Origin of the sequence: Marivita sp. (genome assembly GCF_965656765.1) — a bacterium.
GTDB lineage: Bacteria > Pseudomonadota > Alphaproteobacteria > Rhodobacterales > Rhodobacteraceae > Marivita.
On the sequence record NZ_CBFHLV010000003.1, the window covers coordinates 1 to 112,936 of the forward strand.

General features: G+C 57.0%; 109 protein-coding genes. 58 read left to right on the top strand and 51 right to left on the bottom strand.

Annotated features, from left to right (window positions below; all coding sequences use genetic code 11):
- Positions 1-958 (top strand): aldose epimerase family protein (locus ACTG4M_RS01680; protein ID WP_439121897.1); only part of this gene is annotated, 958 nt, incomplete at its 5' end.
- A gap of 30 nt (positions 959-988) precedes the next feature.
- Here the strand turns inward: ACTG4M_RS01680 and ACTG4M_RS01685 are convergent.
- From ACTG4M_RS01685 to ACTG4M_RS01740, 12 genes are all read right to left on the bottom strand, one after another.
- Positions 989-1,789: an NAD-dependent epimerase/dehydratase family protein gene (locus tag ACTG4M_RS01685; protein ID WP_439121898.1), complete on the bottom strand. Its 801-nt coding sequence runs from the start codon at positions 1,787-1,789 to the stop codon at positions 989-991.
- An 84-nt stretch (positions 1,790-1,873) separates the two neighbouring features.
- Complete coding sequence (locus tag ACTG4M_RS01690; protein WP_439121899.1) at positions 1,874-2,755, bottom strand: SMP-30/gluconolactonase/LRE family protein; 882 nt, start codon at positions 2,753-2,755, stop codon at positions 1,874-1,876.
- Positions 2,756-2,899: 144 nt separating this feature from the next.
- The gene (locus tag ACTG4M_RS01695) at positions 2,900-3,625 is read right to left on the bottom strand and encodes a ribonuclease activity regulator RraA (RefSeq protein WP_439121900.1); all 726 of its coding nucleotides are present in this window, start codon (positions 3,623-3,625) and stop codon (positions 2,900-2,902) included.
- Positions 3,600-4,538: a dihydrodipicolinate synthase family protein gene (locus ACTG4M_RS01700; RefSeq protein ID WP_439121901.1), complete on the bottom strand. Its 939-nt coding sequence runs from the start codon at positions 4,536-4,538 to the stop codon at positions 3,600-3,602. The genes ACTG4M_RS01695 and ACTG4M_RS01700 overlap by 26 nt, the downstream gene beginning before the upstream one ends.
- Positions 4,538-6,268, bottom strand: a complete 1,731-nt coding sequence (araD, locus tag ACTG4M_RS01705; RefSeq protein ID WP_439121902.1) for an L-arabinonate dehydratase — start codon at positions 6,266-6,268, stop codon at positions 4,538-4,540. Before araD ends, ACTG4M_RS01700 begins: the two co-directional genes overlap by 1 nt.
- Before the next feature lie 205 nt (positions 6,269-6,473).
- Positions 6,474-6,866 (bottom strand): Cu(I)-responsive transcriptional regulator, encoded by a 393-nt coding sequence (gene cueR, locus ACTG4M_RS01710; RefSeq protein ID WP_439121903.1) that lies wholly within the window; start codon positions 6,864-6,866, stop codon positions 6,474-6,476.
- Positions 6,863-9,319, bottom strand: coding sequence for a heavy metal translocating P-type ATPase (locus ACTG4M_RS01715; RefSeq protein WP_439121904.1), 2,457 nt, complete (start codon positions 9,317-9,319; stop codon positions 6,863-6,865). Before ACTG4M_RS01715 ends, cueR begins: the two co-directional genes overlap by 4 nt.
- Positions 9,320-9,416: 97 nt before the next feature.
- Entirely contained in the window at positions 9,417-9,869 is a 453-nt protein-coding gene (locus ACTG4M_RS01720) for a hypothetical protein (RefSeq protein ID WP_439121905.1), read from the bottom strand.
- Positions 9,870-10,089: 220 nt separating this feature from the next.
- On the bottom strand, positions 10,090-11,277 hold the full coding sequence (gene rlmN / locus ACTG4M_RS01725; protein ID WP_439121906.1) for a 23S rRNA (adenine(2503)-C(2))-methyltransferase RlmN: 1,188 nt from the start codon (positions 11,275-11,277) through the stop codon (positions 10,090-10,092).
- Positions 11,278-11,404: 127 nt separating this feature from the next.
- The gene (locus tag ACTG4M_RS01730; protein WP_439121907.1) at positions 11,405-12,448 is read right to left on the bottom strand and encodes a permease; all 1,044 of its coding nucleotides are present in this window, start codon (positions 12,446-12,448) and stop codon (positions 11,405-11,407) included.
- A gap of 16 nt (positions 12,449-12,464) precedes the next feature.
- Positions 12,465-12,782 carry an ArsR/SmtB family transcription factor gene (locus ACTG4M_RS01735; protein ID WP_439121908.1) on the bottom strand — a complete coding sequence of 106 codons (318 nt, stop codon included), beginning with the start codon at positions 12,780-12,782 and terminating at the stop codon, positions 12,465-12,467.
- Positions 12,783-12,927: 145 nt separating this feature from the next.
- Positions 12,928-13,461: an invasion associated locus B family protein gene (locus ACTG4M_RS01740; RefSeq protein WP_439122002.1), complete on the bottom strand. Its 534-nt coding sequence runs from the start codon at positions 13,459-13,461 to the stop codon at positions 12,928-12,930.
- A gap of 174 nt (positions 13,462-13,635) precedes the next feature.
- On the opposite strand from ACTG4M_RS01740, the gene ACTG4M_RS01745 reads away from it, so the two are divergent.
- A complete protein-coding gene (locus ACTG4M_RS01745) occupies positions 13,636-14,634 on the top strand; it encodes an asparaginase (RefSeq protein WP_439121909.1) in 999 nt (332 codons plus the stop codon).
- Here ACTG4M_RS01745 and serB read toward each other — a convergent pair.
- Positions 14,606-15,496, bottom strand: coding sequence for a phosphoserine phosphatase SerB (serB, locus tag ACTG4M_RS01750; protein WP_439121910.1), 891 nt, complete (start codon positions 15,494-15,496; stop codon positions 14,606-14,608). The genes ACTG4M_RS01745 and serB overlap by 29 nt on opposite strands.
- Positions 15,497-15,794: 298 nt before the next feature.
- Between serB and ACTG4M_RS01755 the strand changes: the two genes are divergently transcribed.
- The 3 genes from ACTG4M_RS01755 (at position 15,795) to ACTG4M_RS01765 (ending at position 19,477) form a co-directional block, all read left to right on the top strand.
- The gene (locus ACTG4M_RS01755; protein ID WP_439121911.1) at positions 15,795-16,949 is read left to right on the top strand and encodes a phosphoserine transaminase; all 1,155 of its coding nucleotides are present in this window, start codon (positions 15,795-15,797) and stop codon (positions 16,947-16,949) included.
- Between the two features lie 99 nt (positions 16,950-17,048).
- A complete protein-coding gene (gene serA / locus ACTG4M_RS01760; RefSeq protein ID WP_439121912.1) occupies positions 17,049-18,644 on the top strand; it encodes a phosphoglycerate dehydrogenase in 1,596 nt (531 codons plus the stop codon).
- 98 nt (positions 18,645-18,742) lie between these two features.
- Positions 18,743-19,477 carry a metallophosphoesterase family protein gene (locus ACTG4M_RS01765; protein WP_439121913.1) on the top strand — a complete coding sequence of 245 codons (735 nt, stop codon included), beginning with the start codon at positions 18,743-18,745 and terminating at the stop codon, positions 19,475-19,477.
- Between the two features lie 2 nt (positions 19,478-19,479).
- On the opposite strand, the gene ACTG4M_RS01770 is transcribed toward ACTG4M_RS01765, so the two are convergent.
- Together ACTG4M_RS01770 and ACTG4M_RS01775 are read right to left on the bottom strand one after the other, a co-directional pair.
- Positions 19,480-20,490, bottom strand: coding sequence for a cytochrome d ubiquinol oxidase subunit II (locus ACTG4M_RS01770; RefSeq protein WP_439121914.1), 1,011 nt, complete (start codon positions 20,488-20,490; stop codon positions 19,480-19,482).
- A 3-nt stretch (positions 20,491-20,493) separates the two neighbouring features.
- Positions 20,494-21,879 carry a cytochrome ubiquinol oxidase subunit I gene (locus ACTG4M_RS01775; RefSeq protein ID WP_439121915.1) on the bottom strand — a complete coding sequence of 462 codons (1,386 nt, stop codon included), beginning with the start codon at positions 21,877-21,879 and terminating at the stop codon, positions 20,494-20,496.
- Positions 21,880-22,105: 226 nt separating this feature from the next.
- Here ACTG4M_RS01775 and smpB point away from each other — a divergent pair, with 226 nt between their 5' ends.
- The 4 genes from smpB (at position 22,106) to ACTG4M_RS01795 (ending at position 25,342) form a co-directional block, all read left to right on the top strand.
- The gene (gene smpB / locus ACTG4M_RS01780) at positions 22,106-22,579 is read left to right on the top strand and encodes an SsrA-binding protein SmpB (RefSeq protein ID WP_439121916.1); all 474 of its coding nucleotides are present in this window, start codon (positions 22,106-22,108) and stop codon (positions 22,577-22,579) included.
- 132 nt (positions 22,580-22,711) lie between these two features.
- Positions 22,712-23,569: a 3-mercaptopyruvate sulfurtransferase gene (gene sseA, locus ACTG4M_RS01785; RefSeq protein ID WP_439122003.1), complete on the top strand. Its 858-nt coding sequence runs from the start codon at positions 22,712-22,714 to the stop codon at positions 23,567-23,569.
- The gene (locus ACTG4M_RS01790) at positions 23,569-24,753 is read left to right on the top strand and encodes an aromatic amino acid transaminase (RefSeq protein WP_439121917.1); all 1,185 of its coding nucleotides are present in this window, start codon (positions 23,569-23,571) and stop codon (positions 24,751-24,753) included. The genes sseA and ACTG4M_RS01790 overlap by 1 nt, the downstream gene beginning before the upstream one ends.
- 211 nt (positions 24,754-24,964) lie before the next feature.
- Positions 24,965-25,342 (top strand): helix-turn-helix domain-containing protein, encoded by a 378-nt coding sequence (locus ACTG4M_RS01795; RefSeq protein ID WP_439122004.1) that lies wholly within the window; start codon positions 24,965-24,967, stop codon positions 25,340-25,342.
- Here ACTG4M_RS01795 and ACTG4M_RS01800 read toward each other — a convergent pair.
- The 3 genes from ACTG4M_RS01800 to ACTG4M_RS01810 all read right to left on the bottom strand — a co-directional run bounded on the left by ACTG4M_RS01800 (position 25,310) and on the right by ACTG4M_RS01810 (position 27,228).
- The gene (locus tag ACTG4M_RS01800) at positions 25,310-25,678 is read right to left on the bottom strand and encodes a hypothetical protein (protein ID WP_439121918.1); all 369 of its coding nucleotides are present in this window, start codon (positions 25,676-25,678) and stop codon (positions 25,310-25,312) included. The genes ACTG4M_RS01795 and ACTG4M_RS01800 overlap by 33 nt on opposite strands.
- Positions 25,668-26,171 (bottom strand): ImmA/IrrE family metallo-endopeptidase, encoded by a 504-nt coding sequence (locus ACTG4M_RS01805; protein WP_439121919.1) that lies wholly within the window; start codon positions 26,169-26,171, stop codon positions 25,668-25,670. Before ACTG4M_RS01805 ends, ACTG4M_RS01800 begins: the two co-directional genes overlap by 11 nt.
- Before the next feature lie 94 nt (positions 26,172-26,265).
- Positions 26,266-27,228, bottom strand: coding sequence for an IS1595 family transposase (locus ACTG4M_RS01810; protein ID WP_439121920.1), 963 nt, complete (start codon positions 27,226-27,228; stop codon positions 26,266-26,268).
- A 103-nt stretch (positions 27,229-27,331) separates the two neighbouring features.
- Between ACTG4M_RS01810 and ACTG4M_RS01815 the strand changes: the two genes are divergently transcribed.
- Together ACTG4M_RS01815 and ACTG4M_RS01820 are read left to right on the top strand one after the other, a co-directional pair.
- On the top strand, positions 27,332-27,556 hold the full coding sequence (locus ACTG4M_RS01815; protein WP_439121921.1) for a DUF6471 domain-containing protein: 225 nt from the start codon (positions 27,332-27,334) through the stop codon (positions 27,554-27,556).
- The gene (locus ACTG4M_RS01820) at positions 27,514-28,437 is read left to right on the top strand and encodes a hypothetical protein (protein ID WP_439121922.1); all 924 of its coding nucleotides are present in this window, start codon (positions 27,514-27,516) and stop codon (positions 28,435-28,437) included. Before ACTG4M_RS01815 ends, ACTG4M_RS01820 begins: the two co-directional genes overlap by 43 nt.
- 99 nt (positions 28,438-28,536) lie before the next feature.
- On the opposite strand, the gene ACTG4M_RS01825 is transcribed toward ACTG4M_RS01820, so the two are convergent.
- Complete coding sequence (locus ACTG4M_RS01825; protein ID WP_439121923.1) at positions 28,537-28,881, bottom strand: antibiotic biosynthesis monooxygenase family protein; 345 nt, start codon at positions 28,879-28,881, stop codon at positions 28,537-28,539.
- The gene (locus ACTG4M_RS01830) at positions 28,878-29,201 is read right to left on the bottom strand and encodes an NIPSNAP family protein (protein WP_439121924.1); all 324 of its coding nucleotides are present in this window, start codon (positions 29,199-29,201) and stop codon (positions 28,878-28,880) included. The genes ACTG4M_RS01825 and ACTG4M_RS01830 overlap by 4 nt, the downstream gene beginning before the upstream one ends.
- A gap of 106 nt (positions 29,202-29,307) precedes the next feature.
- Between ACTG4M_RS01830 and ACTG4M_RS01835 the strand changes: the two genes are divergently transcribed.
- Positions 29,308-30,006, top strand: a complete 699-nt coding sequence (locus ACTG4M_RS01835; protein ID WP_439121925.1) for an ArsR/SmtB family transcription factor — start codon at positions 29,308-29,310, stop codon at positions 30,004-30,006.
- Here ACTG4M_RS01835 and ACTG4M_RS01840 read toward each other — a convergent pair.
- Both ACTG4M_RS01840 and ACTG4M_RS01845 read right to left on the bottom strand, forming a co-directional pair.
- Positions 29,984-32,968 (bottom strand): error-prone DNA polymerase, encoded by a 2,985-nt coding sequence (locus ACTG4M_RS01840; protein ID WP_439122005.1) that lies wholly within the window; start codon positions 32,966-32,968, stop codon positions 29,984-29,986. The genes ACTG4M_RS01835 and ACTG4M_RS01840 overlap by 23 nt on opposite strands.
- A 108-nt stretch (positions 32,969-33,076) precedes the next feature.
- Positions 33,077-33,808, bottom strand: a complete 732-nt coding sequence (locus tag ACTG4M_RS01845; RefSeq protein ID WP_439121926.1) for a 4'-phosphopantetheinyl transferase family protein — start codon at positions 33,806-33,808, stop codon at positions 33,077-33,079.
- 108 nt (positions 33,809-33,916) lie between these two features.
- Between ACTG4M_RS01845 and ACTG4M_RS01850 the strand changes: the two genes are divergently transcribed.
- The 6 genes from ACTG4M_RS01850 to rlmH all read left to right on the top strand — a co-directional run bounded on the left by ACTG4M_RS01850 (position 33,917) and on the right by rlmH (position 39,312).
- The gene (locus ACTG4M_RS01850; RefSeq protein WP_439121927.1) at positions 33,917-34,600 is read left to right on the top strand and encodes a hypothetical protein; all 684 of its coding nucleotides are present in this window, start codon (positions 33,917-33,919) and stop codon (positions 34,598-34,600) included.
- Between the two features lie 78 nt (positions 34,601-34,678).
- Positions 34,679-35,671: a deoxyribose-phosphate aldolase gene (gene deoC / locus ACTG4M_RS01855; protein ID WP_439121928.1), complete on the top strand. Its 993-nt coding sequence runs from the start codon at positions 34,679-34,681 to the stop codon at positions 35,669-35,671.
- Positions 35,672-35,680: 9 nt separating this feature from the next.
- A complete protein-coding gene (locus tag ACTG4M_RS01860) occupies positions 35,681-35,974 on the top strand; it encodes a hypothetical protein (RefSeq protein WP_439121929.1) in 294 nt (97 codons plus the stop codon).
- Positions 35,971-38,319, top strand: a complete 2,349-nt coding sequence (locus tag ACTG4M_RS01865; RefSeq protein WP_439121930.1) for an aldehyde dehydrogenase family protein — start codon at positions 35,971-35,973, stop codon at positions 38,317-38,319. The genes ACTG4M_RS01860 and ACTG4M_RS01865 overlap by 4 nt, the downstream gene beginning before the upstream one ends.
- A 152-nt stretch (positions 38,320-38,471) precedes the next feature.
- Positions 38,472-38,837, top strand: a complete 366-nt coding sequence (rsfS, locus tag ACTG4M_RS01870) for a ribosome silencing factor (protein ID WP_439121931.1) — start codon at positions 38,472-38,474, stop codon at positions 38,835-38,837.
- Position 38,838: 1 nt separating this feature from the next.
- Entirely contained in the window at positions 38,839-39,312 is a 474-nt protein-coding gene (gene rlmH, locus ACTG4M_RS01875; protein ID WP_439121932.1) for a 23S rRNA (pseudouridine(1915)-N(3))-methyltransferase RlmH, read from the top strand.
- Between the two features lie 57 nt (positions 39,313-39,369).
- Here the strand turns inward: rlmH and ACTG4M_RS01880 are convergent, their stop codons facing one another.
- Positions 39,370-40,173 carry an undecaprenyl-diphosphate phosphatase gene (locus ACTG4M_RS01880; RefSeq protein ID WP_439121933.1) on the bottom strand — a complete coding sequence of 268 codons (804 nt, stop codon included), beginning with the start codon at positions 40,171-40,173 and terminating at the stop codon, positions 39,370-39,372.
- Positions 40,174-40,393: 220 nt separating this feature from the next.
- Here ACTG4M_RS01880 and ACTG4M_RS01885 point away from each other — a divergent pair, with 220 nt between their 5' ends.
- Genes ACTG4M_RS01885 through ACTG4M_RS01900 form a run of 4 tightly spaced genes read left to right on the top strand, consistent with a single transcriptional unit; the run spans position 40,394 to position 49,092 of the window.
- The gene (locus ACTG4M_RS01885) at positions 40,394-41,827 is read left to right on the top strand and encodes an NAD(P)-dependent oxidoreductase (RefSeq protein WP_439121934.1); all 1,434 of its coding nucleotides are present in this window, start codon (positions 40,394-40,396) and stop codon (positions 41,825-41,827) included.
- Complete coding sequence (locus ACTG4M_RS01890; protein WP_439121935.1) at positions 41,824-42,285, top strand: GFA family protein; 462 nt, start codon at positions 41,824-41,826, stop codon at positions 42,283-42,285. Before ACTG4M_RS01885 ends, ACTG4M_RS01890 begins: the two co-directional genes overlap by 4 nt.
- On the top strand, positions 42,282-46,820 hold the full coding sequence (gene gltB, locus ACTG4M_RS01895; protein ID WP_439121936.1) for a glutamate synthase large subunit: 4,539 nt from the start codon (positions 42,282-42,284) through the stop codon (positions 46,818-46,820). Before ACTG4M_RS01890 ends, gltB begins: the two co-directional genes overlap by 4 nt.
- A 34-nt stretch (positions 46,821-46,854) precedes the next feature.
- Entirely contained in the window at positions 46,855-49,092 is a 2,238-nt protein-coding gene (locus tag ACTG4M_RS01900) for a sterol desaturase family protein (RefSeq protein ID WP_439121937.1), read from the top strand.
- Positions 49,093-49,097: 5 nt separating this feature from the next.
- Here the strand turns inward: ACTG4M_RS01900 and ACTG4M_RS01905 are convergent, their stop codons facing one another.
- On the bottom strand, positions 49,098-49,445 hold the full coding sequence (locus ACTG4M_RS01905) for a hypothetical protein (protein ID WP_439121938.1): 348 nt from the start codon (positions 49,443-49,445) through the stop codon (positions 49,098-49,100).
- 157 nt (positions 49,446-49,602) lie between these two features.
- On the opposite strand from ACTG4M_RS01905, the gene mtgA reads away from it, so the two are divergent.
- The 6 genes from mtgA to msrA all read left to right on the top strand — a co-directional run bounded on the left by mtgA (position 49,603) and on the right by msrA (position 55,387).
- On the top strand, positions 49,603-50,388 hold the full coding sequence (gene mtgA / locus ACTG4M_RS01910; RefSeq protein WP_439122006.1) for a monofunctional biosynthetic peptidoglycan transglycosylase: 786 nt from the start codon (positions 49,603-49,605) through the stop codon (positions 50,386-50,388).
- Positions 50,389-50,510: 122 nt separating this feature from the next.
- Positions 50,511-51,176: an FtsZ-binding protein FzlA gene (fzlA, locus tag ACTG4M_RS01915; protein WP_439121939.1), complete on the top strand. Its 666-nt coding sequence runs from the start codon at positions 50,511-50,513 to the stop codon at positions 51,174-51,176.
- Between the two features lie 97 nt (positions 51,177-51,273).
- Positions 51,274-52,332 carry a tRNA epoxyqueuosine(34) reductase QueG gene (gene queG, locus ACTG4M_RS01920; RefSeq protein ID WP_439121940.1) on the top strand — a complete coding sequence of 353 codons (1,059 nt, stop codon included), beginning with the start codon at positions 51,274-51,276 and terminating at the stop codon, positions 52,330-52,332.
- Between the two features lie 27 nt (positions 52,333-52,359).
- Positions 52,360-54,369: a hydantoinase/oxoprolinase N-terminal domain-containing protein gene (locus tag ACTG4M_RS01925; protein WP_439121941.1), complete on the top strand. Its 2,010-nt coding sequence runs from the start codon at positions 52,360-52,362 to the stop codon at positions 54,367-54,369.
- 65 nt (positions 54,370-54,434) lie between these two features.
- Positions 54,435-54,884 (top strand): peptide-methionine (R)-S-oxide reductase MsrB, encoded by a 450-nt coding sequence (gene msrB, locus ACTG4M_RS01930; RefSeq protein ID WP_439121942.1) that lies wholly within the window; start codon positions 54,435-54,437, stop codon positions 54,882-54,884.
- Positions 54,881-55,387 (top strand): peptide-methionine (S)-S-oxide reductase MsrA, encoded by a 507-nt coding sequence (gene msrA / locus ACTG4M_RS01935; protein WP_439121943.1) that lies wholly within the window; start codon positions 54,881-54,883, stop codon positions 55,385-55,387. The genes msrB and msrA overlap by 4 nt, the downstream gene beginning before the upstream one ends.
- Positions 55,388-55,446: 59 nt before the next feature.
- On the opposite strand, the gene ACTG4M_RS01940 is transcribed toward msrA, so the two are convergent.
- From ACTG4M_RS01940 to ACTG4M_RS01965, 6 genes are all read right to left on the bottom strand, one after another.
- Complete coding sequence (locus ACTG4M_RS01940) at positions 55,447-55,878, bottom strand: glyoxalase superfamily protein (RefSeq protein WP_439121944.1); 432 nt, start codon at positions 55,876-55,878, stop codon at positions 55,447-55,449.
- Between the two features lie 308 nt (positions 55,879-56,186).
- Complete coding sequence (gene plsY, locus ACTG4M_RS01945) at positions 56,187-56,798, bottom strand: glycerol-3-phosphate 1-O-acyltransferase PlsY (protein WP_439121945.1); 612 nt, start codon at positions 56,796-56,798, stop codon at positions 56,187-56,189.
- A complete protein-coding gene (gene pyrC / locus ACTG4M_RS01950) occupies positions 56,798-58,093 on the bottom strand; it encodes a dihydroorotase (protein ID WP_439121946.1) in 1,296 nt (431 codons plus the stop codon). The genes plsY and pyrC overlap by 1 nt, the downstream gene beginning before the upstream one ends.
- 1 nt (position 58,094) lies before the next feature.
- Positions 58,095-58,484 (bottom strand): hypothetical protein, encoded by a 390-nt coding sequence (locus ACTG4M_RS01955; RefSeq protein ID WP_439121947.1) that lies wholly within the window; start codon positions 58,482-58,484, stop codon positions 58,095-58,097.
- A 19-nt stretch (positions 58,485-58,503) separates the two neighbouring features.
- Complete coding sequence (locus ACTG4M_RS01960) at positions 58,504-59,052, bottom strand: aspartate carbamoyltransferase catalytic subunit (protein ID WP_439121948.1); 549 nt, start codon at positions 59,050-59,052, stop codon at positions 58,504-58,506.
- Positions 59,049-60,011 (bottom strand): aspartate carbamoyltransferase catalytic subunit, encoded by a 963-nt coding sequence (locus ACTG4M_RS01965; RefSeq protein WP_439121949.1) that lies wholly within the window; start codon positions 60,009-60,011, stop codon positions 59,049-59,051. The genes ACTG4M_RS01960 and ACTG4M_RS01965 overlap by 4 nt, the downstream gene beginning before the upstream one ends.
- A 176-nt stretch (positions 60,012-60,187) precedes the next feature.
- Here ACTG4M_RS01965 and ACTG4M_RS01970 point away from each other — a divergent pair, with 176 nt between their 5' ends.
- From ACTG4M_RS01970 to ACTG4M_RS01990, 5 genes are all read left to right on the top strand, one after another.
- On the top strand, positions 60,188-60,685 hold the full coding sequence (locus tag ACTG4M_RS01970) for a hypothetical protein (protein WP_439121950.1): 498 nt from the start codon (positions 60,188-60,190) through the stop codon (positions 60,683-60,685).
- Positions 60,686-60,751: 66 nt separating this feature from the next.
- Complete coding sequence (locus ACTG4M_RS01975) at positions 60,752-61,540, top strand: uracil-DNA glycosylase (protein WP_439121951.1); 789 nt, start codon at positions 60,752-60,754, stop codon at positions 61,538-61,540.
- 3 nt (positions 61,541-61,543) lie between these two features.
- On the top strand, positions 61,544-62,086 hold the full coding sequence (gene moaB / locus ACTG4M_RS01980; RefSeq protein ID WP_439121952.1) for a molybdenum cofactor biosynthesis protein B: 543 nt from the start codon (positions 61,544-61,546) through the stop codon (positions 62,084-62,086).
- Positions 62,087-62,178: 92 nt separating this feature from the next.
- A complete protein-coding gene (locus ACTG4M_RS01985) occupies positions 62,179-63,636 on the top strand; it encodes an efflux RND transporter periplasmic adaptor subunit (RefSeq protein ID WP_439121953.1) in 1,458 nt (485 codons plus the stop codon).
- Between the two features lie 3 nt (positions 63,637-63,639).
- Complete coding sequence (locus tag ACTG4M_RS01990) at positions 63,640-67,044, top strand: efflux RND transporter permease subunit (RefSeq protein ID WP_439121954.1); 3,405 nt, start codon at positions 63,640-63,642, stop codon at positions 67,042-67,044.
- A gap of 2 nt (positions 67,045-67,046) precedes the next feature.
- Here ACTG4M_RS01990 and ACTG4M_RS01995 read toward each other — a convergent pair whose 3' ends face one another.
- Positions 67,047-67,856 carry a protein-disulfide reductase DsbD domain-containing protein gene (locus ACTG4M_RS01995; RefSeq protein ID WP_439121955.1) on the bottom strand — a complete coding sequence of 270 codons (810 nt, stop codon included), beginning with the start codon at positions 67,854-67,856 and terminating at the stop codon, positions 67,047-67,049.
- A gap of 114 nt (positions 67,857-67,970) precedes the next feature.
- On the opposite strand from ACTG4M_RS01995, the gene ACTG4M_RS02000 reads away from it, so the two are divergent.
- Positions 67,971-68,546, top strand: coding sequence for a YqgE/AlgH family protein (locus ACTG4M_RS02000; protein ID WP_439121956.1), 576 nt, complete (start codon positions 67,971-67,973; stop codon positions 68,544-68,546).
- Between the two features lie 9 nt (positions 68,547-68,555).
- Here the strand turns inward: ACTG4M_RS02000 and ACTG4M_RS02005 are convergent, their stop codons facing one another.
- Both ACTG4M_RS02005 and ACTG4M_RS02010 read right to left on the bottom strand, forming a co-directional pair.
- Positions 68,556-69,602, bottom strand: a complete 1,047-nt coding sequence (locus tag ACTG4M_RS02005; RefSeq protein ID WP_439121957.1) for an MBL fold metallo-hydrolase — start codon at positions 69,600-69,602, stop codon at positions 68,556-68,558.
- The gene (locus tag ACTG4M_RS02010) at positions 69,599-71,299 is read right to left on the bottom strand and encodes an acyl-CoA dehydrogenase (RefSeq protein ID WP_439121958.1); all 1,701 of its coding nucleotides are present in this window, start codon (positions 71,297-71,299) and stop codon (positions 69,599-69,601) included. The genes ACTG4M_RS02005 and ACTG4M_RS02010 overlap by 4 nt, the downstream gene beginning before the upstream one ends.
- Before the next feature lie 138 nt (positions 71,300-71,437).
- Between ACTG4M_RS02010 and ACTG4M_RS02015 the strand changes: the two genes are divergently transcribed.
- Positions 71,438-72,391, top strand: coding sequence for an L-threonylcarbamoyladenylate synthase (locus tag ACTG4M_RS02015; RefSeq protein ID WP_439121959.1), 954 nt, complete (start codon positions 71,438-71,440; stop codon positions 72,389-72,391).
- Between the two features lie 6 nt (positions 72,392-72,397).
- Positions 72,398-73,585 carry an MFS transporter gene (locus tag ACTG4M_RS02020; protein ID WP_439121960.1) on the top strand — a complete coding sequence of 396 codons (1,188 nt, stop codon included), beginning with the start codon at positions 72,398-72,400 and terminating at the stop codon, positions 73,583-73,585.
- Here the strand turns inward: ACTG4M_RS02020 and ACTG4M_RS02025 are convergent.
- The gene (locus tag ACTG4M_RS02025) at positions 73,582-74,550 is read right to left on the bottom strand and encodes an MBL fold metallo-hydrolase (protein ID WP_439121961.1); all 969 of its coding nucleotides are present in this window, start codon (positions 74,548-74,550) and stop codon (positions 73,582-73,584) included. The two genes, ACTG4M_RS02020 and ACTG4M_RS02025, sit on opposite strands and share 4 nt — an antisense overlap.
- 270 nt (positions 74,551-74,820) lie before the next feature.
- Here ACTG4M_RS02025 and ACTG4M_RS02030 point away from each other — a divergent pair, with 270 nt between their 5' ends.
- Positions 74,821-75,870 (top strand): TRAP transporter substrate-binding protein, encoded by a 1,050-nt coding sequence (locus tag ACTG4M_RS02030; RefSeq protein WP_439121962.1) that lies wholly within the window; start codon positions 74,821-74,823, stop codon positions 75,868-75,870.
- A gap of 82 nt (positions 75,871-75,952) precedes the next feature.
- Here the strand turns inward: ACTG4M_RS02030 and ACTG4M_RS02035 are convergent, their stop codons facing one another.
- Genes ACTG4M_RS02035 through ACTG4M_RS02045 form a run of 3 tightly spaced genes read right to left on the bottom strand, consistent with a single transcriptional unit; the run spans position 75,953 to position 77,919 of the window.
- A complete protein-coding gene (locus ACTG4M_RS02035) occupies positions 75,953-76,126 on the bottom strand; it encodes a hypothetical protein (RefSeq protein WP_439121963.1) in 174 nt (57 codons plus the stop codon).
- Between the two features lie 12 nt (positions 76,127-76,138).
- A complete protein-coding gene (rsmD, locus tag ACTG4M_RS02040) occupies positions 76,139-76,711 on the bottom strand; it encodes a 16S rRNA (guanine(966)-N(2))-methyltransferase RsmD (RefSeq protein WP_439121964.1) in 573 nt (190 codons plus the stop codon).
- Positions 76,708-77,919: an NAD(P)/FAD-dependent oxidoreductase gene (locus ACTG4M_RS02045; RefSeq protein WP_439121965.1), complete on the bottom strand. Its 1,212-nt coding sequence runs from the start codon at positions 77,917-77,919 to the stop codon at positions 76,708-76,710. The genes rsmD and ACTG4M_RS02045 overlap by 4 nt, the downstream gene beginning before the upstream one ends.
- Before the next feature lie 94 nt (positions 77,920-78,013).
- Between ACTG4M_RS02045 and ACTG4M_RS02050 the strand changes: the two genes are divergently transcribed.
- Entirely contained in the window at positions 78,014-78,502 is a 489-nt protein-coding gene (locus tag ACTG4M_RS02050) for a peroxiredoxin (RefSeq protein WP_439122007.1), read from the top strand.
- A 63-nt stretch (positions 78,503-78,565) separates the two neighbouring features.
- Here the strand turns inward: ACTG4M_RS02050 and ACTG4M_RS02055 are convergent, their stop codons facing one another.
- Both ACTG4M_RS02055 and mutY read right to left on the bottom strand, forming a co-directional pair.
- Positions 78,566-79,708, bottom strand: coding sequence for an alkane 1-monooxygenase (locus ACTG4M_RS02055; RefSeq protein WP_439121966.1), 1,143 nt, complete (start codon positions 79,706-79,708; stop codon positions 78,566-78,568).
- Positions 79,709-79,785: 77 nt separating this feature from the next.
- Complete coding sequence (gene mutY / locus ACTG4M_RS02060; protein WP_439121967.1) at positions 79,786-80,862, bottom strand: A/G-specific adenine glycosylase; 1,077 nt, start codon at positions 80,860-80,862, stop codon at positions 79,786-79,788.
- A gap of 61 nt (positions 80,863-80,923) precedes the next feature.
- On the opposite strand from mutY, the gene ACTG4M_RS02065 reads away from it, so the two are divergent.
- The 3 genes from ACTG4M_RS02065 (at position 80,924) to ACTG4M_RS02075 (ending at position 84,007) form a co-directional block, all read left to right on the top strand.
- Positions 80,924-81,436: a DUF721 domain-containing protein gene (locus ACTG4M_RS02065; RefSeq protein WP_439121968.1), complete on the top strand. Its 513-nt coding sequence runs from the start codon at positions 80,924-80,926 to the stop codon at positions 81,434-81,436.
- Between the two features lie 32 nt (positions 81,437-81,468).
- A complete protein-coding gene (locus ACTG4M_RS02070) occupies positions 81,469-82,149 on the top strand; it encodes a DsbA family protein (protein WP_439121969.1) in 681 nt (226 codons plus the stop codon).
- A gap of 502 nt (positions 82,150-82,651) precedes the next feature.
- Positions 82,652-84,007 carry a DUF4214 domain-containing protein gene (locus ACTG4M_RS02075; protein WP_439121970.1) on the top strand — a complete coding sequence of 452 codons (1,356 nt, stop codon included), beginning with the start codon at positions 82,652-82,654 and terminating at the stop codon, positions 84,005-84,007.
- 1 nt (position 84,008) lies between these two features.
- Here the strand turns inward: ACTG4M_RS02075 and ACTG4M_RS02080 are convergent, their stop codons facing one another.
- Genes ACTG4M_RS02080 through ACTG4M_RS02095 form a run of 4 tightly spaced genes read right to left on the bottom strand, consistent with a single transcriptional unit; the run spans position 84,009 to position 90,701 of the window.
- A complete protein-coding gene (locus ACTG4M_RS02080; protein WP_439121971.1) occupies positions 84,009-86,054 on the bottom strand; it encodes a hypothetical protein in 2,046 nt (681 codons plus the stop codon).
- On the bottom strand, positions 86,054-88,825 hold the full coding sequence (locus ACTG4M_RS02085) for a DUF4159 domain-containing protein (RefSeq protein ID WP_439121972.1): 2,772 nt from the start codon (positions 88,823-88,825) through the stop codon (positions 86,054-86,056). Before ACTG4M_RS02085 ends, ACTG4M_RS02080 begins: the two co-directional genes overlap by 1 nt.
- Complete coding sequence (locus ACTG4M_RS02090) at positions 88,822-89,697, bottom strand: DUF58 domain-containing protein (protein WP_439121973.1); 876 nt, start codon at positions 89,695-89,697, stop codon at positions 88,822-88,824. Before ACTG4M_RS02090 ends, ACTG4M_RS02085 begins: the two co-directional genes overlap by 4 nt.
- Positions 89,694-90,701: an AAA family ATPase gene (locus ACTG4M_RS02095; protein ID WP_439121974.1), complete on the bottom strand. Its 1,008-nt coding sequence runs from the start codon at positions 90,699-90,701 to the stop codon at positions 89,694-89,696. The genes ACTG4M_RS02090 and ACTG4M_RS02095 overlap by 4 nt, the downstream gene beginning before the upstream one ends.
- Positions 90,702-90,771: 70 nt before the next feature.
- On the opposite strand from ACTG4M_RS02095, the gene ACTG4M_RS02100 reads away from it, so the two are divergent.
- Positions 90,772-91,362: a DUF1285 domain-containing protein gene (locus ACTG4M_RS02100; RefSeq protein ID WP_439121975.1), complete on the top strand. Its 591-nt coding sequence runs from the start codon at positions 90,772-90,774 to the stop codon at positions 91,360-91,362.
- Between the two features lie 48 nt (positions 91,363-91,410).
- Here the strand turns inward: ACTG4M_RS02100 and ACTG4M_RS02105 are convergent, their stop codons facing one another.
- Positions 91,411-92,229 (bottom strand): sulfotransferase family protein, encoded by an 819-nt coding sequence (locus ACTG4M_RS02105; RefSeq protein WP_439121976.1) that lies wholly within the window; start codon positions 92,227-92,229, stop codon positions 91,411-91,413.
- 140 nt (positions 92,230-92,369) lie between these two features.
- Between ACTG4M_RS02105 and ACTG4M_RS02110 the strand changes: the two genes are divergently transcribed.
- Positions 92,370-93,947, top strand: a complete 1,578-nt coding sequence (locus tag ACTG4M_RS02110; RefSeq protein ID WP_439121977.1) for a DUF5928 domain-containing protein — start codon at positions 92,370-92,372, stop codon at positions 93,945-93,947.
- An 11-nt stretch (positions 93,948-93,958) separates the two neighbouring features.
- Positions 93,959-94,330 (top strand): histidine triad nucleotide-binding protein, encoded by a 372-nt coding sequence (locus tag ACTG4M_RS02115; RefSeq protein WP_439121978.1) that lies wholly within the window; start codon positions 93,959-93,961, stop codon positions 94,328-94,330.
- A 21-nt stretch (positions 94,331-94,351) separates the two neighbouring features.
- Here ACTG4M_RS02115 and ACTG4M_RS02120 read toward each other — a convergent pair whose 3' ends face one another.
- The gene (locus ACTG4M_RS02120) at positions 94,352-95,269 is read right to left on the bottom strand and encodes an ABC transporter ATP-binding protein (protein WP_439121979.1); all 918 of its coding nucleotides are present in this window, start codon (positions 95,267-95,269) and stop codon (positions 94,352-94,354) included.
- Between the two features lie 76 nt (positions 95,270-95,345).
- Here ACTG4M_RS02120 and ACTG4M_RS02125 point away from each other — a divergent pair, with 76 nt between their 5' ends.
- Together ACTG4M_RS02125 and ACTG4M_RS02130 are read left to right on the top strand one after the other, a co-directional pair.
- The gene (locus ACTG4M_RS02125) at positions 95,346-95,531 is read left to right on the top strand and encodes a zinc-finger domain-containing protein (protein ID WP_439121980.1); all 186 of its coding nucleotides are present in this window, start codon (positions 95,346-95,348) and stop codon (positions 95,529-95,531) included.
- Positions 95,528-96,148 (top strand): Pr6Pr family membrane protein, encoded by a 621-nt coding sequence (locus ACTG4M_RS02130; protein WP_439121981.1) that lies wholly within the window; start codon positions 95,528-95,530, stop codon positions 96,146-96,148. Before ACTG4M_RS02125 ends, ACTG4M_RS02130 begins: the two co-directional genes overlap by 4 nt.
- A 9-nt stretch (positions 96,149-96,157) precedes the next feature.
- Here ACTG4M_RS02130 and ACTG4M_RS02135 read toward each other — a convergent pair whose 3' ends face one another.
- Both ACTG4M_RS02135 and ACTG4M_RS02140 read right to left on the bottom strand, forming a co-directional pair.
- Complete coding sequence (locus ACTG4M_RS02135; RefSeq protein WP_439121982.1) at positions 96,158-96,670, bottom strand: hypothetical protein; 513 nt, start codon at positions 96,668-96,670, stop codon at positions 96,158-96,160.
- A 171-nt stretch (positions 96,671-96,841) separates the two neighbouring features.
- On the bottom strand, positions 96,842-97,234 hold the full coding sequence (locus tag ACTG4M_RS02140; RefSeq protein ID WP_439121983.1) for a hypothetical protein: 393 nt from the start codon (positions 97,232-97,234) through the stop codon (positions 96,842-96,844).
- 314 nt (positions 97,235-97,548) lie between these two features.
- On the opposite strand from ACTG4M_RS02140, the gene polA reads away from it, so the two are divergent.
- The 3 genes from polA to gloA2 all read left to right on the top strand — a co-directional run bounded on the left by polA (position 97,549) and on the right by gloA2 (position 102,064).
- Positions 97,549-100,350, top strand: a complete 2,802-nt coding sequence (polA, locus tag ACTG4M_RS02145) for a DNA polymerase I (protein ID WP_439121984.1) — start codon at positions 97,549-97,551, stop codon at positions 100,348-100,350.
- Positions 100,351-100,411: 61 nt separating this feature from the next.
- Entirely contained in the window at positions 100,412-101,593 is a 1,182-nt protein-coding gene (locus tag ACTG4M_RS02150) for a winged helix-turn-helix domain-containing protein (RefSeq protein ID WP_439121985.1), read from the top strand.
- Positions 101,594-101,641: 48 nt separating this feature from the next.
- Positions 101,642-102,064, top strand: coding sequence for an SMU1112c/YaeR family gloxylase I-like metalloprotein (gene gloA2, locus ACTG4M_RS02155; RefSeq protein ID WP_439121986.1), 423 nt, complete (start codon positions 101,642-101,644; stop codon positions 102,062-102,064).
- A 5-nt stretch (positions 102,065-102,069) separates the two neighbouring features.
- On the opposite strand, the gene ACTG4M_RS02160 is transcribed toward gloA2, so the two are convergent.
- Entirely contained in the window at positions 102,070-103,062 is a 993-nt protein-coding gene (locus ACTG4M_RS02160) for an adenosine kinase (protein WP_439121987.1), read from the bottom strand.
- Positions 103,059-103,703, bottom strand: a complete 645-nt coding sequence (nth, locus tag ACTG4M_RS02165; RefSeq protein ID WP_439121988.1) for an endonuclease III — start codon at positions 103,701-103,703, stop codon at positions 103,059-103,061. The genes ACTG4M_RS02160 and nth overlap by 4 nt, the downstream gene beginning before the upstream one ends.
- A 121-nt stretch (positions 103,704-103,824) precedes the next feature.
- On the opposite strand from nth, the gene ACTG4M_RS02170 reads away from it, so the two are divergent.
- The 3 genes from ACTG4M_RS02170 (at position 103,825) to ACTG4M_RS02180 (ending at position 106,124) form a co-directional block, all read left to right on the top strand.
- A complete protein-coding gene (locus ACTG4M_RS02170; protein ID WP_439121989.1) occupies positions 103,825-104,670 on the top strand; it encodes a methylated-DNA--[protein]-cysteine S-methyltransferase in 846 nt (281 codons plus the stop codon).
- A gap of 114 nt (positions 104,671-104,784) precedes the next feature.
- Positions 104,785-105,438: an OmpA family protein gene (locus ACTG4M_RS02175; protein ID WP_439121990.1), complete on the top strand. Its 654-nt coding sequence runs from the start codon at positions 104,785-104,787 to the stop codon at positions 105,436-105,438.
- Between the two features lie 131 nt (positions 105,439-105,569).
- Positions 105,570-106,124: an NADPH-dependent FMN reductase gene (locus ACTG4M_RS02180; RefSeq protein WP_439121991.1), complete on the top strand. Its 555-nt coding sequence runs from the start codon at positions 105,570-105,572 to the stop codon at positions 106,122-106,124.
- Here the strand turns inward: ACTG4M_RS02180 and ACTG4M_RS02185 are convergent, their stop codons facing one another.
- Positions 106,125-106,814 (bottom strand): sugar transferase, encoded by a 690-nt coding sequence (locus ACTG4M_RS02185; RefSeq protein WP_439121992.1) that lies wholly within the window; start codon positions 106,812-106,814, stop codon positions 106,125-106,127.
- Between the two features lie 907 nt (positions 106,815-107,721).
- Here ACTG4M_RS02185 and ACTG4M_RS02190 point away from each other — a divergent pair.
- From ACTG4M_RS02190 to ACTG4M_RS02215, 6 genes are all read left to right on the top strand, one after another.
- Positions 107,722-108,336 (top strand): ribonuclease D, encoded by a 615-nt coding sequence (locus ACTG4M_RS02190; RefSeq protein ID WP_439121993.1) that lies wholly within the window; start codon positions 107,722-107,724, stop codon positions 108,334-108,336.
- 17 nt (positions 108,337-108,353) lie between these two features.
- Complete coding sequence (lptC, locus tag ACTG4M_RS02195; RefSeq protein ID WP_439121994.1) at positions 108,354-108,947, top strand: LPS export ABC transporter periplasmic protein LptC; 594 nt, start codon at positions 108,354-108,356, stop codon at positions 108,945-108,947.
- On the top strand, positions 108,947-109,429 hold the full coding sequence (locus ACTG4M_RS02200) for an LptA/OstA family protein (protein ID WP_439121995.1): 483 nt from the start codon (positions 108,947-108,949) through the stop codon (positions 109,427-109,429). Before lptC ends, ACTG4M_RS02200 begins: the two co-directional genes overlap by 1 nt.
- Positions 109,429-110,187, top strand: coding sequence for an LPS export ABC transporter ATP-binding protein (lptB, locus tag ACTG4M_RS02205; protein ID WP_439121996.1), 759 nt, complete (start codon positions 109,429-109,431; stop codon positions 110,185-110,187). The genes ACTG4M_RS02200 and lptB overlap by 1 nt, the downstream gene beginning before the upstream one ends.
- Before the next feature lie 224 nt (positions 110,188-110,411).
- Positions 110,412-110,975: a ribosome hibernation-promoting factor, HPF/YfiA family gene (hpf, locus tag ACTG4M_RS02210; protein WP_439121997.1), complete on the top strand. Its 564-nt coding sequence runs from the start codon at positions 110,412-110,414 to the stop codon at positions 110,973-110,975.
- 42 nt (positions 110,976-111,017) lie between these two features.
- Positions 111,018-111,482, top strand: a complete 465-nt coding sequence (locus ACTG4M_RS02215) for a PTS sugar transporter subunit IIA (protein ID WP_439121998.1) — start codon at positions 111,018-111,020, stop codon at positions 111,480-111,482.
- A 13-nt stretch (positions 111,483-111,495) separates the two neighbouring features.
- On the opposite strand, the gene ACTG4M_RS02220 is transcribed toward ACTG4M_RS02215, so the two are convergent.
- On the bottom strand, positions 111,496-112,935 hold the full coding sequence (locus ACTG4M_RS02220; protein WP_439121999.1) for a sulfotransferase family 2 domain-containing protein: 1,440 nt from the start codon (positions 112,933-112,935) through the stop codon (positions 111,496-111,498).
- Position 112,936: the final 1 nt, after the last annotated feature.

Sequence of the window (112,936 nt, forward strand, 5' to 3'; positions counted from 1 at the left end):
CGCTCTCTTGGTGTTCGGAGGTGCTATGGATCAGATCGTGTCGCATTGTTTGCAGGATGGCGAAACCGAAGTGAAGGTTTTGTCGATGGGTTGTGCTGTAATGGATTGGATCATTCGTGGTCGGCACGTTGTTCTTGGGTATTTGGACCCGGAACACTATCGCCAGAACCCTGCATCCATGGGAGCGATTTGTGGGCGCGTTGCCAATCGGATTGCACAGGCGCGTTTTGACTTGAACGGGACTGAATACCGTTTGCCAGCCAATGCAGCGCCGCATCACTTGCACGGAGGGCCGCACGGTCTTGCACGGCGCAATTGGGATATGTCGCCGGATGGCACGCGCGCAGTTGAATTCCGTTTGGTGTCCGAAGATGGCGATCAGGGATATCCAGGTCGGGTGGCATTCCGCGTAATCATGCGCCTTGAGGGGGGGCGTTTGACGTGGGACATGCATGCCGTTCCAGATCGAATGACGCCTATCAACCTTGCGCAGCATTTGTATTTCAATCTCAACGGCGTGGGAACGGTCGCAGATCATGTGCTCAGCGTACAGGCGGACAGATACACGCCGAATGGCCCGGACCAAGTACCATTGGGCCGGATTGAACCTGTTAATGGAACAGATTTTGATTTCCGGACTCCTGTTCGGCTGGGCGATGGTGATGGCTGGGACGGCAATCTGGCTTTGAACAATCACCCCGGCCAGGCCGCCGAGGTTGTGGCACCCGACGGCATGCGGCTAGGGTTGTGGACGGATCAACCGGGCTTGCAAGTATACACGTCAAACAGCCTCAGGCCGGACCTGCCATCAGGCCCTGGCGCTGAGCATGGGTCTTTTGCTGGGCTGTGCCTCGAGGCTCAGGGCTTTCCGAACGCGGTGAATGTGCCCGACTTTCCGTCGATCTTGTGTTCGCCGGATGCGCCTTACAGGCAGGTCACCTCTATTGAGATTGGGTGAGGTTGATGATGCGTGACGTCGCGCATGTCATCAGCTTTCATGAATGCCATCTCCACAGAACGCGCCACCCTGATAAACTGCAGTTACGTCGTCAGCGGGCGGTGGGTCCATTTCTGCATCGATCTTTTCTCGGAACTTTTCGCCGTTGTCTTTTGGTTCCCAGCCCAAATAGGCAACTTCGCGATTGTCCCACCAAGACTCACTGTTGGCTGAGGCGCCGTAGATGATCGGGCAACCCAGCCGTGGCACCGTGAAGACACGTTTGATCAACGCGAAGAAATCGTCGTGGCTCATCCATGTCGCAAGCATGCGGTGATTACGCGGTTCGGGAAAGCAAGAGCCGATGCGCACACAGGCAGTCTCAATTCCGAATTTGTCATAGTACATGCTGGCCATCGCTTCGCCAAAGACTTTGGAAACGCCGTAGAGCCCGTCGGGGCGCGTCAACGAGTTGGCATCAAGGCGCTCGGTTTGTTTGTGAAAGCCGATGGCGTGGTTCGAACTGGCAAAGATAATCCGCGGCGTGACCGATGATTTGCGCGCCGCCTCGTAGAGGTTGAAAACCCCATCGATATTGGCGTTGCGCACGGTCTCCCACGTAGCCTCGACCGATTGACCGCCGAGATGGACAATCCCGTCACATCCTTCGACTAAAGCTTCGACCGCGTGTTTGTCACCCAGATCGCAATGAACGATCTCTTCGTGTTCCGCCGCATCTGTCAGTCCGCTCCGGTCGCTTAGCCGGATTGTTTCGGCAAGCGGCTTTAGTCCTTCGCGGCACACCACGCCAAGGTTTCCGGTCGCGCCAGTGATCAGTAGTTTTTTCAGCATCGTGTCCTCATCATTTTTACGGGTTGTGTGTGCATTATGTGTTAGGTCTTCTGCGCTATTGCGATGACCATAGTTAGATGCACTTTACCCCTGAAACCGCGCTTGGTGCACGCCTTGGATGCCAAGACCGGTGATCGCAAAAAGGCTGCCTGCCTCGGGTTGCGGTAGGTCTTCAGTCAAGCCAAGGCTGAGCGATGTGAAAAACAGCGTATCCAGATTGCGCCCGCCGAATTGTGGCTTGGTGGGTTTTTCGACCGGCAGGTCGATGGTTTGAACGACTTGGCCGTTCGGCGCGATGCGATACAGTTGCCATCCTTCGATCCCTGCCTGCCAATAGTGCCCTTCCGCATCCACAGTGCCGCCATCAGGCCGCCCGGGCATGTCCTTGGTATCAAAGAATACCTCTGGAGTTCCGGGCGTGCCTGTTTTTGGATCGTAATCGGCAGCGTAGATTGTGCGCACACGTGGGTTGCTGTCGGACCAATATATGCGTTCACCATCAGAGCTGAATGCCAAGCCGTTCGTTGTCCAAAAACCGTCTTTCCACGCAGTGACTGTCAAGTCCGGATCCAGCCGGTAAAAGGTTCCGGTGGCGTCTGGGTCGCCCGCATCTTTCATGGTGCCAGCCCAAAAACGGCCTTGCAGGTCAGTTCCACCATCATTGAACCGGTTGTCCGGCAGATGCGCTTCTGGGTCTGCGATGTGGCTGCGCGTATTTGTGTTGGGATCAAAGAACCAAAACCCGGTCTTGGCCGCAACAACAAGTCCGCCGCTCTCGCGGACGGCAAGGCACCCCACGGGTTCGCCAAATTTGTATGTGACGTTTTCGCCAGACTCGGGATCAAAGCGGTGTATCAACCCCGCTGGAATATCAACCCACCATAGGCATTGATCGCGGTGGTCCCAGACCGCGCCTTCGCCGATACGACTGCGGGTTGGTGCCACGCAGGTGATAGTGATGGTCATCTTTCCCCCTTTGAAGACGCGCGGTTCTGATCCGTCGATGTGGGCCATTAGTGCTGCGCTCGCGGACATGAATTGCGGGCGTCCAGTTTGGTTTCAGCCTGTAAAAGTGTTCTATCATCACACCGTGTGGCTGGTCTTTTGCCTTCAGCGGTTATTCGCTTTTCGCCAGTTTGCGAATTTCTTGAGGTTTTCCTCTTTGGTCGCTGGGTAAAGGCCGATGATCGTCTCGCCGTTTTGGACCTGCTCAAGTGCAAAGTCTTCATAGGCGGTCATCTCTGTTGCTTCGTCTGCGATCTCGTCGGCCAGATGCGCAGGTATGATGATAATGCTGTCGTCGTCACCAACGACGACATCGCCGGGAAAGACCGGTGCGTTGCCGCAGCCAATAGGCACGTTGATATCGATGGCTTCGTTGGTGGTCAGGTTCGTGGGCGAAGATGGGCGGCTATGGTAGGCTGGCATGTCAAGTTTTGCGATGTTCATGGCATCGCGAAAGCCGCCGTCGGTCACGACGCCAGCACCACCGCGCATCATCAAACGGGTGATCAGAATATCACCCGCGCTAGCAGCATAAGCGGATTTCCGACTGTCCATTACCATGACATGACCGGGTGGGCAGGTCTCAATCGCTTTGCGTTGGGGGTGTTCGGGGTTGCGGAATTCTACCAATTGATTGCGATCTTCGCGGGCTGGCATATAGCGCAGCGTAAAAGCTGGGCCGACCATGTTGCGGCCCTTCTGGGAAAGAGGGCGAACATCCTGAATGACCTGATTGCGCAGTCCGCGCTTGAAAAGCGCTGTGGCGAGCGTCGCCACCGAGACCCGTTCGAGCTTTGCCTTGGTTTCAGGTTTGAGCGTGTGTTCTGACATTTTTTGGTTCCGTCGTTCCGGCCAGCAGGCCATTGTCTTGCATGAAGGATTTGAGCTTTGCGTGCTGCGTTAGAGTTAGGGGCCAAGCACCTGGCGGCCGCACATCGCCGCAGTCGAGACCCTGCATCTTCAGCGCCGATTTCACGCCGGTCACGTTGGTGCCGCCCATCTCGTCGGCCCGGATGTCTTCGAAAACGCGCATGTCCGCGATAAGTGCATTGGCTTTCGTATAATCTCCGGCACTGAGCGCATCGCAGATTGCAACTGATCGTTCTGGCCAGACATTGATCAGGCCGGATGTAAATCCGCGCGCACCCACGGAATAGAGTGCCGGCGCCCAAACCTCGGCCAGTCCGGCCACCCATGTTATGCCCGGATCACAGGCGTTGATGGCGTCGGAAAGCTTCAAAGGATTAGGTGTCGCCCATTTTACCCCTTTGACACCTTCAACGGTACAGAGTTCGGCAATTGCCGCTGTGCCAATTGCATCGTTCCGCAGATATAGCATCAGCGGCAAGCCTTGAGCGGCATCGGCGATCCGCTTGAGGTATTCGACCATGCCGCGCGGACTTACAAATGGGTCGGGCGGCTGATGCACCATGATGGCTGTCGCACCAGCCTTAGCAGACTCGTGCGCCAAATGTATGGCGTCATGTATTCCCCGCCCCACCCCGGCCAGGACCGGCGCGCGGCCATCGACAAGGTTTGTCACGGCATGAACCATCTCGACTGCTTCGTGCGTGGTCAGGGCATAGAATTCGCCCGTGTTGCCATTGACCACAGGCATATGCACCCCCGCCACAAGCGCGCGATCAATGATCGGAGCAAGCTTGGCTGGAGCGACAGTGTCTTCTTCGTCAAAGGGTGTGACCAGGATTCCCGATATCCCGGCAAGTGCGGTTTCGAGGTCCATCAGTTGATTTCTGGTTCTGGCACAGGCGCGCCAAAATCCGTGCGAAGGAAATCAAAATCACAGCCCTTGTCGGCCTGTTCCACATGCTGGCTGAACATCTTGCCATAGCCGCGTTCATAACGGGGCGCAGGCGCTTGCCACTTGACCCGTCGTGCGTCCAATTCAGCATCAGTCAGATCGACGCGCAAGGTTCGGTTTGGGACGTCTACTTCAATTATGTCGCCGGTTTCGATCAGGGCCAAAGGCCCGCCGACAAAGGCTTCGGGGGCGACATGCAGAATGCAGGCCCCATAGGACGTGCCGGACATACGGGCGTCCGACATGCGTAGCATATCGCGGTGGCCCTGCTTCAAGAGCGCTTTCGGCATGGGGATCATGCCCCATTCAGGCATACCCGGTCCGCCCTGTGGCCCCGCGTTGCGCAGCACCAAGACATGGTCAGGCGTCATTGGGTAGTTTTCATCGTTGATGATCTCTTTCAGCTGCGCATAGCTGTCGGCGACGATCGCTGGGCCGGTATGGGTTTGGAATTTCTTGTCCATCGCGGCGGGCTTGATGACCGCCCCATCGGGGGCCAGATTGCCGCGCAGAACAGCAAGCGACCCTTCGTGATAAACTGGGTTGGACAGCGGGCGGATCACATCGTCATTGTAGTTGACCGCCTCTGAGATGTTTTCTCCCATCGTTTGCCCATTCACGGTCATTGCGGACAGGTCGAGCTTATCGCCCAGTTCCTTCATCAGCGCTGGCAGGCCACCGGCGTAGAAAAAATCCTCCATCAGGTATTCGGCGCCAGAGGGTCGGATGTTGGCAATCACAGGCGTGGTGCGGCCGATGGCATCCAGATCATCTAAGCCAAGATCAATCCCGGCGCGGCGGGCCATCGCAATCAGATGGATGATCGCATTGGTCGAGCAACCGGTAGCCATCGCAACCGTAACTGCGTTGCGGGTGCTTTCCCATGTCATGATTTTGTCAGGCGTCAGGTCTTCCCAAACCATTTCCACGGCTCGCCTGCCACAGGCAGCCGCCATACGCTTGTGCCCTGCATCAGGGGCTGGGATCGACGATGCACCGGGCAAGGTCAGACCCCAACCATCAGCGATCGACATCATTGTGCTGGCCGTCCCCATGGTCATGCAGGTGCCGTAGCTGCGGGCAATGCCGCCTTGCACGCCATCCCATTGGTCTTTGGTGATCGTGCCTGCGCGTCGTTCGTCCCAGTATTTCCAGACGTCGGTCCCGGACCCCAGCGTTTGCCCGGCGTAATTGCCCCTGAGCATTGCGCCAGCGGGCATGAAGATAAACGGCAAGCCCATGCTGACAGCGCCCATCACTAAGGCTGGTGTGGACTTGTCACAGCCACCCATCAGGACAACACCATCGATTGGGTGAGAGCGCAGGGTTTCTTCCACTTCAAGAGCGCCCATATTGCGGTAAAGCATCGAAGTTGGTTTGAGGAATTGCTCTGAAAAGGAATGCACGGGCATTTCAACCGGCATGCCGCCGGCCTGATACACGCCTTTTTTGACGTATTCGGCACGGTCCCGCAGATGGTGGTGACAAGGTGACAAATCAGACCACGTGTTGATAATCGCAATCACCGGTTTGCCTTCCCAATCGGCACCATCCAGTCCCATCTGCATTGCCCGAGAACGATGCCCCATCGACCGCAGGTCGTCAGGCGCGAACCAGCGGGCAGACCGAAGGTCTTCGGGTTTCTTGGTCATGGCGGGCTCCTTGGGAAATCGGCTGGGTGTAGATCAACAACAGAATGGCAATTATGTCCGCCATAACAAGGCCGAAAATCCAAGGCCGTTTCCGAGGGCGACGAAGTGGCAGTTGCGGTCGTGTTTGAGCGATTGGATCGAACCAGATTTCCGTGTCGAGCGTCGGAACTATGTAGCTGATCGGGCGCCGCTTTAATCAAGCGGCCTAATGCTTGCCTGTGGCCAAATCGCTTAGGATTGGGCAGTCGGGCCGGTTGTCACCGGCACAGCTTTGAACCAGTTCTGATAAGGTGTCCCGCATAGATTGAAGCTGTGAAATCTTGTCTTCGATTTTGTTCAGATGTGCTTGTGCCAAGTCTTTCACATCGGCGCTTGCCCGAGTTTTGTCATCGTAGAGGGCAAGCAACGTGCGGCAATCCTCAATCGTAAAGCCCAGCGCGCGAGCGCGCCCGAGAAAGGCCAGTTTATGGAGGTCACTGTCGCGGAACCTGCGATACCCGTTGGTGTCGCGCAGCGGTGTGATAAGGCCGATATCCTCGTAATAGCGAATTGTCTTGGGGGGCAGGCCCGCGCGCTGGGCGACGTCTCCGATGTTCATGCCGGAGCCTCCTCGAACTTTGGAGATGCCGTGTCTTGCTGGGCCGGAGCGATATTGCGCAGGCGCAGGGCATTGGTCAAAACAAACACCGAACTGAGCGCCATCGCGCCCGCGCCGAGCATCGGTGACAGCAAAATCCCAAAGGCTGGATAAAGTACGCCCGCTGCAACGGGGATCAGCGCTGTGTTGTAGGCAAAGGCCCAGAACAGGTTTTGCCGAATGTTGCGCATCGTATGGCGCGATACGTCAACGGCGTTAACCACTCCCGAGACACGGCCGGACGCCAATACGATATCGGCCGCTTCGATGGCCACATCGGTGCCCGTTCCGATAGCCAACCCTATCTCAGCCTCGGCGAGGGCAGGGGCATCGTTGATCCCGTCTCCGACGAAGGCCACAGCGCCGAATTGGTCTCGCAGGGCCTTGATCGCATCGACCTTACCGTCGGGCAAAACACCCGCCGTGACATGATCAATCCCAAGCTGGCGTGCAATTGCTTCGGCTGCGGCGGAACTGTCGCCCGAGATCATGGCCACTTTCAGACCCGCCTCGTGCAGCGCATCTATCGCAGGTTTCGCGCTTGGTTTGATCTGGTCGGCAACGGCAAATACACCAGCCGCTGTTCCATCAATGGCCGAACAGACAAGCGTATGCCCTTTATCCGAAAACCGCTCGATTGCATCGCCCAACGGGGCGGTGTTGATACCCAGTTCCGTAAGATGTCGTACAGATCCCACAGCTAGTGTTTGGCCGTCGATCTTGGCAATGAGCCCATATCCCGGCCGCGTTTCGCTGTCCGAAATGGCAGGTACATCAGTCGGAGCTGCTGCCAAAATCGCGCGGGCAATGGGATGATCAGAATTCTGTTCGGTAGCCGCTGTGAGTGTCAGAACCTCTTTTGGATCAAACCCCGGCGCGGTGAAACGATCAACCAAGGTTGGGCGGCCTTCGGTCAGCGTGCCGGTCTTATCGAAGGCGACAACCTTTGCCCCGTCCAGCCTTTGCAGAGCATCACCTTTGCGAAATAGCACACCAAGTTCGGCGGCGCGCCCGGTTCCGACCATGATGGAAGTCGGCGTAGCCAGACCCATCGCGCAGGGACAGGCGATGATCAGGACGGCGACACCAGAGACCAGCGCGTAACCAAGCGCGGGCGAGGGCCCGGTGCTTAGCCATGCCAGAACGGTCAATACTGCAATCGCCAGAACGACAGGCACAAAAATGCGCACAACGCGGTCGGCGAGCGCCTGAATAGGCAGCTTTGCGCCCTGTGCTGTTTGCACCATGTCGATGATCCGGGCGAGGACGGTGTTCGACCCGACCGCCGTGGCAGAGTAGATCAACGTTTTGCGCCCGTTGATTGTCCCACCCGTCACTAGTTCACCGGTGTGTTTGGCAACCGGCACGGGTTCGCCCGTGATCATCGACTCGTCAACGAAAGACTCGCCTTCAGTTACCACGCCATCCACCGCGATTCGCGCGCCGGGCAGCGCTTTGAGCACATCACCTGTTTTTACTTCGGACAGAGGAACCTCGACATAGACATCTTCGCGCAGCAGCAACACTGTATCGGGGCGCAGACCGATCAAATGCCGGATTGCAGCGCCCGTCCTGCCTTTGGCGCGCGCTTCCATCCAACGGCCAGCAAGGATCAGCGTGACGATCACACCCGCCGCTTCGAAATAGACCGCGCGGGTGCCGTCAGGCAGCAAAGAAGGCGCGAAGGTTGCAACGGTCGAATAGCCCCACGCGGCCAACGTTCCGAGGGCAACAAGACTGTTCATGTCAGGACTGCCCTTGGCCAAAAGCGGTAGGCCGATGCGGAAAAACCGCAGGCCGGGCCAAGCGAGAACCAGCGTGATGAGCACGAATTGCAGCACCCAGAAGCTTTGCATCCCGAGGCTGCCCATGATCGCGTGATGGAGTGGCGGATATAGATGCCCGCCCATTTCAGTGAGAAACACAGGAAAGGTCAAAAACGCCGCAATGAGAGTGTCACGCTTTAGCGGCGGTACCTCGGATGGAGCGGCGGTTGGTGTCTCGTTGCTTGCTGCCTTGGCGGGGTAACCCACATCAGTGATGGTCGCAGCAAGCGCGTCGGCAGTGACGGCGCCATCAAGGACGGTAACGGATGCGGCTTGTGTGCCAAGGTTCACGTTGGCAGATAGAACACCAGGCATATCCTCAAGCGCGCGCTCAACGCGGCCGGTGCAGGAGGCACAATTCATTCCGGAAATGGACAATCTGAACACTGTCTCGCGCGCAGGGTAGCCTGCTGACTCAAGCGCATCGCGCAGTGTTATTGAAGCGACGTCGCCGGTGACAGTCGCCATGTGATTGGCGATATTCACCGAGGCCTCTTTCACGCCCGGCGCTCCGGCCAAAGTGCGCTCAGCGCGTCCTGCACACCCTGCACAGCTCATATTGTCTACGGAGAAACGCAGCGTTGTCATGGTTCTGATCCTTTGCCTTGAGGATCAGATAAGGCTTCCAGTCACTGGAGGGTCAAGAGGTGTCGAAATAATTCGGAAGGATTCTGATTGAGCAAATTCAGTGAAGCGATGGAACAGGCGACTTTGGCAAAATCCGCGATCTGCATTCTTCACACAAAAGCGGAAGGCCAACACGGGTCGCCGCGCATAGCAGTGGCAACAATCCCGCTGGAGAGACCAGAAATCCAGCCTCGGCCAAGGCAGTTTCGCGACGTTGCTCTGTCGCGGCCATCACGAACCGCGCCACTAGAGCTTCATCAGAGGACACGCCGTTTGTTCCAACAGACAAGACTGCCAGACGGTGCCATCCATGTGTGCCTAGTAGGCGTAACATTTGTTCAAAGGCCTGAATGCAGGATTGGGTGCGCGCCGGTCCCATGGAACCTTGCAGTTCATCCCATAAATCCCTCTGGGCATCGGGCCCGCTTTTCCATGCGCGTAACAGTGCAATCACGCGCTTTTCCGGACCGCGCAGATCAGTGTCGGGCTGTAGTATTGGCGAATGATGCATGTCGAAACCTTTTTCCGCGAAGCTATGAAAAAGCTAATCGACAATTCTGATAAAAACAATCAGGAAATATCTTGGGCAAGTCTGGTGGCAGAATTTTGCGGCCAAGCACCGATCGGGATAGCGTTGAAAGGTGGTCTACTGCCATCTCGCAGGTGAGCTCATCGCCGTGCTGTTAACTGAAAATTTGAAGTGCTTTGTCGATGGACGCGTTTTTACAAACTCATCCAGTTCCCGTTTCCGCCGCGATTTGTGCCTTGCTCTTGCGGGCGCGTTCGGTGGCTGATTTCAACTGACCGCAAGCGGCCATGATGTCTTCTCCACGCGGAGTGCGGATCGGGGACGCATAGCCGGCCTTATAAATGATGTCGGCAAAGGATTCGATGCGGGACCAATCGGAGCGTTGATAAGGTGCGCCGGGCCATTCGTTGAACGGGATCAGGTTGATCTTGGCCGGAACCCCCGAGATCAGCTTGATCAGACGACGCGCGTCTGCATCGCTGTCGTTCACGTCCTTGAGCATTACGTATTCAAACGTGATGCGTTCCGAGTTTGAATTCTTCGGATACTCACGCAGCGCGTTGAGCAGTGTCTCGATATTCCAGCGCTTGTTGATTGGCACCAGTTTATCGCGCACCTCGTCCGTGGTCGCGTGAAAGCTGACGGCCAACAGGCAGCCAATTTCCTCGGCGGTCTTGGCGATTTCAGGCACAACGCCAGACGTGGACAGCGTGATGCGACGGCGGGACAGGGCAATGCCTTCGCCGTCCATCGCGATCTTCATGGCGTCGCGGACGTTGTCGAAATTGTATAGCGGCTCGCCCATGCCCATCAGAACGATATTCGACAGCAGGCGCGGGCCGTTTTCGCCAGTGCCAACACCGGGTTCAGGCCATTCGCCAAGGTCGTCGCGGGCTAGCATGACCTGACCGATGATTTCCCCGGCGGTTAGATTACGCACCAGCTTCTGGGTGCCAGTATGACAGAACGAACAGGTCAGCGTGCAGCCTATCTGGCTTGAGATGCAAAGCGTGCCCCGGTCGGTTTCCGGGATATAGACAACCTCAACCTCGTGGCGGCCCGCGATGCGCACAAGGTATTTGCGTGTGCCATCGGCAGAGATCTGTTTCGATACAATCTCGGGCAGTGCAATCTCGAACGCGTCATCCAACTGCGCCCGATACCCTTTAGCGAGATTCGTCATCGCGTGGAAATCGCGGACGCCCCACTGATAGACCCATTGCCAGATCTGATTGACCCGCATCTTGGATTGCTTTTCGGGCGTGCCCATGCCGATCAACGCCTCGCGCAGCTTGTCGCGGGTCAGGCCGACAATATTCGTCTTGCCTCCCTCGGGCGCTTTGCGCGGGATGGTCAGAACGTCTTGCGTGATCGGAGCAGAGCCGGTCATTGAGTTTGCCTTTCTCGAAAAGAGATGAGGCACATATAGGATTCTTTTCGCTTTGCCAAAGGGGGAATAAGGGTCCAAGGCTATTTCAACAGCCTTGGATAGAATCCTAGAAGATGGTTTGCCGGGCCTAGATCATCGTCCAGCCCTGATAGGCCAACCCGATCAGGAACGCTCCGCCTAGCGAAATTGCAAGGTACAGCGTGAACACACGCGGTTTCACCAATGCCCACACGGCAATGGCGGCTGGCAAAGAAGTCACCCCGCCTGCCACAAGGAAAGCAAGACCTGCGCCCTGTGCCATACCTTGCTCCATCAATCCGCTGATGAGCGGCAGAGCAGCATAGCCGTTCAGATAGGCGGGCACACCGACAACAGTCGCGATAGCGATGGGGCCAATGCCTGTGCCACCAAGCACCGACGTGATTGTTTCGGCCGGGATATAGGCAAGCATCAGGCTTTCCAAAAGGAAGGCAAGCGTTAGCCACTGGGCAAGGAAAAGCGTTGTTTTTAATGCTTCCTTGCCAAATTTCTCAAGCCGCTCGGAATGCTCCCAAAAGCGCCAGACCACCGGCTTGGGGTTGCGGATTTTGGCAGAGCCGCAACCGCCATTGCCCACACCTTCGCGCAAAGCATCGTGAAGAATGTGGCTACCGCCCAAGGCCAAGACGATAAAGCCGCCTGCCATGCCAAGGCCAACGGCGGCAAGTGTCTTGGCAATGGCGAATTCAAAACCAAGCACGCCAGATGTCAGCAGAAACATCGACGGATCCATCACCGGCGACGCCAGCCAGAACGCCATGACAGCAGACAAGGGAACACCCATCGTCAGCAGGGCCGCGATCAATGGTATGACACCGCAGGAACAGAAGGGCGAAAGACCGCCTGCCAATGCTGCCAGAAAGATCATTAACGCAGGAGATCCGGTAAAGGCGCGAGCGATAAGGTTGTCTGCCCCGGTGGCGACGGCCCACGCCGCGATCCCGATCGACAAAAGCAAGTACGGCCCGGTGTTCAACAAGGATTGCCCGGCAAATCCAATACTGTCCGCCGCCTGCGAGGGCGCGACCAAAGCAAGTATCAGAACGATCAGCCCGGACGCGATCCATACCTTTTGTTTCTTGACCGTTGACCAGATCTGGTTTGGGGGTGCGTTCGAGGAAAGATCAGCCATGGGTCGTGTCCTTGTTCTAAGCTGCGGTATCAGAGCTGTCTGCGCCAAGCCCGGCACAGCACGCATCCGAAAGAAACCCGATCAACCCGTCCATACGGTCAAAATCGGCAGTATTGATCACTTCCCGCCCTTGTTTGCTTTGGGTCACCAGACCGGCCTCAACCAGCATCTTAAGGTGATGCGCCTGTGTTGAGGCGGCCAAGCCGCTGTGATCAGTAATCTGACTGACGGTCAGTCCGGTATGCCCGGCGCGTACCAGCAGTCGAAAAATCTGAAGCCGAGCTTCGTGACCAAGGGCGGCCAAACCGCGGGCGTGATGCTGTGTCTGATTCATGGAACTATAAAACTAGAAATGTAGTTTTAATGCAAGGGAGACTTTTGTTCGCATAAAAAATGGCCGGACGTGATGTCCGACCAGACTGATTATCCTTAGGCTAAACGTGGCATTGCTGTAGGTTGCCAGCAACCTTTAGACCGGCTTATCCGTTCGCGCAGCGCTTTTCCGCGTCTTCGACCGCGGCGGTAAAGCCAAGCAGCGAAAACGTGTCTTTGGTCGTTGTCCCACGCGCCGACCGCGCTGTGAGTATCGCGTTCGCCCCGCGCTTCATCGCGGTGACGATCTTGGAATCATCCTGTGGTGTTGCGGGCCACGCCCATTCACCTTCGGTGAAAAGCTCGAACTCCGTGCCGCTTATATTCACATTAACAGTCGATCCGGGAGCGAAGGGGTACCCGCCAGTAAAGGCGACCTGTCCCTGCACTTCTGCCCCTGGTCGGTAGAATACCATCAGCAGAATCTCTCCTCGGGTCACAGCAACAACGCGCCCGCCACGTGTGTTCACGCTTTCCTTGTACGTGGTCACCGCCCAGCATTCCCGAGGGTCCTGCCCCTCGAACACACTCCAGTCGGTGATCGCGTTCACACGGTTGGTACTTGTTTCCTGCGCCACGCCCGCACTTGCCGCCACCAACGCAAATGCGCCGATCACCACACCGCCAATCCATGAATTCATGCGTCCAGCCTCCAGACTGTCCTTAGCCTCAAATCGTTTATCCGTCACAGATATGGGTTTATCCACCCCTTTGTCACTGCAACTTTGCCCTCGACCCATCGAGAATAGCCTGATTTATGGGGATCTTTAAAGCCCAATTGGCAGTTTTTTGCCCACTCAGAAGGGAGCAACCCCATGACAGACGCCGCACCTCTGGCCGAGATTTGGAGAGGCCCCTTTTGTGAAAGCCATCATACCGGTCATGCCGTCATCTGCGATGGCTTTGGGCAGATCGTGGCGGCTTGGGGCGATGCGGACGCCGTGATACTGCCGCGCAGTTCGTCAAAGATGATTCAAGCACTGCCGCTTTTGACGTCGGGCGCCGCTACGGCGCATAGCCTGACCCGAGAACAACTGGCCCTGTCCTGCGCGTCGCATCAGGGTGCACCGATACATGTTGAGCGTGTGTCGCGCTGGTTGAAAGATCTTGGTCTGGATGATGGCGCACTCCGTTGCGGCCCACAGGCAAGCCGCGACAAAGACCTCAAGCTCGATATGATCCGAGCGGGAGAATCGCCTTGCCGCGTGCACAATAACTGCTCTGGCAAACATGCGGGTTTCCTGACACTGACCCAGCATCTTGGAGCGGGTCCGGAATATGTCGATCTCGATCATCCCGTGCAGCGCGCTTGCCTCGACGTGTTTGAAACGGTGACGGATCAAACCAGCCCGGGATTTGGCATCGACGGCTGTTCAGCGCCGAATTTCGCCACGACCATGCACGGTATGGCGCGTGCAATGGCTTGGTTCGCCACCTCTGGCCAACGATCTGATACACTCAGTGCTGCCGCGACCCAACTGGTCGAGGCGATGTACGCCCATCCCGATCTGGTTGCTGGTGAAGGCCGGGCATGCACCCGATTGATGCGCGCTGCGAAAGAACCGGTCGCCTTGAAAACCGGTGCCGAAGGATACTTTATCGCGATCCTGCCGTCTCGCGGTCTCGGCATTGCTCTGAAAGCGTCGGACGGCGCGACACGGGCGGCTGAATGCGCAATTGCTGCACTTTTGGTCAGGCTTGATGTGCTTGACGCAAAAAACCCGGAGGTTCAGGCTTTTCTCAATCCCAACATCCGCAACTGGGATGGGTTGGTCACAGGTCAGATCAAGCCAGCGCCCGGTCTTCTGGTGTGACAAACGCGTCGCGGCTGTAACCTTGCAGAAACAGCAGTGCCGTCAGATCGCCATGGTTGATCCGCAGCTTGGCTTGGGCCTGAACGCTGGGCTTTGCGTGCAGCGCAACACCAGACCCAGCCCGTTGCAGCATGCCCAGGTCATTGGCGCCGTCCCCAACGGCAAGCACGTCGGTTTCGCTGAGACCTAGTCGTTTTGTAACATCTTCCAAAGCGGCCACTTTGGCCTCGCGCCCAAGAATTGGGCGCGCCACATCACCAGTCAACATGGTGTCGTCCGTCAACAGAGTGTTTGCGCGGTTTTCATCAAAGCCGAGGGTCGCTGCCACCCGCGCAGTGAACGAAGTAAATCCCCCGGACACCAAAGCGGCATACGCGCCATTGGCCTTCATTGTGGCCAGCAAAACCGGCCCGCCGGGCATGAGGCTGATCCGTGTGTTCAACACATCGTCGATCACAGACTCTGGCAGGCCCTTCAACAGCCCGACGCGTGCGATCAACGCACCCTCAAAGTCCAACTCACCATTCATCGCGCGTGCGGTGATGTCTTTCACCTGCGCACCGACGCCCGCCATTTCGGCCAATTCGTCGATACATTCTTGCTGGATCATTGTGCTGTCCATATCGGCCAGCAACACCTTCTTGCGCCGCCCCGCACTGGGTTGAATGGTCAGGTCGACGCCCTGATCTTGCAACGCGTTCCAGCTTGTGTCGGCTGTGTCAGGCACGGCGGCCATTTCGAATTCCGCCGCTTCGTCAGGCGACAGCCAAACCAGATCACCGCCGCCCCATGCATTGCGCAAGGCTTCGGCCAGCGCAGGATCGAGCGTTCCCGGTTGGGCGATAAGCGTGGCTGTGAACATAATTTATCTCCAAAGCAAAACTGGCAGCGATGTATCCATGGCTGTAACAAAAGACCAGATCGAAGACTGCGCAGGCTCAGCCTTCTTCTTTTTTCAAATATTGCCGCCGGAGGCATCGGCAGATGGCAAAGGGGTCGGATCTATGAAGTTTCCGATCCGCAACATGCGTTACGTACCGATACGCAAATGCGTCACATTGGTCGCATTTTCCGACTTGCGGGCATCCTGTTCCCCGCATAGACCCACCCGTGGGACACCCCTCCCCAACGAGGGGCGCTTATCTGGAAGGGTAGCATCAATGGCTATTTCACAACCGGCAACGCGGCCGGCTAACCCGCGTTTTTCCTCTGGCCCCTGTGCCAAACCCCCCGTGTTCAAACTCGACAGTCTCGCTGACGCGCCGCTTGGCCGTTCGCACCGTGCAGCTGTTGGCAAGGCCAAACTCAAGGCTGCGATCGAAGAGACCCGCGAAGTGTTGGGCGTACCCGCCGACTACAAGATCGGCATCGTTCCCGCGTCGGACACTGGCGCGGTGGAAATGGCCATGTGGTCTCTGCTGGGCGCACGCAAGGCGACGATGGTCGCTTGGGAATCCTTTGGCGCTGGCTGGGTCACGGATGTGATCAAGCAACTCAAGATCGACGCTGAGGTGATAACTGCTGACTATGGCCAGATCGTCGATATGGCATCGGTCGACTACAACACTGATGTCGTCTTTACTTGGAATGGCACCACTTCTGGCGTGCGGATGCCCAACGGAGACGCGATACCAGCAGACCGCGAAGGTTTGACGATTTGCGATGCGACATCTGCCGCGTTTGCACAAGATCTTCCTTGGGACAAACTCGATGTGACGACGTTTTCGTGGCAGAAGGTGCTGGGCGGTGAGGCTGCGCATGGCATGCTGATCCTGAGCCCTCGCGCGGTCGAACGGTTGGAATCCTACACACCGGCATGGCCGCTGCCCAAGATTTTCCGCCTGACCAAAGGTGGCAAACTGATCGACGGCATCTTTGTTGGCGAAACGATCAATACGCCTTCAATGCTTGCGGTGGAAGACTACCTGCAAGCGCTTGATTGGGCGCGTTCAGTTGGTGGGCTCAAGGGCCTGATGGCGCGCGCGGATGCAAATGCGCAGGCGATCTTTGACTTCTGCGATGCCAATGAATGGATCGCCAATCTTGCAGACGATCCAGCAACACGGTCGAATACATCGGTCTGTCTGAAGTTCACCGACGATCGCATCACCGATGGGGCTGTGTTCGCCAAGGCGGTGGCCAAACGGCTCGAAGCCGAAGGTGTCGCGCTGGATATTGGTGCCTACCGAGATGCCCCGGCGGGCTTGCGCATCTGGTGCGGTGGTACGGTCGAAACCTCGGACATCCAAGCGATGTTGCCATGGCTCGACTGGGCGTTCCACGCCGAGATCGCGGCGCTTGCCGAAGCTGCTTAATCCAAACATTTCCAGCGCTCATCAAGCCTGATGGCTTTCTTTGCTAAAAAGGGTGTAATCCCTGATGAGCGCTCCCTGTCTTATCAAAGGACCGCAAACATGGCTCCCCGTGTACTCATCTCTGACAAACTCTCCGACGCTGCCGTTCAAATCTTCAAGGACCGCGGGATCGAGGTAGATTTCCAGCCCGACTTGGGCAAGGACAAAGACAAACTGGCCGAAGTAATAGGCCAATATGACGGCCTCGCGATCCGTTCGGCGACCAAGGTCACGCCGACGATTCTCGAGAACGCGACAAACCTTAAGGTGATTGGTCGCGCCGGGATCGGCACTGACAATATCGACAAAGAAGCGGCGTCGAAAAAGGGTGTGATCGTCATGAACACGCCTTTCGGCAATATGATTACCACAGCCGAACACGCCATCGCGATGATGTTCGCCTGTGCCCGTCAAATCCCAGAAGCGTCTGTTTCGACACATGCTGGAAAGTGGGAAAAGTCCAAGTTCATGGGTGTCGAATTGACTGGTAAGACGCTTGGCGTGATCGGTGCCGGCAATATCGGTGGCATCGTTTGTGACCGCGCCCGCGGTCTTAAGATGAAGGTTGTCGCCTACGACCCCTTCCTGAGTGCCGAAAAGGCCGAGAAGATGCAGGTCGAAAAAGTCGAACTCGACGACCTGCTCAAGCGGGCCGATTTCATCACGTTGCACGTGCCGCTGACCGACCAGACCAAGAACATCCTGTCGGCTGAAAACCTTGCCAAGACCAAGAAAGGCGTGCGGATCATCAACTGCGCGCGTGGTGGTCTTGTCGACGAAGAGGCCCTTGCCGAGCTGCTGAAATCCGGCCATGTCGCAGGCGCAGCTTTTGACGTGTTCAAGGAAGAACCGGCTAAGGAAAACCCGCTTTTCAACCTGCCGAACGTGGTCTGCACACCGCACCTTGGTGCGGCGACCACAGAGGCGCAGGAAAACGTCGCCCTTCAGGTGGCCGAGCAGATGGCGAATTATCTTCTGACCGGTGCTGTCGAAAACGCGCTGAATATGCCGTCGGTTACCGCGGAAGAAGCCAAGATCATGGGCCCCTGGATCAAGCTGGCCGACCATTTGGGTAGCTTTATCGGACAGATGACGGACGAGCCGATCAAAGCGATCAACATTCTCTATGATGGCTCAGTCGCCGAGATGAACCTTGACGCTCTGAACTGTTCGGCGATTGCCGGGATCATGAAGCGCGTGAACCCGGATGTGAACATGGTCAGCGCGCCGTTGATTGCCAAGGAACGTGGCATCAAACTCAGCACGACCAATCAAGCGAAGTCGGGTGCGTTTGACGGCTATGTCAAACTGACTGTGGTCACGTCAGAGCGTGAGCGGTCGATCGCAGGCACCGTGTTCAGCGATGGCAAGCCGCGCTTTATTCAGATCAAGGGCATCAATATCGACGCCGAAATCGGGGCGCACATGGTCTATACCACCAACGAAGACGTGCCGGGCATCATCGGCACGCTGGGCATGACCATGGGCCAGAACAACGTGAACATCGCGAACTTTACGCTTGGCCGATCAACTGCCAAAGGCGAAGCGATTGGGTTGCTGTATGTTGACGAACCAGTACCGGCTGACGTGGTTGCCAAGCTGCACGAGACCGGGATGTTCCGGCAGGTCAAGCCGCTACAGTTTGACGTTGCTTGATCCAAGTTTAAACTGAAACTCAGAAGGGCGGCTTTAGGCCGCCCTTTTCGTATGAGACAGTTCCATACCCTTCTCCATTTTCTTCGAAAGGCCAGGCCATGCAACCGATTTACACCATAGGCGACATCCACGGGCAGTTGGGCCAACTGGATAATGCGCTGGCCCTGATCGACGCAGACGGAGGGCAGGAAGCCAAGGTGGTCTTTGTCGGAGACTACGTGGATCGTGGTCCCGACAGTCGCGGCGTCATCGATAGGCTTTTGGCTGGTCTTGCGGAAGGGCGCGATTGGACCTGTCTCAAGGGCAACCATGATCGGTTCTTCGAGCGCTTTCTGGCAGAGCCGGAACCTCTGTTCGATCCGCATCTTCTGGTGGGGTACCACTGGTTTCACGAGGCGCTTGGTGGGCGAGACACGGTCAAATCCTATGGCGTCCGTGTTCCTGAACGCATTCGCCAAGCGGACCTTGCGGCAGAACTTCGGAGTGTTGTTCCAGTCGCACACAAGGATTTTCTAAGGTCGCTTAAGCTAAGTCATCATATCAACGATTTGTTCTTTGCCCACGCGGGTATCCGTCCGGGTGTCCCGCTGACGGATCAGGTCGAAAACGATTTGGTCTGGATCAGGCAGGAGTTTCTTCAAGATTACACCGACCATGGCGTGTTGGTCGTTCACGGGCATAGTCCTGTAAAGTATCCGGAACTTTACAGCAATCGGTTGGCCGTTGATACGGGGGCGGGCTATGGTCGGACGCTCGTGCCTGTGGTGATTGAAGGCAATGGTGTTTTCGCGCTGACGCCACGTGGGCGGCAGCGCCTGGATGAGCAAAGCTAACGTCAGTCGTAACTCAGAGCCGTCGCCTTGCCGCGGAACACCGTATAGGCCAGCGCCGTATATCCCAAGATCATTGGTAGCACGAAGATTGTCCCGATCAGGATAATGAACAGGCTTTCCGGCGCGCTCGCTGCCTCGTAGATCGTTATCTGGTCTGGCACGATGAACGGATAGAACGAATAGGCCATTCCGAAAAAGCCAAGGACAAACAACACAATCGTTGCTGCAAACGGGAACCACGCAAAGCTGTCATCGCTTGTTGGCAAACGCCGTAGCGCCAGCCACAGTAACACGATCAGCGCGCCGGACATAAGCGGCAGTGGCATGAGCAAGAAAAACTCAGGCATCGAGAACCATTTATCGAAGATGCGTTCGCTGACCAGTGGCGATGCAAGCGACACCGCCCCCATTCCAAGCACGACGCCCCAGATCCCGCCCTTCGACCATGCAACTGCCTTGAGCTGCAACGCGCCTTCTGTCTTTAGGATCAACCATGTCGCCCCGATAAAGCTATAAGCCACGGTCAGAAAAACTGCCGTGACGGCTGAAAAGGCCAGCGTAAACGCAGTGACCTCAAGCCCCATGATGTACATGCCAAGCATGTAGCCTTGGCTAAGCGACGTCATCATCGAACCAATGTAAAACGCCCAATCCCAGGATGTCTTATGATGGGCCGGGGCTTTGACGCGAAATTCAAACGACACGCCGCGAAGTATAAGCCCGACCAACATCACCGCGACCGGCAGGTAAAGCGCGGTCAGGATTGTTCCGTGCGCGGTTGGGAAGGCCACCAGCAAAATGCCGATAGCCAGAACCAGCCATGTTTCGTTGGCATCCCAGAACGGTCCGATCGACGCGATCATTCGATCCTTTTCCTCCTTGTCGGCGAATGGGAACAGAACGCCAACGCCAAGGTCAAATCCATCCAATACGACGTAGATCAAGATGGATGCCCCCAGCAGTGCTGCAAAAGCGAGCGGTAGCCAGGTGGCAGGGTCTCCGAACATGTACATGGCTTACTCCGCAGCGACTGTGACGGCTGCCTCTGGCGCCACCGGAACACGGGGGCCAAGCGGTTCGCCTTTGGCGGCTTTGCGGGCGAGGTAAAACAGCACGCCGATATAGGCTGACAGCAGCGCCGCGTAGATCACAAGATAGACGATCAGCGTTGACGCAACCATTGGCGCGGGCACGTCCGCGACGGCAGCTTCGGTGGTCAGCACGCCTTGTACCAACCAAGGCTGACGGCCGATCTCGGTTGTGTACCAACCGGCAAGTGTCGCCACCCAGCCCGAGAACGCCATCGGCACCATCGCCCAAAGCAGTGGTTTGGGCAGGCCTTCGACCCCGCGTTTTTTGCGCGCCATGAAGAATACGCTGGCCCAGCTAAGCAGAAGCATAGCCATGCCTGTGGCCACCATGATACGGAAGCTGAAGAAGACAGGTGCGACAGGTGGGTGCTTTACTGTGCCGTCTTCGAGAACAAAATCGTTCAGCCCCGGCACAACGCCGTCCACCGAATGTTTGAGGATCAAGGACGCCCCGTTGGGAATCGCGATCTCGTAATCTGTAGAGCGGGTTTCCTCGTTCGGGATGCCAAACAGCACCAGCGGTACATTTGGCCCGGTTTCCCAGTTGCCCTCCATCGCGGCCACCTTTTGCGGCTGATGCTCAAGCGTGTTCAGACCGTGGAAGTCGCCGGCAAGGATTTGCAGAGGGATCAGCACAGCGCCAATCGTCATGCCAGTTTTCAGTGTCGCACGCACTCCATTCGACCGATCGCCAATCAACCAGCGGAATGCGCTGAGGCCAGCCAGCAGGAACGCGACGGTAAGGCCTGAAGCAAGCAGCATGTGAACAAGCCGGTAGGGCATCGACGGGTTAAAGATAATCGCCCACCAATCCGTCGCAAAGGCCACGCCGTCGCGCATCTCGAACCCGGCTGGCGTGTGCATCCAGCTGTTGAGAACCAAGATCCAGAACGCAGACATGGTTGTGCCGAACGCCACAAGGAACGTCGAAAGCGTATGCAACCAGCTTGGCACTCGCGACATGCCGAACAACATGATCCCAAGGAACACCGCCTCGAGGAAGAAGGCCGTCATGACTTCATAGGCCAATAGTGGTCCCGCGATGTTGCCGACGCTTTCCATGAATCCCGGCCAGTTGGTTCCAAACTGGAACGACATCGTGATGCCTGACACGACACCCATCGCAAAGCTCAGGGCAAAGACCTTGACCCAAAAGCGATAGGCTTCAAGCCACCGTTGGGCGCCGGTTTGGCTAAAGCGCAATTTGAAGAACAGCAGCACCCAGCCCAGGGCAATCGTGATTGTCGGGAACAGGATGTGGAACGAAATATTCGCGCCGAACTGAATGCGCGAAAGAATGAGTGTGTCCATGATGATAACCAATCCTTGGTAGGAGAGCGTTTCTGTCAGGAAAGAAGATAGGGCGCGGTTCCCGGTTTCACCTGTGCTGCGACAGCGTTGCACACCCGCGCATGCCACCAGCCGTTATTCGGACCGGAAACATCGCCCACGTTTTCGCGAGCGCATCAAAACTGGTTTTAATATTCCTGCGACATCTTATATCTAACGCTCTCGCGGGCCAAAGGAGACCGCAGTGATGGCAAAGCCGAAGGACAACCCGAACTACAAGGTGATTGCCGACAATCGTCGCGCGCGGTTTGACTATGCTATCGAAGATGATCTGGAGGTAGGCATCATCCTGCAAGGGTCTGAAGTAAAGTCGCTGCGCGAAAACAGCGCCAATATCACCGAATGCTATGCGGCGGTTGAAGATGGCGAACTGTGGCTCGTGAACTCCTACATTGCGCCCTACAATCGGGCGATGTTTCCGCACGAAGAACGCCGTCGTCGCAAGCTGTTGGTGTCGCGCAAGGAATTGGCCAAGCTGTGGAATGAAACTCAACGCAAGGGCATGACCCTTGTGCCGCTGGTGCTGTACTTCAACCACAAAGGTATGGCGAAAATGAAGATCGGCATCGCCAAGGGTAAAAAGAACCACGACAAACGTGAAACCGAGGCCAAGCGCGATTGGGGGCGTCAGAAACAACGTCTTCTCAAGAACGCGGGTTAATCCGCGGCGGCATTTCGTTAACTGAAATCGGATGATGCGTAAACGCATCGTCGTCCTGATGTGGTCAATCGCTTGCGAGTCGGACCTGTGGGTTCTATGCAGAACCGACCTTTTCCAGATGTGGCGACAGACATGGCACAGGACGACCCGAAAACGCTGGTCTCGACAGAGTGGCTTGCCTCGCACATGCGCGATCCCGATCTGCGCATTCTCGACGGCTCGTTTTATCTCCCCGATACTGGGCGCGACGCCAAAGCCGAATATGCCGCCGGGCATATCCCCGGCGCGCGGTTCTTTGACATTGACGAAATCTCTGACAGCAGGTCCGACCTTCCGCATATGGCGCCGCCGATCGAAAAGTTCATGTCGCGGATGCGTGCCATGGGCGTGGGCGATGGGCATCAGGTTGTGGTCTATGACGGCGCGGGTCTGTTTTCTGCCGCGCGGGTTTGGTGGATGTTCAAGCTGATGGGGCAGAATGACGTCGCGGTGTTGGATGGCGGGTTGCCCAAATGGATCGCGGAAGGCCGCGAGGTTGAAGACCTGCCGCCGATCGTGCGCGACCGGCACATGACGGTTCGGCGTCAGGCGCATTTAGTCAAGGATGTGACGCAGGTATCCGCAGCCTCGAAGTTGCGGGATCAAGAGATCATTGACGCACGGTCCCCTGGTCGGTTCCGCGGGGAAGAACCGGAACCGCGCCCCGGTATGCGCGGCGGGCACATCCCAGGTTCGAAGAACGTCCACTACGCCAGCCTTCTGAACGCCGATCAGACAATGAAATCACCTGATGAGACCCGCACGATCTTTGAGGCGGCGGGTGTGGACCTTGCTAAACCTGCGATCACCACCTGTGGCTCTGGCGTGACGGCCGCGATCCTGTCGTTGGCCATGGCGCGCATGGGCAAAGACAACCATTCCCTTTACGACGGGTCCTGGTCCGAATGGGGAATGTTCCCCACCGTTCCCGTGGCCACTGGAGACAACTGATGTTCGAGACCCTTAAGGAACAACCAGCAGATAAGATCCTTGCGTTGATGCAGACTTATCGCGATGACCCGCGCGAAATGAAAATTGACCTCGGTGTTGGTGTCTACAAAGACGCGTCCGGCAACACCCCAATCATGCGCGCGATCAAACAGGCCGAACAGCAGCTTTGGGAGGCGGAAACAACCAAAGCCTATACCGGACTTGCGGGCGATCCCGTTTTTGCCGACTCGATGGTCGCAATGGTTCTGGGCGATGCCGTGCCGCGCGCGAACGTCGCTGCTGCGGCAACACCAGGCGGCACAGGTGCGGTGCGTCAGGGTTTTGATATGGTCCGTATGGCAAACCCCGATGCCAAGGTATTCGTCAGCGATCCGACCTGGCCGAACCACCTGTCGATCCTCAAGCACATGGGCATGAACATGGTGCCCTATCGTTATTTCGATGCGGACAGCCGGGGGGTCGATTTCGACGGCATGATGGAAGACCTTGGCCAAGCTGGGCCGGGTGACATCGTGCTGGTGCACGGATGCTGCCACAACCCGACTGGTGCCAATCTGAACATGACCGAATGGAAGGCGCTGGTTGATCTGTTGATCAAGACAGGCGCGACCCCGATGGTGGATATTGCGTACCAGGGCTTTGGTGATGGTCTTGAGGAAGATGCGGCAGCAACGCGCCTGATCGCGTCATCTGTGCCAGAGACCATTATCGCGGCAAGCTGCTCCAAGAACTTTGGTATCTACCGTGAACGCACCGGTTTGCTGATGGCGGTCGCGGCTGATCCATCGGCACACAAGCTCAACCAAGGTACACTGGCTTATCTGAACCGTCAGAATTTTTCCTTTCCACCTGATCACGGCGCGCGTTTGGTGACGATGGTTCTGAACGATGACGCATTGCGGTCTGAGTGGGCCAAGGAGCTAGAAGAGATGCGCAACGGCATGTTGGGCCTGCGCGAGCAGCTGGCGGCCGAATTGCAGCGCTTGTCCGGGTCTGACCGTTTCGGTTTTATCGCCCAGCACCGGGGTATGTTCTCGCGGCTTGGAGCGACACCGGAGCAAGTCGAAAAGCTGCGCGAGGATCACGCGATTTACCTTGTCGGCGATTCGCGCTTGAATATTGCCGGTCTGAACAAGGACTCGGTCCCGATCCTGGCTAAGGCGATGATTGACGTTGGTATCTGATCCAACCCATTTGAATTAATTGTATGGACGCCTTCGGGCGTCCATACTTTTTATCTCGTCCGCAGCCTTTGGCTTTGTCCTCGGGCTTTTGAGAAGGTGACGCGTCTTTCGACTGTTGTTTGGTTTGCAAAGCTGCGTTTGCCGGCCTTATGTATCAAACGCACCAACAATGTAGCTGATCTTCTGCCCCGTGTGAATCATCATGCGGGGTATGATTAGAAGATTGATACCCGGCGCTCGAAGCGATGAAGGCATTAACGTTGCACTCTACCACCTACGGGCGCAGATCGTCCGCGAAGGGCTGGACGGGTTGGAGCATGTGGACGCGCTGCTGAAATTGCGCGGCGTTGATCCTGAAAGCCTGCATATCCCTGAGAAAAGGCATTGGCGTTACCGCAGGGGCGAGTTTCGGATTGCAGTTATTGAAGCGCTGAGAGAAGGCCCGAAGACTGCGCCGCAGATAGCCAGAGAACTTGACCACAACCACGCTTGCGTCTGCCGTTGCCTCAGAACGCTAGAGGGGCGAGGGGTGGTGCAGCGTGATGGGCGGGTTTGGTTACTTGCTACTCTTGCCAAACAAATACGCTAAGGCGGCTGCTGCGACACCGAATGCGCGTTCTGCATTGCTTGAGTACAACTCGCCGTTCTCTGGGTCTGTAAACATAGCGATATACAGGCCAATAACGGTCAAAAAGCCCAAAACAATTGTTGATAACGCTGCGACCGTCGGGACGCTTTTGCCATCACCGACCCAAGATCCAATTTTTCCCATGTTTTGTTGGTTAATTTTTTCAGTGTGTCGGTTATCTTCTTTCTTGATCGCCAATTGATGATCCTTTGCTGCCTTGAGGGCTGCATCAAGTTCAGGATCATCATCTTCTTGGTTAGAGGCCGCTTGTTTAGCTGCCGCGCGCTCAGACACCATACTCAAAAGCCAAGCGGTTCTTAATCATTGGCACTGATACGGCAAACAGACGGGAAAGCGACTCTGCCGTGTTTCCCTCCCAGTATTCGCCCAGCATGAACCGAGGCACCAGCAAGTGCGCAGCAAACGCATTAGCTTCTTTCTCGTAACTATCATTGCCATCGTAATCTGAATCACGAAAAAGGATTTTATAATCCTCCGACGCCGCCCAGTCTTTATGCATCAAGGCATGACCAAGTTCGTGCGCTACAGTGAAGGTTTGCCGAAGAGGAAATTCGTGTTTATTCACATAAATGGCATTTTCATCGCAGTCATAGAAACCTGAAATGCGGTCTGCGTCACCAGCAAAATCTACAAATTTTACGCCAACGCCTTTCGACCGCGCAATCTCAACCGGATTAACGGGGGGAATCGTAACATCAAACTCCGCAAGCAGGCCGCGAACGACACTCTTTACGCGCTGATAGTCAGGTTTGTGTGCTGTATCTAGCATTTATGGCCCCTTGGAACTCAAGGAGTTATATAAGCCTAATCGCCAAAATGTCAATAGATTCAGTAAGTTAAGATTTTTGCGCAATATCATTGTGTTATGCAGCCCGCTGCCAGTAACCCTTCCAAGTCCGGCTAACCCGTGCACCCATCGCGTTGCTGACCAACGTGTTTGCCAGCGTGCCGTTGTCGGTGCGGCGGTTGTCTTCCAGCCATGCAGCGTGGTTCGCGTACTGGTGAAGGTACTGCGGGCTGACGTGGTGGTGCTGACCAACAACCATGCGGCGCAGGCGGGAGAAATAGCTTTCCGCCATGTTGGTGTGCTTGCCGTGGTCGCTGTAGATTTCGCTATGGTTCACGCGCTGAACGTTCCAGCCAGAGTGCAGCAAGTCCCAATGGCTTGCTTCGTCTGCTGAGATAGTCGCCATGCGGTCAACATTCTCGTTCACCAGTGCCACGCCTTCACCCTCAGTGCGGGCAACAAACGGCAGGACGCGGCCTTGACGCTCACGCAGGGCAACGACGACGCGGCGTTTGTCCGAACGGTTCTCTTTCAAGCGGCGGTCTTTGCGGTCAACCTTGGCGTTCTCAGGGCGGATGTGACCGCCAAAGTACGCGCCATCGACCTCTACGTGACCGTCCAGCACAACGCCTGTCTGGACCTCTTGCGCCATTGCTTCGCGCAGCTTGTGTGCCAGCACAAAAGCTGTCTTGTATTGGCAGTCCAGATCGCGGGAAAGTTGGATCATGGATACGCCCTTGGACGCATTCACCATGATGCAGATCGCCGCCAGAAGGTCCACAAAGTCCATCTTGCGGCTGGCAAAGATCGTGCCGGATGTAACGCTGAACTGGTGCGCACATGCCTTGCACTTGAACTTGCGGCGCGTGGTGATCTTGTACGTTTCATCATGGCTGCAACGCGGGCAAACCGCCTCGCCATTGGTCTCAGGCCAGCGCATTTCGCAGAACGTCTGGTAAGCCGCTTCCTCGCCAGCCTTGTAGATCGCACGAAGGCTGAGGGTGCGGGACGCTGCGGAAAGGAGGAAGTGCTGTGCCATTTTATACTGTATCCGTTATCTACATATCGAATATAGTATAGTGACATACTGTTTGCAATAGGTTATATATCGTAAACGTTAGTTTTTACATCATGAGGGATATATGCCTGACCAGAACGATTGGGAAAAGATGGCCGCAGGTCTGCTCAAGGCAGAGTTGAAACGTAAGGGGGTGACTTACGCTCAACTTGTTGAAAGGCTTGCTGATATTGGAATCAGTGAGAAAGAGGTGAACGTCGCTAACAAGCTGTCCCGAGGGAAGTTTTCAGCGGCGTTTATGTTGGCATGTCTAAAGGCCGTTGGATCATCGCAGTTGCACTTGGATTAGCCTTAATCACGTCAGGGCAGGCCCAAGAGCAAACAGAAAGCCCCGGCGGGCAGACTGGTCAGGAGCAAAACCCAATAGCCCCAAACATTCCGACGCCGTTCCCTGTTGAGATTGTCGAGAATGACGCCGCCGCTGATGCCCGCCAGCGCAGCGAAGAAGAAGCCCGCCAAAGGGAGATAGCGGATCTTGCCGCCCAAGAGGGCATGAACGCCGCCACACAATCTATAGAGCAAGCCACCCGAGACATGCGGGATTATGCGTTGTATTCCACAATCGCCGTCTGGGTCGGTACGTTTCTTCTGATACTTAATCTCGTGCAGGTCAGAAAAGCTAACGAAGCCGCGCAAAAGGCTGTCAGCGTGACTAGGGACATTGGCGAAGCGCAGGTTAGAGCCTACTTGGGGGTTGTAGGGATTAAGCCTGAAAAGGCTAAAATTACCGCTAAGGCCACGCCACGCCAAGCGATCCTTCAACTCAACGCGCAACTCAAAAACAGTGGGCAATCGCCAGCCTTCATTTGCCGACGTTATAGCCGTATACTGATTTCCAAAAAAATTCTCGAAAAGATAGACATCCGCGAAGAAGCTTGGGTCAGAGCATCCATGCGCATCCCGGCTGGCGGGATGCTTAGACTTGAAGCTGATAAACCTTGGAGCGACATCGACGCAGCCATAGCCAGGGGTTGGCACGTCTACCTTCTTTGTGGTGTCGAATATGAAGACGTGTTCTTTCGCAAGGGCCGAAAGCGGCACGTTGACCACTTCTGTTTTCTCGTTGATTTCGTCGGCCCGCTCGAAAGTCCAGATGGCGCAGTCGAATGCCTTCCCGAAATCGAATGGCGTGATGCCGTGGTCGAAATCGCTCAAATTGGTGATGGCTAACGCCATAAGGATCGCCTTAATCACCGCTCAGCCCTCCGCAGGGCTGGTGCGTTTGATACATAAGGCCGGCGTTTGCATATTTGCAAAAAGAAGAAGCAGCTAGCCGTGCGCCTTGATGCTGTCTTCAGGGGCCTCGTCACGGTCGAACATGCCATAGTCTCGCATCACATGGGCGACGCGGAGGTGGTAATCCGAGAAGACACCGCTGCGCCCTTTGGATTGCGCATTGCGGTGCGCTGCCAATTTGCGCCAGCGCAGGACGGCGTCCTCGTCCTCAAAGAAACTGAGCGAGAGAAGCTTGTCTGGGTTTGTCAGACTTTGGAAACGCTCAACTCCAAGAAAGCCTTCAACCTCTTCGACCATGGGCCGCATTTCTGCGGCGATGTCGAGATAGGCGTCTTTTTTGCCCTCGGCGGGTATGACTTCGAAGATGATGGCGATCATTTTTGGCTCCCATGCGGCGTGGAGCAGAGTTTCAGAAACGTGCGATCCTCGCGCAAGAGAAACTTCTCTTTCTGGGCAAAGGCATAGTTTTCCTGTCCAAGCGGATCGGCCGAGAGACGGGCGCGGTAGGCTTCGTATTCTGCAAGGTTTTCAATGTTGTAGAGTCCGTAGGCCAGCGTGCTTGATCCCTCGTGCGGGGCGTAATACCCGATCAGGTCTGCGCCGCAGCGTGGGATGGCCTGACCCCAGTTGCGGGCATAGGTTTTGAACTGCGCCTTTTTGGTCGGGTCGATCTGATAGCGGATGATGCAAGTCAGCATGGGTGGTCCTTTCAGGTTGATGACCTGTTTTTGGCACGAGGTTCGACGTTGATACTTCGATGTCGATCGAATTGTGCGTGTCGTTCACGCGTGTATGGTGTTCGTCATGAAACATGGGCCCGACATTTCCCGGATTGCGGCGCTGATTGGTGATCCGGCGCGGGCGAATATCCTGACTGCATTGATGAGTGGAAAAGCATTGACGGCCAGTGAGTTGGCCGTTGAGGCAGGGGTGTCTGCCTCAACCGCGTCGTCGCATCTGGGGCGGTTGCTCGAGGGTGGGCTGGTCAAGGAAGCGCGGCAAGGGCGGCACAAGTATTTCGCTTTGGCGGGGGAAGATGTGGCGCAGGTTCTTGAGGTGCTGATGGGGTTTGCCGCTGGGCAGGGGCATCTGCGCACGCGGACAGGGCCGAAGGATGTGCAGCTGCGTGAGGCGCGGGTGTGTTACAATCATTTGGCTGGGACGCGTGGAATACAGCTTTACGAGAGTCTTATTGTGCGGGATTTCATGGAGGTGCGAGAAGACGATCTGCGCCTCACAGAGGCTGGGCAAGGGTTTGTCCGAACACTTGGTGTAGATTCTGACCAGTTGGTAAAATCCCGCGCGCCACTGTGTCGGACATGTCTGGATTGGAGCGCGCGGCGACCTCATTTGGCGGGATCGTTGGGGCGGGCGCTGCTCAAGCGGTTCGAGATGATGGGCTGGTCCTATCGGGTGCGGGACACGCGTGTGGTGCAGTTTTCCAGCGACGGCTTGCGGCAGTTCAACATGGCGTTTCCGGTCAATCTGGATTTGCGCGAGTGAAGGGCAGCGGCATCGGTGGTTTGTACGGTTCGGGTGCTGAAACGTAAGGTTCAACCGTACGGGATGGATCTGGCGTCAAAATGTGCCGCAAAAGAGCCACCGGATGGCGGCGCAAGGTTAGGCGCATGGAGACGTAATCTTCGACCACCTGTTCGCCTTCCGTCATCTGCGGTAGCAAAGCGGCGGGTTCATGGATCGCTTCGCCGTCGATATCGCCATCGAAAAGTGGCAGGGTCTTGCGTGTGGTGAGGGCCTTGGCCTCCCACAACGCTTGTCGACGGGAAAGGCCAATGTCGCGGAACACATCCGCTTCGGCCAGACGGGCGATGGTGGCGGGGTCGAGGCCGGCGCGACGCCAGAGGTCACCGACGCTTTGATAGCCATTGCCACGCCCCGCGGCGATCCAGGATGCGTCTTCTTCGTTTAGGCCTTTGATCTGTCGGAACCCAAGGCGCAGGGCGAGGCCGCCTTTGGCGTCGGGCTCCATGACGTTGTCCCAGAAGCTGGCATTGATGCAGACAGGGCGGACGGTCACGCCATGTTCGCGGGCGTCGCGGACGATCTGGGCTGGGGCGTAGAAGCCCATCGGTTGAGAGTTGAGCAGCGCGCAGGCGAAGATGCCGGGGTGGTGGTGTTTGATCCACGCAGAGGCGTAGACCAGCAGGGCAAAGCTGGCAGCGTGGCTTTCGGGGAAGCCGTAGGAGCCGAAGCCTTCAATCTGGGAAAAGCAGCGTTCGGCAAAGTCTTCGTCATAGCCTTTGTTGCGCATCCCGCGCATGAAGAGGGTGCGGAATTCGCTAACGTTGCCGTGTTTCTTGAAGGTGGCCAGCGAGCGGCGCAGGCGGTCAGCCTGTTCGGGGGTGAAGCCCGCACCGACGATGGCGATCTGCATCGCCTGTTCCTGAAAGAGCGGCACGCCGAGGGTCTTGCCGAGGACCGCGCCCAACTCATCCGAGGGAAAGCTCACCTCTTCTTCGCCGTTGCGACGCCGAATATAGGGGTGAACCATGTCGCCCTGAATGGGACCGGGGCGGATGATGGCGACCTCGATCACCAGGTCGTAGAAAGTGCGCGGCTTCATGCGCGGCAGAAAGTTCATCTGGGCGCGCGATTCGACCTGAAACACGCCAATACTGTCAGCCTTGCAGAGCATGTCGTAGACCGTGGGGTCTTCGGGTGGGAGCGTGGCAAGGCTGTAGGTCTGGCTATGATGCAGGGTCATCAGGTCAAATGCTTTGCGGATGCAGGAGAGCATACCGAGGGCCAGCACATCGACCTTGAGGATGCCAAGGGCATCAATATCGTCTTTGTCCCAGCAGATGACGGTGCGGTCCTCCATCGTGGCGTTCTCGATCGGGACCAGTTCGTCCAGCCGCCCTTCGGTGATGATGAAGCCGCCGACATGTTGGGACAGGTGACGCGGGAAGCCGATGATTTCGAAAATCAGTTCCATCGTGAGCCGTAGGCGGCGGTCGGTCGGATCAAGCCCGATTTCGCGCATGCGGTGTTCTTCGAGGCCATTGGTCGAGAAAAAACCCCAGAGTTGGGAGCTGAGCGCGCCGATGGTGTCTTGTGAAAGGCCCATCGCGCTGCCGACTTCGCGGATGGCGCGTTTGCCACGGTAGTGAATGACAGTTGCACAAAGGCCCGCACGGTGGCGACCATAGCGTTCGTAGATGTGCTGGATCACCTCTTCGCGGCGTTCGTGTTCGAAATCGACATCAATATCCGGAGGCTCATCCCGCGCCTCGGAGACGAACCTTTCGAACACCATCGTGCCGATTTCAGGCGAGACCGAGGTCACGCCGAGGCAGTAGCAGACGACGGAATTGGCCGCCGAACCGCGCCCTTGGCATAGGATGCCGCGGTCACGGGCGAAGGCGACGATGTCGCGGACTGTGAGGAAATAAGGTTCGTATTTGAGTTTGCCGATCAGGATGAGCTCGTGGTTCAGCAGCTTTTTCACCTTGTCGGGCGCGCCGTGGGGGTAGCGCCATTTCATGCCTTCATGGGCGAGGCGCGAGAGGCGCTGTGCTGCGGTCTCTGACCCGGTGATTTCGCTGGGGTATTCATAGCGGAGTTGACCCAGATCGAATGTGCAGTTGTCAGCCAGTTGGGCGGCGCGGGTGATAGACCCGGCATGGGGACCAAGGAGGCGGCGCATTTCGGATTCCGATCGCAGGCGCTGTTCGCCATTGGCAAGGGCCTTGGTGCCTAGCTCATCAACGCGACAGCCCTGACGAATTGCGGTGACCACATCGGCCAGCTTGCGGCGGCGGCCATGGTGCATGAGCGGTGTGGCCGAGGCGATTGTGGGGAGGTTCAGGCCTTGTGCAAGATCAGCGATCTGGTCGAAACGTGGTCCGTCCCGCCCGTCATAACGGGGGCTGAGGATGACATGAGTTTGCCTGGGGAAGCGGCGCGTCAGCCGTTCCGCCTGTGTGTGCCAATCGCCCGCGCCGCCCGTGGACGTTGGGGCGTGTGTCGGAGGATGCAGGAGCCAGTGGAGACCGTCAGAGCATTGTACCAGATCGTCGAGCGTGAGGTGACAGTCGCCCTTGGGCGCGCGGCGACGACCGGTGGTGATCAGCCGACAGAGTTGCGCCCAGCCTTCGCGGCTGACGGCGAGTGCTGTGGTAATGAAGCCGGTGTCCGTGACGATCTTGGCGCCAGGGATGAGGCGGGGGACATGGGTGAGGATAGGGCTGCGCTGATGATCGATATGGCTGGGCACCGGTGGGCCGATAGGACCATTGCGCGCCTCAAGCTCTGCGCGTTCGCGGAGCAGGCGGGTGAGGTTCTTGGCCTCGGACCACGCGCGCACGATGCCTGCAACGGAATTGGTGTCTGTTATGGCGATGGCCGACAAACCAAGAGTTGCGGCACGCTCCATGTATTCCTCGGGGTGGGAGGCCCCGGTGAGAAAGGTAAAGTTGGAGGTGATCGACAGCTCTGCGAACATATCCACCTTTTATGTTCTTCTTTTGTTCTATTTCAAATGATTCGAATCCCACGGGGCGGTTGACCCGGTGGTTTGGGGTGTTTTGGCATATTTGGAAAAAGAAGAAGATCAGGCGATGGGCACGGACAGCCATGTCAGCACATGGGTATCGGTTCGTCGGTAGTGGAGGTCGAAACATCGGCCTTTGATAAGGTCTTTGGTCAGATCGGTGGTCAGTGTCAGCGTCATGGTGTTGTCCGCAGGCGGTGCGATCAGTTCGGCTGCGTCGAAACCGAAATGGTGACCGACAGTTGGAAACAGCGCTTTGAAGAGCGCCTCTTTGGCAGAGAATACCAGCGTGGCGTTGGCGGCGGCGGGCCCGGTATCTTGTGCGATGATGGTGCGTTCGCGGTCGTTCAAGGTCTCAGATAGGATCGCGGTCAGGCTGCGGCCTTGAGCAATCGCCTCGGTATCGACGCCGTAGGTGTGGGTTGTGTCGCGTGAGAGCAGACAGGCGCAGCGACCCCGGGCATGGCTGATTGAACCGCTGAGGCCTTCGGGCCAAAGGGGCGCGCGGCTGGGTTGGTTGGTGATCGGCACCAGCGGGTGATCCAGCCGGGACATGGCGGAGTGTGCCATTGCGCGCCCGGCAAGATAATCGGCGCGGCGTTTGTCAACGGCATGGCTAAGCTTGGCCGGGCAAGGGATGCCCATGGCATCGAACAAAGGCTGTGCAAATGCGCTGTTGTGATAACTGGCCGTGACAAGGATCGCGCCGGGGATCAGGCTGTCTTGTTCCTGAATGTCGGAGAGAAACCCGTTTGAGGCGTCTTGCAGGTTTGTCAGCGGCGTCTGGGTCATGATTGTCTGCAATCCCTGCAAGTCCGCTTGTGGTCAAGCAAAAACCGATGTGCATTTACTTGGCGTAGGTCCGGGTTTAGGCCGGTGTTGCAGCTAGGAGGCGTCAGCATGTCGGATAGGCACCCGTCGCGGGGGGTAATGTATGTGGCTTGGGGCAAGGCGCATGTGGACGTGGCACGGCGGTCGGCGGCGTCTGTCAAAAAGTACAATCCGGGGCTGTCCTGTTCGATCTGGTGTGCGGCAGGTGACGACACAACAGGGTTTGATCAGGCCTTTGTCATTCCGGCGGATATGACACGACCCAAGGTGGGTGCGCTGAAGCTCAGCCCGTATGACGAGACCCTGTATCTGGACAATGACACGATCATCCGGGCGGATTTGTCGTCTTTGTTCGATCTGTTGCAGCGGTTTGATCTTTGTGGTGCGCATGTGATGCTGTGGCATCGGCCGCGCCACAAGCGGATGTGGAAGACCGAGGTGCCAGAGACCTTTCCCGAGATCAATTGCGGGGTCCTTCTGTATCGCAAGAATGCCGGGACGGAGGCGTTTTTTGATCAGTGGCAGACGGCGTACGATGCAGCAGGGATGAAGATCGATCAGCCGACATTCCGCGAAACGCTTTGGAATTCGGATCTGCGATTTTACGTGTTCCCGCCGCAATTCAACAAGCGCATCTTTGAGGCGTCGGAGTTGGTTTATTCGGATCAGCCGAAGCCTCGTATCCTGCATCTTCCGATCCTGCGGCCACAGAAGACCGCATTCAAGCGCTGGTTTTCCAACTTGATCCGATAAGCGGATGTGGACGCTGCGTTGCGGCTTGTGCGCGCTTGGAGGCCATGTCAGGATCTGGGTTTAAGGAGTGAGTGTTTCATGCAAACTCAGACATCGCAGACAGAGACCTTGCATTTGCCGCAGACGCTTGAGGTGCGCAATCAGGGGATGGGGTTGGACCTTGATTGGGTGATGCGTGCGACAGCGAACCGGTCTGCCATTGAACGGCGCGCGGCGACATTGCCGGGGCGGCGGTCGGTCAAGAAAGATCATCAGGCGGCATGGCTTTGCCGGGCCGTGACTTGTATCGATCTCACGACGCTGGCTGGCGATGACACGGTTGGACGCGTCGCGCGACTTTGTGCGAAGGCACGGCAGCCGGTGCGGGCTGATCTTTTGAATACGCTTGGTATGGACGGGCTGACCGTTGGAGCAGTCTGTGTATACCACGATATGGTCGAAGCGGCCGTTGACGCGTTGGCCGGGTCGGGGATTCCGGTTGCTGCAGTCAGCACGGGGTTCCCGGCGGGCCTTTCGCCTTTTCACCTGCGGGTGGCCGAGATCGAGGAGAGCGTGAAAGCCGGAGCCGCCGAGATCGACATCGTGATATCGCGCCGGCATGTGCTGACTGGCAATTGGCAGGCGCTTTATGACGAGATGCGGGCCTTCCGTGCTGCCTGTGGTGAAGCGCATGTGAAGGCCATTCTGGCGACGGGCGAATTGGGCACGTTGCAGAATGTCGCGCGTGCATCTTTGGTTTGCATGATGGCGGGGGCCGATTTCATCAAGACCTCGACCGGCAAGGAAAGTGTCAATGCTACGCTGCCAGTGTCCCTGGTGATGATCCGGGCAATCCGCGATTATTTCGAAGAGACCGGGTATCGCGTTGGCTACAAACCGGCTGGCGGAATTTCAAAAGCGAAAGATGCGTTGGTGTATCTGGCTTTGTTGAAAGAGGAGTTGGGGGATCATTGGCTGCACAATGATCTCTTCCGTTTTGGGGCGTCGTCCCTTTTGGGGGATATCGAACGCCAGTTGGAGCATCACGTCACGGGGGCTTATTCGGCGTCTTGGCGACATGCAGCGGGATGAGGCGGCGCAATGGGCAATAATCCGGTTGTTTTGTTGTTTGGCCTGTCAGCGCTGATGTGGCTTGGTGCGCAGAATTGGCGGCGCCGCAAGCTGAAGCGTGCTGTGCGCGACTTGCCGACTTTGATGCAACGTATGCTAGGGCCTGAACCTGCGTTTGACCCTCCAGCCGATCCGCCGGATGCCTTGCAGCGATTTGCGGTACTGCATGATCGCACACGTCGGGTGGAATGGGTTGTCCGCAGCGTTGCGATCCTGTGGCTGGGCTATGTTGTTTTCCTGCTTTTGAAAGGCACCTTCCAATGACCGTGCAAGAGATTTTTGAGAGTATGGACTACGGGACCGCGCCGGAATCGGCAGGCGACGCATTGGCATGGCTGGTCGATCAGGGGGATCGGTTTGGACATTTCATCTACGGTGCGATTACCGACCCCTGTGATGTGTTCGAAAGCCGCAATCCTGCAACGGGCGAGGTGCTGTCGCATGTGTCTCAGGCGTCGCAAGCGGATGTCGATGCCGCTGTTGCAGCCGCCCGAAAGACGCAAAGGGCTTGGGCCAAGCTGGGCGGTGCAGGCCGTGCGCGGTACATCTATGCAATTGCGCGGCTCATGCAGAAACATGCGCGGCTGTTTGCAGTGCTGGAGACCTTGGACAACGGCAAGCCGATCCGTGAGAGCCGGGATATCGACGTGCCTTTGGCGCAGCGGCATTTCTACTATCACGCTGGGCAAGCACAGTTGTTCGACAGCGAATTTCCCGAGCGGGAGGCACATGGCGTTTGTGGGCAGGTGGTGCCCTGGAATTTCCCGCTGCTCATGTTGGCGTGGAAGGTCGCTCCGGCATTGGCTGCCGGCAATACGGTGGTTTTGAAACCAGCGGAATACACCTCGCTCACTGCGCTGTTGTTTGCCGATATCTGCCGTCAGGCCGGGCTGCCGAAAGGGGTGGTCAATATCGTGACCGGTGATGGCGCTGTGGGTGAAATGATTGTCACACATCCCGGCGTGGACAAGGTGGCGTTCACCGGATCGACGGCGGTGGGGCGGCGTATTCGAGAGGCGACCGCGGGATCGGGCAAGGCGCTGACCTTAGAGCTGGGCGGCAAGTCCCCGTATATTGTCTTCGAGGATGCGGATCTGGACAGCGCAGTCGAAGGGCTGGTCGATGCGATCTGGTTCAATCAAGGACAGGTCTGCTGTGCAGGCTCGCGCCTTTTGGTGCAGGAAGGCGTTGCTGATCGGTTCCATACCAAGCTGAAAGCGCGGATGGACAAGCTGCGGGTCGGGTCGCCGTTGGACAAGTCGATCGATGTCGGCGCGATTGTTGACCCCAAGCAGTTGGAAACCATCACAGGTCTGGTCGACAGTAACAGCGCGGGCGAGACCTATCGCGCGAATTGCGAGTTGCCGGAAACGGGGTGCTTCTATCCACCGACGCTGATCACTGGGCTAAGCACGGCGGATGCGCTGATGCAGGAAGAGATCTTTGGGCCGGTTCTTGTAGGGACGACGTTCCGCACGCCATCTGAGGCGGTCGATTTGGCGAACAACACGCGCTATGGGTTGGCGGCAACTTTGTGGTCCGAGAATATCAACGTCGCTTTAGACATCGCGCCGAAGCTGGCAGCGGGTGTGGTTTGGATCAATGGAACCAATATGTTTGATGCGGCAGCACCGTTCGGTGGCGTGCGCGAAAGTGGGTTTGGGCGTGAAGGTGGGGCCGAAGGGATGATGGCCTACACCAAACCCTGCGGTACGGGCAAAGCGCTGGGCAAAATTGAAGGCTTTAGCAGTGGACCCGATACGGAGCCTCAGGCCGTGGACCGGACGGCAAAGCTCTATGTCGGGGGTAAGCAAGCGCGGCCTGACGGGGGCTATGCCTATGAGGTGTTTTCCAAAGCGGGCAAGCTGATCGGGCAAGCGCCCTTGGCGAACCGTAAAGACGTACGCAACGCTGTTGAAGCGGCGCGCGGTGCGAAAGGCTGGGCTGGAACAACCGCGCATCTGCGGGCGCAGATCCTCTATTACATCGCCGAGAATTTGGCCGCCCGGAAAGAAGAGTTTGCCACGCGGATCAACCAGATGACGGGCGGACGTACCGGCGCGAAAGAGGTGGACGCCTCGGTCAATCGACTGTTCACTTATGGTGCTTGGGCGGACAAGTTTGACGGGCGCGTGGCGCAGGTGCCTTTGCGGGGTGTGGCCCTTGCGATGCGAGGCCCCTGCGGCGTGATTGGGGCTTTTTGCCCGGATGATTATCCGCTTCTGGGTCTTGTGTCGGTGATGGCACCGGCCATCGCGATGGGCAATCGCGTCGTGCTTGTGGCGTCGGAACCGTTCCCGCTGGCGGCGACGGATTTCTATCAGGTGCTTGACACGTCAGACGTGCCCGGAGGCGTGGTCAACATCCTGACAGGACGTCACGCAGAGTTGGCCACGACATTTGCGCAACATATGGATCTGGAGGCCGTTTGGTCGTTTTCGTCGTCCGACCTGTCTGCCGAGATCGAACGTGGGGCTGCGTTGAATCTTAAGCGAACATGGGTGAATAACGGCTGCTCGCGCGATTGGATGGGGCCCGATGGCGAGGGGCGTCTGTTCCTTGCTGCGGCGACCGAAACCAAGACGGTCTGGGTTCCGTACGGCGCATGATTGCCAATTTTCGCAAGGGTCATTGAGAATCCACTGATGCAGTGTTATTTTTGTAATACCCAGCGCCGGGGCGGAACGGCGTGTATACTTAGGAGGACGATGTCCTGTCTCTTCAATCGGATGTGGCACATGCCACGGACGGGGGTCTGCCAATGACGGGCACGCCCGGAAACGGATCAGCCAGCGACGCGACGCTCGCGGCGATTCTCTCTGAACTTAACGACAACAAAGCCGAAGACATCGTGCAGATCGACTTGCGCGGAAAAACGTCGATTGGCGACTACATGGTTGTATGCTCGGGTCGGTCGACCCGTCAGGTGTCTGCTTTGGCTGAAAAGCTGCTTGAGATGCTCAAGTCCGAGCGCGGGATCCTGTCCAAGGTCGAGGGCAAGGAAACCGGCGATTGGGTGCTGATCGATACGGGTGATGTGATTGTTCACATTTTCCGTCCCGAGGTGCGCGAATTTTACCAGTTGGAAAAGATGTGGCTCCCGGCTGGGACGGCACTGACCAACTAGGATGCGGGTTCATCTTCGCGCGGTAGGTCGGCTTGCGGGCCGATCAGAGGAACGCGCGCTGGTTGATGACTACCTCTCCCGGTTTTCGCAGACCGGGCGTGGGCTTGGCTGGCGCTTTGAGGGCGAGGCCGAGGTTGAAGACAAGAAGAACGGTGGGATGGCGGCGGAAGCGCTGCTTTTGCGGTCGTCCATCCCGACCGGGTCTTTGATTGTCTGTCTGGATGAGCGGGGAACGCTGATGTCCTCGCCCGATTTTGCCAAAAAGCTTCAAGGATGGGCCGATCAAGGGCGACCGGACGTGACTTTTGTCATTGGTGGTGCTAATGGCATCGACCCGTCGTTGCGCGGTGATGCGGATATGCTGCTGTCTTTCGGCAAGATGGTGTGGCCGCACAAGCTTGTTCGGGTGATGATCGCCGAACAACTGTATCGGGCGGCGTCAATTGTCGCGGGATCACCCTATCATCGAGTCTAGGCGGATGATGCGTTGACGCACCACGGCTTTCGATAGACCGAAAATGCGCGGATGTGGTCACGTATAGGCGATAATCAACAGGATCACGCCAAGAACCACGCGGTAGATCACGTAAGGCGTGAAGCTTACTGATTTCAGCAGGCGCATCATAAGCGTCAGCGCGGCCAATGCCGCGAGGAACGCAAAAACGGCTGCGATTGCGGCGTCTCGTAATATGGCCATATTGGCCTCTTGCGCGACCTCGACCCCAAGCAATGTGCCCGAAGCAAGGATTGTCGGGATCGACATCAGCATCGCAAGCCGTGCGGCACTCTCGCGGTCATAGCCTAATTGGCGGCCCGCGGTGATTGTGATGCCTGATCGTGATGTGCCGGGGATCAGGGCGAGCGCTTGCCAGAGGCCCATGATCGCGGCGTCCTTGATGCTCCAGTTTGCGGCTTTCTTGACGGTTGGGCCTGATTGGTCGGCCCAGTAGAGTACGACACCGAATATCAACATCGTCCAGCCGATCACTGCCGTTGAGCGCAACACGTCGTTGTAGCCCGAAAGCTTGAGCGCAAGGCCGCATAGGACGACTGGGATCGTTGCAATGAGCAGGCAAAGCGCCCAAAACGCACCTTGGGTGTCGATCCGACCTCTTGCCAGCCGCCCCACTCCGGTGGTCACGACCTTAACATCGGACCAAAAATAGAGTACTACTGCAACCAATGTGCCGACATGCACAGCGACGTCTAAAGCCTGTCCTTGATCGGTCAGACCGGTCAGATTCGGCAGTAGAATCAGGTGTCCGGATGACGAGATCGGCAAGAATTCCGTAACGCCCTGAATCAAAGCGAGGATAAGCAGGTGGGTCAGGGCCATGTCATGACGTCCGGGTGCGAATTTCGCCTTGGGTATAAAGCCTGTAAAACCAATAGGAAGGATTATTTTAAGTCCGAACCGGACCTAAAATAGCTGCATTGCAGCAAAAGTTTCAGATGTTGGCGGCGAAAATACGAAAAATAGGTCAGCATAAGTGACTTTTCTTTCATGCTACTCTTCTATAACTAAGCGCGACCACATGAAGGGAAGGACGTAAGTCATGGCAAAGCAGCCGATGTTGAAGTTCGTCAAAGTTGAACGCGACATGCCCACAAAGCGTGCTGCCGATGAGCGGCGTGAGGACTTTCATGAGATTTACGCAGAATACGCGGATGCCAAGGCCAAGGAACAGTCGAGCCGCTGTTCCCAATGCGGTGTGCCATATTGCCAGTCGCATTGCCCGCTTCACAACAACATCCCCGATTGGTTGCGCCTGACAGCCGAGGGCCGTTTGCAAGAGGCCTATGAGGTCAGCCAGGCCACCAACACCTTCCCCGAAATCTGTGGCCGTATTTGCCCGCAGGACCGCCTGTGCGAAGGCAATTGTGTGATCGAACAATCCGGCCATGGCACTGTCACCATCGGGTCAGTCGAGAAGTACATCACCGATACAGCGTGGGAAGAAGGCTGGGTTCTGCCGATCAAGCCCGCGCAGGAACGTAAGGAAAGCGTTGGCATCATCGGGGCGGGACCAGGTGGCTTGGCAGCGGCCGACGTGCTGCGCCGTCAGGGTGTGCAGGTCACAGTCTATGATCGGTATGACCGCGCCGGTGGTTTGCTGACCTATGGCATTCCGGGGTTCAAGCTGGAAAAGCCAGTCGTCATGCGCCGCAATGAGCAGTTGGAAAAGGGCGGTGTCCGCTTTGTTCTGAACTGCAACATTGGCGAGGATATGTCGTTCGAAGACATCCGCGAACAGCATGATGCAGTCATCATTGCGACTGGCGTTTACAAGTCGCGCGATCTTGTCGGGCCCGGCTCTGGTGCTGATGGTATCGTTAAGGCGCTAGATTATTTGACCGCGTCGAACCGCAAGAGCTTTGGTGATGACGTATCCGAATTCGACAGTGGCAAGCTGAACGCCGAAGGCAAGAAGATCGTCGTGATCGGCGGCGGAGACACCGCAATGGACTGTGTCCGTACAGCGATCCGTCAGGGTGCCGAATCTGTGAAGTGTCTGTATCGCCGTGACCGTGCCAACATGCCGGGTTCGCAGCGCGAAGTGCAGAACGCCGAGGAAGAAGGCGTGCAGTTCGAATGGCTGACTGCGCCTAAAGGCTTTACTGGTGATCCGGTGGATGGTGTGATCGTGGAACGGATGCGTCTGGGCTTGCCCGACGCTACAGGTCGTCAAATGCCTGAAGTCATCGAAGGCTCGGATTACATCGAGCCCGCGGATATCGTCATTAAAGCGCTGGGCTTTGAGCCAGAAGAACTGCCGACGCTCTGGGGGGTGCCTGAACTTGAAGTGACCCGCTGGGGCACGATCAAGGCCGAGTTCACGACGGGTGCGACTGCGTTGCCGGGTGTTTATGCCGTCGGTGATATCGTGCGCGGTGCGTCGCTGGTTGTTTGGGCGATCCGCGATGGGCGCGATTGTGCTGAAGCCGTATTGCAGCAGTTGAACGGTGCGAGTGCCGTCGCTGCGGAATGAGCGACCTGGCCGCCCCTTTTCGCCGAACCGGCACGCTTGACGGCATGTGCTTGTGCGGCGCGACCCGTGTTGGCATCGACGGCGATTACGTTGCCGCCGTCGGCATATGCCATTGCAGGAAGTGTCGCGTTTGGACCGGGACGATCACCGGTTATTTCATGGCGTCGCCAGAGGCGGTGCATGTGGAAGGTCCGGTCAAGACCTATGCCTCAACGCCTTTTGCAACGCGGGCATTTTGCGAAGTGTGCGGAACCAACCTTTGGCTGCGCAACAACGAACCGGAAGACGATTACGAGTTTGTGCCTGCTCTTTTCACAGACGCAGATGCATTCCCGGTGATCTCAGAGATTTACTGTGATCGCGCGCCTGCCTATGGGCAGCTGAAAGGCGACCACAAACGTGCCACGCAGGCGCAATACGAAGCGAATAATCCCTTTGTCGAAGGAGACACGCCATGACCAAGTATGATGCAGATTGGGTCCGTTCCGAGGAAGCCAAGCGCACGTGGATGGCCGAGAATGGCCTCTATTCGGAAGAGGACGAGCACTCGTCCTGTGGCGTTGGCCTTGTGGTCAGCCTTGATGGCAAGCCGTCGCGTAAGGTGGTCGAAGCGGGGATCGACGCGCTCAAGGCGATCTGGCACCGCGGCGCTGTGGATGCGGATGGCAAGACCGGCGATGGTGCAGGCATTCACGTACAGATCCCGGCACCGTTCTTTTACGACCAGATCGAACGCACGGGCCACACACCGCGCATGGATGAATTGATGGCGATTGGTCAGGTGTTCCTGCCGCGCACCGATTTCAGCGCGCAGGAAACGTGCCGGACGATTGTCGAAACCGAAGTCTTGCGGATGGGTTATTACATTTACGGCTGGCGGCATGTGCCCGTCAGCGTGGGATGCCTTGGTGAAAAGGCCAATGCGACCCGGCCCGAGATTGAGCAGATCATCATTTCCAACTCCAAAGGCGTCGACGAAGAGACCTTTGAGCGCGAGCTGTATGTGATCCGTCGTCGGATCGAAAAGGCGGCTGCCGGGGCTGGTGTCGGTCAACTGTATATTGCGTCACTGTCATGCCGTTCGATCATTTACAAAGGCATGATGCTGGCCGAGCAGGTGGCGGAGTTCTATCCCGACCTTCAAGATGACCGCTTCGAGAGCGCTTTTGCGATCTATCACCAGCGCTATTCGACAAACACCTTCCCACAGTGGTGGTTGGCGCAGCCATTCCGCATGTTGGCGCACAATGGCGAGATCAACACGCTCAAGGGCAACGTCAACTGGATGAAAAGCCACGAGATCCGCATGGCATCGTCTGCGTTTGGTGACATGGCCGAAGACATCAAGCCGATCATCGCAAATGGCGCGTCGGATTCGGCGGCATTGGACGCGGTGTTCGAAGTGCTGGTTCGCGCTGGTCGCAATGCGCCGATGGCCAAGACTATGCTGGTGCCTGAGTCGTGGTCGAAGCAGGCCATAGAACTACCCGAGGCGTGGCGCGACATGTATTCCTACTGCAACTCGGTGATGGAGCCGTGGGACGGCCCAGCCGCACTTGCCATGACCGATGGTCGTTGGGTCTGTGCCGGTTTGGACCGCAACGGCCTGCGTCCGATGCGCTATGTCGTGACCGGTGATGGAATGCTGATTGCTGGCTCCGAGGCGGGCATGGTGCCGATCGACGAAGGCACTGTGCGTGAAAAGGGCGCGCTTGGGCCGGGGCAATTGCTTGCTGTCGATATGAAAGAAGGCAAGCTGTACCACGACCTCGAGATCAAGAACAAACTGGCTGCCAGCCAGCCATTTGGTGAATGGGTCGGCAAGATCAACGAACTTGATGAAGAACTGGGTCGCGTGACCGAAGCGCCGATGTTCGAGGCAGGCGAATTGCGCCGTCGTCAGATCGCGGCGGGCTATACCATCGAAGAGATTGAGCAGGTTCTGGCCCCGATGGCCGAAGACGGCAAAGAGGTGTTGGCCTCGATGGGTGATGACACGCCTTCTGCAGTTCTTTCGAAAAAGTACCGCCCGTTGTCGCACTATTTCCGTCAAAACTTTAGCCAGGTGACCAACCCGCCGATCGACAGTTTGCGCGAATTCCGCGTGATGAGCCTTAAGACGCGGTTCGGCAACCTGAAGAACGTGTTGGACGAGTCCAGCGCTCAGACCGAGATCCTTGTTCTTGATAGTCCGTTTGTCGGCAACGCGCAGTTCAGGGAACTGGCCAACCACTTTAACGCCGGCCTCTGCGAGATCGACTGTACCTTCCCGGCTACCGGGGAACAGGGGGCGTTGCAGGTGGCGCTGGAGCGTATCCGCTCTGAGGCGGAAGACGCGGTGCGTTCGGGTGCTGGGCATATCACTCTGACAGACGAGTATTGTGGCGACGGCAAAGTGGCGATGCCGATGATCCTTGCCACCAGTGCCGTGCACAGCCATTTGACGCGCAAGGGTTTGCGGACCTTCTGTTCGATCAATGTGCGGTCGGCAGAATGTATCGACCCTCATTACTTTGCTGTTCTGATCGGCGCAGGTGCGACCGTTGTGAACGCCTATCTGGCCGAGGATTCGCTGGCAGACCGGATTAAGCGCGGTTTGTTGGACCTGACCTTGACCGAGGCTGTTGCGAAGTATCGCGAGGCCGTTGATCAGGGCTTGCTCAAGATCATGTCTAAGATGGGAATCTCGGTCATCTCGTCTTATCGCGGCGGTCTGAACTTTGAGGCCGTGGGCCTGAGCCGCGCGATGTGTGCGGAGTACTTCCCCGGCATGCTGAGCCGTATTTCGGGCATCGGCCTAAACGGCCTTCAGCGCAAAGCCGAGGAAATCCACGCGCTGGGCTTCTGGGGTGGTCAGGATGTATTGCCGATTGGTGGTTTCTACAAGGCGCGCAAATCTGGCGAAACTCATGCTTGGGGTGCGCAAACGATGCACCTAATGCAGATGGCGTGCAATAAAGCGTCATATGAGGTCTGGAAGACCTACTCCAAGGCGATGCAAGCGAACCCGCCGATCCATCTGCGCGACCTGTTGGCGATTAAGCCTCTAGGCGACGCGATCCCGTTGGAGCAGGTCGAGTCCATAACGTCGATCCGTAAGCGGTTCGTGACACCGGGCATGTCGCTGGGCGCATTATCGCCCGAGGCGCACAAGACGCTGAACGTTGCGATGAACCGGATCGGCGCAAAGTCCGACAGCGGTGAAGGCGGTGAAGACCCGGCGCATTTCGTGCCGGAGCCCAATGGTGACAACCCGTCTGCAAAGATCAAGCAGGTGGCGTCTGGCCGTTTTGGTGTGACCGCAGAATACCTGAACCAGTGCGAAGAGCTTGAGATCAAGGTCGCCCAGGGTGCCAAGCCCGGTGAGGGTGGTCAGCTGCCGGGGATGAAAGTCACCGACCTAATCGCCCGCCTGCGCCATTCGACCAAGGGTGTGACGCTGATTTCACCGCCGCCGCATCACGACATCTATTCGATCGAAGATCTTGCGCAGCTGATCTACGACCTCAAGCAGATCAATCCGCGCTGTAAGGTGACCGTCAAGCTGGTGGCGTCTTCGGGTGTTGGCACGATTGCCGCCGGTGTGGCCAAGGCCAAGGCGGATGTGATCCTTATCTCGGGTCACAACGGTGGCACAGGTGCGTCACCTGCGACGTCGATCAAATATGCTGGTCTGCCATGGGAAATGGGTCTGACCGAAGCTCATCAGGTTCTGTCGATGAACAAGCTGCGGGATCGTGTGACCCTGCGGACCGATGGCGGCCTGCGCACGGGGCGCGACATCGTCATGGCGGCAATGCTTGGGGCCGAAGAATACGGCATCGGCACAGCCGCGCTCATCGCGATGGGCTGCATCATGGTGCGTCAGTGCCAGTCCAACACCTGCCCGGTTGGTGTGTGTACGCAGGACGAAGACCTGCGTGCAAAATTCACCGGAAACGCTGACAAGGTTGTGAATCTGATCACCTTCTATGCACAGGAAGTGCGCGATGTGCTCGCCTCTATCGGTGCCAAGTCATTGGACGAAGTGATTGGCCGTGCGGATCTGCTCAGTCAGGTCAGCCGTGGGTCGGATCACCTTGACGATCTGGACCTCAATCCGCTCTTGATCCGTGTCGATGGGTCGGACGACATCGTCTATGATCGTACCCGCCCACGCAACGCAGTACCGGATACGCTTGATGCCGAAATCGTGCGCGATGCAGCGCGGTTCCTTGAGGATGGTGAGAAGATGCAGCTGTCCTATGCTGTCCAGAACACGCACCGGACTGTCGGCACACGCACATCGAGCCATATCGTGAAATCGTTTGGCATGCGTAACGCGCTGCAGCCGAACCATTTGACAGTCAAACTCACCGGGTCGGCTGGTCAGTCGCTGGGCGCGTTTGCCGCTCCGGGATTGAAACTCGAAGTGTCGGGTGATGCGAATGACTATGTGGGCAAGGGCCTTTCCGGTGGTACCATCGTTGTACGTCCGCCAATGATGTCGCCGCTGGTGGCTGCGGAGAATACGATCATTGGCAATACTGTGCTTTACGGTGCGACGGATGGTTACCTATTTGCCGCTGGTCGCGCGGGTGAGCGTTTCGCAGTTAGGAACTCGGGTGCGCGCGTCGTGGTCGAGGGCTGTGGATCGAACGGTTGTGAATACATGACCGGCGGCGTTGCGGTGATTCTTGGCGATATTGGTGCAAACTTTGGTGCGGGAATGACCGGGGGTATGGCCTATTTATACGACCCCGAAGGCAAAGCGCAGGCTCTCATGAACATGGAGAGTCTTGTGACCTGTTCGGTCACGGTTGATCACTGGGTTAGCGAGCTGAAGGGCTTGATCGAACGTCATGTCGACGAAACCATGAGTCGCAAGGCGCAGGATATCCTGCAACATTGGGACCTCGAACTGGGTAACTTTGTTCAGGTTTGCCCAAAGGAGATGCTTGATAAGATTAGCCATCCATTGGGGATCGAAAAGACATCAGTTCCAGCGGAATAAACGCAGAACGCACTGAACCTGAAGGACCCGGCCAATGCGCCGGGTCGTTTCGTTTCAGGCCATTGAATACGTATTGGCAACAAAAACGGGCCTCAATACTGCCCAAATGCCGTTTTATCCCGCTCTGGACCCATTTGGAGTTCGGGATATGGAAACACTACAGGCTTTTGTCGCAGCCGCGCTGGACGCGCCGTTCGATCTGAATGTACGGTATTCCATATTCTACATTACGTGCACGATCCTGATCGCCTTTGGGATCTGGAAATATAGGGGCAGCCCGGGCACTTTCGTATCGTGGTTGTTGCCCAAAGAGGTGTATCGGCACAAATCGAACCTCTTGGATATCAAACTGTTCTTCGCCTCGCGCCTCTTTGCCGTACTGGGCGTGTTCGGCGCGGTGTTTTTCCCGACCACGGTCGCGTATGGGCTGTTGGCACAATTCGGTGGACCCGATTACGCGCCGCCGCCTGTGACATGGGCGGGGATTGCGATTGTGACGGCCATCATCGTGGTCGTGACCGATTTTTGCAAATATTGGGCCCATCGCGCGCATCACGAATGGCGCGCACTTTGGCCGTTTCATGCAGTCCATCATTCCGCAGATGTGCTGACCCCGCTCACCGTTCAGCGTGTGCATCCGCTGGAGCCGATGATCAATTCGATGCTGATGACCCTGTTCGTCGGGATTGCCCAAGGTCTTGCGCTGTATTTCCTTGTGGGCGAGCTCAGCATGCTGACGATTGGTGGGGCGAACGCAGCGTATTTCCTGTTCAACGCACTGGGTGCGAATTTCCGACATAGCCATATCTGGATCAGCTATGGGCGGGCTCTGGAACACATTCTAATTTCGCCAGCGCAGCATCAGATTCACCATTCCGTCGCGGTAAAGCATCACGATAAAAACTATGGTTCGATCTTTGCCATCTGGGACTGGATGTTCGGCACGCTCTATATCCCGGATTCTTACGAGGACCTGACATTCGGTGTCTCTGACGCCGAGGGTAATCGGAAGGAGCAACCATATCCGACGCTGGTTGCAGCGTTGTTTAAACCATTTGCCGAAAGCTTTGAGGCCATCACGGCCAAACTGCACAAGGCAGGTGCATCAGAACGCACCCCCCTAGTGGACGACACACGCATGACGCAGGGCTTTTCCTTGTGGCTTGATACGCTCCGGGCTGGGGCTGCGCTGACGGTGCTGTTCGGGCATATGGCGCATGTGCGATTTACCGGTGGCGACTACCAATTTCTGCGCGACTGGAACGTGGCCAGTGATGCGGTTGCAGTGTTCTTTGTCTTGTCCGGCGTGGTCATCGCCTATGCTGCGCAGCGCGACGGGACCTTGGGGCGTTATGCGTTCAACCGCGTGACACGTATTATGTCGGTGCTGATCCCGGCACTCTTGCTGACGGTTGTTTTTGACGCCGTTGGAACCGCCACCGATCTGTCGGCCTATCCGGCTCCGTATTATCAAGAACTGTCTTTGGGTGAATTCCTGTGGCGTGGCTTGACTGTGACCAACCTTTGGACCGGAACCACCGATTGGGTGCGGCTGGGGACAAACGGGCCGATCTGGTCGCTTAGCTATGAGGTGGCGTTTTATCTGATCTTCGGAGCTGTGATGTTCCTGAATGGCGCTCTTCGTGTCGCCGTTTTGTTGACGCTGGTTCTGTTGGTCGGCCCGCCCGTGCTGGCGCTGTTGCCTGCGTGGTGGATCGGTGTGCTGGTCTGGCGTCACGCCTCTGCGCTCGTCTCTGATGCCGGGCAAACCCGGTCGTGGGTGTTGGCTGTGGGCAGCATCGTGGCATTGGTTGCGATGAAGATGTCAGCGATCCCTGCAGACCTCGAAAGCCTGACTGCCCGATTGCTGGCCCCAAATGATCACCATGCCGTTTTGGTATATTCGAACGAAGTGCTTTGGAACACGGTTATCGCGGTGTGCCTCGCTCTCCATCTGGTTGGAGTTCGTCACCTTGCAGCGACATGGGAGAACCGCCCGGAAAGGGCGCTTGCCAAATCAATCCGTTGGGTCGCAGGAGGGAGCTTTTCGCTCTACCTCATGCATTACCCAACGCTGCATCTTTTGGATGCGACACTTCCCGAAACAATGCCGGGATATCAGCTGTGGCTTTTGGGTCTGACCTTGGCCATCTGCTTTGGCTTTGCGGCGCTGTTTGAACGGCCCATCCGGCAGTATCGCGCTGGCTTGGTCAAAATCTGGGAACGCCTTGCACCGCATGTTCCCACTATCGGACGGAGGACGGTTCCATGACGCGTTTAGCTTGCCAAGATTGTCAGAATGCCAAAAACGGCGGGTGTGGCCGCGCCAAGGCAGGTCAGCCAGAATTTCCAATCTCTTTTCTGACCAGTCACGCGCAACAGGCCCCCAAAGCCAAGCCCGAGGCCAATCATAAATCCCGGCAGGGCAATCGCACCGCTCATCGCAACTGACAGCCAAGGCTCAATGTACCCGGCATAGACCAAAAGCCAGAGGGTCAGCGCGGCGATAGCGGCTAGGGCGGCAATGCCGATTCCTTGAACAATCGCTTGCTGCGCATGGGTATAGGCCAGCGCCAAAGACAAGCTTGCGGTGTAAAAGGCAAGGATAACAAGAAGCAGGATCATGACTGTGGTCTTGTTGGATATCGTTCGAAAGTAAACAGGTTTCATCGTGTTGCCACGAGGATGCCCAGTTTGCACCGAATACAGTTCGTAACCACGTGAATGATGAGATCTGAAGGGGATGTTTTCTTGCATGGCTGTTACGCCTAATGTGCCTGCAATGGCAGGTGGAAAACCCAAATCGTCATCTCAGCAAGGGCCTCGGCTGGACAAGCCGAAGGCTAAACGTGCGCGCAAAAGCAAACCGCCTACTCTCGTGGACAAAATCCTTGCGCCCTATCGCTGGCTGATGAAGTGGAGCTTTCGAACGATGCTTGCACTGATCATCCTGACGCTTGTCCTTGTGGGGCTATTTGGCGTGATCAACCCGCCCACAACGCACACGATGTGGTCCGAGGGACGCCGGCTGGGTGCGCCAGTTGACCAAGTGTGGGTTGACGCAGACCGGATTGCACCAGTGATGTTCCGATCCGCTGTCGCGGCAGAAGATGCCAATTTCTGCCTGCATTGGGGTTTTGACGTGGAAGCGATCCAGGCCGCGATCGAAGCTGGGGGCGCGCGTGGAGCGTCGACAATTTCGCAGCAAGTGGTCAAGAACGTGTTCCTGTGGCAGCAGCGATCCTGGGTGCGCAAAGGGATGGAAGCCGTTTTGACCCCGGTATCCGAGGCGATGTGGTCGAAGCGGCGTATCCTTGAGTTGTATCTGAACGTGGCCGAATTCGACGAAGGGGTCTTTGGGGTTCAGGCCGCAGCAGTGCATTATTTTGGCGTTAATGCCCGTGATTTGAGTGCGCTTCAGGCGGCGCGGCTGGCGGCGGTGTTGCCGTCGCCCAAAACCCGATCAGCATCAAGACCCAGCAATTTCGTCGAACGTCGTGCGCGGTCGATAAGGGCTGGCGCTGAGACGATCAATCAAGACGGACGGGCCGCCTGTTTTCAGGAATGACCCAAGCCGAGTGAGACGAAAACCGCGCGTCTGAGATTAAACCGGCGTGGGACCATTGTATTGCAGGTCGCTTCACGGCAATTAGGGTTTGATTGACCCAACATCTTCCGGACCCGCTTCGCATGGCCAAACTGTATCATGTTCCGTTGTCGCCGTTTTGCCGCAAGGTTCGGTTGAGCCTCGCGGAAAAGAAGATTGAGTGCGAATTGGTGGAAGAGAAATATTGGGAAAAAGACCCGGATTTCTTGCGCCGCAACCCCGCCGCCAAAGTGCCTGTTCTCAAGATCGACGGGCGTACAATGGCCGAGAGTGCTGCGATCTGCGAATATCTTGAAGAAAAGTACCCAGAGCCCCCCTTGATGCCACGGGCTCTTGATGCGCGCTACGAGGTGCGGCGCCTTGTGGGTTGGTTCGATGACAAGTTCCACAATGAGGTGACATCAAAACTGCTTTACGAGCGGGTGAACAAGAAGGTCACCAAGCAGGGCTTTCCAGACAGCGGCAACGTCAAGGCCGGAGCCAAGGCGATCAAGTATCACTTGGATTACATGGCGTGGCTTCTCGACCATCGCCGCTGGTTGGCTGGCGATACGATGACGCTGGCTGATTTCGCTGCTGCCGCGCATTTGTCGTCGCTGGACTATATTCGTGATGTGGATTGGAATCGCAGTGATGCGGTCAAGGACTGGTATGCTAAGATCAAGTCGCGCCCCGCGTTTCGGTCTATCCTGGCGGATCAAGTGCCGGGCTTTCCGCAGCCGCCGCATTATGCCGATCTGGATTTCTGAAGAGCGCCGGATTTTTCGGGCGAAAAATCCACCATTGTGGGGCCAGCCCCCCAAAACCCACTGAGGTATTTCAGGCCTAAAGAAGCAAAGGTGTGTCTTGGAGCTGACGGTACGTTTGAAGGCGCAGGCATTGGCAGAAGGTTTCTCTGATTGTCGCATCTGTCGGCCTTGGGATGTGCCGGATGTGCCGGCGCGGCTGCAGGCGTTTCTGGATGCCGGGCATCAAGGCCAGATGGGATGGTTGGCTGAGCGCACGCACTGGCGTGGCGCACCGCAGGTACTTTGGCCTGAGGCGCAGTCAGTGATCGTGCTGGCGGAAAACTATGGCCCTGAGCATGATCCATTGGAGGTGCTAGAACAGCCCGAACAGGCCGCGATTTCAGTCTATGCGCAGAACCGCGATTATCATGGCGTGGTCAAGAAGCGGCTCAAGCGGCTGGCCCGATGGTTGATTGCCGAGGCCGGGGGCGAGGTGAAGGTATTTGTCGATACCGCACCCGTACCTGAGAAACCCTTGGGGCAAGCATCAGGACTTGGGTGGCAGGGCAAACACACGAACCTGGTATCCCGGAATCTTGGGTCATGGTTTTTTATTGGTTCAGTTTTTACGACGCTAAATCTCAAGACGGACGCCCCCGAGGTCGATCACTGCGGGTCGTGCCGAGCCTGTTTGGATGTTTGCCCGACCGATGCATTTCCCGCACCATACCAATTGGATGCACGGCGCTGCATTTCTTATCTGACGATCGAACATCACGGCCCCGTTGAAGAGGATCTGCGCTCTTTGATGGGCAATCGGATCTATGGGTGCGACGATTGCCTTGCGGTATGTCCTTGGAATAAGTTCGCCAGCCGCGCGGAAGAGGTAAAGTACCACGCCCGCGACGATCTTTTTTCGCCTGATTTGGCCCAGCTTGCGCAATTGGATGATGCCGCGTTCCGGGCGCGTTTTTCTGGTTCTCCCATCAAGCGGATCGGGCGCAATCGGTTTGTCCGCAATGTGCTTTATGCAATCGGCAATTCAGGGTCGGACCGATTGCTGCCCATAGCGCAAGGGTTGATTGATGATGAGAACGAAACCGTTGCTGACGCGGCGCGCTGGGCAGTGATGCGACTTGCCGATGTCGCAAACACGCGTGCCGGTGCTGACGACTAGTTTAGGTCAGGTTCGGGGAGCGGCTTTATGGCAATTCTTTTGGGTGTGGACACCGGCGGTACTTATACCGATGCGGTGCTGATGCGCGATGAAGAGGCTGTAATCGCCAGTGCCAAGGCGCTGACGACACGGCATGATCTGGCCATTGGTGTGCGCGAAGCGGTCAAGGCTGTGCTGGCGGTATCGGATATCACCCCGAGTGATATCGCGCTCGCGTCTCTATCGACCACGCTGGCCACCAATGCACTTGTCGAGGGCCAGGGTGCCCGGGTGGCGCTTATCTATATCGGGTTTTCCGAGCGTGATTTGGCTGCGCAGGGGTTGGCCGACGCGTTGGGCGGTGACCCTGTTCTGGTCATCGCAGGCGGCCATTCTCATGGCGGGGCCGAGGTTGCACCTTTGGATGTCGCAAAGATAACCGCATGGGCCGCCGCTCAGGATGTGTCGGCCTTCGCCATCGCGGCGCAGTTCGGAACGCGGAATCCGGCGCATGAACTGGCCGCACGCGAGGCTGTCAGGGAGGCAACCGGTCTGCCTGTGACATGTTCACATGAACTGTCGGCCAGGCTAGGCGGGCCGAAACGCGCCCTGACCGCTGTACTGAATGCGCGATTGGTTGGTTTGACGCACAGGTTGATTGGCCGGGCCGAGGGTGCGTTGCGGGAACTTGGCATTGATGCGCCGCTTATGGTCGTGCGCGGCGATGGTGCGCTGATGTCATCGATACAGGCGCAAGAGCGACCGATCGAGACCATCCTCAGCGGCCCTGCGGCCTCGATCGTTGGCGCAAGGTGGCTGACCGGTGCAGACCATGCATTGGTGTCGGATATTGGCGGGACGACAACCGACATCGCGGTGCTACGCCATGGGCAGCCGGTGATCGACCCGGATGGTGCGCGGGTCGGTCCACACCGCACCATGGTCGAAGCTGTCGCGATGCGCACTCATGGGTTGGGTGGAGACAGTGAGGTTCACCTGACCACAGAAGGGTTAAGCGGTGGCGTGACCCTTGGGCCGCGACGCGTTCTGCCTGTGGCTTTGGTCGCGAAGGACGCACCCGAGATGGTGCACCGTGCACTGGACGAGCAACTCAATCGTGCAGTGCCGGGGGAATATGATGCGCAGTTTGTGTGCCGTGTCGAAGGTCATGATGCCGTCGGTTTACCGAGCCGCGCGGAGCAAGTGCTTGCACGGATCACGGCTGAGCCACAACCGCTTGGGTCTGTACTGACCAGTCGATTAGAGGCGCAGTCTTTGCGGCTCTTGGTGTCGCGCGGTTTGGTGCAAGTCGCAGGGCCAACGCCAACGGATGCATTGCATGTGTTGGGGCGCTTCACCCATTGGAATGCAGAGGTGTCTGAAAAAGCTTTGGCTTTGCTTGCGCGCAACCGGTCCGGATCTGGTGAACGACATGCACCGGATGCTCATTCGATGGCGGGGCAGATCGTTGAAGCATTGACGCAGGCCACGGGGACCGCCTTGCTTGAGGCGGCCTTTGCCGAAGACGGGATGGAAGACCCGGCGGCGCTCGCCCGACATCCATTGTTGCACAGAGGCTTGCGACAGGTGCCCGGCCTGGTCCGGCTGACCGCTGGTCTTGGCGTACCGGTGGTTGGATTGGGCGCGTCAGCCCAGACGACCTATCCGGCAGTTGGCGACTATTTGAACGCAGAGATGCTGCTGCCCAAGCACGGGGATGTCGCAAATGCCATTGGCGCGGTCACAGGCCGCATTCGGATGCTACGCGAAGGTCTTGTAAGCAGCCCGTCCGAGGGCCTCTATCGTGCGCACTTGCCTGACGCGCCGCTGGATTTTGGCGATGCGGATAGTGCCATGGCGTCGCTGGAAGCTGCGTTAACCGCTGCTGCGACTAATGAAGCCGAAGCGGCAGGTGCAGCATCGGTTCACGTGCAGGTCTGGCGCGAGGTCAAACGTGCCAAGATCGAGGCGCGCGAGATTTTTGTTGAGGCGCGGATCGTGGTCGAGGCCACGGGACGACCAAGCATTGCCGCTCACGACGTGGCGACAGTCCTGTAACAAGGGTTGGACTTGGCCGCGAGCGCGCCATCTATATGATCAAGATGTCGAATGGAGGTGGCCGGATGGCGAAATACGAAAAGAACCCCGATGTGATTGCGACGCTGTCGCCCGAGCAATTCTATGTCACGCAGGAAAGCGGGACGGAACGGCCGGGCACTGGTACCTATCTCGATAACAAAGAGCCGGGCATCTATGTGGATGTCGTTAGCGGTGAGCCGTTGTTCGCGAGCGCGGACAAGTACGAATCTGGTTGTGGCTGGCCTAGTTTTACCAAACCGATCGAGCCCGCGCATATCAACGAACTGCGCGATATGACACATGGGATGATCCGTACCGAGGTTCGTTCGACCCATGGAGATAGTCATTTGGGGCACGTGTTCCCTGACGGTCCGCAAGACCGGGGTGGGCTGAGATATTGCATCAATTCCGCCAGCCTGCGATTCATCCATCGCGACGATATGGAAGACGAGGGCTATGGCGCGTATCTAAATCAAGTGGAGGATGTGGCATGAGTGAACGTGCTGTTTTGGCTGGGGGGTGTTTCTGGGGCATGCAGGATCTGATCCGCAAACTGCCAGGCGTTGAATCGACCCGGGTTGGTTATACTGGCGGCGATGTGCCGAATGCGACCTATCGCAATCATGGTACCCATGCCGAAGGGATCGAGATTGTCTTTGATCCGGCTGTAATTTCCTATCGGCAGTTGCTCGAGTTTTTCTTTCAGATCCACGACCCAACTACGCCAAACCGTCAGGGAAATGATCGCGGAATGAGCTATCGGTCAGCGATCTACTTTGTAGACGACGCGCAGAAGGATTGCGCATTGGATACGATTGCCGATGTGAACGCGTCAGGGATTTGGCCGGGCAAGGTCGTGACCGAAGTAGAGCCGGTCGGTGATTTTTGGGAAGCCGAACCCGAGCATCAGGACTACCTTGAACGGTTCCCGAACGGATATACCTGTCACTTCCCCCGGGCGAATTGGGTTTTGCCGAAACGGGATGCGGCAGAGTAACTGAAGCGTTAACAAAATGATTGGACCGGGCTATGTCCCCGGTCCAATCCTTCCCATGGTTATGGTGCCGATTTGATGACGATTAGCTGCGGCAAGCCGTTTGATGTTTTGCGATGGCTTCTGCCGTCTTCACCAAGCGTGCCGCGGATACGATGACGCCAATTCGAAAAGCTGTCGAACTTCACGGTGTCGACTGGTTTATCGAGTTTGATCTCGATCTGACGAAGATGTGCTGGCCCGGACAATGCGATGATACAGCCATCGAACGGCTGCCCCAAGTAGTGACCAGACACGCGATCCTCCAGTGCAAGTTCGGGGGCGGCAATGCGGTGTGATAGCCGCGCGCGCAGAGTGTTCCAATCGTGCGCGCCATGTTGTCTTGCGATCAGTTCAAGCGCTTGAGCATGGGTGACAGCGGTTCCATTGGTCTGCATCGCCTGTCGGAGCGCTTTGGCCTGAGTTTTGACTGATTCCACTGACACCTGTGTCATGCTTGCCCCCGGTTGGTTGGTGACGCGGTTCCCGCGTACAGCCTTGATGAGGCGGAAAAGCGCATTTTGTATCGGTGGATATAAGGATGTTTTAACATTGCTCACGTCTCCAAAGACGCATTTCGAAACTGGAGGGAGCCTGCGTTACCCACCTGCGAAATGCTTCGAGGGTGAGAAAGTTGTTAATCTCCGGACTTCACCATGACTTGCGTCAGCAGGCGGCAGGTGTCCGACACCTGATTAGGCTGGTACACCGAAGGTTGCACAAAGGCAATCATTTCCAAGAGGAGAGATGCCGACAGGTGTGATCAGGTTTTGCTGCCACCGATCCGGGGCTCTGTACCCGCTTTCAGGCGGGCAAGGTTCGCCCGATGTCGCCACAGGATCAGGCCGGTAAGGATCAGCGTCAGGAAGAAAATTTGTCCTTGTCCGACCAGTATACTGATCAGTGGCGACCAAGCGGCAGCCACCAGTGCAGACAAACTTGAGATACGGCTGATCAAAGCGGTGGCGAGCCATACGGCGCAGGCCAGAACGCCCACGGGCCATGCCAGAGCAAGCATCAGGCCTAGAAAGGTTGCAACGCCTTTGCCGCCTTTGAAGCCCAGCCAAACTGGATAACAGTGGCCCAGAAATGCTGCGAGTGCTGCGAACTGAGCGGCGCTTTCTCCGGCGAATTCGCGCGCCAGTAAAACCGCAACAGCCCCCTTGGCTCCGTCCAACAGCAAAGTTGCTGCGGCTGCGCCTTTGTTTCCAGTTCGCAGCACATTGGTTGCGCCAATATTGCCGGACCCGATTTCCCGCAGGTTTCCAAGGCCCATGGCTTTAGTCAGGATCATCCCGAATGGGATTGACCCCAAAAGGTATCCGATCACAGACCAAAGGGCGAACACAGCAAGGCTCGATTCAAGCAATGGCATTATGTGCTCCGGTAGACCGAGGTTCCGCTGACAAAGGTTTCAAGGACTTTACCCTGAAGTCGTGCACCATCAAAGGGCGTGTTTTTCGACTTTGACTTGAGCTTGAACCGGTCAAGCACGATGGGTTTGTCCGGATCGAACAACACCAGATCAGCAGGAGCGCCTTTGGTCAGGCGACCGCAGTCGAGGCCAAGGCGTTTGGATGGGTTCAACGACAGTGCGCGGAACAGGGTAGGCAGGTCAAGATCGCCGGAATGGTACAGGCGCATCAGAACGGGCAGCATGGTTTCCAAACCAACCGCCCCGCTGGCCGCCTCCTCGAAAGGCAAGCGTTTGCTTTCTTCGTCCTGTGGCGTGTGGAAAGAGCCGATCACGTCGATCAGTCCGGATTTGACCGCTTCGACAACTGTATGCCGGTCATCCTCGGCACGCAGTGGCGGCTTCACCTTAAAGAAAGTGCGGTAGTCGGCGACATCATATTCATTGAGCGTCAGGTGATGCATCGATACGCCTGCGGTCACATCGAACCCGTTGCGCTTGGCTCTCTCCAGTGCGGGCAAGGCGCGGGACGTGGTGATTTGGTCGGCGTGATAGCGTACGCCGGTCATTTCGACCAAAGCGATATCGCGATCCAGCCCCATGCGTTCGGCCATTGGAGTGACGCTGGGCAGGCCGCGCAAAGAGGCGAACTTGCCAGATGTTGTCGCCGCTCCAGCGGACAACGTGGGTTCCTGCGGGTGCCCAACCACCAGCGCACCCAAGGCGCGGGCATAGGTCATCGCTCGGCTGAGAACTTTAGTGTCGCGCACAACGCGGTCGCAATCGGTAAAGGCCACGGCCCCGGCATCCATTAAGAACCCGATCTCGGTCATTTCACGCCCATCTCGCCCCTTGGTGAGCGCGGCCATTGGCAAAACGTGAACGGGTGCCGCTTCGTTCGCGCGGCGACGGACGAACTCAAGCGTTTCAGGAGTGTCGATGGCGGGCATTGTGTCGGGGCGTGTGACAATCGTGGTCACGCCACCTGCCGCCGCCGCCTGTCCAGCGGACCCGTAGCTTTCTTTATGGCGTTCGCCGGGTTCGCAGATCTTGACCCCGATATCGACAATCCCCGGTGCAAGGCATTTGCCGCCAGCATCAATGCGGCTGTCCATTGGAACACTATCGGTGCTGATTTCAGGTGTCGGGGTGTCAAACACTTCGGCAATCACGCCTTTACGGATCAGTACTGCACCAATCTCGACTGTGCCTGCCTCAGGGTCGATCAGCCGTGCGTTTGTGATCAGAGTTGTCATGTCATGCGGCCCGTTTCTGCCGCTCTGTGTTGATCTGATCAATCACAGCTTTTGTGTCCGGCTGGTATTTGATCAGGTGCTTATTCCCGGATTTGGTGATGATCTGGACCGACCCTGCAATCGTCCGCACCTTTACGATCTCGTCAAGCTGCGCCTTGCGTTCGTAAGGGCCTTTCAGACTTGTGCCAGACAGGGTCCAAACTTCTTCCATAACCTCGTCCGCCATGTACCAGCCGCGCAGGGCGACGGCGGCAAAGCCGCCCACTGCGCCGGTCCAAATATGGGGGTTGTCCAGCACCCACAGGATCAGCATCCCAGCCGCCATTGCGATGGCCGTCATGACCGCGTGGGCGCGAATGTAGGTGGCCATGTCAGGTTTGAATTCGATCATAAGTGCTTTCGACGATACGTCAGTTGAGCATGAATTTGGCAAGGATGACCGCAACCGCGATGAGAAAGAACAGCGCGATTACGATCCAGAGCGTGTTGTTGGATTGCGAGGCAGGGCTATTGGGAGTGCTGCTTATGTTTCCTTTGGCAGACTTAGCGCGGATGGGCGCGCCACCTGCCGCGGGCTTGGGTTCATTGAACGTGCCGATCCAACGCAATGGCGTTGCAATACTCAGTTCCTGTTCGGCCTGATCAAAGGCTTGCGAGGGAAGCACTAGGGCAAAGCCGGTAAGAGCATCCAGACGCGGGCGCATCGCCTGAAAATCAGCGCCGCTGACATCGTGCGCGTTGATCAGGTACTGAGAAAGCGACATATCCCCAAGATCGCGGATATCTATCACTTCGACAAAGGCGTTGCGCAGGGACTTTGCACCAAGCGCGTATTGCACAGGCCATTCACCCGTTCCAGCTTGTGTCGTGAAGCGTTCAATGGCTTCTCTGGGCAGGTCAATGTGAAACACCCGGATCACGCCGCGTTCGCTGCTCTTGATTTGCATTGTCGTACTCACACCATCACGCCTTCGCTCTGCGCTGCCCGCCTTTCGCGTAACGATCTGGCCAAAAGGTCCATCGCCGCCATGCGAACGGCAACACCCATCTCCACCTGTTCCTGAATCACCGATCGGTTGATGTCGTCGGCCAGAGTGCCGTCAATCTCAACTCCCCGGTTCATCGGGCCGGGATGCATGATGATTGCATCTTCTTTGGCGTGGCTCAGCTTTTCGGCGTCCAGGCCATAGCGGTGATAGTATTCACGTTCAGATGGGATGAACCCGCCATCCATGCGTTCTTTTTGAAGCCGTAGCATCATCACGACATCGACGTCTTTGAGGCCCTCGCGCATGTCTTCGAAAACTTCGACGCCAAATTCCTCAATTCCCGATGGCATCAACGTGGGCGGCCCGACAAGCCGCACACGGTTTTCCATCTTTCCCAAAAGCAGGATATTCGACCGGGCGACACGGCTGTGTGAGATGTCGCCGCAAATCGCAATGGATAAACGGTGCAGCCGCCCTTTCGCGCGGCGAATGGTTAGCGCATCCAAAAGCGCTTGTGTGGGATGCTCGTGTTTGCCGTCGCCTGCGTTCAGGACTGCGCAATTCACCTTTTGCGACAGCAGGTCGACCGCGCCTGAGTGTGGATGTCGAACCACCAGAAGATCTGGGTGCATCGCATTCAACGTCAGCGCGGTGTCCACCAGAGTTTCGCCCTTTTTCACCGAGGACGCCTGCATCGCCATGTTCATCACATCGGCCCCCAAACGCTTGCCCGCCAGTTCAAAACTGGCCTGCGTGCGGGTAGAGTTTTCGAAGAACATGTTGATCTGCGTCATCCCGGCAAGAATGTCTGTGCTGGGTATCCGCTTGCGATTGCGGTCGGCGTATTGGTCCGACAGGTCAAGCAACGCCGTGATTTCGTCGGGGCGAAGGGGTTCGATCCCAAGCAGGTGTCGTTGTGTGAAGATCATATATGAACCTTAGAACCCAGCCAGCCTGCTTATAGGAGCCCTCTGGCAAGGCGGCAAGGCAAGTGCGATGTATATTGCGCCCAAGATATAGGGTTCTAAATTAATTTCTACTCTCCATATGGTTGACTGCCATATTTTTCTTGAATAAGTGTCGATACACCATCTGTGGGGAAAACATGAATATTACCAATACCTTCACTGGCCTCTTGCTTGGGGCTGGCCTCTTTCTTTCTGCGTGTGCAGAACAGGCGCAGCGGGTGCCTGCAACCTACATCCCCAGCGTCGTTTATCGCGGAGCAAGCTGCCAAGAACTCTATAATGAACGTACCACGCTGGCTGGCTATGTAAGGCACGTCACCGCCGAGCAGCGGAAAGCAGCTCAGTCCGACACTGTTTTCTTCACGACCAGTGCTCTGATCTTCTGGCCTGCGATTTTTGCTTTGCCGGTCAGTGTTGACCAATCCGCGCAGCTTGCCAGTGCGCGTGGCCATTACGATGCGATCTCCAAGGCTATGATTGAACAAGGCTGCGTGGCTGGCGCGGGCCCGGCGCGGCATGCCCCGGCGATGACGGGTAAGGGCGTTGCAGCACCATCGCATGTGCAACCTTATTCTGCGCCACAGCCAGTCTTGCCAAATTGGAAGCGGTATTCAGGACAATTCCCGCCGATTTGATCCGAACCACATCGGGATGCCGCAACGCCGCTTTTGTCGGCTTGCTGGTCAGGCTAGATTGCGATTATGGATTCGCAAATGGATTGGCATGCAGCACGCGCTGCACTTGAGTGGCAGGTTGAAATGGGCGTGACCGAGGCGATCTCGGAAACGCCGATAAATCGCTTTGAACAGGTCGCGCCACCGCCCAAAGCAGGTGTCGCACCGGGCGTCCAAGCACCTGCCGTTCCGGTTCTGCCGGTCGCTGAGTTTGATCCGGTGGCCGAGGCCGAGTCCGTCGCTCGGTCTGCGCAAGATTTGACCGGCTTGCAGGCGGCTATGGCTGACTATCCGCATTGCGAACTACGCAAGGGTGCACGCAATCTGGTGTTCTGTGATGGCGTTGCGGGTGCGCGTGTAATGATCATTGGCGAAGCGCCGGGGCGTGATGAAGACCGGATCGGCAAACCCTTTGTTGGTCGAGCCGGGCAATTGCTGGACCGGATGCTTTCGGCGATTGATCTGGGGCGTGACCGAGAGGCTGCGCAGTCGGTGTACATCACCAATGTGCTTCCGTGGCGGCCGCCTCAGAATCGCGACCCGAAACCCGATGAGATGGCAATGATGCTGCCGTTCCTGAAGCGCCATATCGCCTTGGCCAAGCCCGAGGTTTTGGTCGTCATGGGCAACATCTCGTGCCAGGCTTTACTTGGTAAACGCGGTATCACCCGCCTGCGCGGGCACTGGGCCGAAGCCGAAGGCCTGCCTGTGATCCCGATGTTCCACCCCGCCTACCTGTTGCGTAATCCTGCCGCCAAACGCGAAGCGTGGGCCGATCTGCTCGACCTGCACGCGCGATTGACCAAGAAAGTCTGATCTATGAGCCGCATCGACGACAGCAAAGAGTTCCTTTCCATCCGCATAGCCGTGCTGACGGTCAGCGACACGCGGTCGATGGAGCAAGACCGCTCTGGTGATACGCTTGTGGGCCGCATCGAAGGCGCCGGACATATCGTGGCAGATCGCAAAATCATCCAAGATGAACGTGATCAGATCGCGGACCAATTGCGGGCATGGTGCGACCAACCCGACATCGACGTGGTGATATCCACTGGTGGCACAGGTTTGACAGGCCGTGATGTCACCGTTGAGGCGCATCGCGATGTGTATGAGAAAGAGATCGACGCGTTTGGGACTGTCTTTACGATGGTTTCATTCCAGAAGATCGGCACAAGCGCCATACAAAGCCGTGCTACGGGCGGTGTTCGCAACGGTACGTACCTTTTTGCACTGCCGGGGAGCCCGGGGGCGTGCAAGGATGCGTGGGATGAAATACTGAGCCTTCAGCTCGATTATCGGCACCGCCCTTGTAACTTTGTCGAGATTTTACCGCGATTGGACGAACATCTGCGCCGGAAATAGCATTTATCTTCGTGTAACGAAGAGATGTGTTATTGGAAAACATTCAGTTCTGGCTATCTGTTACCATGAACTGGTCATGAGGATTGTCGTACATGCGGTTTTTACGCCGTAGCCTGACAGGGCTTTTTTTGCTTTCGCTAACGCTTGGCCTTTTGGCATATGCCGGGGTGCAGGTGCGTGATGCGGTTCAAGACCGCATGGCGCAAGAACCGCGCAGTTTTCCGCAACGCGAACGCGTGTTTGCTGTGAATGTCGTTACGGCTGAGTTTGAAACCGTCACACCCGTTCTGACTGCCTTTGGCCAGATTGAAAGCGTCCGTACGCTTGAACTCCGCGCAGCGGCTGGCGGGCGCGTGCTCGAAATTGCGCCGGAATTCGTCGAAGGTGGCACCGTCATTGAAGGGCAGGTGCTGGTGCGGATTGATCCAACCGATGCGGATGCTGTTTTGCAGCGGGTTCAAAGCGATATTCAGGATGCCGAAGCCGAACAGCGCGAAGCAGAGCGCGCGATCGTGCTGGCGCAAGACGAATTGGTAGCAGCAGAGGAACAGGCCGCTTTGCGCGAACGGGCTTTCCAACGACAGCGTGACTTGCAGGAACGGGGTGTTGGTACTGCGGCGGCGGTTGAAGTTGCGGAACTGGCGGCTGCACAGGCGCGCCAAGCAGTCTTGTCCCGCCGTCAAGCAGTTGCGCAGGCAGAAGCGCGGATTGATCAGGCGACGACCCGCCTATCGCGCGCTATTATCGCCGAAGCAGAGGCGCAGCGCCGGGTGGATGATACGATCATCACCGCTGATTTCTCTGGCACTCTGGCGGATGTGTCGGTCGTTCAGGGGCGGCTTGTTTCCTCGAATGAACAGCTTGCCCGTCTGATTGATGCGGACGCGCTTGAAGTGGCGTTCCGGGTCTCGACCCAACAATTCGCGCGTTTGCTGGATGAAGATGGCGATCTCTCAAACTCGGACGTGACCGTGGTTTTGGACGTATTTGGCACCAACCTGACGGCGACCGGGACACTCAGCCGTGCTGGCGCGGCGGTCGGTGATGGTCAGACAGGGCGTCTTTTGTTTGCCACGCTGAACAGCGCACCTGGGTTCCGGCCGGGCGACTTTGTGACCGTGCGGATTGATGAGCCGCCCTTGGAACAAGTCGCACGCTTGCCTGCATCAGCGCTGAATGCCGCAAACGAGGTTCTGGTCCTTGCAGGGGAGGACAGGCTTGACGTGATCCCTGTCAATTTGCTGCGGCGGCAGGGCGATGACGTTCTGGTGCGCGCACGCGGTTTGCAAGACTGCGAAGTTGTTGCCGAAAGGACGCCTCTGCTCGGGGCAGGGATCAAGGTACGACCCTTGCGTGAAGCAGGTGAGGCCGAACCTGAAAAACCCGCAATGGTCGAACTGACCGAGGAACGTCGCGCGCGTCTAACGGCATTTGTAGAGGCCAATACTCGTATGCCCGAAGAGGCACGCCAACGTATCCTGCAACAGCTTTCGCAAGGAACGGTCCCTGCGCAGGTGGTTGAGCGGATTGAATCCCGGATGGGGGGCTAAGCCATGGTGCGTGCACTTTCTGGCAAGGCGGGGGGCGTCCTAAGCTATTTCGTGCGGCACCGGACGGTGGCGAACCTTCTGCTTATTCTGCTGCTTGCGGCAGGTGCCTTTTCGATCCCGAACATGCGGGCACAGTTTTTCCCGGACGTGGTGGTAGACGATGTCGACGTGTCTGTGGTGTGGGACGGCGCGGGTGCCGAAGACGTGGACCGCGGCATTGTGCAAGTGCTGGAACCCGCGGTACTATCGGTTGAAGGCGTCGAAAGCTCTGAAGCGTCCTCGCGCGAAGGGCGGGCCACCATTCGGTTGGAGTTCGAGCCGGGTTGGGACATGTCCCGCGCTGCGGATGACGTCAAAACAGCTGTCGATGCGGTCAACACATTACCTGCTGATGCTGAAGATCCGGTGATCCGGCGCGGCGGTTGGCGGGACCGGGTGACCGATCTGGTGATCACCGGCCCCGTCGGTGTCGATCAGTTGGCGCGCTTTGCAGATGAATTGACAACGCGGCTGTTTGCCAAAGGCGTTACCCGGACCACGATCCGGGGCCTGTCTGCGCCGCGCACCGTGATTGAGGTGCCGTCAGCCAATCTCATTGCCTTCGATATTTCCATGCGTGAAATTTCGGATGCTATTGCCCAAGAAGTTGATGCTGACCCGGCTGGTGACGTTGGCAACGCCAACACCCGCGTTCGAACGGGCGTCGAAAAGCGCAGCGCGGAACAGATATCGGATATCGTTCTTCGGTCAAATGCCGATGGATCAAGCCTGAACGTTGGTGACGTCGCGACGATCTTTATCGAGGGGATCGACCGCGAACGCAGTTATTTCGTAGGCGAAAACCCTGCAATCTCAATCCGTGTTGATCGGAGCGATCAGGGCGATGCCATCGCAATCCAACGCACGGTCGAAGAGGTTGCGTCCGAATTTGAAGCGTCCTTGCCGGACGGCGTCACAGTTGACCTTATCCGCACCCGGGCAGAGGCAATTTCCGGACGTCTGGATATCCTGCTCGACAATGGTCTGACCGGCCTCGCCTTAGTTGTGATGTTGCTCTTCTTGTTCCTGAATGCCCGCACGGCGTTTTGGGTGGCAGCGGGTATTCCGGCAGCGATGATGGCGGCGATTGCTCTGATGTACGCGGCTGGGATCACGATCAACATGATCTCGCTCTTCGCGCTGATCATCACGCTTGGTATCGTCGTGGATGACGCCATTGTCGTGGGTGAACACGCAGATCACCTGTCGCGCACCGGCCTCACCCCAGTCGAGGCAGCAGAGCGTGCGGCGCAACGGATGGCGCTGCCTGTATTTGCAGCCACGTTGACCACGATCATCGCATTCTTCGGTCTTGTTGCAATCGGCGGTCGATTTGGCGATCTGATTGCCGATATCCCGTTTACCGTGATCGCTGTTTTGGCCGCATCACTGGTCGAGTGTTTTTTGATCCTGCCAAACCACATGGCCCATGCAATCGCCCATAGTGCCAAGGAACATTGGTACGACGTCCCGTCCCGTGTGGTGAATCGTGGGTTCCGCTGGGTGCGCGAAACCCTGTTCCGCCCCTTCATGGCTCTGGTCATCCAGGCGCGCTACGCAGTTCTTGCCGGGGCAGTCGTGCTCCTTGCATCGCAGGCCGCTTTGTTCATCCGTGGTGACGTTCAGTGGCGGTTCTTTAACTCACCTGAACAAAGTTCGGTGACAGGTAATTTCGCGATGGCGCCCGGCGCCACCCGCGACGACACGTTCGAGATGATGCGCATTTTCCAGAAGTCGGTCGAGGATGTCGCGAAGTCCTACGAGCAACGCCATGGTGTAAACCCTATCGATTATGTGATCGCAGAAGTTGGCGGGAACGCAGGCCGTGGCATTGCCGGGGCCGATACCAAAGACGCTGATCAGCTGGGTGGAATTTCCATCGAACTGATTGACGCTGACCTGCGACCGTTCTCCAGCCGGGCATTTGTCAGCGAATTGCAAGACAGCGTGCCACGCCATCCCTTGGTCGAAACGATCAGCTTCCGCAGTTGGGGCAGTGGCCCTGCCAGCGACGCGCTGGATGTACAATTCTACGGTGCAACTGCCGAAACACTGAAAGCCGCGTCTGAAGACTTGAAAACGGCGATGCTGCAATATCCCGAAGTGTCAGCGGTTGAGGACAATCTGGCCTATGACAAGGAAGAATTGATTCTTGAACTGACCCCACAAGGGCAGGCTTTGGGCTTTACCATCGACGGGCTTGGCAGCGTCTTGCGCGCGCGTCTCGGCGGGATCGAAGCGGCCACCTATCCAGATGGACCGCGCAGTGCGCAAATCCGTGTGGAATTGCCATCGGATGAACTGACCGCCGATTTTCTGGAACGGACTCAGATGCGCACACCTCAGGGTGCCTATGTCCAGCTTGCCGATATCGTGAGCGTCGAACGCCGGACCGGATTTTCCACGGTGCGCCGCGAAAACGGCATTCGCCTGATTTCTGTCACTGGCGACATCTCCGAAGACGATCCTGCGCGGGCAAATGATATTATGCTGGCGCTTGAGACCGAAATCCTTCCAACCATCGCAAGCGAACGGCAGGTCGAGTACCGCTTGTCCGGCCTTAGCGAACAGGAAGGCGAATTTCTGAACGACGCGCGCACCGGTCTGATTCTGTCGCTGTTGGCGATCTACCTTGTGTTGTCGTGGGTCTTTGCCAGTTGGACACGGCCTTTTGTCGTTATGTCTGTCATACCGTTTGGCTTGGTCGGCACCATTTATGGCCATGCTGTATGGGACGTTCCGCTAAGTATGTTTACCGTCGTCGGCCTTCTGGGCATGACGGGCATCATCATCAACGACTCGATCGTTCTAGTGACGACGATTGATGAGAAAGCACAGGATCGCGGGCTGTTCCCTTCGATCATTGACGGTGCCGCAGACCGTTTGCGGCCCGTATTCCTGACCACAGCTACCACTGTACTGGGGCTTGTGCCGCTGCTTTATGAACAATCCAGTCAGGCACAGTTTCTCAAGCCAACAGTGATCACACTGGTCTACGGCCTTGGCTTTGGGATGTTCCTTGTTCTGCTGATTGTCCCGTCCCTCATCGCGATCCAGAATGATATTGGCCGTTTGACCCAAACCGCACGACGTGGTTTGCGTTTCCGCCAAACGGGTGTGCGGGCTGCACTAATCGTGGCGTCGGGACTGATTTTGGCGTGGTTGGCAGCCACCATGGGTGCATTCGCCTTCACCGGCGTATTGCCACAGAGCCTGACTGCGCTGCTGATCGGGACACCGTTTGGTGGTCAGGCCACCTTGGCCATGTCGCTTGGTTTGTTTGTCAGCGGGGCGGGCGCGATCTGTCTGCTGCTTTATGTGTTCACCGCGTTTGTCATGGCCGTGTCACGGGCGCGCCGCCCGGCATGATATCAGGGCGTGCAACCCTGAATATCGACCGCGCGCGCGTCACTGATGATGGTGAACCGAAGGTCTGATCGATCAAGGGCAAAGCTGCCGCCCTCGACATGCACAAGCCGCGTTGTCGCATGAAGCATGCCATCGTCGCGTCGGCTATCCGGTTCGGCCACCCAGACATGTGGATTGCCTGCTTCGACCACCACGTATTCCGTGCTGTTGGCTGTGGGCATCTCAATTTCGGCGTGCAGGACCAAACCACCGTCTGTGCTAGGCTCTATACGACATGTCGTGTTGCGAACGCCTGCTTCGCTTGCGGTGTATGGCCGATCCGTGAGCGCGGCTGCAATCATCGGGTCTGGCCGCGTCGGTGTTGGCGGCAAGGTTGCAGTAAAGGACAGGTGCGCCGGAATACAGATATCTTTGCAGATGCCGATTTGCATGTCGCCGGTCAATTGCATGTCCGCGCTCGCAGTATTTGCGGTCATGTGCAGTGGGATCACAACCTCTGACTTATATCCAACAGACCGCATGCCTTGTTCAAAGAAGACCTGAGGCGTTGGCCAATTCGTTGAGACCGCGTGAATGTTTTCGGATCCACTCCAGTCGAATTGTGGGGGAATGCCCACGTCTCCGGGTGCGCGCCAATAGGTTTTCCAGCCGGGTTCCAACACGATATGAAGGGCTGCCATATGTGTACCATCGTCCATCCGCCAACCGGGGCGTAGTTCGACCTTGGACAAACCGGTCGTGTCACTGGCCGATACAATCGTCGGCCCGAGAAGCGATAGGGCCACGGCGATGGCGGAAAGACTTGGGCGCATGTACATCATCCCATAGCAGATAGCGGTTTTCTGCCGCGATGAAAAGTCACAAACCGGCGATCCGCCGTGTGCTGTGCCCTTGCAACCCCAGGCGACGCTGTCCATGTTCAACCTGTGACTGAAACTGAACCCATGACCGACCTGACCGGACAGCTGTTGATTGCGATGCCGGGGATGCCCGATCCTCGCTTCGAACACAGCCTGATCTATTTGTGCGCACACTCAGCCGACGGCGCGATGGGGTTGATCGTCAACAAGCCATCCATGGATATGACTTTTGCGACTTTGATCGACCAACTGCCTATCGAAAACACCGGCAATCTTTCTGGAATCAATGTGCATTTTGGCGGACCGGTGGAATTGGGACGTGGTTTCGTGCTGCACTCGCCCGACTATGAATCCGACATGACCACGCTGCACGTTGATGATGGATTTGCGATGACCGCGACGTTGGACGTATTGGAATCGATTGCCAATGGTTCTGGCCCAACGAAAAGTCTGATTGTGCTGGGCTATGCCGGTTGGGGTCCGGGCCAACTTGAGGGTGAGATCGCGGCCAATGGCTGGCTCTTGTGTGATGCGAATAGCGATCTGGTGTTCGACACGGAAGACACGTCGAAATGGGAAGCGGCATTGGCAAGCATGGGTATTTCACCATTGGCTTTGTCGTCAGAAGGAGGCCGCGCCTAGCGCGTTTCTTCAGGACTTCGTCTGAAACAACCACGCACCTTGATCACTTAATTGTCGTGATGCCCGGCCTTCGTGCCAAAGATGTTGGCAATGCGCCATCGCCTCGACCAAGGCCAGCCCATATTCACCGTCACCGATCTGGCGTTTGAACAGCGGCGCAAAACAGTCTCCTGCAGATTTCGGTGTATCAAGATGCGCTTCAAGGCGACGCAGCGCGCCGTGGTGGTTCTCGATCAATTGATGCAGGCGCAACGGCAACCCGGTAAAGGGCAGCTTGTGACCACCCAAAACCAGATGATCCTCCCGGGCGATGGTCGAAAGACGCTCACACGCCTCAAGCCAATCGGCTACAGGATCAGCCTCGGGTTCGGTGGCGTACACCCCGATATTCGAACTGATTGATGGCAGAATTTGATCGCCTGCTAGGACCAGATTGTCATCACGCGACCACAGAGTGGCATGTTCCGGCGCGTGCCCATTGCCGATGTGGATGTCCCATGTCCGCCCGCCAGCAATGATCACATCGCCTTGCTGAATGCGGGTGTAGCCAAGCGGCAAAGGGGCCACGCAATCAGCAAAGTTGAACGGGCGTTCCACTTTGCGCCGTTTGAGGAGTGCCGGGTCCATTCCGCAGCGTTCCCAAAAGCGCAGCGTCTCCGCACTTGGTGTTGCCTGTTCGTCAAGCTGAAGCATTCGGCCCATCAACCAAGCCGTGCGTGTGGTGATCAATTCTGCCCCGTGTTCGGATTGGAGCCAGCCTGCCATGCCAATGTGATCGGGATGATGATGGGTCACGATCACACGAGTGATTGGCTTGCCCTGCAATGGCCCATCCATCAACTTTGCCCAAAGCGCCTTGCCCCGGTTCGACGCAAAGCCGGTGTCGACAATCGTCCAGCCATCGCCATCGTCAAGCGCATAGACATTAACGTGGTCAAGCTTCATCGGAAGCGGCAGCCTAATCCAGAGAATGCCGTCAGCAACCTCAGTGGCCGTTTCCAGTTCCGGTGGGCTATCCCATGGATACCGAATGCCGTTGGTGCTCCGATCCTTCATGCGGCAAGATCATCCATGCTCAGCGCATATAGGCCATCTGCCCCCTGACGGGCATGGGCCAGCAGGCCGATATGGTCTGGCAAGAGGCGCATAATATAGAAGGCGGCTAGCCGTTCATGCGCGCCACCTTTGCCCGCGCGGGCAGCCTTAAGGTGGAAATGAGCCCCCAGCACCCGGGCGAAGCCTCGGAGATAGGGCACAGAACCTGCGAATCTGTCTTGCGCACCTTGGGCGACCATCCATTCGGTGGTCTCACGCAGGGTTTCGCAGGCCTGCCAGACGGCTTCAGCCAATTCGGGGAAATCGGCACGGGCGGATTCCGCCTCGGCTTCCATCTCGTCGAGAAGATTATAGGCAGCTTCCCCGCCATCCATCAGCTTGCGGCCGACAAGGTCAATCGACTGGATGCCGTTGGTGCCCTCATAGATCGCGGTCACCCGCACATCGCGCGAATACTGTGCCGCGCCGGTTTCTTCGATGAATCCCATACCGCCATGCACCTGCACGCCAAGTTCCGCAACGTCAATCCCTGTCTCGGTTCCGAACGCCTTGGTGATCGGTGTCAAAAGCGCGGCACGTGCCGCCCAATCGGCATGGCCTGTCGCGGTTTCCATGTCGATTGCAACTGCATTGGCCAATGCAATGGCGCGCGCAGCAAAGGTGTCGGCTTTCATCGTCGCCAGCATTCGCCGTACATCGGCGTGATCTGTGATGGAGTTGTTCTCGGTCCGACCCTGTTTGCGTCCCTCTGCATAAGCCAGCGCATGTTGATACGCACCATCGGCGACACCGATCCCTTGCACACCCACGCCAAGGCGCGCGTTGTTCATCATGGTGAACATGGCGCGCATGCCGTCGTTTTCATTACCGACCAGCCAACCGGTCGCGCCGTCATACTGCATCACGGCTGTGGGGCTGCCATGCAGACCCATCTTGTGTTCAAGGCTGACAACCTTCAGGTCATTTGCCACGCCCGGCACACCGTTTTCGTTAGGAATGCGCTTGGGCACCAGGAATAGGCTGATGCCCTTGGTGCCGGGTACAGCATCAGGCAGACGCGCCAGAACAAGGTGGCAGACATTTTCGGTAAAGTCGTTGTCACCCCACGAGATATAAATCTTCTGACCAGTGATCGCGTAGGTCCCATCATCGTTTGGTTCGGCCTTGGTGGTTAACGCCCCCACGTCGCTGCCCGCTTGGGGTTCGGTGAGATTCATCGTGCCCATCCACTCACCTGAAATCAGCTTGGGCAGATACAGCGCTTTGATCTCGTCACTCGCGTGGTTCTCAAGCGCTTCAATCTGCCCCTGTGTCATCAGAGGAGCAAGTTGAAGGGACAGACACGCGGCGCTGAGCATATCGTTCACTGCGGTCGCCATCGCGATTGGCAGGCCCATCCCCCCATGCGCGGGATCCGCAGCAATCGCGATCCAGCCGCCTTCCGCAATCGCGCGAAACCCTTCACCGAAACCCGGCGACGTGCGCACAATCCCGTTCTCAAGCTGGGCGGGGTGCACATCTCCGGCACGTTGCAGCGGCGCCAGCACCTCTTCGCACAATTTGCCAGCCTCAGTCAGAACAGCCTCAACTGTCTCTGGCGTCGCTTCGGCAAAGCGTTCGGTGGCCGAAACCTGATCGAACCCGACAACATGATCAAATAAGAAACGAAACTCGGAAACAGGGGCGCGGTAAGGCATAAGGGGCATTCCTTCGACGGCGGGGCATCTGCGCTGTGGCTTGGCAATCTGCTTTTGGAACGATAAGCAACCATCAGCTTCTTGGCGATCCTGACGATTGCACTCGACCCCATCAACAAAAACGCGGCGTCACGACGGATGAACCAATCTTCCCCAGAGACCCTTTCCGACACAGACACCGGCCATGCCCGTGCAGCGGAACTTTTGCGTGCCGCTGGCCTTGTCGCGTTCCCAACTGAAACGGTCTACGGATTGGGTGCAGATGCCAGCGATGATCGCGCCGTCGCCCGGATTTATGAGGCCAAAGGACGACCGAGCTTCAATCCACTGATTGTGCATTTTGCTGATCTCGAAACACTCAAACTACATGTGGTCTGGACGCCGGAGGCCGAACTGCTGGCGCAAACTTACTGGCCAGGACCACTGACACTTGTTCTCAAGAGACAGGCCGACAGTCCGATCTCGCCTCTGGTGTCAGCGGGTCTGGATACGATCGCGGTCCGGCTTCCGGCGCATCGCTCTGCTAGGGCTGTTCTACGTGCCTTCGGCGGTGGTGTTGCAGCCCCGTCAGCCAACCAGTCGGGACAGATCAGCCCAACACTTGCCCAACATGTTATGGATAGCCTTGGCGACCGCGTGGATGCGGTCCTTGATGGTGGGGCTTGCACCGTGGGAGTTGAATCGACCATCGTTGGACTGATCGACAAACCGGTTCTGCTCCGTCCCGGAGGCATCACCGAAGACCAGCTGGCTCAAACGTTAGGTCATCATATCGCTGTTCGTCACAAGGCCGAGGCCATCTCTGCACCGGGACAATTGATGTCCCACTATGCGCCCGATGCTCTGGTCCGCCTGAACGCAACCGACTGGGAACCGGGCGAACTTCGGCTTGGCTTTGGTGAGGTCGATTGTGATCTCAATCTGTCGAAAACCGAAGACCTGGTCGAAGCGGCGGCACATCTTTTTGACTACCTGCACCGGTTGGACGCTCGGGGTGGCAAAGTGATTGCGATCTCGCCAATCCCGCATGAAGGTCTAGGTATTGCGATCAATGACCGCCTCAGCCGTGCGGCTGCTCCGCGCGAAGGGTAAAACCGAATGACATCCCAGACAGACACAAGCCGACCACCCGTCGGCCTCATCGCTTTGCTGTCGGGATGCAATTTCGTGATCGGCATGGGCGCATTTGTGGTGATCGGGATGGTCCCGCTCTTGGCCGCTGATCTTGCGATCAGCACCGCAGCTGCTGGCGGAGCAATGACGGCCTACGCGCTGGCTTATGCCGTGCTCTCACCCTTGCTCGTTTCACTGACCGGCCGGATCGGACGTCGCCGCGTGATCGCGGCAGGCATGGCGGTGTTTGCGCTGGGTGCGTTAATGTCCGCGGTCGCGCCGAATGCAACCGTTTTGTACATAGCTCGCGCGCTTGCGGCGGCAGGTGCTGGTGTCGTGACCCCAGTCGGAGCAGCCGTTGTGGCAGCCCTTGCACCCAAGGCAACACAGGGCAAAGCAATTGCGGCTTTCTATTTCGGGCTGACCCTGTCTCAGGCCTTGGGCGTCCCCATCGGCGGTTGGATCGCCTTCACGTTTGGCTGGTGCGCTGCGTTCTGGATCGTGATGGCACTTGCCATGCTGTCGACCGTTTTGATCTGGGTGCGTGTCCCTGCGGGTCTGCGCTTTACGCCGGTCAATCTGGCTGATCTGGGGCGTGCACTAAAGGACGGCGTGATCATGGGTGCCGTCCTTTTCACGGCCAGCTTCCTGTGCGCAATCTATGTGCTCTTCACCTATCTTGCGCCCTTACTGGAACAAACAATGGGCTATGGCCGCGATGGCATCACACTTGTGCTGCTGCTCTTCGGGGCGGGGGCGGTCGCCGGCAATCTGATTGGAGGAGCGCTGACGGACCGGCTTGGATCGGTCAAATCACTGGTACTGCTGTGCCTTGGCCAGATTGTCTTGATGCCGCTCTTTTCAGGCTTACCGATTGCGCCGGGTCTGCTCTTGGTGCTGGTGTTTGTGTGGTCCGCCTTCGGGTGGTCCTTTGTGGCCCCCCAGCAGGTGCGCCTGCTTCAGCTGGCCCCCAACTTGGCGGGCGTGGTCCTCGCGCTGAACGCAGCGGCGATCTATGTCGGCACGGCCTCTGGATCAGCCTTGGGTGGCTTGGTACAAGCTGTCGGCGATCTGACGTGGCTGGGTGCGGCTGCCGGGATCACGGCGCTTGGCGCGCTGGGACACATTTTGTGGTCCCACCGCGCCGCTAATTTGCGGGCTGCTGGTCTTTAATCGAACTTCCAGAGCGCTGGGACAAAGCTATAGGCATCGCCGTCACGCATGACGTGCCCAACACCTGGGAACGGAAAGTGATAGCCTAGAACCGCCATACCGTCGGTGGCCGCCATATCCAAAAGGCGCGTTCGGGTGGCGACGGTCTGATCACCATCAGCATCGAAATTGTTGTACCATTCGGGATGAGCAAAGTTCGTGTAGGCGTGGCTCATACAATCGCCCAGGGCAATCAGCTGCCGACCTCCGCTTTCCACGACAACCGCCATATGACCCGGGGTGTGGCCGGGGGTGTCGATGACGCGAACACCGGGTACCACTTCGAACCCATCCGACATCAGCTCCCACTCGGCGCCATCGACATTGATCGAGTTTTGCGCACCAACAACGAATTGCTGCATCTCTGTGGGCACTTGCGTCGCAAGCCCGTCCTGCATCCAGTAATCGTGCTCGGCCTCGCCAAGGTAGTACGCAGCATCGGGAATAATTGCCTCGTCGAAATCGTCACGCACTCCCCAGATATGATCTGGGTGTGCATGGGTGATAACCACATGGGTGATCGACGAGGGATCAATGCCCGCCGCATCCATATTCGCCAGAAGCCGCCCTGCGGTCGGCATAAAGCGATTGCCAGATCCGACATCAATTAAGATTTTATTGTCGCCGATTTCGACAATCATATGATTGGTGTGCGAGGTGTTCGTTTCGGTCGACAGGTAATGCGCGGCGAGAAAGGCTTGAACCTCTGCTGGGTCGGCGTTGACGCCAAGACCATTGGTGGGAAGGCTAAGATATCCATCTGACACGATCGTGATGTTCGCCTCGCCCAGCGTGAATCGAAAGTGGCTTGGGTTGCCGCCATCCGGACCACCCAATTCGGCGAACGCCTGCGCGCGGGGCAAGGCAAAGGCGGGCATAGCTGCCGCAGTTTTCAGAAAGGCACGGCGGGTTGGGCGCAAAAGCATGGTGTCTCCTCCCAGAGATAAATTCAAATGTGTGAATAGCATTGCCGGCCAACATGCTGCAATTCTGTTTTTCAGTGGGCCTTGGATGGGAAACCTGCGCTTCAATTCCCCGGGGGTTCGTTTTTGCGATGAAAAAGCAATGCCTTCGGCACAGGCAGAGGCGGACGCCATTTGCGAACCGTTTGCAACAATGGCCTTAAGGACATAGATACGGCCTGCGCCGCAATGCAGCAGCGCGTAAAAACAGCATCAGACAGGAGGCGCGGAAACATGACATTTCTCAAAACCGCCGCTCTCACCGCCATGCTTGGCATCACCGCAACAACCGGGATCGCGCAAGAGGTCACTCTGCGGTTTCAGCATTTCGTGTCGCCCAATTCGGCGAACCCAAAATATTTCCTAGATCCTTGGGTCGAAAAGGTTGAGGCCGAGTCTAACGGCCGGATCAAGATCGAGGTCTATCCCTTCATGCAGCTCGGCGGCAAAGCCACGGCGCAATATGATCTTATCCGCGATGGTGTGATCGACGGTGGTTGGGTTATCCCCGGCTACACCCCTGGCCGTTTTCCCGAGGCCGAAGCGTTGGAGTTACCCTTCATGGTGACCAAAAGCGCAGAAGAGGCCTCGCGCGCCGCGTGGGAGTTCACGCAAAAGCACCTGATGGACGACTTCGCGGATGTTCACCTGATTGCCGCACACATGCATGGGCCGGGAATTGTCCATAAGACTGGTGGCGCGATAGAAGATCTGAGCGATTTCGCTGGTCTCAAACTGCGCGGCCCGTCGCGCCCCGCAACGCTGTTGCTTGACAAGCTGGGGGCAGAACCCATCGGACTGCCAGTGCCGCAGTTCCCCGAGGCGCTGTCCAAAGGCGTAGTCGATGGTGGTGTGATCACATGGGAGATGTCGCCCTCGCTCAAGCTCGACGAGCTGACCGACAGCCACACAGACGTGGCAGGCGATAAGTCGCTCTACAACCTCTATTTCATCTGGGCGATGAACAAGGACAGCTACAACGCGCTGCCCGATGACCTGAAAGCGGTCATCGACGCGAATTCAGGTTTGGAAACCTCCGCAATGGCTGGCCGCGCCCATGATACCGGCGATCGCGATGGGCGCACACTAATGGAAGATGCAGGCAATGAGATCGCAGCGTTAAGTGAGGTTGAAACTGCGCGGATCGTCGAACTGGGAAATGAGGTTACACAAGAGTGGATCGCAGAGATGGCCGACCGTGGTCTGAATGCCGCGCAATTGGTTGAGGATGTCCGCGCAGCCGTCGAAGCAACGCGCGGTGCAGAATCTGAAACAGACGGCTGATCTAACTCAAAAGCTTTGACCAATACGGCGCGGCTTCAGTGCCGCGCCTTTTTGCCTAGCTGCAGAACCAACCGGTTTCATATCAATCCTGGTTTTCCCAGCGTTTCCAAAGTACCGCCAGCAGCGATTCACCAGCCAATGGTGTTGTACAATCCGCCATCAAAACTGGCCCATCGCGTCTTGGTGATTTGGCGGCAACCTGATCAAGCATCTCGTATTCACGAAGTTCCTGAAGCGTCGGGTTGTAAATATCCATGCCTGCAATTTATCACAGGTCATCCATTTCTCCAAATCGCAGCACCGTTACATGGGAGTCGCCATAGCGCCGTGTTTCCAGCCGCGTGAAACCTTCGGGCGCGATCTGTGGCGTGCTTTCTTCCCAGACGATCAATGCACCATCGGCGATCCAGCCACCCGCGACAGCCACGTCCAACGCCTTTTGTCCCAACGATTTGCCATACGGCGGATCGAGAAACACCAACGTTGCCGGGTCCGCGTCGCAAGGCGGCAACCGCGTGGCATCACGGGCAATCACCTGTGTCGCCTTACAGTCCAGCGTCTTGATATTGGCTTTGATCAACAACACGGCCTTGCGTCCGTCGTCCACGAACACAGCTGATTGCGCGCCACGTGACAGCGCCTCTAGCCCCAGCGCACCCGTTCCAGCAAAAAGATCGAGCACCCGAGCGCCGTCGAACGGCTCTCCAAATCGCCCGCCCGCCAGCATATTGAACAGGCTTTCACGTACGCGGTCCGTCGTGGGCCGCAGGTGCGCGCCGGGATCGCCCTTGCCCACATTGGCAAGCGGTCGTCCACGATAAAGACCCGCGATAATCCTCACGCCTTAAGCAGCGCCTTGAGATCTGTTTCAGGGTCACAGACCGCGTCCGGGTCCGGCGATTTGCCCATCTCGATCAAACGCTTGCCCACCATGTAGGCACGCGGATCATTCATGGCATCGATGGCCAAAAGCTGATCACCGGCAAAATACCAATGTGACACCACGTCGTCGGCGCCTTGGCGCACGACAATTCGGTCATAGCCGGTGTTCAGACCGGCAATCTGCAACTTGACGTCATATTGATCTGACCAGAACCATGGCTTTGCCGCGTAGGGTTGGTCCGCCTCCATGATGTTGTCTGCCACGCATTCCGCCTGATCGATCGCGTTACCAACGCTTTCAAGGCGCAGCTGCTGACCCTTCCATGGAAATGACGCGCAATCCCCTGCCGCCCAGATATGCGGATCTGATGTGCGCCCATGCGCATCGGTGGCGATGCCATTCTCCATCCGCAGACCGGCAGCCTCGGCCAATGTCGTGTTGGGGGTAATACCGACCCCAACCAATACGAAATCCACCTCGACCGTGCTGCCATCGCTTAGCACCGCACCGGTCACACGCCCTTCCGCGCCAGTCAGGTGATCCAGACCCACACCTTCGCGCAGGTCGACGCCGTGTTGCGTGTGTATGTTGCGAAAGAAATCAGATGTCTCGGGGGCGGCCACGCGCTGCAGGATACGATCGGCCATTTCCACCAAGGTCACGTTCAGCCCCAGTTTTGCGGCAACCGCTGCCGCCTCAAGGCCGATATAGCCACCGCCGACAATCAGAACACGGGCCCCTTGGGCAAAGCGGGGAGCCATCGCATCAACATCGTGCAACCCGCGCACCACCATCACACCGTCCAGATCCCCACCGATCGATGCAGGCAGGTGGCGCGGCGTCGACCCGGTGGTCAGCACCAGATCATCATATGGCAGCACGTCATCGCCAACCGTCAGCGTCCGCGCCTCGGGATCAACTCCGGTCACTGCCGCTCCGAGTCTGAGGGTGATGTCCTGCTCCGCGTAATAACTTTCTGGGCGCAGATAGAGCCGGTCACGGTCCATCTCACCAAGCAAATAAGCTTTGGACAAGGGTGGGCGCTGGTAAGGAGGGAAAGGCTCTTCGCCGATCAAGGTGATCTTTCCGTCAAAGCCTTTGGTCCGCAAACGGGCGACGCAGGACGCGCCAGCTTGCCCGGCGCCGACAACAATTACATGTCTCATTGCTGAACCTTTTTGCACAATGCCATTGGTCTCATTCCGCGCGACCCTATATGGCAGAGCATTGAGAATGCAATTCATCAACGAGGGACTGACGATGACAATCGCACCGGGTGACACACTTCCAGAGGCAACACTTGTGAAAATGGGCGCGGACGGGCCAGAGCCTGTCGCATTGGCGGAACATGCCAAGGGCAAGAAGCTGGTGGTGTTCGCCGTGCCAGGCGCATTCACTCCGACCTGCCACGCGGCACATGTGCCGAGCTTTATCCGTACCAAAGACGAGTTCATGGCCAAAGGCGTCGACGAAATCATCTGTGTTTCGGTTAATGACCCCTTCGTGATGAAAGCCTGGGGCGAAAGCACTGGCGCCACAGAGGCTGGAATCACCATGCTTGGCGATGCCGAAAGCACCTTTACCAAAGCGATGGGGCTTGATTTCGATGCGCCCCCAGCGGGCCTCATTGGGCGTTCCAAGCGCTACGCGATGGTCGTTGAAGACGGCACTGTGACCAAACTGCATGTCGAGGAAAGCCCCGGAGTTTGCGAAACCTCGGGTGGCGAAGCACTGCTCGCGGAACTGTAAGCGGATGGCGATCCTGTAAAGGATCGCGGCAGTCACATTTAAGAATTTAGGCCCGGTGCCGGATCACAATCCGTGCCGGGCCTTGTTGTATGCAGACCAATCAGTGATCTCGGGATAATACATCTCGCGCCAGGCCTTGACCCGTGGGTTCATCATGGCGCGCCACTTGCGGGGGAACAAAGCGAAGAACGTCATCACAGGGTAGCCATAGGGCAATTGCGGAGCCTCGTCCTCGTCATAGGTCTGAAGCAGTGGAAAACGGCGGTCAGGCTTGTAGTGGTGATCCGAATGGCGCTGCAGGTTGATCAAAAACCAGTTGGACGCCTTGTGCGATGCGTTCCAGCTGTGACGTGGTTTGACGTGTTCGTACTTGCCATCACCCAGATATTTGCGCGTCAGCCCATAGTGTTCGACATAGTTCACCAGTTCGAGCTGAAAGATGGCCGACATCGCTTGCAGTACGAAGACCAGTACGCCCAGCGACCCGCCCAAGGCAAAGGCTAAGACGAGGAACACCAACTGCAAACTCCAGTAGCGCCAGAACGGATTACTGGTGTGCCACCAAGGCAAATTCTTACGGGCCAGCATGTCGCGCTCGGCTTTGAACGATGACAGCAAGCAGCCTTTGACCACGCGCGGATAGAACCGCCAAAAGCTTTCGTTATAGCGCGCAGTTACCGGATCACGCGGAGTGCCGACGTAGCGATGATGCACCAAGAGATGCTCAGAGCGAAAATGCCCGTACAGAGCCATGCCCATCAAAAGGTCACCCAACCAACGCTCAAGCTTATTGCGTTGGTGCATCAGCTCATGTGCGTAAACGATGCCGACACTGCCCGACAAGACGCCCATGCCTACTGTGATAAAGTATGTCTCAATCAGGCCCAAATGATCTGCGCGAGGGAGGTACCAAACCAGCCCAAAAATCATCGCGAATTGCAAGGGGGCCCAGATCAGCGTGATCATGCGATGCCAGTAAAGCGCGCTTTCCTTGGTGTTTGGATCAAGTGAATCAGTGTCGAGGCCGAGTGCCGCATCCAGCGTCGCAAAAACGCCCCATGTGGCGATTATCGGCACCAGCACCCAAAATCCGCCAATCACGGCAGCGGACAAAACCAACGGGATCATGAGCAAGGACAGCCAAAACGGCATCGCTGCCCGAAAGGGCAGGCGCGACGAACGGCTCTGTACTGTGCTGTCGGTCATGGTTCGCCCGGCACCTTGCATTTATGGCGCAGGTTACTGGCACATTATGCTTTCACCAAGTTTAACGTTGGGTGCGCTTACGTGTCTTTAGTGACCAAATACGCTTTTCGCATCACAGTCGGCAGATCGTTGGGATCAAAGCTGTCTGCCTCGACGAAATGCCCACGTGTCGGTGTGCGGTCCATGGGCACCAATGCGGTTTTCACCGTAAGCTTGAGGTGAAAATGCGTAAAGGTGTGCCGCGCTTCAACGGGCGCGGTGCGCCATTCGGCACGTATTGGTGGGTTTTCGACAGGTGTATCTGTCCAGTCGCTGCCCGGCCAACCCAGCATTCCGCCCAACAGGCCCGAATCGGGGCGCTGCTCCAGCAGCCAGGCTCCATCAACACGGCGTGCGAGATAGGCAATGCCAAGGCGGGTCGGTTTGCGTTTTTTGGGGGTCTTCTTCGGCAACTCCTTTGCAGTACCCGCCTCCCACGCCGCGCATGATTGCCGCCAGGGGCATAACCCACAGGCCGGATTGCGCGGCGTACAGATTGTAGCGCCAAGATCCATCACAGCTTGCGCATAGCAGCCGGGACGGTTGCCGGGCGTGAGGGCCGAGGCATAATCCATGAGAACAGGTTTCGCAGCGGGCAATGGCATGTGCTCGTCATAGAGCCGCGCCATCACGCGTTCAACGTTTCCATCGAGCACGGTTTCCTGTCGGTCAAACGCGATAGAGGCAACAGCTGCAGCGGTGTAAGGACCGATCCCCGGAAGGGTAATCAATGCGTCATAGGTGTCCGGAAAAACGCCACCATGCTCGGTTTGAACAGCGCGGGCGCATTTCAACAGGTTTCGGGCACGGGCGTAGTAGCCAAGACCCGCCCAAGCTGCCATGACGTCGGCGTCCTCTGCCTGTGCCAAATCGATGATGGTGGGCCAGCGTGTTGTGAATGCTTCGAAATAGCTTTTGACGGCCGCTACTGTGGTTTGTTGCAGCATGATCTCGGACATCCAGACACGGTAGGGGTCTGGGCGCATCCCTTTGGCGCGCTCAGCGGGGCTGACACGCCACGGCATCTGGCGGGCATGCCTGTCATACCATTCCAGTAGCAGGCTTGGATCGGGCGGATCACGCAGGTCTGACATACCTTTGATTTCGGCTCTCATTTGTGGGGTGGTTGCAGCGACGTCGCGCAACTAGAATAGCGTTCGAGAGAGGGAGTCAAACATGGCGCCACGCAACAGCCAGACACATGGGTTCAAGCGGACATCGAGTCTTCTGCAGACGCAGATCCGCAAGACTTCGGAAACCCGTGGATTTGCGCAATCCCGGCTCCTAACTCATTGGACCGAGATCGCGGGCGATGACATCGCAGCCATCAGCCGGCCCGTAGAGGTGCGCTATGGGCGCGGCGGGTTTGGCGCAACACTGACGCTTTTGACGACGGGTGCGCATGCGCCGATTCTCGAGATGCAAAAAGAAAAGCTGCGCGAAAAGGTCAACGCGGTCTACGGCTATAACGCGATTTCCAAAGTCCGGATCACGCAGACGGCCTCGACCGGATTTTCCGAAGGTCAGGTGAGCTTTGATCACGGACCCAAATCCGAGCGGAATGACACACCCGCTGCGATCCTGCCGCAAGCGCAGCAACTGGCAGGGGACGTTCAAGACGAGGGATTGCGCGCGGCGCTGGAACGTCTCGCAACAAACGTCTATTCAAAACCACAAAATCGGACCTAAGTCCTAAGGCAAACAGAGCAAAGGGTTTCGCAATGAAACAACAGTTGATGACGATTGCACTGGCAACGGCCCTCGTGGCTGGTGCGGGATGGTGGGTCGCTGGTACGGGCGCTGCCCCGACTGTAAACGGGCAGGCAATCGTTCTGCCAGGTGCGGCCAACGCACAGGAGAGCACCGCGGCGGACGTCACCATTCAGGAAATGGTTCTTGGTGCCGAAGACGCGCCGGTCGAAATGATTGAATATGCATCGTTCACCTGCCCGCACTGCGCGACCTTTCACCAAGGCGTGTTCAAGGACCTGAAAGCCGACTACATTGACACCGGCAAGGTCAAGTTCACCTATCGAGAGGTTTACTTTGACCGCTACGGTCTTTGGGGGTCGCTGGTCGCGCGGTGCGGCGGCGAAGACCGCTTCTTTGGCATCACCGAGATGATCTATGACACCCAAGGTGAATGGAGTCGCGCCGGTTCGGAAGCGGCCATTGCGGACGAGTTACGCAAGATTGGCCGGATTGCCGGTTTGGAAAACGAACAGCTTGAGGCATGTCTGACAAATGGCGACAAGGCCCGTGGTTTGATCGAATGGTATCAGGCCAATGCCGAAGAACACGGTATCAGCTCGACCCCGTCATTCGTCATCAATGGCGAGACCTATTCGAACATGAGCTATTCCGAGTTTCAGGAAATCATCGATGAGAAGGTTGGTGGCTAAGCCTGCCACTTAGAGACCTGAAATGTTCACCCGGTCCCTTCGATGAAGGGGCCGTTTTTTATTTCACCGATTAGATTTGTACGGCTCACACTAGAACACTAAATTTTTGGTTTTTCTACTTGAGGATGAGCGCATGGCTGCGCTAGCGTTAAGTGGTGTTTTCGAGTTCGAGTATTCAGGGTTCATATTTTATGGTGCATTGCATTCAGTCCTTCACGATTATCGCATCGCGTATGTCAGGTCGGCATACAGTGTTGCCGCTATTTTTCTAATTCAGGGTGGGTATTTGCCCGATGGTTGGTGCTCTGATCGGAGATACAACGAGGAACCTTTGCTGAATCAGCATAGGTCACGAAGCGGACCTATTGTTTCGCGCGCGAAACATTGGGGCCGGATCGGACCTATTAACCTTTTGATAAGATTTGGGCTTTTTGGGGCTGTCGCAGCGAACATACCGCTGAAACCAGCGCATCGAATATTTTGATCTTCATAGGAACATACCATGCCTTTCAGACTTGAATCCGCAATTTTCGAAGACACGCTTTTGATCAATGTCATCTTGGATGAGGCGTTGCCCTCGGGCGAAACTGACTTTCAGACATTCATTCGGACCCTCACTTACACCAATCCGGGCTTGAGCGGTCTGGCCCTTGAATTTGTTGGCACAATCGAGAACGAGGCGATCATCACGAACGAAGCGCCTTTGGTGATCCAAGAGTCTTATGCGGATGGTGTCGATGGCACAATCTCTGACAGTGCAGAAGTCGGTGATGTGCTATTCGCTTATGAGTTCAAGATCCTCCAAGCCGGGTCGATTGATATCGACATATTCGATGTTCAGCTGAATGGGGGCGCATTTGTTGACGCTTTGGATGGTGCCGCTGTTTTGAGTGTGCCGTTTGACGGCTCGGACCCGCAGATGGGCCCAACCAATGGCCCGGACAGTATCGATGGCACAGATGGCCCTGACACGCTGGCTGGTGACCACGGCAACGACACGATTGAAGGGGGGGCTGGCAATGATGTGATTGACGGAGGCCTTGGCGTGGACACCGTGGTTTTTGATGGTCCACAGAACAGCCATACGGTGACGATTTCGCCGTCAGGAACCACTGTTGAGGATCGGCGCACAGACGGGGCTGGCGCGGATACGTTGACCGGGATTGAACTGATTGACTTCAACGATGCTGCAGACTCGATCACGTTCGAGCTCAACAATTTTGGCGGTGCGGCGCAATTGTCGGCTGAGGAATTGGAAGCGATCATTGAGCTCTATATCGCATATTTCAATCGCGCGCCGGATGCGGTGGGGCTCAATTTCTGGGCAACAGCCTATGCCAATGGATTGTCGCTCGAAGGGATGGCAGAAGAATTTGCTCCGCAACCTGAGACGGTGGCGGCTTATCCCGAAGGAGCCTCCAATCTCGATTTTGCGACGACGGTTTACAACAATGTGCTTGGTCGAACGCCGGATCAGGAGGGTTTGAATTTCTGGGTGGGTGCGCTGGATAATGGCTATCCACGCGACAGCTTTATTCTAGGGGTGCTGGAAGGGGCCAAAGCGCTGCCACAATCAGATGCAAGTTCTGAATTTGTCACACAGCAAATTGCGGATCGGGCGTTTCTAGAAACCAAGGCCGACATCGGTGCCTATTTCGCGGTGCATCTTGGCATGTCTAATGTCGACAATGCCCGCACCGTCATGGACCTGTTCGATGGCTTTGCCGTGACAGAGATTGATGCCCGTGATCAGGCCGACGCATTCTATGACGGCGCCTTGGACCCGGTGAGCGGTGAGTTCCTGCTTCAGATCGTCGGTGTGGTGACGGACGATTTCGACCCGTCGACTATACTGTAGATCAAGTATCCCGCCGTCCTTCGCGGAGCCATGCGCCAAGGATCAGACCCGATGCCAGCAGCAGGACCAACCATCCCGGTAACATCGGTGTTTGTGTCACGTCGAGTGTCTCGAAGGCCTCGCGCGGGGTAATGCCCAGCCAGCCGCGACCTGCAGCAGGGCGGCCTTCGCCAACGGCGCGGATGGTTGGCACGCCGTCTTCAAGACGGCGCACACCGCCATTGGTGCCGTCTACGGCTGGTTCCAACGTCTCTCCGCTGGCGATGGTCTGTTCGAATTCGCGGGGTGCTGCGGGGCCAAGGCCAACGACCGCCTCCTGATCACCTTCGGCCAAGCGATAGAGGCCAATCTCGGGTCCGGTATAGAGCGCCTCAAACCTTCCGGGTGTGACCTCTTCGAGTGTGACCTCTTCTTCGGTGCCGACTGGGCGCGTGACGGTCACTGCGCCGATGGTTTCGTCCAGTGTACGCCGGATGATGCGCATGGTCTGACCAGTGGGTTCGGCCCAAAGGGCTTCTTCCTCGAGTTCGGGTTCTTTCATCATCCAGTGTGCTAGGCGCCGCAGCAGATCAAGCTGTGGGCCACCGCCTTCGAACCCGCGCGACCAAAGCCATGCGTGATCCGATGCGATCAGCGCGACGCGCCCTTCGCCGACGCGGTCAAGAACCAGCAGTGGTTTGTCGTCGATGCCGCTCATGACGACATCACCGCCAATGGGATCAACTTCGATCTGGCGCATCCAGCGGCCCCATGTGTCGGCACCCGCGAGCCCGGACGTGACAGGGTGACGGTCGCCCAGTTCGGTGATGCCGGGGCGGAAACCGCGTTCGATCACACGGGCGGTCGGTTCGGCAGGAATGATGTCGGCAAGGGGCGAGCGGTAGATGCTGTCGGCGCTGGCAAAATCGGGGCCAGCGGCGACCAGAACCGCGCCGCCTTCCTCGACGTAGTTGCGCACGTTGTCGAGATAGATCGCAGGCAGGATGCCGCGCCGTTTGTAGCGGTCAAAGATGATGAGATCGAAGTCTTCGATCTTTTCGAGGAACAGTTCGCGGGTGGGAAAGGCGATCAGCGACAGTTCTGTCACAGGCACGCCGTCTTGCTTTTCTGGCGGCCGCAGAATGGTGAAGTGGACCAGATCAACCGAGCTGTCTGATTTCAGGAGGTTGCGCCACGTGCGCCCGCCTGCATGCGGCTCTCCGCTGACCAAAAGCACGCGCAACCGATCGCGCACGCCGTTAATCTGAACGAGCGCTGTGTTGTTGCGTTCGGTCAATTCATCCTCGGCCAGTGGTACGGTGAACTGGATCACGTTGAGCCCACCGTGGGGCAGAGTGATCGGCAGTTCGATGTCTTCGCCGATGGGCATATCGAATTGCTGTGGCTCTGCCCCATCGACCGATATGTCGATCACGGTTGAGCTTGCCTGCGGTTCCGCGCCATCATCCTCGACCCGGAGGGTCAGGGTGACAGGTTCGCCCAAGATGGCGAAGGCTGGCGCGTTCTTGACGATCAGGCGGCGATCCCAGTCGGTTTCCTTGCCAGTCAGCAGTAGGTGCAACGGTGCAGGTAGATCGGGTGTGCGTTCCAGATCGTGGACGCGCCCGTCGCTGAGCAGGAAAACCCCGGCGATCCTGCCCCGGGGTTCTTCGGCCAACGCGTCGGACACGGCGGACATGAGCAGCGTTCCGGTATCGCCTTCGCCGTCACCGACCTCGATCCGGCGGATCTCGGTGTTTTCGCGGGCGTTTAGTTGCGCGGCCAAAGTGACCGCTGCGTTGGTGGTCGCGTCCAGACGGTCGCCCAGAGATTGGCTGGCGCTTTTGTCTTCGACGATCAGAACGATATTCGACAGCGGCGCGCGGTCCTCGACTTGATAGGACGGCTGCGCGAGTGCGGCCAAGACCACCAGCGCGGCCAATGCGCGAAGGGCCCATCCCTGCAACCCGCGCGAAAGGGCGAGTGCCACACCAAGTGCAGCCAAGCCCGCGAGAACAGCGATAATCACCCACGGGAGGAGTGGATCGAAGACAATGCTGCCGGTCATCAGTTACCCAATCTGTCAAGAAGTGCAGGCACGTGAACCTGATCGGATTTGTAGTTTCCCGTCAGCACGTGCATGACGAGGTTGACCCCAAAGCGGTACGCGATTTCGCGCTGGCGTTCGCCGGAATAGCCCCGCCCGATGGGGAAAAGCGGATTACCGCGTTCGTCCATCGCCCATGCCGCCGCCCAGTCATTGCCGCCGATGATTACGGGGGTGACGTTGTCATTGAGGTTGCGGAACGGCATGCCTTCGACCAATTCGGCGTCGGGTGGAGATGCTTCGACCCAGACATCGTGGCTGTTGTGGCGCCCGGGGAAGTCCTGGAGCAGGTAGAAGGTACGCGTCAGTACGTGGTCTTCGGGCAGCGGTTCAAGCGGGGGGATGTCCAGCGGTGCTGCGAGTTGTTGCAGCTTGCGTCCGTTTGGGCTGCCGGTGCCAAACCGCGCAATGTCGGCATCGCGTGTGTCGAACATGATCATCCCGCCCGAGCGTAGATAGGTGTTCAACTTGGCATATGCTTCGGCTGACGGTGTCGGCTGATCTGGCGTGATGGGCCAGTACAGGAACGGAAAAAACGCAAGTTCATCGGTTTCGAGGTTCACCGCGACAGGTTCCGCCGGTTCAACGGAGGTGCGGAAGAACAGTGTTTCGGACAGACCAAGCAGCCCGGCCTGCGCGGTGCGATCCAAGGTGTCGTCACCCGTGATGACGTGGGCGAAAGTCACTTCAGATGTCGTTGCAAGCGCGAACTGGTCTTCAGTAGATTGTGCCTTCGCTTGCGCGGCGGGCATCAGAAGCACTGCTAAGACAAGCGCTGCGGCTTTGGTTGCGCGTGGACCCGACAAGCGACCGGAGAGGAAGAGTGATGCGACAATATCTGCGAGTAAGAGCGCAATTGCCAGAGCCAAGAGCCATCCTGCCAAAGGTGTTTCCTCGGATTGGGTCAGGCCTTCGACCGTGATGTTTGATGGCCATGTCGCAGACATGAGCGTTGCGTCTGTGTCAAGCACGTTGCGGGCCAAAGCTCGGTCTTGGCTTTGGTAGAGGCCGGGGCGCAGGTCTGGACCCAAGCTTGCGTCGATCAAATCTTCGCCTGCTACACCGGGTAGGGTACTGCCATCTGCCAAGGCGCCAAACCCGTCCAGCACCAAATTTGGCTGCCAGATAGTGCCTGCAAGGTCTTCGGCGCTGGGTTGTGTGGCGCTACCGGCCGCAATGGCCAAACGTTCTAACATCTGCACGAATAGACCTGACAGCGGCAATGACGACCATTCGGCGTTTGCGGTGACGTGGAACAGAATGATTTGTCCCTGACCAACTGCTTTGCGTGTGACCAACGGTGTGCCGTCGCTGAGTTGCGCAATCACCCGTTCGGCCAGAGCCGGGTCAGGCTGCGCCATGACCTGTGCTGAAACAGTGACATCTGGCGCAATCGGCAGGCCAAAGAACGGGCTGTCTTCGCTGAATTCAGCCAGTGATTTCGGCTCACCCCAGCTCATTGCGCCACCAACGCTGCGGCCCCCGGCGCGGAGGCGTACCGGAAGAAGCGGATCTTCGGTATCCCTGCTGACGTCGCTTGCGGCCAAGCGTGGCCCGGCAAAACGCAGAAGGATGCCGCCGCCGTCGAGCCAGTCGAGCAGAGCTTCTTCTTCGGCGGCGCCGAGTGTTGCCACATCAGCCAGTGCGATTACATCCGGGTTCGCCGGGATCATATCCATTAGCGCGCCGGTCAGGAGATCTGCACTGGGTTCGAGTGCCTTTTGGAGGTAGTGAAGAGGGGACAGAAGTTGCAGACCTTCACGGTCTTCACGACCGGCCATCAGCGCGACTTCGCGGCGGCGCAGGCTATCGTCTGGCAGGGTAGTGGCCCCAGCGCTGCGGTTGCCTTCGATCTCGAACCGAGTGATCCGGGCGCGCAGTTCCGATGGCAGCGCAAGAGCCGTTTCCGTTGTTGCCGCGTCGGCGTCGAATGTAGCGGTCGCGCGTGCCAATACGGCTGGATTTCCAGCCGGGTCGCGCCCTCGGGCCAACACCGTTACGTCACGTTCGCTCGCGGTTTGGGCGCGCAGTACGGTCAGAACGATATTGCCGTCTTCGAATTGTGCAGGGGCAAGACCGAGAATGGTTTGACCGGCCTGAAACACCGTGACGGTGCCTCGGGTCTCAAGTTCGCTCAAAAGGGTTTCTCGGGCGTCATGTTCAAGACCGTCTGACATCCAGTAGGTGTCGAAATCACCGTCGGGCAAAAGTTCAAGAGCGCGATCCACTTGGGTTGAGTTAAGATCCCATGGCTCTGGTGCCAAACCGACGATGCGGGCGCGCAGGTCGTCGGCTGTTTGAAAGCTGGTGGGTTCCGGCGCGGTCAGTTTGATTAGTGCCACACGACGGTCATCGCGCGCTGCCTGAACCATCAAACTGTCAAGTGCTTGGGTTCTGGCGCGCCAGCTTGCGGCGCTGGCCCATGACCCGTCCATGACCACCAAGAGTGGGCCATCATTTGCCGCCAGATCATCAGTTTCCGGGTTCAGGATTGGACCTGCGAGGCCAATGATCAACGCGGCAACCGCTAGCATACGCAACAGCAGCAGCCACCATGGTGTTCGGTCGCTGACCTGATCGTCATCCTTTAGGCCAAGCAAGAGAACCACGCCTGGGAACACGCGGCGGATCGGGGCAGGTGGCACTGCCCGCAAGATCAACCAGAGGATCGGCAGCGTAAGAAGCGCCAGAAGTAGCCAAGGAGTTGCGAAACCGATGCCAAATAGCGTCATCCGTGAGCCCCATCCATAGCCCGGTAAATCCAGAGAAGCGCGGATTGCGCGCTGTCGCTTGTGTGGTGGCTTAGGTATTGCCAGCCGGTCAGGCGCGACAGCTGTTCCAACCGGTCTTTGCGTTCAGCGAGGCGATCAAGATAGCGCGCTCGCAGATCGCCGGCTTTGAGCGTTTCGTGTATCAAGCCGCCGCCAACGCTTTGGAAAATCGTACGTCCGTCGAAGGGAAAATTTTCTTCACTCGGATCGAGAATTTGCACCAATGCGCCGCGGACCCCTCGGTCTGCCGCCTTGGTCAAAGCGGCCTCAACGGGGGCCGGATCACCCAAAAAATCGGAAAAGAAAATCGCACGAGATTGCGGGATCATGCCGCGTGCTTCGGGTTCGGAATAATCGTCGACGTCATCGACCGACAGCATCTCGGCCAGACGGGTAATTTGTGCTTGGCCTCGGCGCGGAGGCAGGTCGAACCCGGTAAGGCCGACACGTTCTCCTCCTCGGACCAGCAGGATCGAACCGGCCAGCGCAAGGGTGCGCGCGCGGTCGGCTTTTGTGCTGAGATTTGCATCTGAGGCAAAACGCATCGACGCAGCCTGATCGACCCATAGTATGACGCTTTGAGCAATTTGCCATTCTCGCTCGCGCACAAACTGCGTATCGCTGCGTGCAGATCTCCGCCAATCAACATCCCGCAGCGCATCGCCCTGTTGTAATGGGCGGTATTGCCAAAAATCATCACCAAGCCCAGAGCGCCGCCGCCCATGTTCACCCAGCAGGACGGTTCCTGCAAGGTGTTCAGCCCGGGCCAAAAGCGCGGGGAGTTTGGCGGCTTCTTCTTCCGAACGTTGGCGAAGGGCAGTGACTGTCGTCACGCAGCCGCCTCGGTCGCCACCATACGATGGGCTACTTCGTCAATCAGGTTGCCAAGGTCTTCGCCGCGTGCCCGTGCCGAGAAGGTCAGCGCCATACGGTGGGTCAGAACGGGGCGCGCCATGTTGATCACGTCCTCTGGTGCAGGTGCAAGCCGCCCTTTGAGCAGTGCGCGCGCGCGGACCGTGAGCATCAACGCCTGAGCGGCGCGCGGGCCGGGGCCCCATGCCACGGTGTCTTTCACGCGATCACTGGCCAGCGGGTCGTGCGGTCGGAATGCGCGAACAAGGTCGAGGATCATCTCGACCACGGCATCGCCCACAGGCATTCGGCGCAACAGTTTCTGTGCCGCGATCAATTCGGCGGCTGTGAACACACCATACGCCTCGGCCTCTTCTGCGCCGGTTGTGGCCATCAGGATTTCTTTTTCTGTCTGTCTATCCGGATATTGAACGTCGATCTGAACCAAAAAGCGGTCGAGCTGCGCTTCGGGAAGCGGATAAGTGCCTTCTTGCTCAATCGGGTTCTGGGTGGCGAGAACGTGGAACGGAGCCTCAAGCGGGCGGGTTTCGCCGGCAACGGTTACGACCTTTTCCTGCATTGCCTGCAACAGAGCGGATTGTGTGCGTGGTGAGGCACGGTTGATTTCGTCTGCCATCAAAAGCTGGCAGAAAATTGGCCCGGGAATGAACTTGAAGGCGCGGCTGCCATCGGTCCCGGTTTCCAGAACCTCGGAGCCTAAAATGTCGGCTGGCATCAAGTCGGGTGTGAACTGAACCCGGCTGCCGTTGAGCCCCATCACGGTCGAGACCGTTTCGACAAGTCGGGTCTTGCCGAGACCCGGCAAGCCGATCAGCAACCCGTGGCCACCACATAGGAGTGATGTCAGGGTCAGTTCGACAACGCGTTCCTGACCGATAAAGCGACGGGTGATCGCCGTCTTGGCCTGCGCCAGCTTGTCTTCCAGCGCTTCGATCTCAGCGACCAAATCTTCGGCTGCGACCATGACGTGTCTCCCTTGCGCATTACATTGGTTTCAGGAAAGTGTAACGCGCAAAGGGGAAATGGCAAAAGCAATGAGCGCACAAGATCGTGTTATTCCGTCCGCAGAAGGCATCGCTGCCTCTGTTCGCGCCACCAAGAGTAAAGGTTTGCCGCCCGTGCACCTTTGGAATCCGCCGTTTTGCGGGGATTTGGATATGCGTATCGCGCGGGACGGGACTTGGTTCTACATGGGCACGCCGATTGGGCGCGCGCCGTTGGTCAAACTGTTTTCGTCAATTTTGCGGAAAGATGGCGATAAGTACTTTCTCGTCACGCCGGTCGAGAAGGTTGGGATCACCGTAGACGATGCACCGTTTGTGGCCATCGATTTCGATGTGTCGGGCGACGGTGAAGCGCAGGTTTTGACCTTTACCACACATGTCGGGGATACGGTTGCAGCGGGACCTGACAACCCTATACGCGTTGAACGCGATGCCAAGACTGGAGAGCCGTCGCCGTATGTTTTGGTTCGTGCCAACCTTGAGGCGCTGATCGACCGCAAAAGCTTTTACCGCTTGGTCGAATGCGGGGCGCATCATGAAGTGGATGGCGCAAGCTGGTTCGGGGTGTGGTCGGGCAGTTCTTTTTTCCCGATTATCCCCTCCTCAGAGCTTCCCGATTGAGGTGCACTGAAAGTTGGTTCGCACGGCGTTGTCCGCAAAACGAGCGCATCAGTCGCCCAGTTTGGCGTGCACTTCTTCCAGATCAATCTCGCCGATGGGCATCTTGTTGCCCGGGTTTTCGAAATCGTATTTGAACAGGTCGAAATCTTTTTTGTAGATCTCGTAGATCAGATGCATCGACAGGTCGTCGAAATAATCCTCAACCGGATGGGCGCGTTTTGGGCCGTGCCCTTCGCTTTCGTTGAAGCGGGGGATCGTGGTCAAATCGATTTTCTGTTTTGTTTCAACATGCTCTAGAACGTCGGCCATCCCGTCGTTAAAGCTTTCGGTCCAGAAGATGTTGTCGTAACGACCACCGTTCACGATGAACGTGCTGATATGCCCCGACATGGCCGACCAGTGAATGTCCGGATCCATTGGGCGACGCCAGCGAATGGTGTCGCGCGCGAACAAGAGGAAGCGACGGAAGCTTTTGACCTGATCGAATTCCTGTTTACCGTCATCGCCGCCGACTTCGATCCCGTATTTCTGGATCAGAAGTGGTACAAGGTTGCCCCGATACCGTTTGCCGTTGCGCTGGATGCCGCAAATCTTGTCGAAGAACGAACTCAGGATGCGAGTATACGGATTGCGCACACAGGTAAACGAATAGGTATCATGCGCCTGAATGCGTTGTGTGATCGGGTCTTTGCTGTGGTCCAGAGCCCATTTGTGCAGGCCGTTTTGCGCATCATGGATGTCACCCTCAAAGAATTCACCATGATCAGAATAATACATGATCTGACCAATGGTCGAACATGCGCATTTGGGAACCACGCGATAGACCATGCTTTCGCTTTCGGTCATCCACGTTCCGGGAAAACCCATAATCTGCTGCCTCCAGCCTCGTTCCGGGCTCTTGTCGTCCGGTAACGTAAACAAAAAATCAAATAAAGTCGGTTTATTCAATGACTGAACACGCTTATCACTACAAGAACGAGGTAAAAATAGGGCAAATGCGGACCTGAATGGCGAATGTTGCCTTCATACTCCTGTGTCACAAGGACCCGGACGCAATCATCCGACAGGCGCTGAGCCTGACAGCGGTCGGAGATTTCATATCCATTCACTTTGATGCGCGTGCCGACGCCCAAGCATACAAAGCGATTCAAACCGCGCTTTCTGACAATCCAAACGTGACCTTTGCCAAGAAGCGAATCAAGTGTGGTTGGGGGGAATGGTCGCTGGTTCAAGCCACGCTTTATGCCGTCGAAGCAGCAGTGGACGCGTTTCCGCGGGCTACCCATTTCTATATGCTGTCTGGCGATTGTCAGGCGATCAAGACTGCCGAATATGCCCATGCCTATCTAGACCGCGTGGATGCGGATTTCATCGAAAGCTTTGATTTCTTCGCATCCGACTGGATCAAGACTGGGATGAAAGAAGAGAGGCTGATTTACCGCCACTACTTCAACGAACGCACGCACAAAACGATTTTCTACCAGAGCTATCAGCTGCAAAAAAAGCTCGGTTTGACACGGAAAATTCCCGAAGATCTCGAGATCCAGATTGGCAGTCAATGGTGGTGTCTGCGTCGCCGCACAATCGAGGCAATCCTCGATTTTGTCGGGAAGCGACGCGATGTCATGCGTTTTTTCAGTACCACATGGATCCCGGACGAGACTTTCTTTCAGACTCTGGTTCGGCATCTGGTGCCGGAGAACGAGATTGAGTGCCGGACGCTGACCTTTTTGATGTTCTCGGATTACGGGATGCCGGTCACGTTTTATAACGACCATTTCGATTTGCTGCTGAGCCAGGACTTTCTGTTTGCCCGCAAGATCAGCCCTGAGGCGTTGCAACTGAAAGAACGGCTGGGATCGCTTTATTCGGCCAAGGGTGTCAATTTCGAGATCTCAAACGAAGGTCGGTCGCTTTACAAGTTTCTTACTGGTAAAGGCCGGATCGGGCGTCGTTTTGCGCCGCGGTTCTGGGAAACCGAAAGCACGTTGGGCCGAGAACGCGAGTTGCTTATCGTGGTGTGCAAAAAATGGCATGTCGCAAAGCGGCTGGTGTCACGTATTCGGCAGCTGACCAATGTTCCGTGCATCGAATACCTGTTCAACGAAGAGGACACCGATCTTCTGGATATGGGGGGGATTCAGTCGACGCTTGGGAAACGCCACCGTCACCGCCGGTCTTTGATGCGGATGCTGTTCGATTACTACGACACGGATCGGATGGTCGTTTGCATGGATCCCGGAAACCTGGAACTTCTCGAAGATTTCTGCCGCGATCGTGCAACCACGCGATTGCTTGAAATCAACTGTACGTTTTCCGACGACTATCTGATCGGTCATGCGATGCGGGTTGGGCTGGCCGGTGAACGTACGCCGCAGGAAACGCTTGAACGGCTGCTTCCGACAATTCGTAATGACATTGTTCACGAAAGTGACCGCATCCGTGACGCTGAATTCGAAAATCACCTGCGTATCCGCGAGGAAGACAGCATCGAGGCCAATGCGACGGCTTTGGCCAGCTTTTTGTCGATTGCGCCTGAACAAGCGCTCGACATTGCGCGAACTGACCACCTGTTTGCAGATTGAGGAACCGCCATATGGCTTATGTCTATGATGATCAGAATGTCTTTGCCAAAATTCTACGGGGAGAGATCCCGAACGATACTGTTATGGAAACCGAACACAGCCTGGCCTTTCGCGATATTCAGCCGCAGGCGCCGGTGCATGTTCTGGTAATCCCTAAAGGCCCGTATGTCTGCTATGATCATTTTGCGAGCGACGCCAGCGATGCTGAGATCGTTGATTTTAATCGCACAATTGCTGCGGTCTGCAAGCAAGAGGGCGTACAGGCTGATGGCTACCGGATTATATCGAACGCAGGCGATGCCGGGGTGCAGGAAGTGCCGCATCTGCACATTCACGTTCTGGGCGGACGTGGGCTTGGGCGTATGTTGCAGCCTGCGCGTTGATGCGCAGAAAGTAGCGTTCGGTTAGGCGGAACGCGTCAACGACAAGAACACATCTTCCAGATCGGCCTGTTCTGTGCGCACATCGCGGATGCGCACACCGTTGTCGCGAAGCATGGTCAGCACGTCTTCGGCTGTGGTTTGCCGGGCGCGGTAGCTCACTGCCAACGTGCCATCCTCGCGGGTTGTGATGCCGATGCCTTCGACCTCGGGAAGCACGCCGATCTCGGCATCGGGTTGGATCACCATGGTTTTGGCATCCAGCGCACCCAACAAGTTGCGGGTGCTGTCGCGGGCAACGACCTCGCCGTGATTGATAATTGCGATCTCGTCGCACATCTCTTCGGCCTCTTCGAGATAATGCGTCGTCAGAATGATGGTCATTCCGTTTTCGCGATTAAGCTTGCGAACATTGTTCCAAAGCATCTGGCGTAGTTCGATGTCGACGCCCGCAGTTGGTTCATCCAGCACGAGCACATGTGGGCGGTGGACCAGTGCTTTGCCCAAGAGCAATCGCCGCCGCATGCCGCCCGAAAGAGTCCGAGCATAGGCCTCGGCTTTGTCGCTGAGGCCGATCATTTCGAGAATCTCATCAGAGCGACGCTCTGATTTTGGTACACCGTAAAGCCCAGCTTGTACTTCGAGCGCTCCACGTGGCGTGAAGAAAGGATCAAGGTTTAGTTCTTGCGGCATCACACCAATAGAGGCACGCGACTGGCGCGGGTTCACGTCCTGATCCCAGCCCCAAATCGTCACTTTGCCGGCGGATTTGGTCACGAGTCCTGCAAGGATATTGATCAGCGTAGATTTGCCAGCGCCGTTCGGTCCCAAAAGCCCGAACACCGATCCCTGCGGAATGGTCAGGTCTATACCTTTCAGGGCCTCTTTGCCGCCGGAATAGGTTTTGTGCAGACCTTCGATCTCAATGGCGCTCTGTGTCATCGCTATCTCTTGCTCCCTTGGTCGTGTCGTCTTAAACCGCACCTAGTGGAAAACACCAATGAAGGAAACGCAGCAGATGGCTACGCAAGCGCCCGAAACAAAGATCGTGGACAGCTACCGCATCGCCTGTGATGGCGGCGAAGGGGCCTTGGGCCACCCGCGCGTCTGGCTGCAAATCCCGCATGACACTGGTTGGGTCGAATGCGGCTATTGCGATGCCAAGTTCATTCACAAGGATTTTGCAGACACGCAGGATTCGTGAACGCCAAACGCATTTGCGCCGGCCTCTTGGCGCTGGCGGTTTGTGTGACGATTGTCACGCGCATTTGGCTTCGGATCGACCGCTACGATATTGGGTTGATTGATACGCTGGCGTTTAACTACCGGTACTTCACGATTTGGACCAACACACTGGTTGGTTTGTCTTGTGCTTTGGTGGCCGCAGGATGGCGAGAGTCCCCCAAGGTGCAAAGCGGGTTATTGTTGTCGATCTCGATGGTGGCCATCGTGTACCACGTGCTTTTGGCGCACCTTCGAGATTACCAAGGCATCGACATGGTGATTGATGTGATGCTGCACACGCTGATCCCGGTGGCCTTTGCCGGATACTGGCTTGTGTTTGTGCACAAGGATGAGGTGCGTTACCCCAATGTTCTGCCGTGGCTGATCCTGCCGTTTCTTTATTGTGTTGTAGCGATGGTCCGTGCGCAATTCGACGGACGGTATCCTTACCACTTTTTGAATTTTGGCGATCTGGGTCTGTTCAGGACCACGTTGAACATTCTTGGCCTTTTGGTTGTGTTTTCGGGCTTTGGCGCATTGATCGTTTGGGCTGGCCGGCGGCTTGGGAGGATTCAGGCGTTTGTGGGCCGCGAGTGATCAACGCCGTTAGCTGATCGGGATGGGCGCAGGCCCGCAAGGCAGGACAGGGGTATCATCGTCTGGCCCGGTCAGGAACTGCAGAACCTTTTCGCCGGACCACGCGGTGATGTCTCGCCCGTTGGTGTCAACGCCACTGCCAATGACGGTGCCAGTTTCGTTGTTGAGCGTGTGATAAAGCACGTTTGCCTCAACCCCGTTTTCGCAAACCAAGTTGGCACGTCCCGGAGTGTCTGCTCCGCCAGCCTTCCATTCGCCGGTGCAGGATGTGCCATCGTTCAGAAAGCCGATCACGATACCTGTGTCCCAGCCATGTGCCTGCCCATCGAAATACACGCCTTCGGACCCCATACATGCAAGCGCCCGAACGCAATTGGCTTTGTCGTAGGGGATGTTCTCGCAAGCGGGCAACGTGCTGCGTTTGTCGACGCCGGAATCAAGCCCGTCCAGGGTAATCTGATCGTTGGCAAAGGCTGGAGTGCTGACGAAAATACCTAAGAGAAAAATATGTAAACCATGCATCGAACAAACCTTGCTTGTGTTTCTCGCGGCATAATAATTCGGTGCCTCTTGCAGACCAGTGAAAAATCAGGCTGCGTGTTGTGCGTGCAGGTTTATGCTGACGTCAGGCAGGTGAAGATGCCCTGTCTTTCGAGAGTGTTTTGATCGCGCGACTTCCATGTCTCTGTCGAGTCAGAGAAAACGTCCGCGCATGATCTGAACTCCGTCGAACGCCCAAAGCAACGTGAGGCCGATCATCATCGTCACGGACCCGAAACCGGTCAAAGCACCCAACGGTGGTTTTGGATCAAGCGACGACATCGCCACAAAAAATGTTCCGATAGCTCCGAAAAAATAGATAAGGCCGCGCAAAGGTCGACCGGCTGGATAGCAGTGAAACCCAAGGAATCCGCCAAACCACCACAGCGCGACAGTGGCCACGTGAGAAGCGGTCTTAGGTTCGGCTTTTGCAGCTGCCGAGGGCGCCGGCGGCGCACCGGCACCACAGTTCGTGCAGTTTTCCGCATCGCCGCTGATTGCTGACCCGCAATAGTTGCACCCAACAACAGTGCGTTTCCGCGTCATAGCCCATATTTGGCGACCCGACTTAAAAATCCCGTATAGCAAGCCATTGGTTGCGATCTGTGTGAACAAGGCCCGCAAAACGTCGAAAGGAGATTTTCTGGCGTAATGATCGGAATGTCTCATGGCGATTGCTTTCTTGAATACGTCAGGAGGGTCTATGAGCGAACTATGGCGATCTTTTGCAGAAAGGGGGCCGATATCAGGAAAACCGTGTTCGACACATTCAGGCTGACGTGCTGGCGTGAACAACGGGCACTGGCCCACCTCTTCAATCCGTGGCAGAACCAAATCGGACCAGAACAAGGACGCGCGGAATGGCATTCGGCAAAGGACACCACCTTCACCTGATCGACGGCTCGGCCTTTATCTTCAGGGCGTACCACGCGTTGCCACCGTTGACGCGGAAATCAGATGGATTGCCTATTGGTGCGGTGTCAGGCTTTTGCAACATGTTGCAGCGCTATGTCGAAGGGAACGCCGGTTCCGATGTGACCCATGTTGCGGTGATCTTTGACAAGGGCAGCCACACGTTCCGCAATGACATGTACGATCAGTACAAGGCTAACCGCGAGGCGATGCCCGAAGACCTGCGCCCGCAGATCCCGCTGACGCGACGTGCGACTGAGGCGTTCAATATCGCCTGCGAAGAGCTTGAGGGCTACGAGGCGGATGACATCATCGCCACGCTTTCCGTTCAGGCTCGTAAGGCCGGAGGGCGGGTGACGATCATTTCTTCTGACAAAGACCTAATGCAGTTGGTCGGTGACGGTGTCGAGATGTTCGACGCTATGAAGAACCGCACCATCGACCGCGACGGTGTTTTTGAGAAATTTGGCGTCTTTCCCGAACGGGTGGTGGATGTTCAGGCTTTGGCCGGTGACAGCGTCGACAATGTTCCGGGCGCACCTGGAATTGGGGTCAAGACTGCTGCCCTATTGATCAACGAATTCGGAACACTGGAAGACCTTCTGGATCGCGCGGAAGAGATCAAACAGCCCAAGCGCCGAGAAACCCTTATCGAAAAGCGCGACCAGATTGAACTGAGCAAAAAACTTGTACTTCTGGATGAAAACACACCGCTTGGTTTTACGCTTGATGATCTTGAGGTCCGCGAGCCTGATCCAGACAAGCTGATGACGTTCCTCGCCGAGATGGAGTTCCGCACACTGACCAAGCGCATTGCCGACGCGCTTGAGGTTGAGCCACCCGTCATTCAGGACACCACACCCGAAGGTGCCAATCCACCAAAAGGTGACGCGCCTGAGTTGCCGGCTATGAACCCGGATGCTTATGAATGTGTCAGCGACCTTGCAGCCTTGCTAACGTGGGTCGATGCGGCGAACGAAAAAGGTTGGGTGGCGTTTGATACCGAAACCACTGGGCTGAACGATATGACCGCCGATTTGGTCGGGCTGTCGTTGTGTATTGAGCCGGGCAAGGCCTGTTATGTGCCGCTCGCACATAAGTCCGAACAGGGGGAGGGATTGTTTGGTTCCGATGCGCTGGCTGAAGGTCAGATCCCGCTTGATGACGCATTGAGGGCGCTGAAGCCGCTGCTTGAAGACCCGGCCGTGATCAAGATCGGCCAGAATATGAAATACGATACCAAGATCATGTCGCGCTATGGGGTCAATGTTGATCCGATCGACGACACAATGTTGATGTCCTACGCGATGAATGCCGGGCTTCACAGCCACGGGATGGACACTCTCTCGGAACGCTATCTGGGTCACACGCCGATCCCGATCAAGGAGTTGTTGGGCAGCGGCAAAAGCCAGATCACCTTTGACCGTGTGCCCATCGAACAGGCCGTCAAATACGCGGCCGAGGATGCCGAGGTTACGCTGCGTCTTTGGATGATGTTCAAACCGCAACTGCATCAGGTCAAGGTCACGCGCGTCTACGAGACGATGGAACGACCGCTGGTCCCGGTGCTGGCACAGATGGAGCGACACGGAATAAAGGTGGACCGGGACACGCTGTCCCGGATGTCGAATGCGTTCAGTCAAAAGATGGCCGGGTTGGAGGACGAAATTTACGAGCTTGCCGGTCGCAAATTCAACGTGGGCTCACCTAAGCAGTTAGGCGAGATCTTGTTTGACGAAATGTCTCTTGAGGGTGGCAAGCGCGGCAAGACCGGTGCGTACGCGACCGGTGCGGATGTGCTCGAAGACTTGGCCACCGAACACGAACTGCCGCGCCGCGTGCTGGATTGGCGCCAGCTGTCCAAGCTGAAATCGACTTATACCGACGCACTACAAGATCACATCAATCCTGAGACGGGCCGCGTTCACACGTCTTATTCGATTGCGGGGGCCAACACGGGTCGGCTCGCCTCGACCGATCCAAACCTGCAAAACATTCCGATCCGGTCCGAGGAAGGCCGCCGCATTCGTGAGGCATTTGTCGCTGAAGAAGGCAAGACGCTTGTCGCGCTCGACTATAGCCAGATTGAATTGCGCATCCTCGCCCATATCGCTGATATTCAAGCGCTCAAAGACGCGTTTAAAGAGGGCCAAGACATTCACGCAGCCACAGCTTCCGAGATGTTCAACGTTCCTTTGGAGGAAATGACACCAGATGTGCGCCGTCAGGCCAAAGCGATCAATTTCGGGGTGATCTACGGTATTTCCGGCTTCGGCCTTGCCCGCAATCTTCGCATCCCGCGGGCCGAGGCGCAGGGCTTCATCGACCGCTATTTCGAACGCTTCCCCGGTATTAAGGCGTATATGGACGAAACCACCAAGTTCGCCAAAGAGCACAACCGTGTCGAAACACTTTTTGGTCGTGTCATCCACACACCTGAGATCAACGCCAAAGGTCCGCGTGCCGGTTTTGCCAAACGCGCCGCGATCAATGCGCCAATCCAAGGGACAGCGGCTGACATCATCCGTCGCGCGATGATCCGGATGCCAGATGCGATTGCAAAGCTGCCGGTCAAAATGCTGTTGCAGGTACATGACGAATTGCTGTTCGAGGTCGAAAAGGGCGCCGAGGACGATCTTATCAAAGTCGTACGCGAGGTGATGGAAGCCGCCGCCGATCCGGTGGTTCACCTGACGGTTCCGCTGGTCGCCGATGCCGGGCAAGGGGCAAACTGGGCCGAAGCGCATTGACGATGGGAGGGGAATTAGAAATCTCTTCGCAAGGATTTTTGAAGATTAATCGCCACCATGAATGGCGTCGTATTTGACAGCGCTACGCATCCCCAACCGCACTGCGCGGCATTTGTGGTTGTCGGTGAACGGGCTTGGTGATGCACCAACTGGCCGGTGCGATGCGTCCCGCCTGATCCAATCTCTGGGGTTTGTGCAGCTTGATACGATCCAGGTCGTGTCCCGCGCGCATCATCATATCCTCTGGAGCCGCAATCAGAACTATCGCGAGCCGATGTTGAATAAACTGTTGGCCAAGGATCGTTCGGTCTTTGAGCATTTCACCCATGATGCGTCTGTGCTGCCGATGGAGTTTCTGCCTATGTGGCAACGGCAGTTTCGTCGGATGCAAGACAAGGTTGGTCGGTCGTCGTGGTACGGCAAGCATCTTGACCCGGATCACCTTGACCAGATCAAAAGCCGGATTACGGAAGAAGGGCCGCTGAGCACGCATGATTTCGACACCAAGATCGAAGGCAAACGCGAGATGTGGAAACGTCCGCCGCATAAGATCGGCTTGGACTACCTTTGGTATGCAGGAGTTCTGGCGACCTGTCATCGTGATGGGTTCACCAAGTATTACGACCTCGCTGAACGTGTCTTTCCAGCGCATCTCTACGAACAGGATATTCCGGACCGTGACCAGATCGACTGGCTGTGCCACGCGGCGCTGGATCGGATTGGAATTGGCTCATTGGGTGAGGTTCGCAAATTCTGGGATGCGACGGAGGTCACCGAAGTTTCTGCTTGGGCAGAACGGCATGTGGCCTCTTTGATCCCAGTTGAGGTTGAATCTGTTGATGGCACTTGGACCAAGGCCTTTGCCGCCCCGGATATCGAGGAGCGTTTGTCGGCGCTCTCGCATCCAACGTCGCGGCTGCGTATCTTAAACCCTTTTGATCCGGCGATCCGCGATCGCGCGCGGCTGAAACGGCTGTTCGGCTTTGATTATACCGTGGAAATGTTTGTGCCCGCCGCCAAACGTCGGTGGGGGTATTACGTCTATCCTATGTTGGAAAGGGACTGCTTGGTGGGCCGGATCGAAGTTAAGGCGGATCGGCCGAAGGGTACGCTGACTGTGCAAAACCTTTGGTGGGAACCCAAGGTCAGGGCGACTGCGCAGCGGTTAGCGAAACTTGACAGTGAGCTGGGTCGGCTGGCCCGATTGGCTGGCGTTGATGATGTGCGCTGGCAAGTTGGTTAGGCTTGGTGCCATTGACACCAAGCCAAGGTGTTTTAGCGCAAGAGACCTTTGAGGGAATTGAAAACCATGCTGCTGGCTTTGCACCATGTCGCGATCATCTGTTCGAACTACGAGCGCTCCAAGCACTTTTATACGGATGTGTTGGGACTGAGGATGATAGGCGAAAACTACCGCCCGGATCGGGAGTCTTGGAAGCTAGATATGGCGCTGCCCGATGGCACCCAAATCGAATTGTTCTCGTTCCCAGACGCGCCGAGGCGGGCATCACGGCCCGAGGCTCAGGGTCTGCGGCACCTCGCGTTTGCGACGGCTGATGTCGAGGCCGCGAAAGCCCACTTGGAAGCACGCGATGTGAGTGTCGAAGCGGTGCGTATCGACCCGTACACCGGTCGGAAATTTACGTTCTTTCCCGACCCAGACGGCCTCCCGTTAGAGCTATATGAGGTCAATCAAACCGCCAGCTGGAGCTGACCGAATTAAACCAAACCGGCAGCCTTGAAGAGTACTTTCAGGTCGGCTTCGGGGCGTGGCCCAATGTGAGAGATTACCTCGGCCGCTGCGACGCATCCCATGCGCCCGGCGGTTTCCATGTCGCGCCCATTGGCCAAACCGTAGAGGAACCCAGCGGCAAACTGATCGCCCGCACCTGTGGCGTCGACGGGCACAACTTTGTCCACGCCGATATCAAAGCGTTCGCCTTTGTGTATGATCGATACGCCATCGCCCGAGCGAGTGCATACAACCAACGGGCAAATCGCGGCGACGGCGGCCAGATCAGCCTCAAGATTGTTGTTTTGGTAGAGCGACATGATCTCGGCTTTGTTGCCGATCACATAGTCCATTTCTTTTTCAATCAGGTTCAGAAAATCAGCGCGGTGACGTTCGACGCAGAATGGATCAGAGATGGCGATGCCCGACATGCCACCTGCGGCACGGCAGGTGCGTGCGGTGCGGATGAAGGCGTCTTTGCCTTTGTCCTTGTCAAAAAGGTAACCTTCGAGAAAGACGATCTCCGCTTCTGCGGCGACATCCTCTGACACGTCTTCAGGCCCCAATTCGGCCGAGATCCCGAGATAGGTGTTCATTGACCGCTCGCCATCGGGCGAGACAAAGATCATTGACCGCGAGGTGGGCAATTCACCGCCGGACACGGGAGCATTTACAAAGCTGGTGCCGTCTTTTTCCATGGCATCGGCATAAAAACGGCCAAGTGCATCATCATGTACCCGTCCTATAAACCCGGTGCGCAACCCAAGATTGCCAAGGCCCGCAAGCGTGTTGGCGACTGATCCACCGGGCGTCTGGGTGCGTTCCTTCATCGCAGCATAAAGCGTTTCGCCGCGTTCGCGCTCGACCAGTTGCATGATGCCTTTCTGGATGCCCATTAGATCCAGAAATGTGTCTTCGGCGCGTGCGATCACATCGACAACGGCGTTGCCGATGCCGACAACCTGATATTTCTTGCTCATTCGGTTTTGTCCTCGAATTGACAGAGATCGCGGATCACGCAGACACCGCATTTTGGTTTACGCGCCACACAGGTGTAGCGCCCGTGGAGGATCATCCAGTGGTGGGCATGCTGCTGAAAGTCGACTGGGATATGATCTTCGATGGCACGTTCTACGGCCACAACATCTTTGCCGGGACAGATGCCACTGCGATTGCCTAGACGAAAAATATGTGTGTCCACTGCTTGGGCCGGATAGTGCCACCACATGTTGAGAACCACATTGGCGGTCTTGCGGCCGACGCCCGGCAAGCCTTCCAATGCCGCGCGGGAATTGGGAACTTCACCGCCGTACTGTTCGACCAGAATGCGGCTTAACTTGATGACGTTTTTGGCCTTGTTGCGATAAAGGCCAATCGTCTTGATGTGCTCGATCACACCTTCTTCACCAAGCTCCAGCATCTTTTCGGGCGTGTCGGCAATCTTGAAAAGGTCTTTGGTGGCTTTGTTCACACCAACGTCGGTTGCTTGCGCTGATAAGGCTACGGCGACTACCAGAGTGTAGGCGTTGACATGGTCAAGTTCGCCTTTGGGTTCCGGGTCTACCGCCTGAAAGCGGGTAAAGATCTCGCGGATCGTGTGGTAATCGAGTTGCTTGGCCATGGCTTCCCATATGCCGCGCGATGGCCTTGGGAGCAAGCATTCACCTTGCGCAGGTTTCGGGTCGCTTGGGGCGTGCCCAATCGGCTACATCTGATGACACGCGATCGAAAAGGATGTTTGGATGAAACCCCTCGCAGAAGACAGCCAAGGCTATCATTTCAATATCATGCGCCGTGCGCTGGATGTGATCGATGATCAAGGACCTGCAGTTTCGTTGGATGCGTTGGCGTCCGAGATGAACATGAGCCCAGCACATTTTCAGCGCGTGTTTTCGCGATGGGTGGGCGTGAGCCCAAAACGGTATCAGCAGTATCTTACGTTGGGCCATGCCAAAGCGCTTTTGCAAAACCGGTTTACGACTTTGCAAACTGCGCACGAAGCAGGGTTATCGGGTGGTGGGCGGTTGCACGACTTGTTCCTGCGGTGGGAGGCCATGAGCCCGGGTGATTTTTCCCGTAAAGGCGAAGGACTGTCTATCTTTTGGGGTTGGTTCGACAGCCCATTTGGTCCGGCATTGGTGATGGGCACAAATAAGGGGCTTTGCGGTATCGGCTTCGCATCCGAATGTACCGAGGCCGAGGCGATGCAAGATTTGTGTAGCCGTTGGCCTAATGCGAGTTATCAGGAGGCCCCGGAACGGATCACGCCCTGGGTTCAAAACGCTTTCGGGCAGTCCGGCGGGGACGTGCCGCTTTACCTCATCGGCGCGCCATTCCAAATTAAGGTTTGGGAAGCGCTTATGCAGATCCCGTCTGGGCATGTGACAACCTATTCCGAAATTGCTGATTTTATTGGCCATCCCAAAGCGGTGCGTGCTGTTGGAACGGCGGTCGGGCGCAACCCGATCAGTTATCTGATCCCGTGCCATCGCGCCTTGCGCAAGTCCGGAGGATTGGGCGGCTATCACTGGGGTTTGCCGGTAAAACGCAGCATTTTGGCTTGGGAATCTGCACGGGTCGAAGCATAAGCATTGCGCGGAAACGTGCCGATTTCCCCGCGACATCGGGATTCTTACGGGGTATGTTATCGCATAGCAGATATTAGACCCCTACAATCGGGCACAGTTAAACGAGGCGAACCTATGACACTTTCCAGACTTTCATTATCCACGGCCCTTTGCGGCGTGATCTTCCTGTCGGCTTGTACGGACCCCAACGATCCGAACCGCCAGACCAAGACCGGCGCGCTTGTCGGTGCCGGTGCCGGTGCCGTTGTTGGCGCACTCATGGGTAACGATCCCGAAGAGCGCCGCCGCAACGCTGTGCTGGGTGCAGCGATTGGAGGCGGCGGTGGTGCCATCATTGGCAATCAGCTCGACAAGCAAGAAGCAGACCTGCGTGCGCAGATTGGCAATGATAACGTCACTATCCGTAACACCGGCGACCGTTTGATTGTGACTCTGCCACAGGATATTTTGTTTGCCACAGATAGCGCCACGCTGCGCCCTGACCTTCAGCGCGATCTGCGCACGGTCGGGCAAAACCTGTTGGCTTACCCGGACACCACAGTTCAGGTCATCGGCCATACTGACAACACGGGTGATGCCAACTACAACCTGAACCTGTCGCGCCAGCGCGCGCAGTCAGTTGCCAATATTCTGTCGAGCGAGGGTGTTCCGTCCTTCCGTATCCAGGCCATTGGACGTGGTGAAGACCAGCCGATGTCGAGCAACCTGACACCCGAAGGTCGGGCGCAGAACCGCCGCGTGGAAATCGTGATCCTGCCGAACGCCTGACCCGCGACACAGCTTGCCAATGCGGCCCGCACCAGAACGGTGCGGGCTTTTTTGTGTTTGCTGATCGGATATCGGGTTGCCGTTGCCCTGCTGCGCGCCAATTGTCTGACCGACGTATCAGGAGATAGACAATGGCAGATTTGAAACTGGTGGGCCTGTGTGGTTCATTGCGCCAAGCTTCGACAAACCGGTTGCTCATGCTCGAAGCGGTGCGCCGTTTTGGCGATGCAGAGTTTACCGAAGGTGACGTGCGGCTGCCGTTGTATGACGGCGACATCGAAAACGACGCGGGCATTCCGGAGGTTGTTCAAACATTGTCTGATCAGATTGCTGCCGCCGATGCCGTGATCGTGGTCACGCCGGAATACAACAAGGGGATTTCTGGTGTTCTCAAGAATGCGTTGGACTGGGTCAGCCGGACCAAAGGCACGCCTTGGGCCAACAAACCGGTCGCGTTGATGTCAGCAACTGCTGGACGGTCGGGGGGTGAACGTACTCAGAATATGGCGCGGCTATGTCTGACTCCGTTTCGGCCTTTGTTGATCACAGGTCCCGAAGTCATGGTTGCGGCCACGTCGCAACAATGGGACGACGATGGGCGTTTGACCAATGAGCTTAGCGCCAAGGCTTTGGACGAATTGATGCGCACCTTGCGTGGTTATGCAGAAGCGCATCGGATAGGCTAATCAGCAGCCGGTCCCTTTGGTGACGACACCAACGGTCTTCATCAAGACAGAGACATCTTGCACCAGCGTGACCTTGCGCAGGTATTCGGCATCGTACTTGGCACGATCAGCAAAGCTGCTTTCGTGGCGCACGGATACTTGCCAAAACCCAGTCAGGCCAGGGCGCAGCGCATAGTAGGCCGAACCAGGGTACATGTTTTGCTGGTCCAGCATCATCGGGCGCGGACCAACTAGCGACATCTCGCCTTTCAGAACGTTCCAAAGCTGGGGCAATTCATCCAGCGACGTTTTGCGTAGGATTTGGCCGACCTTCGTGATCCGCGGGTCATTGCGAAGCTTCTGGTTCAGGTTCCATTCGGCGCGGGCACCTGGATTGTTCTTGAGGTGATCTTCAAGAGCTTGGTCGGCATTGGCGACCATGCTGCGAAGTTTCCACATTTTGAAGGTTTTGCCGAACCGGCCAATGCGCGTCTGATGATAGAAAGGCGAACCGCCATCCCGCGCTACAAGAAGAGCGCAAACCGTCAGTACAAGAATAACTGCAGGTGCCGCCATCAAGACAAGAGTGATATCCACGATCCGCTTAACATGATCACGATAAACTCTCTTAGGTTCCTTGTTCGAAAAGGCAGCGTTGACCAGCGTCTCAATTTCGGTGCGTGGACCGGTTTGGCGAATATGCAGCGTCATTTGTACACCCTGTTGACCCTATGTGCTGAGGTCGCTTGCTGGGTGCCGCAGGCATGAAATATCTGATTGCTCGCAGCGTACTGCAGCGAACATTCGACACTAACCGACCGATCTGATCTAGATTTTCAGGCTATGTGGCAGACTTTAGCAGACGAACTTTTACACAACTCCCAAGTGGAAGCACCAACCCCCAAGTGCCTTTCGAATTAAGGCAGGACTGTGACCTGCCTAAGCATGGCCTCTTTATGGCCCTCTGCCCCAATTTGGTCAACTTTCGGATAAGGGGGAAACTTTTGCGTGTGTTCCCAGCCTGATTTCAACCGTAAATGCATGCTGATGCGCGCACTGTGATTACACAAAAAGCCGATGCAATCACAATTTGGCCTTTTCGCCTAAAATGGCACGAAAGCCCACGGGATGAGTGAAGTTCATCGATCTTCGATGCTCGGTTTCTGATCTTGCTGTTGCAGATTTTTCCGATTTCGTGACCAATGCTTGCTTGCGTTTACAATTGGCCACGAGTTTTGCCGTTGCGTGTCACCAATCGGGCGAAAAGCGTGAAACTGTTGATTTTCAAGGGACAGACGTGACGTAAGGTCAATTCTGCCGCTCAAAGCGTATTGTTCATGATGTCGCAACAGTGGATTGGTCAAATATTTCAAAATTTGAATGAAATGCAAAGAAAGCGATGATTTTCTCAAAGAAAATCCGATAGATCACGGACTGTCATAATTTGAAATATATTTGGTATAATTGATGCTATCGAAAGACAGCTTTGGGCTCGAATGAGGACGAATCGTGTTCAAAATTTCCGAATCGGGTGAAAGTGCGGCAACCTCGGACAGGTTGCGCCACATTCGGCTAGGGTCTATCTGCGCATCAATATTTCAGAGCAGGATGGTTTTCCATGTCCCACCACGTCCACGCCCGTGACCTACCCGATGACCTTGATCTTGGACCCGAGGTTGCCATCGACTGCGAAACGATGGGGCTTCATCCGCATCGCGACCGGCTTTGTGTTGTTCAGCTGTCCAGTGGGGACGGGACAGCCCATCTGGTGCAGATCGAGAAGGGCCAAACCTCGGCCCCAAATCTGGAAAAGCTCTTGACTGATCCGAACGTTCTCAAGCTGTTCCACTTTGGCCGGTTCGATATCGCGGCGATGCAGAATGCATTTGGTGCACTGACTGCACCGGTCTACTGTACCAAGATCGCAAGCCGCCTTGTGCGCACCTACACAGATCGCCACGGTCTTAAGGTGCTGTTGCAGGAGTTGGTCGGGGTTGATGTTTCCAAGCAGCAGCAATCAAGCGACTGGGGTTCTGAGACGCTGAGCCAAGCGCAGGTCGAATACGCCGCGTCAGATGTGCTTTATCTTCACAAGCTGCGCGACGCGTTGAATGTCATGCTGGAACGAGAAGGTCGCGCTGAACTGGCGCAGGCCTGTTTTGATTTTCTGCCGACACGGGCGCAGCTGGATCTTGCAGGTTGGCCGGACACTGACATCTTTGCGCATAGCTGAACGCGCGGAACAGACAGATGTATTCGCGCCTTATTGCCTGGTTGAAAATCCTGCTTCCTCTGGGTGCGCTTGTGCTTTTGTCGACAATATTTCTGTATTCCCGCGGGCCTGACCCGATTGCCGCCATTCCAGTTTTGACTGGCGGGGCAGATCCGACGGTCACCGAGCAAATCGGAAGCCCCTTTTACGCAGGCACAACCGAAAGCGGACAGGGTTTAACACTTTCAGCCCGGCAGGCTCGGTTCAGCGGTGATGAGGGCTCTGGGGTGATTGCGGATGATCTGCGCGCTATTATCGATGTCAAAGATGGCAATCGCATCGTGATCGACGCAACTGTTGGTCAGATGGAAGACGGAGATCGCTTGTCACTTCGCGACGGTGTCATCTTGGAAAGCAGCTCTGGGTATACAGTACGCACCAAAGGGCTGAACGCCGCGGTGAATAGAGTGGACATCGAAAGCACTGCCGAAGTCGAGGCAGATGGCCCTGGGCTGACCCTTTCGGCGGGAAGGCTCCGAGTGAAAGACAGCGGTGGCACAACTGACATTCAGTTGCTGTTCACGGATGGGGTAAAACTGGTATATGTACCCCAACAAGACAAGGCTGAGTAATGATCAGAACAGTTGTGACCGTTGTGGCGTTTGGATTTGCCACAGTTGCCTATGGGCAAGGAACCGAGATCGCCTTTGGCACGGTTCAGCAAGATACATCGCTTCCTGTGGAGGTTAGTGCGGATGCCTTGTCAGTCTCGCAGAACGATGGGTCGGCGCTTTTTACCGGCAATGTCATTATTGGGCAGGGTGAGATGCGCCTGTCTGCGCCGCGCGTTCTGGTTTTCTATACAGAGGATCAAAGCGGGGTAGAGCGGCTTGAGGCAACGGGCGGCGTGACCTTGGTGAATGGTGATCAGGCGGCCGAAGCTGATACGGCGGAATACGAGGTCAATCGCGGCACCATTCGCATGGTAGGCAACGTTCTTTTGACACAAGGCGCGAACACACTTGTGTCTGACAGCATGGATGTCGATCTAGAAGGTGGAACTGCACTGATGAACGGTCGGGTGCGTACTGTCTTTCAGACGGGAGACAATTGATGTCTGCGCCGACCCTGTCCGTGACAGATGGACAAAGTGGTCTGACGGTCAAACATCTGCGGAAGAGCTATAAAAAGCGCGTCGTAATCCGGGATGTGTCGCTTGAGGTTCATCGTGGTGAAGTGGTCGCATTGCTGGGGCCGAACGGTAGTGGGAAAACCACATCCTTTTATGCGATTGCTGGTCTGGTAAATCCCGAAGGCGGTCAGGTGCTGATCGACGGGCAAGATGTAACTTACCTGCCGATGTACCGGCGAGCACGGATGGGCATTGGGTATCTACCGCAAGAAATGTCGATCTTTCGGGGAATGAGCGTCGAAGACAATATCAACGCCATTCTAGATATCAGTCAGCCAGACCGTCACAAACGGCGCGAGCGGCTTGAAGAGCTGTTGGGAGAGTTTTCCATCGAACACTTGCGTCGTGCCCCGGCGCTTGCCTTGTCCGGTGGTGAACGTCGCCGCGTGGAGATCGCGCGGTGTTTGGCAGCTGATCCAAAGTACCTGCTGCTCGACGAACCCTTTGCAGGTGTTGATCCGATCAGCGTTGGTGACATCCGTCATCTTGTGGCGGACCTCAAGAAGCGCGGCATTGGTGTTCTGATCACCGATCATAATGTTCGTGAAACTCTCGAAATCGTGGATCGCGCGTATATCCTGCATGACGGCAAGGTGCTTATGTCCGGCTCTCCGGACGAGGTTGTGCGCAATGAAAATGTCCGCCGTGTCTATCTGGGTGACAGTTTCCGTATCGGATAATTCCTGCTGCATTTGACGGAAATCATTGACACGTCGCCTTTGCGCGATTGAAATGATTGCATGGCGTTTGGAGATTCAGACCGTCAATTTCTGCTCTGCCTGCCACACTGGCTGGACAATGAAACACAACGGTCAAACCGCCATATTTCTTTTGCGTTCGAACCCAGTACTGGTGTCGCCGGTTCCGTTCGGCTGCAAAACTAAAACAATAAAAAGGATACCCTATGCGTTACCAGATAACCGGCAAGCAGATCGATGTTGGTGAAGCACTTCAGACACATGTAAAGAGTGAACTGGATGGGATGCTGGGCAAGTACGCCGGTCGTCCGACAGACGCGACCGTCGTCTTTTCCAAGAGCGGCCACGAATTTGTTTGTGAGGCAGTGGTTCATCTGTCAACCGGTTTGAACGCGACGGCCAAGGCCCATGCGACCGAGATTTATGGCGCTTTTGATGGCTGTTGCGAGAAAATGGATAAACAGCTGCGCCGCTATAAAAGACGTCTAAAGGATCATCACAAGGACCGAACGGAACCAGTTGCACTCTTTGGTGCATCCTCATATATCCTCGCCAGCGATGTTGATACGCAAGTCGACGAACCTGAATCGTTGCAGCCGATCATTGTGGCCGAGATGGAAACTCAGATTCCGTCGCTGACCGTAGGTGAGGCCGTGATGCAAATGGAGTTAGCGGGACTGCCTGTTTTGGTGTTCCGAAATGACAAAAAGGACGGTGTGAACGTCGTGTATCGCCGAGAAGATGGAAACATCGGCTGGATTGATCCCTAGTATCAGTACACGGGCGCCTTTCGTCCCAACAACGAGCAGCACATGAAATTTGCAGATCTGTTGAATTCCAAGGCCGTTAAGGCCGTGACGGCGGCATCCAGTAAGAAGCGCTTGATGCACGACATAGCGGATGTTGCTGAGTCTGCTTATGGCATTTCTGCCCAGCGTGCTGTTGATGCGCTGCTTGAACGCGAAAGCCTTGGCCCCACTGGTGTGGGCCATGGCGTCGCTCTTCCGCATGCGCGGCTTGATGGTGTGGACGCAGTTGTGGGTGTCTTTATCCTGTTGGAAAAACCGATTGATTTCGATGCGGTCGATCGCCAGCCGGTGGATGTGATCTTTGCTCTCTTCGCGCCTGAAGATGCAGGTGTCGAACATCTCAAGGCGCTTGCGCTTGTGTCACGGACACTTCGTGATCAGAATTTCTGCGCCAAGCTGCGGGCAAATCCTGATCCGTCCACGCTGCACACCATTATCACCGAAGCGGCGGCAGTTCAGGCTGCGTAACGTGAAGCCCCGTTCAGGCGGGCTTTTGCGGATCGAAATCAGAAAACCCAAACATCATGTAGTCGCGCGGATAGGCGTCGCGGCACAGCTTGTCTAAATGTGGGCTGTAAATCTGAGACAGGCGGTCACGATTTGGATCGCTGTCCTGAGCAACATGCGGCACCACCTCAAGTCCTACAGTGCGCGCCATGCGTGGCAACGCGTCTGGCAGGTTTGTCTCGCGCAGGATGTGATCTGGTAAGCAGAACTCTGACATCCCCTGAAGGCAGGCCACTTGGCTTGCCCAATGCGCATCTACTCGAATGCTGGTCTGCCCGTTCAGATTGGATCGCAGAAAGCTTAGGAACCGTTCGAACGCTCGGCGGTGTGCATCAAAATCATAATACGGATCCGACGGGTCGTCTGGCAATTCCAAGCCATGAAACCGGATCAATTGGTTGCGGATTTTCGCAAAGCTGCCCGGTCCAGTGCCCAGAATTCGATCGCAAAACGCAGCATGGGCGCGGGCCAAGGGGTGGCGGAGCACGGTGAATCGCTGATGGCCGGGATGATCCTGCAACCAGCCGCGCAGTGTTTTTTGGTTGAACTTAGACATCAATTCAGACGCACCACCAGCCAATTCGGCCATCCACGCCGTGACCTGATCCTCTGGTCCCGAGCGTATCGGCATGTACAACAGCGGCTGCTGTGCGCATGCCACATAAGACGGTACAACCGGTCCGCGACGAGGTTCAAAGTTTGGTGTGCGCGTCAGATCGAACCGATCTAATGCACGCAGAGCTACGTTCATCTGATCGAAATTAGCGACTTTATCCGACAATGGTTGCGGGTTCTGTGGTTTGAGATTGGTCTGAAATCCGTCCGGCTCTGCATGTGCGCCAAGCCAATGCGCCAATCCGCTCAGAACTTCGGTGTCGTGTAGGTCATCGTATCCAATGTAGAACGCGCTTTGGCCGGTCACTTGTAACGCCCGCATGATCTCTAATTGGAAAGTCTGCATGCGTCCCAGATGTCGCTCGAATTCGTGCAGATCGAAATGTGCCTGTGCATCCTTGCGGTTCTTAACGTTCGTCAGCTTCCATTGATCGGTCGCACGGGCGATCTTGAGGCTTATATAACTGTCCACCGGATTGCGGGTCAGAATGATCTTGGCGCAGCGCGGATCTGACAGGATCGGGGCAAGAACCCGTGGGTCATGGTCGTGGAAATACCGAAAACCGCCAAGGCCTTCGGTTTCTGTCCGGATAGCCCGGAGGAGCCGATCAGGATTGTCTTCGCGTTGGCCGTGCGTGACGCCATGGATGTCGTCGCGGTTTGGATAACCGATAAAGTTGGGATTGAACGCCTCACCGTGGCATGTAACCCCTTCGATCTGGTTCAGGTAATCCTCAAGCAGATTTGACCCTGTTCGCATCTCGGCGAAGACAACAAAAAGATCGAATCCCACAGTCACG

Excerpts from the sequence above, each read along its gene's own strand:
- ACTG4M_RS01880 (WP_439121933.1), bottom strand. The coding sequence starts at position 40,173 with ATGGCCCTGACCCACCTGCTTATCCTCGCTTTGATTCAGGGCGTTACG.
- ACTG4M_RS01890 (WP_439121935.1), top strand. The coding sequence starts at position 41,824 with ATGAGCGACCTGGCCGCCCCTTTTCGCCGAACCGGCACGCTTGACGGC.
- ACTG4M_RS02125 (WP_439121980.1), top strand. The coding sequence starts at position 95,346 with ATGGCTACGCAAGCGCCCGAAACAAAGATCGTGGACAGCTACCGCATC.
- ACTG4M_RS01740 (WP_439122002.1), bottom strand. The coding sequence starts at position 13,461 with ATGAATTCATGGATTGGCGGTGTGGTGATCGGCGCATTTGCGTTGGTG.
- ACTG4M_RS01755 (WP_439121911.1), top strand. The coding sequence starts at position 15,795 with ATGGCTATTTCACAACCGGCAACGCGGCCGGCTAACCCGCGTTTTTCC.
- ACTG4M_RS01690 (WP_439121899.1), bottom strand. The coding sequence starts at position 2,755 with ATGACCATCACTATCACCTGCGTGGCACCAACCCGCAGTCGTATCGGC.
- ACTG4M_RS01865 (WP_439121930.1), top strand. The coding sequence starts at position 35,971 with ATGACCGTGCAAGAGATTTTTGAGAGTATGGACTACGGGACCGCGCCG.
- ACTG4M_RS01835 (WP_439121925.1), top strand. The coding sequence starts at position 29,308 with ATGAAACATGGGCCCGACATTTCCCGGATTGCGGCGCTGATTGGTGAT.
- ACTG4M_RS01990 (WP_439121954.1), top strand. The coding sequence starts at position 63,640 with ATGGTGCGTGCACTTTCTGGCAAGGCGGGGGGCGTCCTAAGCTATTTC.
- ACTG4M_RS01985 (WP_439121953.1), top strand. The coding sequence starts at position 62,179 with ATGCGGTTTTTACGCCGTAGCCTGACAGGGCTTTTTTTGCTTTCGCTA.
- nth (WP_439121988.1), bottom strand. The coding sequence starts at position 103,703 with ATGGCCAAGCAACTCGATTACCACACGATCCGCGAGATCTTTACCCGC.
- rsfS (WP_439121931.1), top strand. The coding sequence starts at position 38,472 with ATGACGGGCACGCCCGGAAACGGATCAGCCAGCGACGCGACGCTCGCG.
- ACTG4M_RS01715 (WP_439121904.1), bottom strand. The coding sequence starts at position 9,319 with ATGACAACGCTGCGTTTCTCCGTAGACAATATGAGCTGTGCAGGGTGT.
- ACTG4M_RS02035 (WP_439121963.1), bottom strand. The coding sequence starts at position 76,126 with ATGGATATTTACAACCCGACGCTTCAGGAACTTCGTGAATACGAGATG.
- ACTG4M_RS01965 (WP_439121949.1), bottom strand. The coding sequence starts at position 60,011 with ATGATCTTCACACAACGACACCTGCTTGGGATCGAACCCCTTCGCCCC.
- ACTG4M_RS01845 (WP_439121926.1), bottom strand. The coding sequence starts at position 33,808 with ATGACCCAGACGCCGCTGACAAACCTGCAAGACGCCTCAAACGGGTTT.
- ACTG4M_RS01830 (WP_439121924.1), bottom strand. The coding sequence starts at position 29,201 with ATGCTGACTTGCATCATCCGCTATCAGATCGACCCGACCAAAAAGGCG.
- ACTG4M_RS02085 (WP_439121972.1), bottom strand. The coding sequence starts at position 88,825 with ATGACGCTATTTGGCATCGGTTTCGCAACTCCTTGGCTACTTCTGGCG.
- gltB (WP_439121936.1), top strand. The coding sequence starts at position 42,282 with ATGACCAAGTATGATGCAGATTGGGTCCGTTCCGAGGAAGCCAAGCGC.
- msrB (WP_439121942.1), top strand. The coding sequence starts at position 54,435 with ATGGCGAAATACGAAAAGAACCCCGATGTGATTGCGACGCTGTCGCCC.
- ACTG4M_RS01955 (WP_439121947.1), bottom strand. The coding sequence starts at position 58,484 with ATGATCGAATTCAAACCTGACATGGCCACCTACATTCGCGCCCACGCG.
- ACTG4M_RS01995 (WP_439121955.1), bottom strand. The coding sequence starts at position 67,856 with ATGCGCCCAAGTCTTTCCGCCATCGCCGTGGCCCTATCGCTTCTCGGG.
- ACTG4M_RS01825 (WP_439121923.1), bottom strand. The coding sequence starts at position 28,881 with ATGATCGCCATCATCTTCGAAGTCATACCCGCCGAGGGCAAAAAAGAC.
- ACTG4M_RS01940 (WP_439121944.1), bottom strand. The coding sequence starts at position 55,878 with ATGACACAGGTGTCAGTGGAATCAGTCAAAACTCAGGCCAAAGCGCTC.
- ACTG4M_RS02105 (WP_439121976.1), bottom strand. The coding sequence starts at position 92,229 with ATGGGTTTTCCCGGAACGTGGATGACCGAAAGCGAAAGCATGGTCTAT.
- ACTG4M_RS02115 (WP_439121978.1), top strand. The coding sequence starts at position 93,959 with ATGGCTTATGTCTATGATGATCAGAATGTCTTTGCCAAAATTCTACGG.
- moaB (WP_439121952.1), top strand. The coding sequence starts at position 61,544 with ATGAGCCGCATCGACGACAGCAAAGAGTTCCTTTCCATCCGCATAGCC.
- polA (WP_439121984.1), top strand. The coding sequence starts at position 97,549 with ATGGCATTCGGCAAAGGACACCACCTTCACCTGATCGACGGCTCGGCC.
- ACTG4M_RS01840 (WP_439122005.1), bottom strand. The coding sequence starts at position 32,968 with ATGTTCGCAGAGCTGTCGATCACCTCCAACTTTACCTTTCTCACCGGG.
- ACTG4M_RS02150 (WP_439121985.1), top strand. The coding sequence starts at position 100,412 with ATGGCGTCGTATTTGACAGCGCTACGCATCCCCAACCGCACTGCGCGG.
- ACTG4M_RS01685 (WP_439121898.1), bottom strand. The coding sequence starts at position 1,789 with ATGCTGAAAAAACTACTGATCACTGGCGCGACCGGAAACCTTGGCGTG.
- pyrC (WP_439121946.1), bottom strand. The coding sequence starts at position 58,093 with ATGACAACTCTGATCACAAACGCACGGCTGATCGACCCTGAGGCAGGC.
- ACTG4M_RS02075 (WP_439121970.1), top strand. The coding sequence starts at position 82,652 with ATGCCTTTCAGACTTGAATCCGCAATTTTCGAAGACACGCTTTTGATC.
- deoC (WP_439121928.1), top strand. The coding sequence starts at position 34,679 with ATGCAAACTCAGACATCGCAGACAGAGACCTTGCATTTGCCGCAGACG.
- ACTG4M_RS02095 (WP_439121974.1), bottom strand. The coding sequence starts at position 90,701 with ATGGTCGCAGCCGAAGATTTGGTCGCTGAGATCGAAGCGCTGGAAGAC.
- ACTG4M_RS02065 (WP_439121968.1), top strand. The coding sequence starts at position 80,924 with ATGGCGCCACGCAACAGCCAGACACATGGGTTCAAGCGGACATCGAGT.
- msrA (WP_439121943.1), top strand. The coding sequence starts at position 54,881 with ATGAGTGAACGTGCTGTTTTGGCTGGGGGGTGTTTCTGGGGCATGCAG.
- ACTG4M_RS01820 (WP_439121922.1), top strand. The coding sequence starts at position 27,514 with ATGTCTAAAGGCCGTTGGATCATCGCAGTTGCACTTGGATTAGCCTTA.
- ACTG4M_RS02005 (WP_439121957.1), bottom strand. The coding sequence starts at position 69,602 with ATGAAGGATCGGAGCACCAACGGCATTCGGTATCCATGGGATAGCCCA.
- plsY (WP_439121945.1), bottom strand. The coding sequence starts at position 56,798 with ATGCCATTGCTTGAATCGAGCCTTGCTGTGTTCGCCCTTTGGTCTGTG.
- ACTG4M_RS01795 (WP_439122004.1), top strand. The coding sequence starts at position 24,965 with ATGATTAGAAGATTGATACCCGGCGCTCGAAGCGATGAAGGCATTAAC.
- ACTG4M_RS01735 (WP_439121908.1), bottom strand. The coding sequence starts at position 12,782 with ATGAATCAGACACAGCATCACGCCCGCGGTTTGGCCGCCCTTGGTCAC.
- rlmN (WP_439121906.1), bottom strand. The coding sequence starts at position 11,277 with ATGACCGGCTCTGCTCCGATCACGCAAGACGTTCTGACCATCCCGCGC.
- ACTG4M_RS02215 (WP_439121998.1), top strand. The coding sequence starts at position 111,018 with ATGAAATTTGCAGATCTGTTGAATTCCAAGGCCGTTAAGGCCGTGACG.
- mutY (WP_439121967.1), bottom strand. The coding sequence starts at position 80,862 with ATGAGAGCCGAAATCAAAGGTATGTCAGACCTGCGTGATCCGCCCGAT.
- ACTG4M_RS01925 (WP_439121941.1), top strand. The coding sequence starts at position 52,360 with ATGGCAATTCTTTTGGGTGTGGACACCGGCGGTACTTATACCGATGCG.
- ACTG4M_RS01905 (WP_439121938.1), bottom strand. The coding sequence starts at position 49,445 with ATGATCCTGCTTCTTGTTATCCTTGCCTTTTACACCGCAAGCTTGTCT.
- fzlA (WP_439121939.1), top strand. The coding sequence starts at position 50,511 with ATGGCCAAACTGTATCATGTTCCGTTGTCGCCGTTTTGCCGCAAGGTT.
- lptB (WP_439121996.1), top strand. The coding sequence starts at position 109,429 with ATGTCTGCGCCGACCCTGTCCGTGACAGATGGACAAAGTGGTCTGACG.
- ACTG4M_RS01900 (WP_439121937.1), top strand. The coding sequence starts at position 46,855 with ATGCGCCGGGTCGTTTCGTTTCAGGCCATTGAATACGTATTGGCAACA.
- ACTG4M_RS01975 (WP_439121951.1), top strand. The coding sequence starts at position 60,752 with ATGGATTCGCAAATGGATTGGCATGCAGCACGCGCTGCACTTGAGTGG.
- ACTG4M_RS02020 (WP_439121960.1), top strand. The coding sequence starts at position 72,398 with ATGACATCCCAGACAGACACAAGCCGACCACCCGTCGGCCTCATCGCT.
- ACTG4M_RS02200 (WP_439121995.1), top strand. The coding sequence starts at position 108,947 with ATGATCAGAACAGTTGTGACCGTTGTGGCGTTTGGATTTGCCACAGTT.
- sseA (WP_439122003.1), top strand. The coding sequence starts at position 22,712 with ATGGCACAGGACGACCCGAAAACGCTGGTCTCGACAGAGTGGCTTGCC.
- ACTG4M_RS01775 (WP_439121915.1), bottom strand. The coding sequence starts at position 21,879 with ATGGACACACTCATTCTTTCGCGCATTCAGTTCGGCGCGAATATTTCG.
- cueR (WP_439121903.1), bottom strand. The coding sequence starts at position 6,866 with ATGAACATCGGAGACGTCGCCCAGCGCGCGGGCCTGCCCCCCAAGACA.
- ACTG4M_RS02190 (WP_439121993.1), top strand. The coding sequence starts at position 107,722 with ATGTCCCACCACGTCCACGCCCGTGACCTACCCGATGACCTTGATCTT.
- ACTG4M_RS02185 (WP_439121992.1), bottom strand. The coding sequence starts at position 106,814 with ATGACGCTGCATATTCGCCAAACCGGTCCACGCACCGAAATTGAGACG.
- ACTG4M_RS02170 (WP_439121989.1), top strand. The coding sequence starts at position 103,825 with ATGAAACCCCTCGCAGAAGACAGCCAAGGCTATCATTTCAATATCATG.
- ACTG4M_RS01860 (WP_439121929.1), top strand. The coding sequence starts at position 35,681 with ATGGGCAATAATCCGGTTGTTTTGTTGTTTGGCCTGTCAGCGCTGATG.
- ACTG4M_RS02010 (WP_439121958.1), bottom strand. The coding sequence starts at position 71,299 with ATGCCTTACCGCGCCCCTGTTTCCGAGTTTCGTTTCTTATTTGATCAT.
- hpf (WP_439121997.1), top strand. The coding sequence starts at position 110,412 with ATGCGTTACCAGATAACCGGCAAGCAGATCGATGTTGGTGAAGCACTT.
- ACTG4M_RS02045 (WP_439121965.1), bottom strand. The coding sequence starts at position 77,919 with ATGAGACATGTAATTGTTGTCGGCGCCGGGCAAGCTGGCGCGTCCTGC.
- ACTG4M_RS01810 (WP_439121920.1), bottom strand. The coding sequence starts at position 27,228 with ATGGCACAGCACTTCCTCCTTTCCGCAGCGTCCCGCACCCTCAGCCTT.
- ACTG4M_RS02030 (WP_439121962.1), top strand. The coding sequence starts at position 74,821 with ATGACATTTCTCAAAACCGCCGCTCTCACCGCCATGCTTGGCATCACC.
- ACTG4M_RS01770 (WP_439121914.1), bottom strand. The coding sequence starts at position 20,490 with ATGTACATGTTCGGAGACCCTGCCACCTGGCTACCGCTCGCTTTTGCA.
- ACTG4M_RS01885 (WP_439121934.1), top strand. The coding sequence starts at position 40,394 with ATGGCAAAGCAGCCGATGTTGAAGTTCGTCAAAGTTGAACGCGACATG.
- ACTG4M_RS01815 (WP_439121921.1), top strand. The coding sequence starts at position 27,332 with ATGCCTGACCAGAACGATTGGGAAAAGATGGCCGCAGGTCTGCTCAAG.
- ACTG4M_RS01730 (WP_439121907.1), bottom strand. The coding sequence starts at position 12,448 with ATGGCTGATCTTTCCTCGAACGCACCCCCAAACCAGATCTGGTCAACG.
- ACTG4M_RS01805 (WP_439121919.1), bottom strand. The coding sequence starts at position 26,171 with ATGCTAGATACAGCACACAAACCTGACTATCAGCGCGTAAAGAGTGTC.
- ACTG4M_RS02070 (WP_439121969.1), top strand. The coding sequence starts at position 81,469 with ATGAAACAACAGTTGATGACGATTGCACTGGCAACGGCCCTCGTGGCT.
- serB (WP_439121910.1), bottom strand. The coding sequence starts at position 15,496 with ATGTTCACAGCCACGCTTATCGCCCAACCGGGAACGCTCGATCCTGCG.
- ACTG4M_RS01800 (WP_439121918.1), bottom strand. The coding sequence starts at position 25,678 with ATGGTGTCTGAGCGCGCGGCAGCTAAACAAGCGGCCTCTAACCAAGAA.
- ACTG4M_RS02160 (WP_439121987.1), bottom strand. The coding sequence starts at position 103,062 with ATGAGCAAGAAATATCAGGTTGTCGGCATCGGCAACGCCGTTGTCGAT.
- lptC (WP_439121994.1), top strand. The coding sequence starts at position 108,354 with ATGTATTCGCGCCTTATTGCCTGGTTGAAAATCCTGCTTCCTCTGGGT.
- ACTG4M_RS02025 (WP_439121961.1), bottom strand. The coding sequence starts at position 74,550 with ATGCTTTTGCGCCCAACCCGCCGTGCCTTTCTGAAAACTGCGGCAGCT.
- ACTG4M_RS02135 (WP_439121982.1), bottom strand. The coding sequence starts at position 96,670 with ATGCATGGTTTACATATTTTTCTCTTAGGTATTTTCGTCAGCACTCCA.
- ACTG4M_RS01700 (WP_439121901.1), bottom strand. The coding sequence starts at position 4,538 with ATGGACCTCGAAACCGCACTTGCCGGGATATCGGGAATCCTGGTCACA.
- smpB (WP_439121916.1), top strand. The coding sequence starts at position 22,106 with ATGGCAAAGCCGAAGGACAACCCGAACTACAAGGTGATTGCCGACAAT.
- ACTG4M_RS01970 (WP_439121950.1), top strand. The coding sequence starts at position 60,188 with ATGAATATTACCAATACCTTCACTGGCCTCTTGCTTGGGGCTGGCCTC.
- ACTG4M_RS01695 (WP_439121900.1), bottom strand. The coding sequence starts at position 3,625 with ATGTCAGAACACACGCTCAAACCTGAAACCAAGGCAAAGCTCGAACGG.
- ACTG4M_RS02140 (WP_439121983.1), bottom strand. The coding sequence starts at position 97,234 with ATGACGCGGAAACGCACTGTTGTTGGGTGCAACTATTGCGGGTCAGCA.
- ACTG4M_RS02050 (WP_439122007.1), top strand. The coding sequence starts at position 78,014 with ATGACAATCGCACCGGGTGACACACTTCCAGAGGCAACACTTGTGAAA.
- mtgA (WP_439122006.1), top strand. The coding sequence starts at position 49,603 with ATGGCAGGTGGAAAACCCAAATCGTCATCTCAGCAAGGGCCTCGGCTG.
- ACTG4M_RS01765 (WP_439121913.1), top strand. The coding sequence starts at position 18,743 with ATGCAACCGATTTACACCATAGGCGACATCCACGGGCAGTTGGGCCAA.
- ACTG4M_RS01745 (WP_439121909.1), top strand. The coding sequence starts at position 13,636 with ATGACAGACGCCGCACCTCTGGCCGAGATTTGGAGAGGCCCCTTTTGT.
- ACTG4M_RS02110 (WP_439121977.1), top strand. The coding sequence starts at position 92,370 with ATGGCGAATGTTGCCTTCATACTCCTGTGTCACAAGGACCCGGACGCA.
- serA (WP_439121912.1), top strand. The coding sequence starts at position 17,049 with ATGGCTCCCCGTGTACTCATCTCTGACAAACTCTCCGACGCTGCCGTT.
- ACTG4M_RS01850 (WP_439121927.1), top strand. The coding sequence starts at position 33,917 with ATGTCGGATAGGCACCCGTCGCGGGGGGTAATGTATGTGGCTTGGGGC.
- ACTG4M_RS01720 (WP_439121905.1), bottom strand. The coding sequence starts at position 9,869 with ATGCATCATTCGCCAATACTACAGCCCGACACTGATCTGCGCGGTCCG.
- ACTG4M_RS02180 (WP_439121991.1), top strand. The coding sequence starts at position 105,570 with ATGGCAGATTTGAAACTGGTGGGCCTGTGTGGTTCATTGCGCCAAGCT.
- ACTG4M_RS02100 (WP_439121975.1), top strand. The coding sequence starts at position 90,772 with ATGAGCGCACAAGATCGTGTTATTCCGTCCGCAGAAGGCATCGCTGCC.
- ACTG4M_RS02120 (WP_439121979.1), bottom strand. The coding sequence starts at position 95,269 with ATGACACAGAGCGCCATTGAGATCGAAGGTCTGCACAAAACCTATTCC.
- ACTG4M_RS02080 (WP_439121971.1), bottom strand. The coding sequence starts at position 86,054 with ATGACCGGCAGCATTGTCTTCGATCCACTCCTCCCGTGGGTGATTATC.
- ACTG4M_RS02175 (WP_439121990.1), top strand. The coding sequence starts at position 104,785 with ATGACACTTTCCAGACTTTCATTATCCACGGCCCTTTGCGGCGTGATC.
- ACTG4M_RS02055 (WP_439121966.1), bottom strand. The coding sequence starts at position 79,708 with ATGACCGACAGCACAGTACAGAGCCGTTCGTCGCGCCTGCCCTTTCGG.
- rlmH (WP_439121932.1), top strand. The coding sequence starts at position 38,839 with ATGCGGGTTCATCTTCGCGCGGTAGGTCGGCTTGCGGGCCGATCAGAG.
- ACTG4M_RS01790 (WP_439121917.1), top strand. The coding sequence starts at position 23,569 with ATGTTCGAGACCCTTAAGGAACAACCAGCAGATAAGATCCTTGCGTTG.
- ACTG4M_RS02015 (WP_439121959.1), top strand. The coding sequence starts at position 71,438 with ATGAACCAATCTTCCCCAGAGACCCTTTCCGACACAGACACCGGCCAT.
- araD (WP_439121902.1), bottom strand. The coding sequence starts at position 6,268 with ATGACCAAGAAACCCGAAGACCTTCGGTCTGCCCGCTGGTTCGCGCCT.